General features: G+C 45.7%; 111 protein-coding genes, 2 tRNA genes and 1 pseudogene (1 of these 114 running past the window's edge). 54 read left to right on the top strand and 60 right to left on the bottom strand.

What is annotated here, in order from left to right:
* A protein-coding gene (locus B5D42_RS15100) for a B12-binding domain-containing radical SAM protein (protein ID WP_078832356.1) crosses the window boundary here: on the top strand, positions 1-182 show its end. It extends 2,014 nt beyond the left edge of the window; 182 of the gene's 2,196 nt are visible here — the last part of the coding sequence; its start codon lies beyond the left edge, outside the window; the stop codon is at positions 180-182.
* Positions 183-189: 7 nt separating this feature from the next.
* Here the strand turns inward: B5D42_RS15100 and B5D42_RS15095 are convergent, their stop codons facing one another.
* The 5 genes from B5D42_RS15095 to B5D42_RS15075 form a co-directional block, all read right to left on the bottom strand.
* On the bottom strand, positions 190-2,574 hold the full coding sequence (locus B5D42_RS15095) for an ABC transporter permease (RefSeq protein WP_078832355.1): 2,385 nt from the start codon (positions 2,572-2,574) through the stop codon (positions 190-192).
* A gap of 129 nt (positions 2,575-2,703) precedes the next feature.
* The gene (locus B5D42_RS15090; RefSeq protein ID WP_078832354.1) at positions 2,704-3,372 is read right to left on the bottom strand and encodes a response regulator transcription factor; all 669 of its coding nucleotides are present in this window, start codon (positions 3,370-3,372) and stop codon (positions 2,704-2,706) included.
* Positions 3,369-4,118: a sensor histidine kinase gene (locus tag B5D42_RS15085; RefSeq protein ID WP_139367189.1), complete on the bottom strand. Its 750-nt coding sequence runs from the start codon at positions 4,116-4,118 to the stop codon at positions 3,369-3,371. The genes B5D42_RS15090 and B5D42_RS15085 overlap by 4 nt, the downstream gene beginning before the upstream one ends.
* Positions 4,119-4,132: 14 nt before the next feature.
* On the bottom strand, positions 4,133-4,750 hold the full coding sequence (locus B5D42_RS15080) for a hypothetical protein (protein WP_139367188.1): 618 nt from the start codon (positions 4,748-4,750) through the stop codon (positions 4,133-4,135).
* 29 nt (positions 4,751-4,779) lie between these two features.
* Complete coding sequence (locus B5D42_RS15075) at positions 4,780-5,610, bottom strand: hypothetical protein (RefSeq protein WP_139367187.1); 831 nt, start codon at positions 5,608-5,610, stop codon at positions 4,780-4,782.
* 183 nt (positions 5,611-5,793) lie between these two features.
* On the opposite strand from B5D42_RS15075, the gene B5D42_RS15070 reads away from it, so the two are divergent.
* On the top strand, positions 5,794-7,077 hold the full coding sequence (locus B5D42_RS15070; protein WP_078832350.1) for a hypothetical protein: 1,284 nt from the start codon (positions 5,794-5,796) through the stop codon (positions 7,075-7,077).
* 32 nt (positions 7,078-7,109) lie between these two features.
* Here B5D42_RS15070 and B5D42_RS15065 read toward each other — a convergent pair whose 3' ends face one another.
* From B5D42_RS15065 to recF, 3 genes are all read right to left on the bottom strand, one after another.
* A complete protein-coding gene (locus B5D42_RS15065) occupies positions 7,110-8,375 on the bottom strand; it encodes a thioredoxin family protein (protein WP_078832349.1) in 1,266 nt (421 codons plus the stop codon).
* Positions 8,376-8,481: 106 nt separating this feature from the next.
* Positions 8,482-8,763 carry a DciA family protein gene (locus B5D42_RS15060; protein ID WP_078832348.1) on the bottom strand — a complete coding sequence of 94 codons (282 nt, stop codon included), beginning with the start codon at positions 8,761-8,763 and terminating at the stop codon, positions 8,482-8,484.
* Positions 8,764-8,784: 21 nt separating this feature from the next.
* Entirely contained in the window at positions 8,785-9,939 is a 1,155-nt protein-coding gene (gene recF, locus B5D42_RS15055) for a DNA replication/repair protein RecF (RefSeq protein ID WP_245825715.1), read from the bottom strand.
* Between the two features lie 34 nt (positions 9,940-9,973).
* Between recF and pyrR the strand changes: the two genes are divergently transcribed.
* From pyrR to coaD, 3 genes are all read left to right on the top strand, one after another.
* Complete coding sequence (gene pyrR, locus B5D42_RS15050; RefSeq protein WP_078832391.1) at positions 9,974-10,495, top strand: bifunctional pyr operon transcriptional regulator/uracil phosphoribosyltransferase PyrR; 522 nt, start codon at positions 9,974-9,976, stop codon at positions 10,493-10,495.
* Positions 10,496-11,042: 547 nt separating this feature from the next.
* On the top strand, positions 11,043-11,975 hold the full coding sequence (locus B5D42_RS15045; protein ID WP_078832346.1) for an aspartate carbamoyltransferase catalytic subunit: 933 nt from the start codon (positions 11,043-11,045) through the stop codon (positions 11,973-11,975).
* 64 nt (positions 11,976-12,039) lie between these two features.
* Positions 12,040-12,516 carry a pantetheine-phosphate adenylyltransferase gene (gene coaD / locus B5D42_RS15040; protein WP_078832345.1) on the top strand — a complete coding sequence of 159 codons (477 nt, stop codon included), beginning with the start codon at positions 12,040-12,042 and terminating at the stop codon, positions 12,514-12,516.
* On the opposite strand, the gene B5D42_RS15035 is transcribed toward coaD, so the two are convergent.
* From B5D42_RS15035 to B5D42_RS15020, 4 genes are all read right to left on the bottom strand, one after another.
* Positions 12,513-13,154 carry a DUF8845 family protein gene (locus B5D42_RS15035; RefSeq protein ID WP_078832344.1) on the bottom strand — a complete coding sequence of 214 codons (642 nt, stop codon included), beginning with the start codon at positions 13,152-13,154 and terminating at the stop codon, positions 12,513-12,515. The genes coaD and B5D42_RS15035 overlap by 4 nt on opposite strands.
* Before the next feature lie 15 nt (positions 13,155-13,169).
* On the bottom strand, positions 13,170-13,670 hold the full coding sequence (locus B5D42_RS15030) for an RNA polymerase sigma factor (protein WP_078832343.1): 501 nt from the start codon (positions 13,668-13,670) through the stop codon (positions 13,170-13,172).
* Positions 13,671-13,679: 9 nt separating this feature from the next.
* Positions 13,680-14,549 (bottom strand): TraB/GumN family protein, encoded by an 870-nt coding sequence (locus B5D42_RS15025; RefSeq protein ID WP_176113032.1) that lies wholly within the window; start codon positions 14,547-14,549, stop codon positions 13,680-13,682.
* 132 nt (positions 14,550-14,681) lie between these two features.
* The gene (locus B5D42_RS15020; protein WP_078832341.1) at positions 14,682-15,107 is read right to left on the bottom strand and encodes an Hsp20/alpha crystallin family protein; all 426 of its coding nucleotides are present in this window, start codon (positions 15,105-15,107) and stop codon (positions 14,682-14,684) included.
* A 231-nt stretch (positions 15,108-15,338) separates the two neighbouring features.
* Here B5D42_RS15020 and B5D42_RS15015 point away from each other — a divergent pair, with 231 nt between their 5' ends.
* The 10 genes from B5D42_RS15015 (at position 15,339) to B5D42_RS14970 (ending at position 25,444) form a co-directional block, all read left to right on the top strand.
* Positions 15,339-15,755 (top strand): BrxA/BrxB family bacilliredoxin, encoded by a 417-nt coding sequence (locus tag B5D42_RS15015; protein ID WP_078832340.1) that lies wholly within the window; start codon positions 15,339-15,341, stop codon positions 15,753-15,755.
* Positions 15,756-15,921: 166 nt separating this feature from the next.
* Positions 15,922-17,085 (top strand): prolipoprotein diacylglyceryl transferase, encoded by a 1,164-nt coding sequence (locus B5D42_RS15010; RefSeq protein ID WP_078832339.1) that lies wholly within the window; start codon positions 15,922-15,924, stop codon positions 17,083-17,085.
* 225 nt (positions 17,086-17,310) lie between these two features.
* Complete coding sequence (locus B5D42_RS15005; RefSeq protein WP_078832338.1) at positions 17,311-19,761, top strand: TonB-dependent receptor; 2,451 nt, start codon at positions 17,311-17,313, stop codon at positions 19,759-19,761.
* 221 nt (positions 19,762-19,982) lie between these two features.
* A complete protein-coding gene (locus B5D42_RS15000; protein WP_078832390.1) occupies positions 19,983-20,474 on the top strand; it encodes a YajQ family cyclic di-GMP-binding protein in 492 nt (163 codons plus the stop codon).
* A 129-nt stretch (positions 20,475-20,603) separates the two neighbouring features.
* Positions 20,604-20,852, top strand: coding sequence for a type B 50S ribosomal protein L31 (locus B5D42_RS14995; protein ID WP_078832389.1), 249 nt, complete (start codon positions 20,604-20,606; stop codon positions 20,850-20,852).
* A 144-nt stretch (positions 20,853-20,996) separates the two neighbouring features.
* A complete protein-coding gene (locus tag B5D42_RS14990; protein WP_078832337.1) occupies positions 20,997-21,788 on the top strand; it encodes a hypothetical protein in 792 nt (263 codons plus the stop codon).
* Positions 21,789-21,836: 48 nt separating this feature from the next.
* On the top strand, positions 21,837-22,625 hold the full coding sequence (locus B5D42_RS14985; RefSeq protein ID WP_078832336.1) for a hypothetical protein: 789 nt from the start codon (positions 21,837-21,839) through the stop codon (positions 22,623-22,625).
* 118 nt (positions 22,626-22,743) lie between these two features.
* Positions 22,744-23,472, top strand: coding sequence for a bacillithiol biosynthesis deacetylase BshB1 (bshB1, locus tag B5D42_RS14980; protein ID WP_078832335.1), 729 nt, complete (start codon positions 22,744-22,746; stop codon positions 23,470-23,472).
* A 16-nt stretch (positions 23,473-23,488) separates the two neighbouring features.
* The gene (locus B5D42_RS14975; RefSeq protein ID WP_078832388.1) at positions 23,489-24,364 is read left to right on the top strand and encodes a carbon-nitrogen hydrolase; all 876 of its coding nucleotides are present in this window, start codon (positions 23,489-23,491) and stop codon (positions 24,362-24,364) included.
* Positions 24,365-24,400: 36 nt separating this feature from the next.
* Positions 24,401-25,444, top strand: a complete 1,044-nt coding sequence (locus B5D42_RS14970) for an agmatine deiminase family protein (protein ID WP_078832334.1) — start codon at positions 24,401-24,403, stop codon at positions 25,442-25,444.
* Between the two features lie 56 nt (positions 25,445-25,500).
* Here the strand turns inward: B5D42_RS14970 and B5D42_RS14965 are convergent, their stop codons facing one another.
* Entirely contained in the window at positions 25,501-26,106 is a 606-nt protein-coding gene (locus B5D42_RS14965; protein ID WP_078832333.1) for a hydrolase, read from the bottom strand.
* 157 nt (positions 26,107-26,263) lie between these two features.
* Between B5D42_RS14965 and B5D42_RS14960 the strand changes: the two genes are divergently transcribed.
* The 4 genes from B5D42_RS14960 (at position 26,264) to B5D42_RS14945 (ending at position 30,269) form a co-directional block, all read left to right on the top strand.
* Complete coding sequence (locus tag B5D42_RS14960) at positions 26,264-27,085, top strand: N-acetylmuramoyl-L-alanine amidase (protein WP_078832332.1); 822 nt, start codon at positions 26,264-26,266, stop codon at positions 27,083-27,085.
* 93 nt (positions 27,086-27,178) lie between these two features.
* Positions 27,179-28,333 carry an acyl-CoA dehydrogenase family protein gene (locus B5D42_RS14955; RefSeq protein ID WP_078832331.1) on the top strand — a complete coding sequence of 385 codons (1,155 nt, stop codon included), beginning with the start codon at positions 27,179-27,181 and terminating at the stop codon, positions 28,331-28,333.
* A 74-nt stretch (positions 28,334-28,407) separates the two neighbouring features.
* On the top strand, positions 28,408-29,598 hold the full coding sequence (locus B5D42_RS14950) for a hypothetical protein (RefSeq protein WP_078832330.1): 1,191 nt from the start codon (positions 28,408-28,410) through the stop codon (positions 29,596-29,598).
* Positions 29,598-30,269 carry a YggS family pyridoxal phosphate-dependent enzyme gene (locus tag B5D42_RS14945; RefSeq protein WP_078832329.1) on the top strand — a complete coding sequence of 224 codons (672 nt, stop codon included), beginning with the start codon at positions 29,598-29,600 and terminating at the stop codon, positions 30,267-30,269. The genes B5D42_RS14950 and B5D42_RS14945 overlap by 1 nt, the downstream gene beginning before the upstream one ends.
* A gap of 72 nt (positions 30,270-30,341) precedes the next feature.
* Here B5D42_RS14945 and B5D42_RS14940 read toward each other — a convergent pair whose 3' ends face one another.
* The 4 genes from B5D42_RS14940 to B5D42_RS14925 form a co-directional block, all read right to left on the bottom strand.
* Positions 30,342-31,403: a glycosyl hydrolase family 18 protein gene (locus tag B5D42_RS14940; protein WP_139367186.1), complete on the bottom strand. Its 1,062-nt coding sequence runs from the start codon at positions 31,401-31,403 to the stop codon at positions 30,342-30,344.
* Between the two features lie 209 nt (positions 31,404-31,612).
* Positions 31,613-33,532, bottom strand: a complete 1,920-nt coding sequence (locus B5D42_RS14935; RefSeq protein WP_078832327.1) for a S9 family peptidase — start codon at positions 33,530-33,532, stop codon at positions 31,613-31,615.
* Between the two features lie 36 nt (positions 33,533-33,568).
* Positions 33,569-34,855, bottom strand: coding sequence for an amidohydrolase (locus tag B5D42_RS14930; protein WP_078832326.1), 1,287 nt, complete (start codon positions 34,853-34,855; stop codon positions 33,569-33,571).
* A gap of 21 nt (positions 34,856-34,876) precedes the next feature.
* Entirely contained in the window at positions 34,877-36,397 is a 1,521-nt protein-coding gene (locus B5D42_RS14925) for a serine hydrolase (protein WP_139367185.1), read from the bottom strand.
* Between the two features lie 168 nt (positions 36,398-36,565).
* Here B5D42_RS14925 and B5D42_RS14920 point away from each other — a divergent pair, with 168 nt between their 5' ends.
* Positions 36,566-37,822 carry a hypothetical protein gene (locus B5D42_RS14920; protein WP_139367184.1) on the top strand — a complete coding sequence of 419 codons (1,257 nt, stop codon included), beginning with the start codon at positions 36,566-36,568 and terminating at the stop codon, positions 37,820-37,822.
* 10 nt (positions 37,823-37,832) lie between these two features.
* On the opposite strand, the gene B5D42_RS14915 is transcribed toward B5D42_RS14920, so the two are convergent.
* From B5D42_RS14915 to B5D42_RS14885, 7 genes are all read right to left on the bottom strand, one after another.
* Complete coding sequence (locus B5D42_RS14915) at positions 37,833-40,577, bottom strand: carboxypeptidase-like regulatory domain-containing protein (RefSeq protein WP_078832323.1); 2,745 nt, start codon at positions 40,575-40,577, stop codon at positions 37,833-37,835.
* Positions 40,578-40,626: 49 nt separating this feature from the next.
* On the bottom strand, positions 40,627-41,529 hold the full coding sequence (locus B5D42_RS14910; protein WP_078832322.1) for a GLPGLI family protein: 903 nt from the start codon (positions 41,527-41,529) through the stop codon (positions 40,627-40,629).
* A 61-nt stretch (positions 41,530-41,590) separates the two neighbouring features.
* A complete protein-coding gene (locus tag B5D42_RS14905; protein WP_078832321.1) occupies positions 41,591-42,610 on the bottom strand; it encodes a BF3164 family lipoprotein in 1,020 nt (339 codons plus the stop codon).
* A 62-nt stretch (positions 42,611-42,672) separates the two neighbouring features.
* Positions 42,673-45,078: a TonB-dependent receptor gene (locus B5D42_RS14900; RefSeq protein WP_176113031.1), complete on the bottom strand. Its 2,406-nt coding sequence runs from the start codon at positions 45,076-45,078 to the stop codon at positions 42,673-42,675.
* A 102-nt stretch (positions 45,079-45,180) separates the two neighbouring features.
* Positions 45,181-45,606, bottom strand: coding sequence for a PepSY-like domain-containing protein (locus tag B5D42_RS14895; protein WP_078832319.1), 426 nt, complete (start codon positions 45,604-45,606; stop codon positions 45,181-45,183).
* A 45-nt stretch (positions 45,607-45,651) separates the two neighbouring features.
* The gene (locus B5D42_RS14890; protein WP_078832318.1) at positions 45,652-46,908 is read right to left on the bottom strand and encodes a sensor histidine kinase; all 1,257 of its coding nucleotides are present in this window, start codon (positions 46,906-46,908) and stop codon (positions 45,652-45,654) included.
* Positions 46,905-47,582, bottom strand: coding sequence for a response regulator transcription factor (locus B5D42_RS14885; protein ID WP_078832317.1), 678 nt, complete (start codon positions 47,580-47,582; stop codon positions 46,905-46,907). The genes B5D42_RS14890 and B5D42_RS14885 overlap by 4 nt, the downstream gene beginning before the upstream one ends.
* Before the next feature lie 140 nt (positions 47,583-47,722).
* On the opposite strand from B5D42_RS14885, the gene B5D42_RS14880 reads away from it, so the two are divergent.
* The 4 genes from B5D42_RS14880 to B5D42_RS14865 all read left to right on the top strand — a co-directional run bounded on the left by B5D42_RS14880 (position 47,723) and on the right by B5D42_RS14865 (position 52,295).
* Positions 47,723-50,137 carry a TonB-dependent receptor gene (locus B5D42_RS14880; protein ID WP_078832387.1) on the top strand — a complete coding sequence of 805 codons (2,415 nt, stop codon included), beginning with the start codon at positions 47,723-47,725 and terminating at the stop codon, positions 50,135-50,137.
* Between the two features lie 273 nt (positions 50,138-50,410).
* Positions 50,411-50,872: a hypothetical protein gene (locus tag B5D42_RS14875; RefSeq protein WP_078832316.1), complete on the top strand. Its 462-nt coding sequence runs from the start codon at positions 50,411-50,413 to the stop codon at positions 50,870-50,872.
* Between the two features lie 41 nt (positions 50,873-50,913).
* Positions 50,914-51,711 (top strand): WG repeat-containing protein, encoded by a 798-nt coding sequence (locus B5D42_RS14870; protein WP_176113030.1) that lies wholly within the window; start codon positions 50,914-50,916, stop codon positions 51,709-51,711.
* Positions 51,708-52,295 (top strand): hypothetical protein, encoded by a 588-nt coding sequence (locus B5D42_RS14865; protein ID WP_078832314.1) that lies wholly within the window; start codon positions 51,708-51,710, stop codon positions 52,293-52,295. Before B5D42_RS14870 ends, B5D42_RS14865 begins: the two co-directional genes overlap by 4 nt.
* Before the next feature lie 504 nt (positions 52,296-52,799).
* Here the strand turns inward: B5D42_RS14865 and B5D42_RS14860 are convergent.
* The 5 genes from B5D42_RS14860 to B5D42_RS14840 all read right to left on the bottom strand — a co-directional run bounded on the left by B5D42_RS14860 (position 52,800) and on the right by B5D42_RS14840 (position 56,803).
* Positions 52,800-53,285 carry an SRPBCC family protein gene (locus tag B5D42_RS14860; protein WP_078832386.1) on the bottom strand — a complete coding sequence of 162 codons (486 nt, stop codon included), beginning with the start codon at positions 53,283-53,285 and terminating at the stop codon, positions 52,800-52,802.
* 10 nt (positions 53,286-53,295) lie between these two features.
* Positions 53,296-53,601, bottom strand: a complete 306-nt coding sequence (locus B5D42_RS14855; RefSeq protein WP_078832313.1) for an ArsR/SmtB family transcription factor — start codon at positions 53,599-53,601, stop codon at positions 53,296-53,298.
* Positions 53,602-53,695: 94 nt separating this feature from the next.
* Positions 53,696-54,658: a YeiH family protein gene (locus B5D42_RS14850; RefSeq protein WP_078832312.1), complete on the bottom strand. Its 963-nt coding sequence runs from the start codon at positions 54,656-54,658 to the stop codon at positions 53,696-53,698.
* A gap of 84 nt (positions 54,659-54,742) precedes the next feature.
* Positions 54,743-55,630 (bottom strand): LysR family transcriptional regulator, encoded by an 888-nt coding sequence (locus tag B5D42_RS14845; protein ID WP_078832311.1) that lies wholly within the window; start codon positions 55,628-55,630, stop codon positions 54,743-54,745.
* A gap of 99 nt (positions 55,631-55,729) precedes the next feature.
* Positions 55,730-56,803: a hypothetical protein gene (locus tag B5D42_RS14840; protein WP_078832310.1), complete on the bottom strand. Its 1,074-nt coding sequence runs from the start codon at positions 56,801-56,803 to the stop codon at positions 55,730-55,732.
* Between the two features lie 234 nt (positions 56,804-57,037).
* Here B5D42_RS14840 and B5D42_RS14835 point away from each other — a divergent pair, with 234 nt between their 5' ends.
* Both B5D42_RS14835 and B5D42_RS14830 read left to right on the top strand, forming a co-directional pair.
* Positions 57,038-58,297 (top strand): Na+/H+ antiporter, encoded by a 1,260-nt coding sequence (locus tag B5D42_RS14835; RefSeq protein WP_078832309.1) that lies wholly within the window; start codon positions 57,038-57,040, stop codon positions 58,295-58,297.
* Positions 58,298-58,307: 10 nt separating this feature from the next.
* The gene (locus tag B5D42_RS14830; protein ID WP_245825706.1) at positions 58,308-58,667 is read left to right on the top strand and encodes a VOC family protein; all 360 of its coding nucleotides are present in this window, start codon (positions 58,308-58,310) and stop codon (positions 58,665-58,667) included.
* Between the two features lie 3 nt (positions 58,668-58,670).
* On the opposite strand, the gene B5D42_RS14825 is transcribed toward B5D42_RS14830, so the two are convergent.
* Positions 58,671-59,987 carry an ATP-binding protein gene (locus B5D42_RS14825; protein ID WP_078832308.1) on the bottom strand — a complete coding sequence of 439 codons (1,317 nt, stop codon included), beginning with the start codon at positions 59,985-59,987 and terminating at the stop codon, positions 58,671-58,673.
* Positions 59,988-60,227: 240 nt separating this feature from the next.
* Here B5D42_RS14825 and B5D42_RS14820 point away from each other — a divergent pair, with 240 nt between their 5' ends.
* The 3 genes from B5D42_RS14820 to B5D42_RS14810 all read left to right on the top strand — a co-directional run bounded on the left by B5D42_RS14820 (position 60,228) and on the right by B5D42_RS14810 (position 63,354).
* Entirely contained in the window at positions 60,228-61,439 is a 1,212-nt protein-coding gene (locus tag B5D42_RS14820; protein ID WP_078832307.1) for an MFS transporter, read from the top strand.
* 112 nt (positions 61,440-61,551) lie between these two features.
* Positions 61,552-61,977 (top strand): SRPBCC family protein, encoded by a 426-nt coding sequence (locus B5D42_RS14815; protein ID WP_078832384.1) that lies wholly within the window; start codon positions 61,552-61,554, stop codon positions 61,975-61,977.
* A gap of 348 nt (positions 61,978-62,325) precedes the next feature.
* The gene (locus tag B5D42_RS14810; RefSeq protein WP_176113029.1) at positions 62,326-63,354 is read left to right on the top strand and encodes a sensor histidine kinase; all 1,029 of its coding nucleotides are present in this window, start codon (positions 62,326-62,328) and stop codon (positions 63,352-63,354) included.
* Between the two features lie 36 nt (positions 63,355-63,390).
* Here the strand turns inward: B5D42_RS14810 and B5D42_RS14805 are convergent, their stop codons facing one another.
* The 6 genes from B5D42_RS14805 to B5D42_RS14780 all read right to left on the bottom strand — a co-directional run bounded on the left by B5D42_RS14805 (position 63,391) and on the right by B5D42_RS14780 (position 68,723).
* The gene (locus B5D42_RS14805; RefSeq protein WP_176113028.1) at positions 63,391-64,845 is read right to left on the bottom strand and encodes a TlpA family protein disulfide reductase; all 1,455 of its coding nucleotides are present in this window, start codon (positions 64,843-64,845) and stop codon (positions 63,391-63,393) included.
* A 37-nt stretch (positions 64,846-64,882) separates the two neighbouring features.
* Positions 64,883-65,635, bottom strand: a complete 753-nt coding sequence (locus B5D42_RS14800; protein WP_078832304.1) for a LytR/AlgR family response regulator transcription factor — start codon at positions 65,633-65,635, stop codon at positions 64,883-64,885.
* Position 65,636: 1 nt separating this feature from the next.
* Complete coding sequence (locus tag B5D42_RS14795) at positions 65,637-67,379, bottom strand: sensor histidine kinase (protein ID WP_078832303.1); 1,743 nt, start codon at positions 67,377-67,379, stop codon at positions 65,637-65,639.
* A 146-nt stretch (positions 67,380-67,525) separates the two neighbouring features.
* Positions 67,526-67,723 (bottom strand): hypothetical protein, encoded by a 198-nt coding sequence (locus B5D42_RS14790; RefSeq protein WP_078832302.1) that lies wholly within the window; start codon positions 67,721-67,723, stop codon positions 67,526-67,528.
* 105 nt (positions 67,724-67,828) lie between these two features.
* On the bottom strand, positions 67,829-68,323 hold the full coding sequence (locus tag B5D42_RS14785; RefSeq protein WP_078832301.1) for a DUF421 domain-containing protein: 495 nt from the start codon (positions 68,321-68,323) through the stop codon (positions 67,829-67,831).
* A gap of 121 nt (positions 68,324-68,444) precedes the next feature.
* A complete protein-coding gene (locus tag B5D42_RS14780; RefSeq protein WP_078832300.1) occupies positions 68,445-68,723 on the bottom strand; it encodes a DUF6496 domain-containing protein in 279 nt (92 codons plus the stop codon).
* A gap of 215 nt (positions 68,724-68,938) precedes the next feature.
* On the opposite strand from B5D42_RS14780, the gene B5D42_RS14775 reads away from it, so the two are divergent.
* The 3 genes from B5D42_RS14775 (at position 68,939) to B5D42_RS14765 (ending at position 73,239) form a co-directional block, all read left to right on the top strand.
* A tRNA-Cys gene (locus B5D42_RS14775) sits at positions 68,939-69,009 on the top strand.
* A 20-nt stretch (positions 69,010-69,029) separates the two neighbouring features.
* The gene (locus B5D42_RS14770) at positions 69,030-70,283 is read left to right on the top strand and encodes a TlpA disulfide reductase family protein (protein ID WP_078832299.1); all 1,254 of its coding nucleotides are present in this window, start codon (positions 69,030-69,032) and stop codon (positions 70,281-70,283) included.
* 124 nt (positions 70,284-70,407) lie between these two features.
* Positions 70,408-73,239 (top strand): AsmA family protein, encoded by a 2,832-nt coding sequence (locus B5D42_RS14765; protein ID WP_078832298.1) that lies wholly within the window; start codon positions 70,408-70,410, stop codon positions 73,237-73,239.
* A 16-nt stretch (positions 73,240-73,255) separates the two neighbouring features.
* On the opposite strand, the gene B5D42_RS14760 is transcribed toward B5D42_RS14765, so the two are convergent.
* The 4 genes from B5D42_RS14760 to B5D42_RS14745 form a co-directional block, all read right to left on the bottom strand.
* Positions 73,256-75,127 (bottom strand): ATP-binding protein, encoded by a 1,872-nt coding sequence (locus B5D42_RS14760; RefSeq protein ID WP_078832297.1) that lies wholly within the window; start codon positions 75,125-75,127, stop codon positions 73,256-73,258.
* A gap of 89 nt (positions 75,128-75,216) precedes the next feature.
* Positions 75,217-75,810, bottom strand: a complete 594-nt coding sequence (locus B5D42_RS14755) for a YdeI/OmpD-associated family protein (RefSeq protein WP_078832296.1) — start codon at positions 75,808-75,810, stop codon at positions 75,217-75,219.
* A gap of 59 nt (positions 75,811-75,869) precedes the next feature.
* Entirely contained in the window at positions 75,870-76,334 is a 465-nt protein-coding gene (locus B5D42_RS14750; RefSeq protein WP_078832295.1) for an SRPBCC domain-containing protein, read from the bottom strand.
* A gap of 1 nt (position 76,335) precedes the next feature.
* The gene (locus B5D42_RS14745; RefSeq protein ID WP_078832294.1) at positions 76,336-76,656 is read right to left on the bottom strand and encodes an ArsR/SmtB family transcription factor; all 321 of its coding nucleotides are present in this window, start codon (positions 76,654-76,656) and stop codon (positions 76,336-76,338) included.
* Positions 76,657-76,967: 311 nt separating this feature from the next.
* Between B5D42_RS14745 and B5D42_RS14740 the strand changes: the two genes are divergently transcribed.
* Positions 76,968-78,341, top strand: a complete 1,374-nt coding sequence (locus tag B5D42_RS14740) for a hypothetical protein (protein ID WP_078832293.1) — start codon at positions 76,968-76,970, stop codon at positions 78,339-78,341.
* Between the two features lie 15 nt (positions 78,342-78,356).
* Here the strand turns inward: B5D42_RS14740 and B5D42_RS14735 are convergent, their stop codons facing one another.
* Positions 78,357-79,343 carry a hypothetical protein gene (locus B5D42_RS14735; RefSeq protein ID WP_078832292.1) on the bottom strand — a complete coding sequence of 329 codons (987 nt, stop codon included), beginning with the start codon at positions 79,341-79,343 and terminating at the stop codon, positions 78,357-78,359.
* Positions 79,344-79,702: 359 nt separating this feature from the next.
* Here B5D42_RS14735 and B5D42_RS14730 point away from each other — a divergent pair, with 359 nt between their 5' ends.
* The 3 genes from B5D42_RS14730 (at position 79,703) to B5D42_RS14720 (ending at position 81,714) form a co-directional block, all read left to right on the top strand.
* Positions 79,703-80,299, top strand: coding sequence for a Crp/Fnr family transcriptional regulator (locus tag B5D42_RS14730; protein ID WP_078832291.1), 597 nt, complete (start codon positions 79,703-79,705; stop codon positions 80,297-80,299).
* Between the two features lie 145 nt (positions 80,300-80,444).
* On the top strand, positions 80,445-81,236 hold the full coding sequence (locus tag B5D42_RS14725) for an alpha/beta fold hydrolase (RefSeq protein ID WP_078832290.1): 792 nt from the start codon (positions 80,445-80,447) through the stop codon (positions 81,234-81,236).
* Between the two features lie 55 nt (positions 81,237-81,291).
* Positions 81,292-81,714 carry an OsmC family protein gene (locus tag B5D42_RS14720; RefSeq protein ID WP_078832289.1) on the top strand — a complete coding sequence of 141 codons (423 nt, stop codon included), beginning with the start codon at positions 81,292-81,294 and terminating at the stop codon, positions 81,712-81,714.
* A gap of 68 nt (positions 81,715-81,782) precedes the next feature.
* Here B5D42_RS14720 and B5D42_RS14715 read toward each other — a convergent pair whose 3' ends face one another.
* Positions 81,783-82,982 carry a PQQ-dependent sugar dehydrogenase gene (locus tag B5D42_RS14715; protein WP_176113027.1) on the bottom strand — a complete coding sequence of 400 codons (1,200 nt, stop codon included), beginning with the start codon at positions 82,980-82,982 and terminating at the stop codon, positions 81,783-81,785.
* A gap of 274 nt (positions 82,983-83,256) precedes the next feature.
* Between B5D42_RS14715 and B5D42_RS14710 the strand changes: the two genes are divergently transcribed.
* Positions 83,257-83,682, top strand: a complete 426-nt coding sequence (locus tag B5D42_RS14710; RefSeq protein ID WP_217698839.1) for a hypothetical protein — start codon at positions 83,257-83,259, stop codon at positions 83,680-83,682.
* Positions 83,683-84,074: 392 nt separating this feature from the next.
* Here B5D42_RS14710 and B5D42_RS14705 read toward each other — a convergent pair whose 3' ends face one another.
* Complete coding sequence (locus B5D42_RS14705) at positions 84,075-87,368, bottom strand: PLL family lectin (protein WP_078832286.1); 3,294 nt, start codon at positions 87,366-87,368, stop codon at positions 84,075-84,077.
* Positions 87,369-87,685: 317 nt separating this feature from the next.
* On the opposite strand from B5D42_RS14705, the gene B5D42_RS14700 reads away from it, so the two are divergent.
* Positions 87,686-88,255, top strand: a complete 570-nt coding sequence (locus B5D42_RS14700; protein WP_078832285.1) for an NADP-dependent oxidoreductase — start codon at positions 87,686-87,688, stop codon at positions 88,253-88,255.
* Between the two features lie 33 nt (positions 88,256-88,288).
* On the opposite strand, the gene B5D42_RS14695 is transcribed toward B5D42_RS14700, so the two are convergent.
* From B5D42_RS14695 to B5D42_RS14650, 10 genes are all read right to left on the bottom strand, one after another.
* Positions 88,289-88,753: a hypothetical protein gene (locus B5D42_RS14695; protein ID WP_078832284.1), complete on the bottom strand. Its 465-nt coding sequence runs from the start codon at positions 88,751-88,753 to the stop codon at positions 88,289-88,291.
* 5 nt (positions 88,754-88,758) lie between these two features.
* Entirely contained in the window at positions 88,759-89,127 is a 369-nt protein-coding gene (locus B5D42_RS14690) for an immunity protein Imm33 domain-containing protein (RefSeq protein WP_139367182.1), read from the bottom strand.
* Positions 89,128-89,201: 74 nt separating this feature from the next.
* Complete coding sequence (locus tag B5D42_RS14685; RefSeq protein WP_139367181.1) at positions 89,202-89,726, bottom strand: hypothetical protein; 525 nt, start codon at positions 89,724-89,726, stop codon at positions 89,202-89,204.
* A gap of 251 nt (positions 89,727-89,977) precedes the next feature.
* Complete coding sequence (locus B5D42_RS14680) at positions 89,978-90,226, bottom strand: hypothetical protein (protein WP_078832281.1); 249 nt, start codon at positions 90,224-90,226, stop codon at positions 89,978-89,980.
* A gap of 30 nt (positions 90,227-90,256) precedes the next feature.
* A complete protein-coding gene (locus B5D42_RS14675) occupies positions 90,257-90,703 on the bottom strand; it encodes a hypothetical protein (RefSeq protein WP_078832280.1) in 447 nt (148 codons plus the stop codon).
* A 110-nt stretch (positions 90,704-90,813) separates the two neighbouring features.
* A complete protein-coding gene (locus B5D42_RS14670; protein ID WP_078832279.1) occupies positions 90,814-91,326 on the bottom strand; it encodes a hypothetical protein in 513 nt (170 codons plus the stop codon).
* Positions 91,327-92,354: 1,028 nt separating this feature from the next.
* Positions 92,355-92,813: a DUF4279 domain-containing protein gene (locus B5D42_RS14665; RefSeq protein ID WP_078832278.1), complete on the bottom strand. Its 459-nt coding sequence runs from the start codon at positions 92,811-92,813 to the stop codon at positions 92,355-92,357.
* Positions 92,814-92,851: 38 nt separating this feature from the next.
* On the bottom strand, positions 92,852-93,331 hold the full coding sequence (locus B5D42_RS14660; RefSeq protein WP_176113026.1) for a T6SS immunity protein Tdi1 domain-containing protein: 480 nt from the start codon (positions 93,329-93,331) through the stop codon (positions 92,852-92,854).
* Positions 93,332-93,608: 277 nt separating this feature from the next.
* A complete protein-coding gene (locus B5D42_RS14655) occupies positions 93,609-94,082 on the bottom strand; it encodes a hypothetical protein (RefSeq protein ID WP_078832276.1) in 474 nt (157 codons plus the stop codon).
* A 406-nt stretch (positions 94,083-94,488) separates the two neighbouring features.
* A complete protein-coding gene (locus B5D42_RS14650) occupies positions 94,489-95,046 on the bottom strand; it encodes a toxin-antitoxin system YwqK family antitoxin (protein ID WP_176113025.1) in 558 nt (185 codons plus the stop codon).
* 171 nt (positions 95,047-95,217) lie between these two features.
* Here B5D42_RS14650 and B5D42_RS14645 point away from each other — a divergent pair, with 171 nt between their 5' ends.
* The 3 genes from B5D42_RS14645 to B5D42_RS14635 all read left to right on the top strand — a co-directional run bounded on the left by B5D42_RS14645 (position 95,218) and on the right by B5D42_RS14635 (position 96,874).
* On the top strand, positions 95,218-95,616 hold the full coding sequence (locus B5D42_RS14645) for a hypothetical protein (RefSeq protein ID WP_078832274.1): 399 nt from the start codon (positions 95,218-95,220) through the stop codon (positions 95,614-95,616).
* Between the two features lie 215 nt (positions 95,617-95,831).
* The gene (locus B5D42_RS14640) at positions 95,832-96,170 is read left to right on the top strand and encodes a hypothetical protein (protein ID WP_139367179.1); all 339 of its coding nucleotides are present in this window, start codon (positions 95,832-95,834) and stop codon (positions 96,168-96,170) included.
* Between the two features lie 383 nt (positions 96,171-96,553).
* Complete coding sequence (locus B5D42_RS14635) at positions 96,554-96,874, top strand: carboxymuconolactone decarboxylase family protein (RefSeq protein WP_078832383.1); 321 nt, start codon at positions 96,554-96,556, stop codon at positions 96,872-96,874.
* Positions 96,875-97,179: 305 nt separating this feature from the next.
* On the opposite strand, the gene B5D42_RS14630 is transcribed toward B5D42_RS14635, so the two are convergent.
* Both B5D42_RS14630 and hscB read right to left on the bottom strand, forming a co-directional pair.
* Positions 97,180-97,263 (bottom strand) — tRNA-Leu (locus B5D42_RS14630).
* A gap of 60 nt (positions 97,264-97,323) precedes the next feature.
* Positions 97,324-97,803 (bottom strand): Fe-S protein assembly co-chaperone HscB, encoded by a 480-nt coding sequence (gene hscB / locus B5D42_RS14625; protein WP_078832272.1) that lies wholly within the window; start codon positions 97,801-97,803, stop codon positions 97,324-97,326.
* A 107-nt stretch (positions 97,804-97,910) separates the two neighbouring features.
* Between hscB and B5D42_RS14620 the strand changes: the two genes are divergently transcribed.
* Positions 97,911-99,110, top strand: a complete 1,200-nt coding sequence (locus tag B5D42_RS14620; RefSeq protein ID WP_078832271.1) for an NAD(P)-dependent oxidoreductase — start codon at positions 97,911-97,913, stop codon at positions 99,108-99,110.
* On the opposite strand, the gene B5D42_RS14615 is transcribed toward B5D42_RS14620, so the two are convergent.
* From B5D42_RS14615 to B5D42_RS14600, 4 genes are all read right to left on the bottom strand, one after another.
* A complete protein-coding gene (locus B5D42_RS14615) occupies positions 99,107-99,838 on the bottom strand; it encodes a tRNA1(Val) (adenine(37)-N6)-methyltransferase (protein ID WP_078832270.1) in 732 nt (243 codons plus the stop codon). The genes B5D42_RS14620 and B5D42_RS14615 overlap by 4 nt on opposite strands.
* 76 nt (positions 99,839-99,914) lie before the next feature.
* Positions 99,915-100,676 carry a succinate dehydrogenase/fumarate reductase iron-sulfur subunit gene (locus B5D42_RS14610; RefSeq protein ID WP_078832269.1) on the bottom strand — a complete coding sequence of 254 codons (762 nt, stop codon included), beginning with the start codon at positions 100,674-100,676 and terminating at the stop codon, positions 99,915-99,917.
* A gap of 42 nt (positions 100,677-100,718) precedes the next feature.
* Positions 100,719-102,692, bottom strand: coding sequence for a fumarate reductase/succinate dehydrogenase flavoprotein subunit (locus tag B5D42_RS14605; protein WP_078832268.1), 1,974 nt, complete (start codon positions 102,690-102,692; stop codon positions 100,719-100,721).
* An 86-nt stretch (positions 102,693-102,778) separates the two neighbouring features.
* Positions 102,779-103,477 (bottom strand): succinate dehydrogenase cytochrome b subunit, encoded by a 699-nt coding sequence (locus tag B5D42_RS14600; protein ID WP_078832267.1) that lies wholly within the window; start codon positions 103,475-103,477, stop codon positions 102,779-102,781.
* Positions 103,478-103,944: 467 nt separating this feature from the next.
* Between B5D42_RS14600 and B5D42_RS14595 the strand changes: the two genes are divergently transcribed.
* The 8 genes from B5D42_RS14595 (at position 103,945) to ftsY (ending at position 110,627) form a co-directional block, all read left to right on the top strand.
* A complete protein-coding gene (locus B5D42_RS14595) occupies positions 103,945-105,195 on the top strand; it encodes an ABC transporter permease (RefSeq protein WP_078832266.1) in 1,251 nt (416 codons plus the stop codon).
* Positions 105,196-105,256: 61 nt separating this feature from the next.
* The gene (gene tsaD / locus B5D42_RS14590) at positions 105,257-106,270 is read left to right on the top strand and encodes a tRNA (adenosine(37)-N6)-threonylcarbamoyltransferase complex transferase subunit TsaD (RefSeq protein WP_217698838.1); all 1,014 of its coding nucleotides are present in this window, start codon (positions 105,257-105,259) and stop codon (positions 106,268-106,270) included.
* 46 nt (positions 106,271-106,316) lie between these two features.
* Positions 106,317-106,934 carry a hypothetical protein gene (locus B5D42_RS14585; protein ID WP_078832264.1) on the top strand — a complete coding sequence of 206 codons (618 nt, stop codon included), beginning with the start codon at positions 106,317-106,319 and terminating at the stop codon, positions 106,932-106,934.
* An 82-nt stretch (positions 106,935-107,016) separates the two neighbouring features.
* Positions 107,017-108,642 (top strand): ABC-F family ATP-binding cassette domain-containing protein, encoded by a 1,626-nt coding sequence (locus tag B5D42_RS14580; protein WP_078832382.1) that lies wholly within the window; start codon positions 107,017-107,019, stop codon positions 108,640-108,642.
* A 281-nt stretch (positions 108,643-108,923) separates the two neighbouring features.
* Complete coding sequence (rpmB, locus tag B5D42_RS14575) at positions 108,924-109,160, top strand: 50S ribosomal protein L28 (RefSeq protein WP_078832263.1); 237 nt, start codon at positions 108,924-108,926, stop codon at positions 109,158-109,160.
* A 29-nt stretch (positions 109,161-109,189) separates the two neighbouring features.
* The gene (gene rpmG / locus B5D42_RS14570; protein WP_078832262.1) at positions 109,190-109,372 is read left to right on the top strand and encodes a 50S ribosomal protein L33; all 183 of its coding nucleotides are present in this window, start codon (positions 109,190-109,192) and stop codon (positions 109,370-109,372) included.
* A gap of 2 nt (positions 109,373-109,374) precedes the next feature.
* Entirely contained in the window at positions 109,375-109,548 is a 174-nt protein-coding gene (locus B5D42_RS14565; RefSeq protein WP_078832261.1) for a DUF4295 family protein, read from the top strand.
* A gap of 116 nt (positions 109,549-109,664) precedes the next feature.
* Positions 109,665-110,627, top strand: coding sequence for a signal recognition particle-docking protein FtsY (ftsY, locus tag B5D42_RS14560; RefSeq protein WP_078832260.1), 963 nt, complete (start codon positions 109,665-109,667; stop codon positions 110,625-110,627).
* A 110-nt stretch (positions 110,628-110,737) separates the two neighbouring features.
* On the opposite strand, the gene B5D42_RS14555 is transcribed toward ftsY, so the two are convergent.
* Entirely contained in the window at positions 110,738-111,214 is a 477-nt protein-coding gene (locus B5D42_RS14555; RefSeq protein WP_078832259.1) for a hypothetical protein, read from the bottom strand.
* 115 nt (positions 111,215-111,329) lie between these two features.
* On the opposite strand from B5D42_RS14555, the gene B5D42_RS14550 reads away from it, so the two are divergent.
* The 4 genes and pseudogenes from B5D42_RS14550 (at position 111,330) to B5D42_RS14540 (ending at position 115,154) form a co-directional block, all read left to right on the top strand.
* Entirely contained in the window at positions 111,330-112,295 is a 966-nt protein-coding gene (locus B5D42_RS14550) for a polyprenyl synthetase family protein (protein WP_078832258.1), read from the top strand.
* 57 nt (positions 112,296-112,352) lie between these two features.
* Positions 112,353-113,870, top strand: a pseudogene (locus B5D42_RS14545) (amino acid permease); the annotation flags it as partial.
* 42 nt (positions 113,871-113,912) lie between these two features.
* On the top strand, positions 113,913-114,056 hold the full coding sequence (locus tag B5D42_RS18195; protein WP_262507791.1) for an amino acid permease C-terminal domain-containing protein: 144 nt from the start codon (positions 113,913-113,915) through the stop codon (positions 114,054-114,056).
* A 63-nt stretch (positions 114,057-114,119) separates the two neighbouring features.
* Entirely contained in the window at positions 114,120-115,154 is a 1,035-nt protein-coding gene (locus B5D42_RS14540; protein ID WP_078832257.1) for a Smr/MutS family protein, read from the top strand.
* The last annotated feature ends 189 nt before the right edge of the window (positions 115,155-115,343 follow it).

The following is a 115,343-nucleotide window of genomic DNA, read 5'->3' as shown; positions in this document are numbered from 1 at the left end:
GCGAAGCGCAGGGCACCTGGCTCGCAGGCATACTGGAACAGTTGTCTCCGGCAAAAAGCAAAGTCATGACGATCCAGGAGATCAAAGACAATTATGATGCGGCAGGACTGGAAGATTTTGAGCTTTTCTGGGATAACAAACCCGTAAACGGGCTGTACAGGGTTGGTCTGTTAACCCTGTAACTCCCCATCATTCCGTCCCGATACTTTTCACCGGGTTGGCCATAGCCGCCCTGTAAGCCTGTATGCCCACTGTGAGCAAAGTGACCATCACAGCCGAGATACCTGCAAGGGCAAATAACCACCAGCTGATACCCGTACGGTATGCAAATTCATTGAGCCATTGGGACATGATATACCAGGCCACCGGAACAGCGATCAGGAAGGCGATTGCTATCAGCTTGATAAAATCCCTGGTAAGTAATGTGATGATAGCTGATGCAGATGCGCCCAATACTTTACGGATCCCGATCTCCCTGGTTCGCTGTACAATGCTGAAAGCAGATAAGCCAAGCAGACCCAGGCAGGAAATGAAAATAGCCAGTGCAGAAAAAATGGTGAACAGCCTGCCGAAGCGCTCTTCGGCCTGGTACAGGTTGTTGTAAGTATCGTCTGTAAATGCATAGATCAGCGGCATTCCCGGCATAATCCCTTTCCATGCTTTATCGATGAGCTGCAATGAGGCGCTTGGATCTTCCGTATCGAGCGTAAGCGTAATAAAGGTGAAATTACCCGGCAGTATACGCAGCGTAAGTGGCTTTACTTCTTCCCTGAAAGAGTTGAAATGAAAATCGCGGATCACACCGCCAATCGTGCCCGACTGCCTGTTTTGCTGCAACCGTTTACCTATAGCAGCAGCGGCATTCTTATAACCGAGACCTTTGATCAGGGTTTCATTCACCAGCAGACTGGCAGTGTCTGAAGCATTATAGAAATTATGTCCTGCCAGTAACTCAATGCCATATTGCGGCAGGAAATCCTGGTCAATATAATAAATATCCGTTTCGGCAGTTTGCATATTTCCGTTTGCGTCTTCGGTTTCGGTCATTCTTTTTAAAGTAGGCCTGCCCGGAAGACAAGATGAAAGTGAAACTTCTTTCACGCCCGGAATACGTAACAATTCCTGCTTTACAGCTTCCGAACGGCTGCTGATCCGGTTATCGAAATGAAAATCGATGTAAAGCTGGTGCGTTTTCCTGAATCCGAGATCGCGGTTCTGCATGTAATGAAGCTGGGTATAAACGATCAGGGTAGCAGCTATGAGTACAATGGAGATGGTGAATTGTACCGTTACAAGTGATCTGCGTAAAGCAAGTCCCTGCGTACCTGTGCTGAAGCGGCCTTTCAGTCCGTTGAGCGGCCGGAATGCCGCCATGAAAAATGCAGGATAGATGCCGGAAAGTATGCCGGTAACAAGTGAAACGATCAGCAACAACAATAACTGCGAACGGTTTCCTGTAATATGCTGTATCACTTCTTTCCCCGCCAGTTTATTGAATGCCGGTGTGAGCATGATGATCAGTATCAGCGATACACAGAAAGCGATCAGCGCAATCAGCGCGGCGTCTGTCAGGAACTGGAAACGCAATTGTTTTCCCGACGCGCCCAGCACTTTACGTACACTGATCTCTTTGGCACGCTGTAATGAAAAGGCAGTGGTAAGGTTGATGAAATTAAAACAGGCGATCAGCAGCACAAATACTGCAATCGCTGAAAAGATATAAATATTGCTGACATTGCCAGTAACCGCACTGCCCGAACGGTTGCCCCGCGGTTTACCATGCAGGTAAATATCCGTAAGCGGCTCTGCGCTGACCTGGTAACGGGACGGCAGATCTTTATAGTACTGCCCCAGGAATGTATTGAGTTTCCGGTTAAACACCTGCAGATCTGTATGCGGCGGTAAAAGGAGATAGGTATAAAAACCAAATGCCTTCCAGTTTGATCCACGATTCGGATTGTATATTTTCAGCAGCGTTGAAAGCGACACCAGGATATCTGCCTTGAAATGTGCATTCGATGGCATGTCTTTCATAACGCCTGTAACAACCGCAGGCTGCCCGCCGTCGAGGTAAAGTGTCTGGCCCACGGGATTACTGCTGCCGAAATACCGTTTTGCCGCAGTTTCAGAAAGAACCATATTGAAAGGCGCTTCCAGCATAGTGCTCCTGTCGCCGCTCAGCAGCGGGAAACTGAAAACCGAAAACAAAGAAGCATCCGCATATGCTACTTTTTCTTCGCTGAATGTGTTGATGTCTTTCTTTACGATGAAGTAATCGAGCAGGAGCCGGGTTGATGCCTGTATTTCCGGAAAGGCTGCCTGCAGCGCTGGTCCCATTGGTGCAGAACTGCCCTCATAAGCGATCGCACCTGAAGGCGATTCCACATCCGTGATCACACGATAGATACGGTCTGCATGTTCATGAAAACCATCATAGCTGCTTTCGAAGCGGACATACGATACCACAAAAAAGCAGACTGTAAGGCCGATCGACAGGCCTGCGAGATTGATCAGCGAAAACAGCTTGTGTCTGCGGAGGTAACGAAAACTGGTCTTGAGGTAATTTCTGAACATGGGCAATAATTTAGCAGTGCTTTTATCCCCTAAAAAACGTACCAGAAATGATTTGCAATACTGTATTGCGTTCCGGGGTGGCGGGTGCCCGGGTAATTGTCCGTTTGTGGTACCGGGTGTCCGGTTTCGTTACAGTTTTTCAGGATCCTGTAACGACAATACACCATTCTTCAGGCAGGCGAGAATAATGCCGATCCGCGTTTTAACATGAAGTTTTTCGCAGAGAAGATCGCGGTAGTGCTCGGTGGTTCTCACAGAAATGCCCATCACATGCGCAATCTCCTTGTAACTTAATTCCGAGGCACAGAGTGTAACGAACTGTTTTTCCTTATCTGTCAGTTTTGGGCCCGGATCGGCGCTGCCTTCATGCTGGAGCGACCTGACCAGGTTGCCGCTCACGAGGTCATTGATATAATACCCTTTGGAAAAGATCTCGCTGATAGCCCTGTGCAGATCGGTTGAGTTGGATTCCTTCAGCACATAACCGCCGGCACCGGCTTTGAGCATATTGATAATAGCGGTTTCTTCATCGAACATGCTCAGCGCAAGCACCGGGATATGCGGGTAGTTGACGCGCATCCACCGCGTGGCCGTATACCCGTCCATACCCGGCATGTTGATGTCCATCAGTACCACATCCGTATCTGCATGCTGTGGCATTTTCTTCTGAAGCTCTTTGCCGTTAGGCGCTTCAAATCCGATCTCTATATCATCGAATTCCAGCAACAGGTTAGCGATACCCGATCTGAACAGGGTATGATCATCTACCAGTGCTACTTTTATTTTCTGCTGTTTCATGACGGTATGTATGGAACCTGTATCCGGATGGATGTACCGGCGCCCGGCGCTGCTTCTATCTGCAGCGACCCGCCGATGAGAGCGGCTCTTTTTCTCATATTGTTAAGACCCATTCCCCCCGATGATGCCGACAGTGCTTCGGGCAGGTGAAACCCATTGCCATTATCGCTGATGCCGAGCTGAAGCTTGTCCTGCATGTAATCAAAATTAATCTCTATGGCCGATGCTTCTGCATGTTTTACGATGTTGCTGATGGATTCCTGCAGCAGGCGGAAGAGAACAAGGTTTTTGTTATGCTCGCTGAACTGCATTTCTTCGGGAATGTTACTGTTGAATGTGATCTCGTAATAATCGCTCCGCTGCAGCCAGTTGATCTCCTGGCGGATCGCCGCTGCCAGCCCCTGTTCCAGCACCTGCTCGCCATGCAGCACGCGGCTCAGCTGCCTGAGTTGCTGTAAGGAACGTTTCACCAGTTCCTGCGCATCGGTTATTTTTCTTGCAGCTTTTTCCTGCTGCTGCAGATCAACTGAAGCGAGCGTGGCATTGGTAAGACTGAGTAGCTGGCCGATATTGTCGTGCAGCTCTGTGGCCAGGTGCCTGCGGATCTGTTCCTGTACTTCCAGGTGCGCCTGGAGTAATTCTTCTTCTGTCTGTACCAGTTCTTCTTTATGCCTGATCTGGCGTTTGCGGTACTTGATCAGGAATGAAATGAAAATGCCCGACATGAGCAGGGTCATGCAGATCATGGCGGCGGTTCCGATTATAACAGGTTCTGTGGCGTCCGCCTGCAAAAGAATGCTATGGTTAAACAGGTATATAGGATGGCGTTTAAAAGATTGCTGCAAACTGAAAAAACGGAAAAGAAATGTCCGAATTCATTGATAGCAGAAAAATACTGAAAAAAGGACATCAGGAAAAATTCCCCGGCATGAAAGATCATCAGCCCGATGCTGATCCAGAAAAAAGGGTCATTGGTAAAACCCGGGGTTTCCATATTTTCCACCTGCTGCATCAGGTAGAGATAACTCCAGTAAACGGTACAGGCACAGCCCGCAATAAAAGTATAGGAGTTGAAGGAACGGATGCCCTGCAGGAAAGCTATGTTCACCCCAATCGCAAGAACCAGTATTACACAGCTGGCCGCTACATATTTCCTGGCCCTTGCAGACCCCAGCAGCCGGTAATAAATCCCGGCATAAAAGATAAACTGGAACGCATTCAGCAGGTTGAAGATCCAGTTGTTGCTGTTGTTGATTTTGTACAACCGGAAAAAGGTTCCCCATTCCACTGCATTGACCAGCAGCAGCAAAACAAGGAACCATCGCAGCAACTGCGGACGCAATTTCCCCAACCGGATCAGGCATGCCAGTAAGGCCATGATTTCAAACAGGAGATATATGCGTTCCGTTAACATCCCGGTTCAGGATCATCTTCAGGTAAACAATTGCCATAGCAGGTATTGGGCGGGCAGAGGCCGCCGTTGTTCAGTACACCATGTGATCGCTCATCGTACAAGATATCAATCACATTACCATCTTCATCGACCAGATCAAATTCTACAGTCAGACGTTTCTGGTAACCGATAGAATCTGCATCCGGCTCGTTTGCCATATAAGACGTGAGTCTTAACCATACAAATGCAACATCCGGCTGCAGCGCGTCATCGGCGTTGATAGCCCCGATCAGTTTCTCTATTTCCTGCAGGTGAGAATGTTTATGCAGCACACTTTTGGTTTCAGCCGGGTTTTCACCTGGCATGTTACCAAAGATCTGGCCCAGTCTTTTACGGCAGTCATCATTGTATCTTTTCACCCGCTGGTTGGCCACATCATTATTCTGCACGAGAACGATACGTTTGTTGAGTTCTGTGATGATGTAATATTTTTTGTCGTCTTTATAATTCATATCCAGTTCGTCTACACATGTTGTATAGGAGAATACAACTGTAAGCTGATTCTCCATGCCTTTTGGTGTTAACGGATCCGAGGTGCTGTTGCCGAACTGACCGATGTAGATCCGCAACCCTTTTTTGGGGGTACTGATCAGCGAACTGATGAAGTAAAGGAACTTGTCGACCTTCCATTTCATGATATATTCCGGCTGCAGGGTGCCGTTGCTGAGGATTTCAATGGCGGGACGTTTGTTCTTTTCGTGCCAGCTTTTACGGCCGGTACTCACAATCGGATGTACCCACATATCGATGGATACATTGCCTGTTGGATTTTTGATCTCGGGCATATTAGTTTGTTTTGGTGACAGGACAATATTACCAAAGGCACGGCCTGCATTTCCCCGTTCTTTTCCCATCCGTTACCCCGTAATAATACGGGGCCATGCTTCGTAATAGTACGCTTTACCTGCTGTATTTCAAAGCTGATTTTTGTGACGTTATCACAATTGTCATTCACATAATTACCGGCTATGAAAAAGACTGTTGTATTGTTCTCCTTCCTGCTCTGCGGCGCATTCGTCCATGCCCAGCATTTTACCGCAGGGTTTGAGAAAGCTACCGATACGCTGAACAGGAAATCGAAGGATAACCTGGTGTACAGGGTTAACCTGCGTATTCATATTAACCAGGCCGACAGCGTTAAAAACTACCGTTTATTGCTGTTGCCCGATTATGCAGCATCTTCCTTACCTGCAACCGAATACGAAATCGCAACACCATATCCTATGCTGGGCGACCTGAACGGAATAGCTGTTTTCCCTTTCTTTATGACCATTAAAAAAGATTCAGCTACTGATCATCAGCGTGCAGTGAAACTGCGTATTGTGGTCAGGAATATTGTTACGGGCGAAGAGGTTAAAAACACAGACAGCCTTCGCGAGATGACGCTGGTAACAAGTCCGGCTCCGCCAGATACCGTCATCAATAATTACAGCTACCTCGCTTATGTGGGAACCAACTTCGACCTGGTTGACGGGATCAAAGCCAAACATTTTTTCTTTGCCAGCAACATATTACTGCAGCCCTCTGCGCGCAATCATGTGGGCGCTTATGTAAGCCTGTATGGCAACAGAACGATGACCACTACCGATTCTACAGGGCTTATACGAAGAGTCTACCAGATCCGCACTTTAACAGATACCACTTACATGCGCTATTCAGAACAGGCCCGGCTCAAACGGAACCGTGTATCTGATAATCTCGGCGCTTATTCGAGTGCGCTCATCAGGCTGGGGAAAGCGAGCAGCGAGGATAATACCATCAAACTGTATTATTCACCTTCGCTTGAATTCGTGTGGCGCCGGACAGCTACCACCTCATCGTACGACAATAGTTCCAACCGCGATTCAACGATCGTAAAAGGAACGGGTGGGGGAAGTATTGATTTTGGAAATACATCTACTTACTATGCCAACGAATTCAATTTCAATGCAGGCCTGCTTAGCGTTATGATCGTTCACGAAAACAGGCAGATCAGCCTGCGGGTGCATGCTTCTGTAGGGTACAGCGCCAGTTATTACCCGTCTGTTGCGTCACAGATGAACAACGATATGGCAGATCATTATGAAAGCAGGCATGATGTGTTTTTCAGTGGCCGCGCCTGGATCACGGAAGCTACAACCGGTATTACATTACAGGCTGAGATCACCAATAATCTGAAATACCCGCGGCCATTTTACGGCGTAACACTCTCCAAAGCCATCAACTTCAAAAACCTTGGAAATATTTTTCAACCGGTCGTGAGGGGGAATTAAACCCGGTTGAAGAAACAGCGGCGGCGGGTTGCTTATGGTTTCCCGTTCGCCGCATTTTTTTTCATACGCTCCAGATCTGCTTCCAGCTGTTCGGTGAAACCATATTTTTTATTATCGCCTGAAACCATATCCAATGCCTTTTGCGCGCAGCCGATCGCTTTCCCGGTATCCCCTTTTTTATAAAGCACATGGGCATAGGTATTCCAGATAATGAAATCGGTGGGAAACCTGTCGGGTTTGAGTGCGATCGCTTTTTCAATAAGAAACAGTCCGTGCTTCAGCGTCGCAGCATCTTCAAAATGATCTGCCAGGAATCGCGCTGCGTTATTCAGATCCTGCGCCAGTTCATTCCGGAACAGTTGCGTAGTGTCATTGGAAGTAGCCGCCGCAAGTTTTTCAAGTTGTGGTATTACAAGTGCGAGATAGGGTTCTTTCATTTTATTGGAACGATAGAAAAGTTCCTCATAGTTCAGATTGTCCGGCAGTTGTGCTGCTGCGGGAGCAGTGCTGTTCAATGCCAGGAATTTCCGCAAATCAGCCGTATCGCCTTTTTTCACCATCAGATGCGCTGCGATGCGTATGCTCATTTCGAGCTGTTCGTTCAGGGGACGTGTAAATTGTGTGTCTGCTGCAATCCTGCTGTAATTCTTCCATAAAAGCAGGAATGTTTCGCTGCTGAGGGGGAGTGTGGCAGTGTTGTCGAGGATCAGTTGTATGGTTTGCGGTGAAACTCTTGCGCCGGAAGGCAGCAGGCGCAGGTATTCGTCATATTCTTTAGAACTCTCCATTTCAAGCCTGGCACGTTTCTGCAGATAACCTTTCATGAATGCCGTATCATGTTTTTGTTTCGGGTAAGCTTTCAGCCATTCACCGATCGGTTTACCATTGTTTTTTTCAGCAACTGCAAGTTTTGCCTTTTTGATCATTTCCGATCTGGTAAACATTCCTGAAGCACGGTAGATCAGCTCGCCTTTGCCATTGATGAAAAGATAAGTAGGGTAGCTGCTGACACCGTATTTTTTAGCTAGCTCGGGGCCGGGACCGGATTCTGCGTCCAGTTTGATATTGATGAACCCGTTATTGTATACATCACCCACATTCTGCGTGCTGAAAACGGTTCTGTCCATTTCTTTACAGGGTGAGCACCAGTTAGTATAGACATCCACAAACAGCAGGCGGTCTTGTTTTGATGCCAGCTTCAGCTGCGCCTGCCAGTTGCCCGGCGGATTGAAACGAATGCCCTGTGCGGCAATAGTACCGGCAACAAAAAGCAGCAGGACAGAAAGAGATATACGCATAACATGGTTTTGGTGAAAATAAAATCCTGTCAGCGTATCTGCGTAAAGGGACCGGTTAACTGTCTTTATAAACGATTGTAATGCTGTTAAAAATGAAAAGCAGCCCTTAACTGATCACAACATCGGAGATCACTTTCTCGCCAAATTCTTCATTGATGCGATCTATGATCTGTTGCCGCTGATACATCAGTTCGTTTTTGAGCGGGCCTACAGAAGTGCGAATAAACAGTTTGTAATTGATGATCTGGATCTTGTCCGTATATCTTGCAATGGTCTTGCCCATCAGTTTTTCCCATACCTCTTCGATCTGCACGGCGCGTAAGCCGTTGCGGTGCTGGCTTTTACGGATATAGCCTTTCAGTGCGTCGCCGATATGGTATTCAGACATACTGCAAAGATAAGTATAAATTTACGCCGGAGCCTGACCGGTTTGTTCAAGTTCGATCAGCTGGTAACTGGTCAATCCGTCCAGCTGTGCCCGCAGTCTTTCGGGGTGAGTATCCGTAATGAACACATGCCCGTCGCTTTCCGTACAAACCCATTGGAGTAATTGCGACATCCGTTGCTCATCCAGTTTTTCGAAAACATCATCCAGCAGAAGGATAGGGGTAAAACCTTTCTGTTCCTTCAGAAACTGCCATTCGGCCAGTTTAAGCGCAAACAGCAGGCTTTTACGCTGTCCCTGCGAGGCTTCGGAGCGGAACGGGTGATCCTGCATGCGGAAAATAAGGTCATCGCGGTGGATGCCGCGTGTGGTTCGCTGCAGCAGCAGATCTTTGCTTCTTGCCTGCAGCAGTAATCCGCTCAGATCGCCGGAAGCCAGTAGCTGGCTTTCGTAAGCGAGTGCAAGGGCATCTTCGCGGCCTGCTATCCGGTTATAAATGGAATGCACCATAGGCAGGAAGGAATGCAGGAATTGCTTTCTTTCTGTGAAAATATAATTACCTCTTTCGCTGAGCTGTTCGTCGAGTATATCCAGTAACGATTCATCGGGCTTCCCGGCATCTGCGTATTGCTTCAGCAGGCTGTTGCGTTGCTGCATGATCCGGTTATAAGCAATTAAGTGCTGGAGGTATTGGGCATTTACCTGGGATAAAAGCGTGTCGATGAATTTTCTTCTTTCCTCGCTGCTGCCGGTGATCAGCTCAACATCATCCGGCGCAATCATTACGCTGGGGAAACGGCCGATATGATCTGAAAATCTTTTATAGGCTTCCCCGTTGAGCGTGAGTTCCTTGCGGTTGTTTTCGCGTACCACGCAGGTCAGTTCGTGCTGATTTCCGTTCAGCCCGTACCTGCCTTCCAGCCGGAGGCCCGCAAGTCCATGGTGTACATTCTGGCTGTCCGGCCGGGAAAAATAACTTCTTGAGAAACTGAGATAATAAATGGCATCGAGCAGGTTGGTCTTGCCGGTGCCATTCAGTCCGCAAATACCCACAATGCGTTCAGAAAAGTCGAATTTCTGCTGCAGATAATTGCGAAACTGAACAATGGTTATGGAGTGGAGCCGGAGCATGACCGGCAAAATAAAGAACTGTTGGCTGAATAATTCATGCCGTATCACAGAAAGCGTTTATTTTTATTTAAAAATTAAGGGTTTGAAGACGATTTTATCAGAACAGCAACTTGGACTTACCGTAAAAAGGCTGGCACACCAGATACTGGAAAATAACCTGGATCTCCGTAATACGGCTATTATCGGCTTACAGCCAAGAGGCGTGTATCTGAGCGACCGGATCGTTGAAGAGCTAAAAAAGATCACAACGGGAGGGGAGCCGGATTACGGCAAGCTGGATATCACTTTTTACCGTGATGATGTGCGTAAAACCCTTCATATTGCCAATGCAACCGATATATCATTCAGCATCGAGAACAGGCATGTGATCCTGATCGATGATGTATTGTATACAGGCCGTACCATCAGGGCTGCACTGGATGCGCTGCTCGATTTTGGAAGGCCATCAAAAGTATCGCTTTGTGTACTGATCGACAGGCGCTTTAACCGCGAGCTGCCCATCCAGCCCGATTATACCGGCAAAACCATCGATACCATCATTTCCGAGAAAGTAAAAGTATGCTGGAAGGAAAAAGACGGAAAGGAAGAAGTGTTGTTGTTTTAGGTATTGCAGTTGCGGGGCAGCGAACATCTTCAATAATTAAAAATTGTCCGTCAGGTGACCACAGGTGTTCGGAAGATATTTCGATTCTCCAGGCCACTTCAAATTCATTGCTTCTGGTCGCTCAGGCCGCTTGGCCCCGTCTCTGCTGACGTCTCCCGCAGGGGACTCAGCGCAACACGCACTTGCTATTCCTAAAGCTGTTTATAGATTCAATCTTCAAGTGGATGCCAGACCGGTGTCGCTCAGGCCGCTGGGCCTCGTCTTTGCGCCAGCGCTGCTTTGGCCTCTATCGGAATGTGCTGCGCATCATCCCGATTACCTTTGCTTCGCTCGGTACCGAACCCAAAGAGGCGCCTCTGCAAAGACTGGTAGGATCTTTTGGTTAATGGTTAATCGTACCGATCAAAGTCCGTCTGCACTGCGCCGTTGTTGGTCGTCTTACCAACACATTATCGCAGCAGACATCTCACTTTTCTGCAAAAAAAACGCTCTCTCAACCCACTGTCTTTTGCACACATAAGATCAAATACCCTATCTTTGACCTTTAATGAAACTATCTACCAAACACCTCCTTGGTATTAAGGATCTCAACAGGGATGATATTGCACTTATCCTCTCTACAGCAAAGCAGTTTAAGGAAGTTCTACAAAGGCCGGTAAAAAAAGTGCCGTCACTGCGCGATGTAACGATCGTGAATCTTTTTTATGAGAACTCAACGCGAACGCGCATGTCTTTTGAACTGGCTGAAAAAAGGTTATCTGCTGATACCCTCAATTTTACAGCCAGCAGTTCTTCTGCCGCAAAAGGCGAAACCTTGCTCGATACGGTGAATAATATACTGAGCATGAAAGTGGACATGGTGGTGATGCGTCACAGCGCTTCAGGAGCACCTCACTTTTTAGCCAAACATATTCCTGCAGCCATTGTAAATGCGGGTGACGGTATCAATGAACATCCAACACAGGCACTGCTCGATGCATTTTCGATGCAGGAAAGAACCGGTCGCCTGGAAGGACTGAAAGTGGCCATTATCGGTGATATCATGCACAGCCGCGTAGCCCTCAGCAACATGTACCTCCTGCAGAAAATGGGCGCGGAAGTAATGGTAGCCGGTCCGCCCACACTTATCCCAAAATATATACAGGAAGCCATGGGCGTAAGGGTAGAATATGATGTAAAAAAAGCGCTGCAATGGTGTGATGTGGCCAATGTGCTGCGGATCCAGCTTGAAAGACAGAATCAGCCATTATTTTCTTCGCTGCGTGAGTATAACCTGGCTTACGGTATCAAACGTTCCCTGCTCGACAGCCTGGGTAAGGAGATCGTGATCATGCACCCCGGCCCCATCAACAGGGGCGTGGAGCTGGATAGCGATGTGGCAGACGGTCCGCACTCGATTGTTCTGAACCAGGTAGAAAACGGTGTTGCCGTACGTATGGCAGTGCTGTACCTGCTGGCCAACAGGGAGAACCAGCAATAGGATCGGCAGAAAGGCACAGCTGAAATCAAAGACAACCTTATCTTCGCAGCACCAACCGTTGCTTATGAAACGTATCTGTCTGTTCCCCGGAACATTTGATCCTGTTACTTTAGGACATGTGGATATCATTAACCGCGCCCTGCCATTATTTGATAAGATCTATGTAGGTATCGGTATCAATGCCGCCAAATCGCCCATGTTCAGCTCAGAGCAGCGGATGGAATGGTTCAAGGAAATATTCAAGGGAGAAGACAGGGTGGAGAGCGTGGTATACGAAGGGCTTACCATCAATTACTGTAAAGAGATCGGTGCCAGGTTTATCCTGCGTGGGATCAGGTATGTGAGTGATTTCGAATATGAAAAAACCATCGCGGATGCGAATCGTACGCTCGATAAAAATATAGAGACGATCTTCCTTACCGGCGAACCCAAATACACATCCGTAGCGTCCACCATCGTGCGCGACATACTTAAAAATGGTGGTAATGCAAGCCCGTTCCTGCCGGAAGCAGTGATCGCATCGCTGAAAAATAAGTTCTAAGCAGGCTGTTCTTCCAGTTCACTGATACATTTACCCAGTTCCGTGAGGTAATTGCCGTAGAGTTTTTTCAGGTACCATTTGGTAAAGAAGTAAACGAATATGGCCAGGCTGATCATGTAACCGATCAGAAAAATCCATAGCTGCCAGGGAGCAGAGAAAATTCTCGACGCCATTTTTTCTACCTGCGGAATCCGAATGGGTTCGGTATGCGAAAGCAGTACGGAGAATACAAAGCAGATTGGTATCAGCGCCATCGAAAACTGGAAATAGCGCTTTACAAATTCCTTCACGATCAGCTGCAGGCGTTCAAGGTTGCTTTTTACGGGCAGGATGGTATTACCAAGCTGGTTGATGCGCCGGAGCAGGTAGGCAAGAAACACAGCAAAGACCGCGCAAAGTATGCTGAAAACGCCAAAATAGATCTTCAGTGCCCAGAAACGCGTGGTAACTGCCACATAAGCCATTGCAAAAAGAAATACCAGTGCGCAGATAAGCTCGAACCTGACGCTGCCTTTCAGTTTCTGCACAACCGACCGCGTCCTTTTCTTCAGCAGTGCTGCAATATCTTCGGCAGATTTATTCAGATGCGCTGTTTCGAGCTTCTGGTTGAGATGATATTTGAGTTGATCTAATTCCATTATTGACAAATAAGTTTATGCTGTTTGCATATGTTTCGGGGTTTGTTCTCTCAGTTTGGTTTTGATCCGGTTCATTTTCACCGCCACATTATTAGCCGTTATACCCATCATATCGCCGATCTCGTTGTAGCTGTAGTCTTCGAGATACAGCATCACAATCGCTTTGTCGATCCTCGAAAGATCGCCGATGGCAGCGTACAGGGCTTTTACCTGTTCTTCAACAGGGTCGGTCGTTTCGGCCTGCCGGTCTTCAGGCAGGTGTTCGGATGTGAATATCTCCGGTTTCTTTTTTTCTTTTCTGAAATAAGTTATAGCAGTATTCAGTGCAACGCGGTAGAGCCAGGTCGAAAATTTAGCATCGCCCCTGAAATTGCCATAGGCTTTCCAGGCCTGCAGCGTGATTTCCTGGAACAGGTCCTCACGGTCTGCAGCAGCATCCATGTAAAGATTGCATACCTTATGTATGATCTTCTGGTGTTGGTTCAGCAGTATGATAAAGTCTTTCTCAGCAGGCATCCGGCAAAATCAGTACTTCATGGGGGTGAGTGTATAACCTTCCTTGCGTAACAGGCTGATGACGCCGTTTTTGCCTCCCAGGTGGCCGGCACCCACTACAAAAAAGCTGGGCATTTCTGTTACTGCTTTTTTGATAACGGGGATCCAGTTTTTGTTACGTTTAACAAGCAGCTTCTCTTCAAAGGCATCGCTGCCGCCATTATCCTTGATAAAACGGTAAATAGAATCGGCATTGTTCTTTTTATAAGTAGCGATCATTTTCGTCATGCTGATTTTTACGCTGTCGAAATTGAAAAGCGTTTTTTTCAGTGAATTGATCTGGGAGTCGATCGGTTCGCTGTTCATCAGGTCCATTTGCGCTTCCAGGGTTTCCAGGCCTTTGACAGGCATGCCAGCTTCTTTTGCCATTGCTACAAATAGGCCTTCCATCTGTACCTGTTCTGCGCAATCGATACTCTTCATGGTAAGCAGGCTCATGCTCATAAATGGTCTGAACCCATTCAGCATTTGCATCGGGATGCCGGTAATGGTTTTGAATGCTTCATTCGCCTTCGCTGAGTCACTGCCGAAAAGCGAAAGCAGTGTGGTGTCTTTCATAGACATTGCCTTCATGATTTTCATCTGCATGGCTGGATCATCCATTTTGATCTCACTGTATAACTGTTTGGTGGTGGCAAATTTCTTTTTCAGGCTGTCGGTCATGGAAAAATCATCTTTGCAAAGCATGTGAAAAGTGCCGAAAAGATAGGAGGGAGCAATGCCCTTGCCCCTGATCTGCCACAGGAGCGAGGAAGCCCGGGCTTGCTGTTTCTGGGCGCTGCCCAGCAGGGAACTGAACAACAGTACAATGATTACAGGAATGGGCAGGCGTTTTTGCATGACGTGCATTTTACAGGTTAGTCGTGTAAAATGTAAAAATATTACGATCCGCCCATAAAAAAGAAACCCCGCGTAGAAACGCGGGGTGTTAACCAAAACCAACTGCTTATGAAACTTTTCTGCAATAATTGCTTATTGTATACTGATCTGTTTGGGAGCAACTTTCACTTCTTCTTTTTTAGGCAGGTACAACTTTAAAATACCGTTTTCGTATTTGGCCTGTATTGCCTCTGTGTTGATCTTATCGTCGATAGTGAAACTGCGTTTGAAACTGCGGAAGGTGAATTCCTTTCTTACGGTCTTATAGTCCTTGTTTTCCGCCTCTTCTTTCTTTTCGTAACTGATCGTGAGCAAACCTTTGTCTACATTCACTGCAAAATCTTCTTTGTTACGGCCGGGAACATTCAGTTCCAGGTGGTAGCCATCCGTTGTTTCGTGGATGTTGGTTGCCGGAGATGCAAAAGCGTTTTGCGCTTCTTTGCCCCAGGCTGCAGGAATGTTGTTGAAAAGTTCATCGAACAGGTTGCCAAAAGCTGCATTTTGTTTTACGAGTGTCATAGTCTATTCTTTTTTTTATTTTTTTAATCGATTTGAATTGTAATGTTCAAACCCTGTACCATTCGGTTTTCAGATGCCGGAAGCTGAATTACTGTCTGTTTTATTGTTAAAAACAAGACAAAATGTCAATTTAGCGTTTATTGTGTGACATATTGTCTACATTTGTCTCCCAAATGCTATTCTTTTGGTGTTACAACTTTGTCGTAGCTTTGTATTCTAAACACATAATTTATGTATCCAGCAGAAATAGTTTTACCCATGAAAGCCGAGTTAACGGATCATGGTTTTGATGAAATGGTATCCGAGCAGCAGGTCGACGATACCCTCAAACAGCCCGGAACCACACTGGTGGTGATCAATTCGGTATGTGGCTGTGCTGCAGGCGCGGCAAGGCCTGGTGTACTGATGGCTGTTCAGAATGCAGGCAAACGTCCGGACAGGCTGGCTACCAGTTTTGCAGGCTTTGATGTGGCAGCTGTAAACCAGGTAAGGCAGCATTTATTGCCTTATCCGCCCTCTTCTCCGGCTATTGCGCTGTTTAAGGATGGTCAGCTGGTAAGCATGGTAGAAAGGCATCAGATCGAAGGCCGCCCGGCGCAGATGATCGCCCAGCACCTGATTTCTGTATTTGATGAATACTGTAACTGATTTTACCTTAGTTTTGTTTTTAGATGGGTTAGTAAGTACGGGCTCCACCAAAAGTGGGGCCCTTTTTTATGCACCGTTGCGCAGAAGATATAGAGTCTCATATTTTCTGATTATCATTGCACAGTAAGTTGTTGCAGTATTGATAAACATTTATTTCGCGGCCAAGATGTACCCTAACCTATATTATGCGTTTAAAGATCTGTTCGGAATTGATCTCCCGGGACTCAGACTCGTTAATACATTCGGTTTCTTTGTAGCCCTTGCCTTTATTGCATCAGCATGGGTGCTTACCCTGGAATTAAGGCGTAAGGAAAACCTCGGCCAGTTCTCTTATACGGAAGAAGATATTGTGATCGGCAAACCTGCTGGTTTCAGTGAGCTGCTGACCAATTTCCTGCTTGGGTTTATATTCGGGTTCAAGATTATTGGTGCATTTTTTATCGATGATGCACTGAACGATCCGCAGGCATTTATATTATCAGGCCGTGGCAGCCTGCCTTTCGGCCTTTTACTGGGTGGCATTTCCGCATTTCTGAAATGGCGCGAGAAAAACCGCCAGAAGCTTGAAAAACCGGAAAAAAGAGTGATCCGGATCTGGCCGCACGATCGCGTGGGCGATTTTGTGATCTATGCTGCAGCTTTCGGTTTTCTGGGTGCCAAGATCTTTCACAACCTCGAAAACTGGAATGACTTTGTAAAGGATCCCGTGGGGTCACTGGTGTCTTTCAGCGGCCTTACCTTTTATGGCGGCTTGATCTGTGCAGGTATTGCTATTATCTGGTATGCCAGAAAACACAGGATCAGCGTGATCCATCTTTGCGATGCAATGGCACCAACCATGATGTTCGCATATGCGGCAGGCCGTATCGGTTGCCAGGTAAGCGGTGATGGCGACTGGGGTATCGTTAACCTCAGACCTAAACCATTCAGCTGGCTGCCCGACTGGATGTGGGCTTATCATTACCCGCATAATGTAGTAGGGGACGGGCAACCTATTCCGGGTTGTACTGGTCCTTATTGCAACCAGCTTGTTCCGCCGGTTTATCCCACTCCCTTATATGAAATAATTGCCTGCTTTATACTGTTCTTCGTGTTATGGTATTTCCGCAAAAGGATGAAAATTGCCGGTCAGATTTCCGGTTTATACCTGATTCTGAACGGTGTGGAACGATTCTTCATTGAAAAAATCCGGGTAAACACACATTACGAAGGTCTTCCTTTTCAACCCACCCAAGCCGAACTGATCTCTCTGATCATGGTAATTGGTGGCGTTTTATTGCTTGTAAAAGCCAAAGACTGGTTCGGCAAACAAACCCCGGCACTAAAGTAACTTCTCCATAAAAGCATACGGAAGGCCCATTAAATAATTGATTTTCAATTATTTAATGGGCCTTCTTTTCTTCGCCCTCACTTCGCCCTCACCTCCGCCCCCCAACTTCCCCGCCACTCATCCTTGTAATCTACCGTTCATTGGAAAACTATGTACTATGCAAAACACAGTACATAGTTTTGTTCTGTAATTAGCAACAACGAGAACTAAATAAAAACCAATTTTATGAATAAGATGATTACCCTGCTTACGGTGGCTGCCTTCAGTTCACTCGCTGCACTGGCACAGAAAGCAGGTACACTTGTGACCGGCAGTGTCAGCGCTGCACAAAAACCAGTAGAAGCTGCATCTGTCGGTTTATTGCGCGCCAAAGACTCTGCCGTAGTTAAAATGGCAGTGAGCGATAAAGCCGGCCTGTATAAAGTGGAAAATGTTAATCCGGGAAAATACCTGCTGGTGGTACAGGCAGTAGGTTATGCAAAACAATACAGCGGCAGTTTTGAACTGGCTGCCGGCAGCACTTCCTATACAGCCCCGGAAGTACAGCTGAAAGCTGCTGAAAAAGACCTGCAGTCGGTAACGGTTACTTCTAAAAAACCTTTCATAGAGCAGAAACTGGATAAGACCGTTATCAATGTGGATGCTTCTCCAACCAATGCCTCTGCCAGTATCCTGGATATCCTGGAAAAATCACCGGGAATCTCTGTAGACAAAGATGGTAACATCAGCCTGAAAGGCAAACAGGGCGTGATGGTTATGATGGATGGAAAACCAACCTACCTCAGTGGTCAGGACCTGGCCAATATGCTGAAATCCATGCCTGGCAATAACCTCGAGCAGATCGAGATCATGACTAACCCGCCTGCAAAATTCGATGCTTCCGGTAATTCCGGTGTGATCAATATCAAAATCAAGAAAAACAAGATCCAGGGCTTCAACGGAAGCGTGAATACGGGCTACGGCCAGGGTGTTTATGCAAAAGCGACCAACAGTCTCAACCTGAACTATCGTAACGGTAAATTCAATTTCTTTGGTAACGGCAGCCAGAACTATAATAAAGGATTTGGTGAACTTTCCATCAAACGTAATTTCAGGGATGCCGCTACAGGAAATATTCTTTCCAATTTCGACCAGGCCGCGCGCAACGACAGGGAGTTCAGTAGCTACAACTATAAAGCAGGCGTTGATTATTATATGAACCAGAAAACAACACTGGGTGTAGTGGTAAACGGCTTCATCAACAAAGGCAGCGAATTTACACGCAATACCACGCTGATCAATGATAACAACGGGATGCTGGTAACACGCACACAATCTACCAATAACGTTCACCTCGATTTCAAGAACCTGGGCCTGAACTTCAACCTGCGTCATGTGTTCGACAGTGCCGGTACGGAGCTTACTGCAGATGCTGACTATGTACATTATTCCAACCTGAATACACAGTACCTGAACAGTTCGTTCTTCGACAATGCAGGTTTGCCCAAAGCAAATGATGAGCTGCTGCGCGGACTGATCCCTTCATCCATCAGCATTTACAGTGGTAAAGTTGATTTTTCCACCAAGCTGAAAGGTGATGTGAAATTTGAAGCCGGTGTAAAAAGCAGTTATGTGGAAACCGATAACGATGCAGGTTATGCCAACTGGAACGGCAGTCAGTATGTTACAGATGTGATCCGCAGCAACCATTTTCTCTACAAGGAAAACATCAACGCAGGGTATATCAACTTTGGCAAACAGCTGAACAAAAAATGGGCAGCGCAACTCGGATTGCGTACGGAGAATACCAATATCAAAGGCAACCAGCTGACTACCGGTCAGACTTTCAAAAGAGATTATACACAGGTGTTCCCTACACTTTACATAGGTTATACACTGAACGAAAAGAACCAGTTTGCCATCAGCTATGGCAGAAGGATCGACAGACCGAATTACCAGGATCTGAATCCGTTCATGTATTTCCTAGACAAATACACTTACCAGGTGGGCAATCCATACCTGAACCCGCAATTCAGTCATAATATAGAACTGAGTCACAGTTTTAACGGTTTTCTGAATACTTCTTTAAACTATAGTGCAACGAATGATATCATTCAGGATGTCTTTGAGCAGGTAGACAGTACAACTACTACCTATGTAAAAAAGAGCAACATCGCGAAGCGCCAGAATTTCGGTATATCGGTGAGCGCAGGTTTCCCGGTAACGAAATGGTGGAGAACAAACCTGTACATGAATGGAAACTATAACAAGTTCAAAGGGCTTGTAAATGGCGGACAGGTTGAAGTAGACGGATCTAATTTTGTGGCGAACATGCAGAATATGTTCACCTTCAGCAAAGGCTGGGGTGGTGAGATCAGCGGATTCTACAGGTCAAGGTCTGTGGAAGGCGTACTGGTAGCGAATGAAATGGGCGCAGTGAATGTTGCGGTAAGCAAGCAGGTGCTGAAAAACAAAGGTTCGCTGAAGCTGATCGTACGCGATGCGTTGTATACACAGAAGTTCAGCGGTTACAGCAGGTACCAGAATGTAGACCTCACGCTGAGGCAGATCAGGGATAGCCGCGTGGTTACGCTGAACTTTACTTACCGCTTCGGAAAAGGAAAGATCACGCAGCCAAGAAAAAAGAATACTTCTGTTGAGGAGCAGAGCAGGGTGTCTGGGGGCGGAGGAAACTAACATATGTTAGTCGGCGAATGCAGGATTTTGCCGATACTGGCTCCATTAAAAACAGGAATTACCCGTTCATCATCTTTGAGGCGTGAATATGATTTAATAAGCTGATTTTAGCGCCATCAAATTGTTTTTTTCTCATGTGCATTATATAGACGGCGGCCCCGATTTCTATCGGGGCCTTTTTAATGCCCGGCCTTTTTTATCTTTACCTAAAATTTTACATTATGCCATCATTCGATATTGCCAGCAAGGTAGATCTGCAAACGCTCGATAATGCCATCAATACGGTAACAAAGGAGGTCAGCGGCCGTTACGATTTTCGTGGTTCGCATGTTTCTGCGGAACTGAATAAAAAAGATTTCGTGGTTTCGCTGGAAGTGGAGAGCGATATGCAGATGAAACAGCTGATCGATATCCTGATCAGCAGGTCTATGAAGCAGGGAATTGACGGTAATGCCTTCAATTTTGAGAAAGATGCTTACCCGAGCGGTAAACTGCTGAAAAAAGAAGTGCCCGTAAGAAACGGACTCCAGCAGGATGATGCCAAGAAAATAGTGAAGCTGATCAAAGACAGCGGATTGAAAGTACAGGCAGCTATTATGGACGATATTGTCCGGGTTACTGCCAAGAAAATTGACGATTTGCAGGATGTGATCGCAAAATGCAAATCGGCCAATCTGGGTATACCGTTACAGTTTGTGAACATGAAGAGTTAAGTAACAGGCTGATTTATAATGTATTGCAGTTTGGTTTGATTTGATTTGGAATCTATTCTGCAACCCTGTAACTTTGCCATCCCTTTAAATAATCGTACGGCCAAATCCGTACCACCTAAAATCAAATATATGAAACAAGGTATCCATCCGGAAAATTATCGTTTTGTTGTGTTCAAGGACATGAGTAATGGTGAGTCATTTCTCTGCCGCTCTACTGCAGCAAGCAAAGAAACAATTACCTGGGAAGACGGTAACGAGTACCCGGTAATCAAACTTGAGATCTCTAACACTTCGCACCCTTTCTACACTGGTAAAAATGTACTGGTAGATACTGCAGGTCGTATCGACAAATTCAAGAAACGTTACGCGAAGAAGTAATTCTTCTTACGGTAAACATATCACATCCCCCCATCTTCCAGTTGGGGGGATTTTTTTTGCTTTTTTGTAAATATCACATGAACATGTGATGCGGGTTAATGCTGTTTTCGGGTAAGAATGTGTCAACATCTAAAATAACACCCGATGAAAAGATTTTTTACAAAATGGCCGGCTGCACTGATCGTATTGGTGCTGGCTGGCTGCGGCAAGAATAACCAGCCTGTACCCATGCCCGTTGAACCACTCGCCGGCAAAATATCCCGGATCGATCATGATGCCTGGAATTCCGATTCTATTTTCTACAACAATAACGGACAAGTGGTTCGCATTAAAACTTTCAGCAAACATCCGCAGAGCATTCCGCAGATTTTCGATATCGAATACAACCCGAACAAAACGGTAAAACAGGTGTTGCAGGATAATGGCCAGAAATACGTTTACCAATATATGGGCGGATTGCGGCCGGTTACTGTATCGCATTACAATCCTACCGGGATAAAGCTGGATTATGTTATATATGATTATGATGCCAACGGCAGACTGGTGCTGGCAGAAACGGTAGAATCGCAGGGGCCGGCAGGTCAGGTAGATACCTATGTATCACAGCGGAGCTATCACTACCGGCCAGACGGCAACCTGGAAAGGGAAGAGGTTTTCATGTGGAACGGGCAGCAGTATAATCCCGACTTTGTGGTCACCTACGATAATTATGATCAGAATAAAAATGCAGACAGCATCAGCAACTACCTGTACCTGGGCTTTTACAGTTTTATGAAAAACAACCCGGGGAAACGCACTGTTACCTTTAACGGTGTTTCAACACAGCATAATTATACCTATCAGTTCAACACCAGCTTCATGCCGGTTGAAAAGAAGCATACGTACACTTCGCAGGGCCAGCCTTACGAGGAGATCACAAAGTATTTTTATTACTGATCACAGAGTTGTTGTGATGATAACCTGTCATTAACCAAAATAATTCCCATGAAACGATTAGTTACCAATTGGCCGCTGGCAGTGGTGATGCTGCTGCTTGCAGGCTGCAGCAAGAATAATAACCCAGCCCCGGTTCCTGCGGATTCGCAGGGTACAAGGGTGGCGCGTATAGATCATAGCGCCGTGTATTATGATTCTCTTTATTATAATGCGGGTGGCCAGATCATACGCATTAAAAGATTCAGTACGAATCCGTCTCCGGAACCGGCATACGATATTGAATACAACGCCAACGGAACTGTTAAACAGGTATTGCAGAACAATGGAGCCAGGCTGGTTTACCAGTATATGGGGCAGCCCAAGCCTATGGTGGTATCCCATTTCAACCAGGCCGGAATAAAGCTGGACTATGTACTGTATGATTATGATGCACAGGGGCGGCTGCATATTGCTGAAACGATGGAGAGTATTGACCCTTCTGGTCAGGCCTTCACCTATGGAACACAAACAGTATATCATTACCGCACAGACGGAAACCTCGACCGGGAAGAGATCAGCAAGTGGACCGGTCAGCGGTACGATCCGGATGTTGTGATCACATATGATAATTATGACCAGGGGAACAATATAGACAGCATTGGTCATTATCTCTACCTGGGCTTCCAGAGACTGACGAAAAATAATCCCGGGAAACGAACAGTTACCAGTAACGGTACTTCCGTTGAATGGCAATATACTTACCAGTTCAATACCGGTTTTATGCCGGTTGAAAAGAAAGAGCGCTATACCATACTCGGCCAGCCTTACGAGAGCCTTATCAGGTATCATTATTATTAAGAGCGTAACTCCCATGTTTACGGCCGTTCTCCTGTTATTCTCAGCAGGTGAGCGGCCTTCTTGTTTTAACATACAAATAATAGCTAAGTTGTACCTTTGCGCCCACTAAACGAAGATCATGAAACTGGATATACTGGCATTTGGCGTACACCCGGACGATATTGAGCTGGGTTGCGCAGGAACACTGCTGGCGGCAATAGCAGAAGGCAAGAAAGTGGGGATTGTGGATCTGACCCGCGGCGAGTTGGGAACAAGGGGAACTCCTGATACCCGGAAAGCGGAAGCAGCTGCTGCTGCGGCGATCATGGGGATTGATGTACGTGAAAACCTGGGCATGGCGGATGGATTTTTTCAGAATGATGAAAAACACCAGCGCATGGTTATTGAAGTGATCCGTAAATACAAACCGGAGATCATTCTTGCCAATGCACCGGAAGACAGACATCCGGATCACGGCCGCAGCGCCAAGCTTGTTGCAGATGCGGCATTTCTGTCAGGCCTGCGCAAAATAGAAACTTTCAGTAACGGAACGGCACAGGAAGCCTGGAGACCCAAATATGTGTTCCATTATATACAGGATCGTTTTATCCAGCCTTCTTTTGTGGTGGATATTTCGGCCTATATGGATCAGAAAATAAAAGCTGTGCTGGCTTATACCACTCAGTTCAACAGTCCGGGTACCGACGAGCCGCAAACCTATATCTCTTCACCCCAGTTCCTGGAAACAGTGAAAGCAAGGGCGATGATGCTGGGAAAAAGGATCGGCGTGCAATTTGCAGAGGGGTACATTACGGAGAAGATCATCGGCATTAACAGTTTTGACGCCATTATTCAACAAACCACCTGATCAGAAAAACAAGTATATGACAAAAGTAAAAATAGGACTTGTGCAGATGAGCTGCACGGCTAACAAACAGGAAAACCTCGATAAGGCGATCCTTAAAATACGTGAAGCAGCTGCCGGCGGCGCACAGATCGTTTGCCTGCAGGAATTATTCACTTCGCTGTATTTCTGCGATGTGGAAGATTATGAAAACTTCAAACTGGCTGAAGCCATTCCCGGTGTATCAACAGATGCACTGAGCAAAGTGGCAGCCGAACTGAACGTGGTGATCATTGCATCGCTGTTCGAGAAGCGCACCCAGGGATTATATCACAATACAACAGCAGTGCTGGATGCCGACGGAACTTACCTCGGCAAATACCGCAAAATGCATATACCGGATGATCCGGCTTATTATGAGAAATTCTATTTCACACCGGGCGACCTGGGCTACAAGGTTTTTAAAACCAAATTCGCAACACTTGGTGTATTGATCTGCTGGGACCAGTGGTATCCTGAAGCATCGAGGATCACCGCGCTGATGGGAGCTGAGATCCTGTTCTATCCGACTGCCATCGGCTGGGCAACATCGCAGGACGAAGAGACCAATGAAGAACAATATAATGCATGGCAGACCATTCAGCGCAGTCATGCCGTAGCGAATGGCGTACACGTGGTAAGTGTGAACAGGGTAGGACTGGAGCAGAACGGCGCCATGAAATTCTGGGGCGGTTCTTTCGTGAGCAATCCTTTCGGAAGCCTGTTATACAAAGCATCGCACGATCAGGAAGAGGTAGCTGTGATTGAGATCGATACGGAGAAGACTGAACGTTACCGTACACACTGGCCGTTCATGCGCGACAGGCGTATCGATTCGTACCAGCAGATCACGAAACGTTTTATAGACGAAGACTAAGTTTTGCAACAGCACTAACCATAAAACTACAACCGCTTGAAATCACCCAAAGAACTCGGCTATTATTTTCCAGCCGAATTTGAACAGCATGCAGCTACATGGCTCAGCTGGCCGCATAAAGAAGCGAGCTGGCCGGGTAAACTGGAAACGATCTACCCCGCATACAGCCTGTTTGTCAAATACCTGGCACAGAGCGAACTGGTGCGTATCAATGTAGCGGATGAAGCTATGCGCGAAAAAGCCGCCGGACACCTGGTTAACGCCGGTGTTGATATGGATAAAGTGCAGTTTTTCCTCCATCCGACCAATGATGCCTGGTGCAGAGATCATGGGCCTGCGTTCCTGCTGAACCGCGATGCCGCAGTTGAACCGCGCAAAATAATTGTTGACTGGAATTATAACGCATGGGGGAACAAGTACCCGCCGTACGACCTGGATGATGTGATCCCGACGCTGATCGGTAAACATTTTAACCTTCCTGTAATAGAACCGGGTATAATCATGGAAGGTGGTTCTGTTGAATTCAATGGTGCCGGCACTGTTCTTACTTCCGCATCCTGCCTGCTGAACCCGAACAGGAATCCGCATCTGGGCAAGCATCAGATCGAACAATACCTCTGCGATTTCTATGGTATGGAGCAGGTATTATGGGTGGATGATGGTATTGTGGGTGATGACACCGACGGCCATATCGACGATACGGTCCGTTTCGTGAATGAGGATACTGTGCTTACTGTTGTAGAAGAGAATAAGGCGGATGAGAATTATGAACTGCTGCAGACCAATCTGAAACAGCTGCAGCAAATGCGCCTGATCAATGGCCGCCAGCTGAACATTGCCGAGCTACCGATGCCGGATGCCGTGATCTATGAAGACCAGCGCCTGCCTGCTTCTTACGCTAACTTTTATATCAGCAACAAATATGTGATTGTACCTACTTTCCGTTGTGATAAAGACGATAAAGCACTCGGTATTATTGCCGATTGTTTCAAAAGCAGGGAAGTAGTGGGAATCGATTCAACAGATATTATCTGGGGACTCGGCAGTTTCCATTGCTTAAGCCAGCAGGAACCTTTATAACAGATATTGACATAAAGAAATCGGGCTGCTCTTCGGAGAACAGCCCGATTTCTATTTTATACCGCGGCAACCGTAGCCTGTCTTGGTATGATAAACTGGATCAGGTCGTCCTGTACAATGCCGGCCCGCTCGCAGGCATCCTGTATATCTTCACGCGATACATTGGCCGCAAATGATTTTTCCTTCAGGCGTTTTTTCACGCCCTTCAGATCCATGCCCTCATAACCCCCGGGGCGCATGAGCGAATAAGCATGGATCAGTCCCGACAGTTCATCAAAGGCATACAGCATCTTATCCATATCCGTTTCGGGGATCACGCCAAAATGCAGGTGACCATGCGATGCAATGGCACGGATGATCTCTGGGTCTGCATTCCGTGATTCAAGTTCTTCTATGATCTTTTTGCAATGCAGGTCGGGCCACTGGTCCCAGTCGGCATCGTGTAATAACCCGGCCATTTCCCAGCGCCACTGACCGGCTTCATCCAGGCCTTGTTTTTCCGCGGCCCAGCATTTCATTAAATGTCCTACCTGCAGCATATGCAACTTCAGTTTAGGATTCAGCACCCATTCATTGAACAATGCGAAAGCTTCTTCTTTAGAGAGTACATTGCCTTTGTTGGCAACATCACCGAATGTATTTCTGCCCAGCTGTAACGACATAGCTTTTTTTTCAAAGATAAGGGTGGAATCCTTTCCTGCTTTTGCAGCTTAATGCCGATAATTAAAAATTGATTGCCGATTAATGCGGCATTTTAGAACGGGTATGATGGAATCTTTAGTAGATTGCGGTAACGATCACTGCTAAAAAATACCATCGATGAAATTTACTGTCTATTGCCTGCTTGCTGCAGGTCTTGTTGCGGGTGTAATATCCTGTTCGCGTAATCCATATGCGACAACGAATAAGTCGTACAAAAAACAGGCAAAAGCCTATGCGAAAACACTTGGAGCAATGCCTGTGGAGCAATCTTTTTCCGATTCGGCCAAGCTGCCGCCATACTGGGTTGGAACTACCAATTTCGGTATGCGTAAACCGAACTATGTGATCATACACCATACTGCGCAGAATTCCTGTGAACAGACGCTTAAAACGTTTACACTTCCCAGGACGGCCGTGAGTGCGCATTATGTGATCTGCAGAACCGGAACCCTGCATCATATGCTCAACGACTACCTGCGTGCATGGCATGCCGGCAACAGCAAATGGGGCGGATCTACGGATATCAACTCCAATTCTATCGGTATCGAGCTCGATAATAATGGGTTCGAATATTTCGACAGCCTGCAGATCAACAGTCTGATCAGTCTGCTGGGTCGTCTCAAAAAAGAATACGGTATTCCGGCGGCCAACTTTATTGGTCATGGTGATATCGCACCAACCAGGAAAAACGACCCCAACTGGCGCTTCCCGTGGAAGAAGCTCGCGGAAAAAGGATTCGGTTTATGGTATGACGACGTGCGTGACACGGTTCCTGCAGGATTCAACCATATCCAGGCTTTGCGCATCATCGGTTATGATGTGAAAGATACAACCGCAGCCATCCAGTCGTTCAAAAGACACTTCCTGCAGGATACCACCAAACGCATCAATGATCTCGACAAAAGTGTATTGTACAACCTGCAGAAAAAGTATATGTAATCAGATTGCCGGGTAAAGTTGCCTATACAACTAACAATTGTTAGGATAATTGGATACAATCCTTATTTTTGGCACGCTAAACGAAAAAAGGTTATGGAATTCCAATTGAGCGAAGAACATCTGATGATACAAAAAGCTGCGCGTGATTTTGCGCAGAACGATTGTCTGCCCGGCGTTATTGAACGTGATGAGAAACAGCAGTTTCCGCGCGAACAGGTGATGAAACTGGCCGAACTCGGCTTTATGGGTATGATGGTAGATCCTGCATACGGCGGTGCCGGCATGGATACAGTAAGTTATGTACTGGCCATGGAGGAAATAAGTAAAGTTGATGCGAGTACAAGCGTTTGTATGAGTGTAAACAACAGCCTCGTATGCTGGGGGCTTGAGACTTTCGGATCTGAGGAACAGAAACTGAAATACCTGACACCGCTGGCACAGGGCCGTAAAGACGGTGAACTTTATATCGGCGCATTCTTACTGAGCGAACCCGAAGCAGGGAGCGACGCTACCAGTCAGCGTACTACTGCTGAGGATATGGGTGATCATTACCTGCTCAACGGAACCAAGAACTGGATCACCAATGGTTCCTCTGCATCGGTTTACCTGGTGATCGCGCAAACCGATGCCTCCAAGGGGAGCCGCGGTATCAATGCGTTCATTGTTGAAAAAAGCTGGGCCGGTGTTACCGTGGCAGCCAAAGAAAACAAGCTCGGTATCAGGGGCAGTGATACACATACCATTCTTTTCAACGACGTAAAAGTGCCGAAGGAAAACCGTATTGGCGCAGACGGTTTCGGATTCACGTTTGCGATGAAAACACTGAGTGGCGGTCGTATCGGGATCGCATCCCAGGCACTGGGTATCGCGAGCGGTGCATATGAGCTGGCACTCGCTTACAGCAAGCAGCGCAAGGCCTTCGGAAAAGAGATCATGCATCACCAGGCCATACAGTTCAAACTGGCGGATATGGCTACGCGAATCGAAGCGGCAAGATTGCTGTGCCTGAAGGCGGCCTGGGAGAAAGATCATAAAATGGATTATACACTGAGCAGCTCGATGGCTAAAGTATTCGCAAGTGAAACAGCCATGTGGACAACCACCGAAGCCGTTCAGATTCACGGCGGCTATGGCTTTGTAAAAGAATACCATGTAGAGCGCCTGATGCGTGATGCAAAGATCACACAGATCTATGAAGGTACCAGCGAGGTACAGCGCATAGTGATCAGCAGGAGCATTCTTAAATAATCATACCGGTTTATCCGGGATCAGGGAAACGCAGCAATTCGGTATTGCTGCGTTTCTTTTTATATTATTGCAGCATGTATCCGACCTGGTTGAAAGTTATTGTGTGCAGCTGTTTACTGGTATGCGTTATACAATTACGCGCTGGCGACAGCCTGGTAATGCGGAAGTTGTTACAACGCATCGAACAGCTGCAGGTAAAAGACAACAGTGTTTTCCCGGCAGGATCTTTTCCTTCCTACAGAACATACGCTTTGAATAAGGATCGCCAGAAAGCGGATGTAAATCCATTCTTTACGGGGCTCATCGCTTTTACCCTCCGCGAGATACAGGCAGATCTTTCACCAGGTTTGCAGGAAGCAGCAGCCCGTATTATCGGTAACACATTACCTGCTTTCGGTAAATTCAGGAACAGGACCGGCAGGCCTACCTATAATTTCTGGCCTACAGATACGCCAGCCATTTTCCCCAACGGCGGCTGGTTAAACCTTTTCAACAGGAGCCAGGCTTTGCCGGATGACCTGGACGATACCGGTATCATACTGATGGCCACAGCGGCAGATAGCGCTGCAGCTGCAAAAGCGCATGATATTATGCAGGAATTCACGAATAACGGCAAACGACCGGTTAAGAATACTTTCAGCAAATACCGGAAGATCGGTGCTTATTCTACCTGGTTCGGAAAGAAAATGCCAGTTGACTTTGATATCTGCGTATTATCGAACGTGTTGTATATGGTGCAGCATTACAGGCTCCGCTGGACTGCTGCCGATTCTGCAAGTCTTGAGCTGATCACAAATATCATCGCAGATAAAAAACATACCGAAGCACCGAGTTATGTATCGCCGCATTATGGAAGCATACCCATTATCCTCTATCATATCTCGAGGCTGATGTTGGCTGCACCATTGCCTGCGCTTGAAAAATACAGGCCGCAGCTGATCGCAGAAGCAAAAACTTACCTCGCACATACTAAAAATTTTGCCGACCAGGTTTTACTCGGCACCACATTGCTCCGCTGGGGTGTACAGTCGGATACCTCCTGGACTCATATAACCACTTCATTTCACCGGCTGGTAGAAGATGAATCCTTTTCTTTTTTTATCGCCAATATGGCTTCCATGCTGCCCGATCCTTTGAAGAAATGGCTGGGGAGTACAGGTGCAGGGAAATTCTATTATTATTGCCCTGCTTATAATAACCTGTTACTTCTCGAATACCTGGCGCTGCAAAAAAGAATGGCTTTAACTTTGCGCAAAACTCAATAATGGCTGTTAATACCGATCAATACCTTTCCATTACCGCTGGGCTGAAGAAAAAGAATGTTGCCCTGGTTGCAGTGAGCAAGATCAAACCGGTTGAAGATATCCTTGAAATGTATCAATTGGGGCAACGTGATTTTGGTGAGAACTATGTGCAGGAACTCGCAGATAAACAAACCAGACTCCCGGACGATATACGCTGGCATTTTATCGGCCACCTGCAGGGGAACAAGGTAAAATACATCGCTCCGTTCGTACATCTTATACAGGGTGTAGACAGTTTCAAACTGCTGACGGAGATCAATAAACAGGCACAAAAGAATAACCGCGTTATCGATTGCCTGTTGCAGGTACATGTGGCAGAAGAAGATACCAAATTCGGTTTTGATGAAAGGGAACTGCTGGAACTTGTGCAGTCTGAACAGCTGACTGCATTGAAACATATACGGATCACCGGCTTGATGGGAATGGCCAGCTTCAGCGATGATGAAAATAAAGTGCGTGGCGAGTTCCGGAAATTGAAACAATTGTTCGATACTGTTGCAGCATCTCCGGTTGGCGGTCCGGCATTTACCATTCTCAGTATGGGTATGAGCGGCGATTACGAGATGGCCATAGAAGAAGGAAGCACCCTGGTCCGGATCGGCAGCCTGCTTTTTGGAGCCCGGGTCAGATAAATGCATCCGTATTAATAAAACAGGGAAGCCGTAATTACGTGGCTTCCCTGTTTTGTTTGATGGGTATATCAATCAATAGGCTCTTCCTAATGTATCACATGCGGCTTTCCATAAAGAGTTGGCGTCATTGGTATCCTGGCCCATTTCCCAAAGCATGATACCCGCGGCCGAGTTTTTAGCCAGCATCGCTTTCTTCTTGATGGTGAACTGACCATTGTAATAAATGGTATAATTCGTAAATCCACCGGCTGTAACTACCGCCGAATCTGATTGCGAACTGCCGCCTTTCGAAAGAATATCAGCATACGTGAGAACAGTGCCGGTCTGTGTGATCCCGCTTGGTCTGCCATAAGCAGGCATACCCAGCACAACCCTTGATGAAGGAATTTTGCGCGTGTTCATCCAGTAATTCAGGCATACCTGCGCAAGCGTGTAATCGCTGTGCTGCCTGTATGGTACGCTTGTGTTGAAATCGTCGTAAGCCATGATATTGTAAAAATCGATGTAGTTGCTCTGCAGCAACTCGTCCCGGATAGCATTGGTATAAGCCCCAACATATTTACCTGAAGTGAGTGCAGTGGAAACATAATACTTCGCATTCGTATGACAACTGTCGCTCAGCTCTTTCATCAGTGCAGTATACGTGATGTCGGTGCCATCGCTGGTGGAAGGATATTCCCAGTCGATGTCAACACCGTCCAGCGAATAGGTTCTCACCGTGTTCATCAGAAGCTTTACAAAGCTGGTCCTTCCTGCAGGAGTAGCGGCCATGTTTTTCCAGTCGGCAATAGAGCCGTTAACACTGATCATGATCTTCGCGCCATAAGTCTTCGCTTTGGCCTGAACGGCTGTTAATCTTGCCGGAACTGCAACGCTTAAACCTCCGGTAGATGTAACGCTCGCAAATGCATAATTGATCACATTGCACATCTTGTACTTGTTATCAGCAATCGTTGCCGGATCGCGGTAACTCGGAATATATCCCACCACATAAAACCCAAGGGAAGGTGGCGGTGCAATAGTAGTGGTAACTGGTGGCACAACCGGCGGTTGTGTTGTGGGGGTTGTTACATCTTTTTTGCCACAGGAGGCTATGACAAAAACGGCAAAAGCAAGAGCGTAGTACTTTCTCATAAGAAATTGGACTTTTTCGTAGGTTTTCGTTTGCGTTTTTATGCAGATATGTGAAAGATATTGCAATTTTGCCAATGAAAATAATTAATTTTGCCCCCGGAAATGAGCGATAGTGCGGTATTTATTGATTTAGTAAGCGTGGTTTAAATAAAAATGGGTTTCTTTCGTGAGAAAGGAACCCATTTTCGTTTTGTATGAAAAAATGAAGATCATTTCAATGTCTCATCCAGCCATTTATAGAATTCCCGCTGCCATACCAGGGCATTCTGGGCACTCAGTACCCAGTGGTTTTCTTCGGGCAGGTAGAGGAATTTGCTTTTGATGCCTTTTAGCTGTGCCGCCTGGAATGCCTGCTGCCCCTGCTCAACAGGTACGCGGTAGTCCCTGCCACCCTGTATGATCATGATCGGCGTATTCCATTTATCTACAAAATTGCTCGGCGACTGGCTGAAGGAACGTTGTGCTGCCAGGTTTTTCTTCTCCCAGTATGGGCCGCCTTTTTCCCAGTTCTCAAAGAACAGTTCATCGGTAGTGCCATACATGCTGCGGAAATCGAAAATGCCATCGTGGGAAATGAATGTTTTGAATCTTCCTTCATGCACAGACTCCAGTGCAAATACAGAAAAGCCACCGAAACTGGCGCCTACACAACCGCGCCTGCTTTTGTCAACAAACGGTTCTTTGGATACCGCATCAATTGCACTGAGATAATCCCTGATCACTTGCCCGCCCCAGTCTTTGCTTACCTGCTCATTCCATTTTGTTCCGAAACCTGGCATGCCTCTGCGTGCCGGCGCTACAATGATATAACCCTGTGATGCCATCAGCTGAAAGTTCCACCGGAAGGAGTAGGATTGGGTCAGTGGCGATTGCGGTCCTCCCTGGCAATACAGCAGGGTAGGATATTTCTTTACCGGATCGAAGCCGGGCGGGTAGATCACCCACACCAGCATTTTTTTATGATCGGTTGTAGTTACAAACCTGCGTTCTGTGCGGCATTGCGCAATATTGCTGTAAGCGGCATCATTCACATGTGTGAGCTGCTGCATGCTGCCGTTGGCGATATCCACGGTATACAGTTCTGCTGCATGGTTCATATCTGTTCTTGAGACCACCAGCTGGTTTCCCGACTGACCGGCTATGGCGCTGATATCGAAATCGCCTCTGGTGAGCTGTGTGATCTGCGGCATCATCATAAGCCGACCTGGATAAGTGGTATGGAATAATTGAAGCGTTCCGTTAACCGGTGCAATGAAGAACAGGCTTCTGCCATCATCGGCCCAGCGGAATGATTCAACATGCAGATCGTCACGGTCTGCAGTGATGTTCACTTTGAAATTTCCTTCCTTATTCCATACAACAAGGTTTTGTTTGTCGGCCTCGTATCCATCTCTTTTCATCTGCAGCCATGCAAGCTCGCCCTGGCTGTTGAAGGCAGGACTTACATCATAACCTTTGTTATCTGCAGTGAGATTACGGGTGGTGCCTGTCTGTACATCATATTCGTACAGATCGGTGTTCGTGCTTACTGCATATGCCGTTCCTGCAAGTTTTTTAGTTACATAAACGATATGCCTGCCGTCTGGGTTCCAGATAAAATCCTCATCACCACCGAAGGGTTTCTGCGGACAATCATAGGGTTCTCCGGACATGATGTCTTTGCGTTCCCCTGCAATGCCATTGTTCAGCGGTGCCACGAACACATGGTCAAATTTGCCGTCTTCCCAGGTGTCCCAATGCCTGTAGTTGAGCGAGGTATAAACCTGTACATTCGATTTGGGAAGATCGGGATAAAGGTCTTTGCCGGTCACATCCTGAATCTTTACTGCATCTGAGCTGAGTATAAATTTCCCGTCGGGAGATATTTTCTCATTGGCCAGCAGGCTGTCTGCATTACCGACGGCAACAGCTGTACCTCCGGATACCGGGATCACGAAAAGCTGTCTCTTGCTTTTGTTTTCATTTACATCCGGAGTGCTTACCGAATAGATCACTTGTTTTTTATCTTTCGACACCCCCAGCGCAGAAACCCGGCCTAATTTCCAGAGTTGCTCGGGACTGAGCTTTTGCTGTGCAGATGCTGCCATAATCCCGGTGCAACCGAATACAAACAATACAATTTTCTTCATGGCTTTGAGATATAGATGATAATATAAAGATCGGCTTTATTTAGGTTTTACGTAATCAAAAACAAGCTGGCAAAATGCTTTTACACCTGTTGCAAAACCACTTTCATCAATATAAAAATCGGGCGTGTGATGCGATGGTGCGGTTTTGGGATCTTTTCCCTGAGGGAGGCCACCGAGGTAAAAAAAGAAGGCTGGTGCTTTTGTGCCGTAAAATGAAAAATCTTCAGCACCGGTATCCCAGTCTCTTTCTTTTACAGCACCACCTGCTGCTTTTTCGAGCGAAGGAAGTGACTGTCGTACCAGCGTGGGATCATTATAAGTTACCAGTGTTTTTGTATCGATGATTACTTCTGCTTCTGCACCTCCTGATGCTGCAATATGTTTTACGGTGTTGCGGATCCGCTCGTGTATTTCCTGTTGCATTTTGCTGTCGAGTGTTCTGATGGTACCAAGCATTTCGCATGTTTCAGGAATGATGTTGTTCCTTACGCCTCCGTGAATAGCACCGATGGTAATAACTGCGGGGCCTTTCGTCAGTTCCATCTGCCTGCTCACGATATGCTGCAGTCCTTCTATGATCTGAGATGACACAGCTATCGGGTCAACACCTTTCCAGGGAGCCGATCCGTGTGCACCCTTGCCCTTTACTTTTATTTTCAGCCAATCCGATGACGCCATAAAAGCGCCGGATTTATACTGGATCTCTCCTGCAGGTACACCTGATTGTATATGCAGTCCGAATATAACATCCACTTTCGGGTTATCCATCACGCCCTGTTTCACCATTAGTGCCGCGCCGCCTTCCTCACCATCGGGAGCGCCTTCTTCTGCCGGTTGAAAAATGAATACCACTGTGCCGGGAACGCTCTGCTGCATCTGTTTAAGCACAGTTGCCGTTGCCATGAGAATAGAGATGTGTGCATCATGTCCGCAGGCGTGCATGATGCCTACCGTCTGGTCATTAAACGTTGCCGTTGCCTTCGATGCGAAGGGGAGTGCAACGCGCTCTGTTACAGGTAATGCATCAATATCGGCACGCAAAGCCACTACAGGACCGGGCTTGCCGCCTTTTAAAACAGCTGTGACGCCATTGCCGGCCACACCTGTTTTAACATCGAGTCCGATGCTTTTCAGGTAAGCGGCTATATAAGCGCCTGTTTTTACTTCCCGGTTCGAGAGCTCCGGGTTCTCGTGAAAATGCCTGCGCCATTCCACCATTTTGGGTGTGATGCCGGTGACAAGCTGCTGGTAATTACCGGGCAGCGCCTGTTGTGCGGATGCGGCCGACGTGCTGAGCAGTACCGCGGCTAATAGATATCTCATGTGCATGGTTTGGTTGTATGGTTAAGGGTTCTTCCTGAACTCATAGGCATCATATTCCACAAAATCGTTCGCACGGATGCTGGTGCCGGTTACTTTCCCGTTGGTAATATTGAACTTCAGCGGGAAAATGCCATAGGCGATATTGTTATAGGTCATCAGCCATTCGTCCTGATCCATGTACTGCAGCTTCGCAAAAAGATTATTATGACCATTGAATTTGATCTTTAGTCCGGCACCGTCTACACTAATCCGGATCTTGCCATACAGTTCATTGCTGTATTCTCCGGAATAAGCCTCTAAAGGAAGGGGTGGGGCATTGTCTTTGACTCTTGCCTGCCATTCTTTTACAGCTGTCACTTTAGACGCCTGCTGCTTGTTATGATTAGATAATTGTGCGCCGCTGCGGTCTGTATAAGGCATGCCGAGGTATGCATCCAGCAGCTGGTAACGCAAAGCTTCGAAAAAATTCTGGTTATCGTTATTGGTGAGTATCACAATGCCGAGACCTGCTTCCGGTACAAAACAGGTATTGCTTACAAAGCCGAATGCGCCGCCGGTATGCCAGTATACCTGCCTGCCATTGTAATCGGTCATCATTACTCCAAGACCGTAATTGGTAAAATGGGTAGGATAGATCGCATTCTTCCGGCTTGATATGGCCGTATTCACATCTCTTGTTCTGCGGATCACATTCCAGGGAAGAATGCGTTTGCCTTCATAACGGCCGCTGTCTAACTGCATCAGCAGCCATTTCGAAAGGTCTTTTACATTGCTCACCATACTGCCTGCCGGCCCGAGATTGTCTACTATATCATAAGGCAGTTCTTTCAGTTCGCCGGTAAAGGCATTGGTATAGGGTTTTGATACATTTGCGCGTTGGGATATGCCTGTTACGAGCGTATGGGTATTCTTCATGCCCAGCGGCATCAGGATACTGTCGTACACATAAACTTCCCATGGCTTGCCGCTGACTTTCGGGATCACTTCGCCTGCTGTCAGGTAACAGCTGTTGCAGTACCCGTAATCCTGTCTGAACAGCCCGGTGGGTTGCAGCAGGCGCATTTTGGACATGATCTCTTCACGGCTGAGATTCCCGTTCCAGAAAGTGAAATCGCCCTGGAAGGTTTTTGTACCGAGGTGGTGCCCGAGCATGTCTTTAACAGTAACGAGCTCGGTGGTTGTTTTATCGTACAATTTAAAATCGGGAAAATACCGGGTCACTTTATCATTCAGCGAGAGCTTGTTGCTGTATTCAAGCTGGGCCAGTGCCGTTCCTGTAAAAAGCTTGCTGTTACTGGCGATCATGAAGAGGGTGTTCTCGTCAACGGGAGCATGCGTCTGCATATCGCGTTCGCCATAGCCTTTCATGAACACCGTTTTCCCGTCTTTCACAATGGCTATGGCCAGGCCGGGGATCTGCCAGTTCTTCATTCCCCTGATGATGTATTGTTCCAGGCTGTCTTTAATAAAAGACTGCTGCTGTGCCTGTAGGGCGAGGGTAAAACCGGTTAACATCAGCAATAAACACGATAACTTTTTCATCATAGGACTGTTTGAAACAGAAAGATAGTGAATGCGGCTAACAGAATGTGCAAAAACGGATTGCCGTGCCCATACTTTGTAGTGTATTCCGGCAATACTTTTTATCAGGAAAATCTTTTATTTTTAAACAGCTGGTATTCCTTAAGCCATTGTAACCCCAATCCCTTTATGAAAACATATATGCGCAAAGCAAAGGAAGGAAAGAAAAAGGCGCTTTCTGAGCCTGACCGGAAGTCCGGTACAGCCCCGCTGCAGAAACTCGCCGATAGCAGTCCGCAGGCTGCTGCGCATCGTCAATGGCAGTCGATGGCTGATAACAGCAACCGTGTAAAGCAACTTAGAACTTACCAGCAGATGTCTTCAGCTCCACCGGTAGTACAGCGCTACGCGACTGAATTGGGTACGGGTTACCTTGTTTCTGCAAATGGGCATGCCATTCTCCGCCGTGATGGTTCAAAAGAGCTTTACATGGACAGTGACCGCATTGCTGATGCAAATGATGCACTGCGAGATAAGGACATAGAAAATGTGGAATTGACAGAAGGCGAAACATGGCATCATAACCACCGCGATTATTCGAAGGTTGTGCCGGAATTCAGGAATGTGCCCGGCCAATACGGGAGCAAGGTAAGTAAGGAACGGGGTATAGCGGAGAGCAGGCAACAACTCAATTACAAAATGGTGCATGGCTTTCATCTGACCATGAACTTTCTCACTAAGTGTACGCGTGATCCCTGGTATCGCGCTCAGCTCACAAGACATAGAAACGCGGCCGGTAATATTGAAAACCTTATCCGTGAGTTAGCAGCTATTGAAATTGAGCATGAGCAAATGCTGGATGGAAGGCAGGTTATGGCTCAAATCCGGAATCGCATACAGGCGCATGCGCCCAAGGACGAGATCAGGCAGTTACTCGATGCAGCGAATGCGCCGCAGAACGGAAATTTTGCCAAGGACCTGGTGCATAAATTATACATCTATTCCGATGACAATACCCTCTCACTCGAGTTCATATTGCAGGAGATAGACAAGCAGCTGGATATCATGGACGAGAATATTGAAACGTATAATCAGGATGTGCCTTATCTGCCTACATCCTGTGGCATGCTCCGTGCCTACCTGGTTGGCAATACCGGTGCACAGCAGAACGGTGGTAATATTGGCGATTACCATTATATCGATTATAACGACAGAAATGATAACGGCCCCTGGAATAATCACTATTCATCGATCATCTTCAGAGATGGGGGTGATACCGTAGGCCTTGAAGATGCAGCAGGTCAGGCACGCCTGAAGGAAAGGAATCACTGGTATTTCAAAATGTACGGCACTGAAGAAGAACAGCAGTTCGGAACAAAAACAACTGCAGAATACGATCGCAGAAAAAATCAGAAAGACCGGTTCGACGAAATTGTCGGGGTATAGCTGCTGCTGCTTACAATGTAAATGTTGCACGCAGAATAGCCATCCGCCCTCTTATATCATAACGGCTTGCCGAGAACATATTGGCTGTTAACTGGTACGTTTCATACTGCTGTACATTGAAAAGGTTGCTCACATCAAGCTCGATATCGGTGCGCCATTTCACTGCCTTGTACCGCAGGTTCGCATCCGCAAAAAAATACCCGATCGGCATCATGGCCGCCTGCCGGCTGTGACTGTGCGCTGCCTTCAATGTAATGAAAAGGTTCCTCACAGATGCATTTGAAAGTGACACCTGCTGATCGATCCTGTTCATTTTGCTGATAACGCCGATGGGCTGCACACCATGACTGGCCAGCTGCCGGCCGGTATTCCAGGAACTGCTCAGACGATAGGCAAAACTGATTGAGCCCGGCAATTTACTGTCGAATCCAAACTGCAGGTTAAGAAGATCGTTCCTGAAAGGCAGTTTGTAGCCGTTGAAGAACTGGTTATAATATTGCCTGCTTGCAAGGGCTTTAACGCTTACAGTACTGCGCAGCCAGAACAGGTATTTGCTGATACCCGCATCCGCACTGAGATTGCTCTGATCGTTCTCATAGGGTAGGAGTACAGTCCGTTGTACATTATTGGTGATAACGCTCGATAATACGGAGTTTGCCGTGACCTTGTTGTAACGGATGCCTGCGTTCATGAAAAGCATAGTTATAGAACGCTTGTAATAATAGCTGATGCCGGTTCCCGAACTTGTTTTTTCCTGAAGTTCTGCATCGTTGGAATAGAGCATGCGGTAATTCGTGAGCACCGCGCCCCTGTATACACCGGATATGTTTCCCACATTATTATTGAACGTATAACTGGCCTGTATATAATCTTCCATGTTCAATGAATAGTTTACACGCAGTACGGGATTGATGAGAAGCTGTGTTTTACGCTCATCCAGCTGGTACTCTTTCTGTTTGTAACTGATGAATTGCCCTGCTATGGGAACAGACAGGCTTACAACCCAATTCTTTTTCCTGAGGTCGTAACTGCTGTTAAAGTATATCCTGCTGCGGTGCCACTGCAATGCGTTGCCAACATCACCTGCATAAGGATTGATGCTTCCGTTCAGTTGTGTAAGGTCTAGATTTGAGTTCAGCTGCTGCACTTCATTGATGATACCGGCCTGGTAGCTTTGCTTGATCAGGTGTTTGGTAAGATTATAAGCAAGGGCGGCATGGCTGAAAAACGTTGGTGTTTTTGCCTGCTGGGTGATAGCGAGATAAGGCTGGTTGTTGTTCAGTATATCATTGTTGAGTCCCTGGTCGATATATAACTTCTGCGGATTGCTGTAATAATTAGCGTACCAGCGCAGGTGGATGATATTCCGGTTTCGTAACATCGGCGTCCAGTTGAAATCATTACTGATATCGTAGGAACGTTCACGCAAGTTCAGGCCAAAACCCTTGCCATTGAAATCCATATGACTTGCATTGTTATCGCCGGTTATATTGAATTTGAGGCTGTTGTTCAGGAAATAGGTTGTTTTATTCACCATAGCGTTGAACGCAGTATTGATTACAAAGGGATGCCGGACAGCGTTCTGTATTTCATTGTAACGGATCGTGTCTCCCGGGAGATAAGTTTCGGTAGAGATGCGGTAATCCTGTATGCTTCGGTCGAGGAAAAACTGTATGTTGGAGCGAAGCTGGAGCCCGGATTTCGTATTGACAAGGTTATTGGCATTCAGCACGCCCGAACGGTTCAGGTAATAATTTTTACGTGGCAGGTCTGGTGTACCTGCTGTACCTGCCGATAAAAGCGCCACAGGCCTTGTGTTACCCACATTTATCATCAGGTCATTGCTGCCCAACTGTTCAAAATCGCTGCGGTAATCGATGCCGCTGTTATTCCCTTTGAGCACATTCAGCATTTTGAACTTTTTATTGAACATCATGGTGTTCAGAGCCGCATCGAACTGTTCCGGTAAACCTCCGCCCAGCATGGCCTGGCCGGACACTTTAATACTGTTCTCGTCTTTCAATACCAGGTTAACGGCTACATTATCTGTAGGCTTAACATCCTTCAGTACTTTAACCGGCTGATGATTGAGCATAACGTTCACTGATTTGATCATATCTTTCGAAATGGTCTTTGTTGCCAACCCGTAACGGCCGTTCAGCAGGTCATCATCGCCCACATACATGTTGGAAATGGCCTTACCATTATAGGTTATCTGACCATTGTCGCTCACTTCAAGCCCGGGCATATGCTGTATCACATCTCCGATGGTCCTGTCTTCCTTTCTCGCAAAAGAAGCTACATTGTAGCTGAGGGTATCACCAAGCGACTGTACAGGTATCGTATTCTTCACTTTCACATCCGGGAGACTGACCGCATTGTTTTCAAGCAGGAAATCATACTGGGATTTATCTGCAAGCAGTGGTTGTTGCTGTTTGGCAAAACCAAGCAGGTTCACTTCGAGATAATGTCCGGCAGTCTGTAATGTATCAGGCAGGAGAAGTGTATATTTCCCCTGGATATCGCTGGTTCCGAAAAGAATAATACGACCCTGGCTGTTTTTCAGCAGGATGCTGCCATGATCAATTGGTTTTCCGGCTGTGGATTTCAGGGTGCCGGTCAGTTTTTTTTGCTGGGCGTAAACCGGCTGAAGTATGCAAAGGAGGATACATATTGCCAGTAGCCTGTACAGGCTGCCGGTAACATACCTGCATAGCGATATTCCGCTGCGGTGAGTGGGGTATAATAAACTCAAGTTTGCAGTATTAGGGCGTGAGCAATTAATATGTGGGGCAGGGCATACTTTAAGGCTTCTTCAGCTCAAGAGGATTATTAACGCGTTTTAACGCAGCCTTGTTCTTTTCAATCAGAGCCAGCGCTTCATCACCTGTGGTGGCTTTACCGGAAGCATCACGGTAAGCAACTTTTACAGGCGGTGCCGAAGGTGATAGCTGTGCCTGCATACCCGCAACAGGATCTTCATCATACGCTTTTTTCGCACGCAGGTAAGCATCCTCACTTATTTTGATCGTCCTTGTTCTGCCGGCTGCAGTTGTTTCATCCAGCTCTTCCTTATAGATTTCTTTGAAGAGGAACATGACTTCATTTTTACTGTCTTTCGCTTCCATGATCAGGCCGGGTAATCCGGATAATTTCCAGGGGCCGTTGCGGAATGGGAGATCCGGTGCAAACCAGGCGGTATAAGTCCTGCCTGCATAATCTCCCGTTGCTTTCTGACAGGTATAACCACCGATCGTTTTTGTTTCATTCGCCGCGATCTTCCAGTCTATTTTAGGCAGTGCGCTTTCAATCATGTACTGTTGTGTGCCAAGCGATGCGGTTGTAATGTATTTGTCCTCATTCAGCAGCTGAAGGTATTCTTCGTCGCTGAAGCCCATTCCTTTTACAACTGCCATAGGCATACCGGCGGCCACGCGCATCGGCATTGCTGCTGAAGCTGCAGCCTCTTCTTCTTCCTTCGTTTTTTTCTTTTTTACCTGATCAAGCACGGAGTTCCTGTAACGGCTGGAATGCCTGCCTAATCGTAATACCATTTCTTCCTTTACGGGATTGTCGCGGTTGTTGGTATCGTTCACATGTATAAACTGGTAATAAACACGGGCTAATACCGTATCTGCATTCTGAGCAGAGATCGAATAGCTGCCGGTGAGCAAAACCAGCAGGGTTGCTAAGAGATTTTTTTTCATAAACAGTTGGTTGTTTTGTAGTAAGAGTGCAAAACTCCGGAAAGTTGGAACAGCGTCAGGTTTATTTTCCGGTCATTTTTACTATCGCTTTACGGGAAACATCAAATGCGTAGATACTGCTGTCGTCATCCGATACCGTAAAACATTTGATATAACGGTCGCATGTCAGTCTTTTAACAGGGTTGCCCTGCCAGTCGTATACGAAAATGTACATCCCCTGATCCAGGTACCGGGATTCATGGTTATTGCCGGAATAGAGCAGATAGATATACCGGTCGGTTACTGCGCCGTTCACAAATGCAAAACGCGTCTGGCTGATCCTTTCTGCAAGGTCTTTGCCAAAGGATTGGATCGGTCTGAATGCAGGCGGATAATTCTCCGGTCCTTTTACCTGTCTGCTTCTTCCATTTTCGAGATCAAATACCTCAACAAGATCTGTGAGGCGCGCGGCCAATGCTGCCTTTCCTCCCGATGGTCTCGTGAACAGGAAACTTTCATAGGCATTCTTCCAGGAATAAAAAGGAATTCCGGCCGGGGCATTACTGAAAGTGCCGAGTTCTTTCAATTCCTGTCCGGTACGCATATCGATCTGCTGCAGCTTCTGCTGCGAATGGTCTGCGCCCGAGCCCCATAACAGGAAACTATCGGTAAGCTGAAGTGAATAGTAAAACCGGGGGATTTTGTATTCGTTCACCACATCCGATTCTTTCGAAGGTTGAATCGTAACAATCTTATCCAGGTTGAGATCATGCAGCCACATCATACCGTTGTGTATGCCGCCTGAAAACGGACTGAACAGTTGGCCCCGGCCATTACCCTGTGTGAAATACCTGCCTGTCTGGTTCTTATCGTTCAGGTTGCAGGCATAAAAAAAGTAGCCCTCATCACTGTCATTCGCCCAGATATATAATGTTGAACCGTCGAGGAACAGTTTGCGCGCCTGACCTTTTTTAAAAGGCATGAATTCTTCAAAATGAACCGTTTCTTCTTTAGGGAAAGCAGAGAACAGGAGCGAATCCTGCCCCCTGCTGTAAAAGGCTGGCAAGCAAACCAGCATGATGATAATGAGTTTTTTCTTCATAAACAGTTGGTTGGTTACTGTTAAGAGTGAGTAAACCTCAAAAGGTTGGAGCCGGGATGCAATTAATTGGTATCGAACTGTAATTTGTCGTCCGCTTTCTTTATCAATTTGCCAAAACGATAGCTGATACCTACATACAGGATCTGGCCATCGCGCCTGTTAACGGACACCTGCTTCAGGTAAGACGTATTCAGTTCTGACTTCTGCTGCAGGCTTCTCAAAATGTCGGACACGGTTACGATCAGCGACATCTTTTTGTTGAATAAATCCTGCCTGATACCTGTGTTGAGTACAAAAGAAGGATAATTTTTCCCCTGTGGCGTTAACCTTGCCGAACGGTAATTAGCGCTGATCTGTACCATGGTTGCCGGACTGATCGTAAGCGTTGTGTTGAAATTGGTGCTGAATGAAAGAATTGTTCTCCGGTCGAAATAACCAAGGTTGGCTGCATTGATACGGTTATAGAAAAAATTGACATTCAGGTTGGATGAAATGAAGTTTCCGGTTTTAGCGGAAAAGATCAGTTCCAGGCCTGCAGATTCATCGTTGGCAAGATTCTGCTGCGTGGTGAGCAATACACTGTCGTTCAGCGGAACCGTTACCTGTGTAAAGCCGTTCTGTTTATAGCGGTAATACAGGCTTGGAACAAAGGAATAGCTCTTGTGCTGCCATTTGTAACCAAATTCTACAGAGTGGATAATCTCAGGCAGTAACGCCGCATTGCCGGCTCTTACATTATACGGATCCTGGTATTCTGGAAATGGATTGAGATCGTCGCCTTCAGGACGGTGAACCCGGCGGCTGTAATTCAGCTGCAGCTGGTCCTGGCCTTTGAGCATATAGGCCAGGTGCAGGGTAGGATAAAGCTTCAGGTAATTGTTGCGGATGGTGGTATCCGAAGTTACCTGGTAGCCATTGATCAGGCTTTGTTCGATGCGTAAGCCGACTGAATATCCAAAACGCTTATAGTTCTTCTGGTAAGTGCCATACAAAGCATGGATCGTCTGTCTGAAAAGAAAACGATTTGTTTTCACCTTGTCGGTCACAAACTTATTGCTTGCCTGGTCATAATATTCATTGAAGAAATTGAAATCCTGCTGGTTGAAAAATCCCGAATAACCGGCTTCGAGTTTTGAAGATTCGGATAATGTATTTGTATAATCAATGGTCAGCTGTTGCTGGTCATCGCCCTGGTAAATACGGGTATTGTCTTTCGTGCTGTAGTTTGCCGGTACTTTGTATTGATTGGTATAAAAATTCTGCTCCAGTTCCTTTGAAGAACTCACGGTCAGTTCCGCTCTCAAAACATGGTCTTCGCCGGGAAACTGGTGTTCCAAGAATGCGGTTGCATCTTTTTCCTTTTCGCTTTCCGGATCATAACGCAGCCTGTCGAAATAACTGGTGTATGTATGTGATGCAGCAGAGAAGATCTTGGTATTGATATCATTCTTAACCTGGTCGCGGTTCTGGTAATTGGCGGAAATACCAAAGCTGTTCTTTTTGTCAGGTGCATAAGTAAACCCGATTGTAGCGAGATGGGTGAGGGGTCTCGTTAGTGAAACGCCCGTTTCGTCATAATAACCACTTACTGCATGAGAGATCGTATCATCGTATTCGCGGCTGATGCTGTTGGTTCTTCTCCGGCTGTCCTGCCGGATGCCATAGTTGCCGAAAATATTCAGCTTGCCTGGTTTGTAATTAAAGCTGGCGCTTGCATTATACCTGTCGCGGTTGCCTGCGTTTGCGATTATGGTACCGTTCCAACCGCCTTTTACATTTTTTTTAAGGACGATATTGATAATGCCTGAAGTGCCATCCGGCCTGTACCTGGCAGACGGATTCGTGATCACTTCGATCTTTTCGATGGAGCTGGCCGGAAACTGCTGGAGTACTTCTGCTTTATTCAGTTTGCCCAGCAATGGCGAAGGACGCCCGTTGATCAGTATCATCACATCGCCCGATCCGCGCAGACTTACATTGCCTTCAAGGTCTACTTCCACTGATGGCACATTTTTAAGTATATCACTGGCTGTACCGCTTTGCGCCATGATGTCCCTGGTTACATCATAAGATTTACGATCGATAGAACTGTTCAGTATGGCTCGTCCCGCACTTACAGTAACATTATTCAATGTGCCGCTCGCCGGTATAATCATTATGGTTCCGAGGTTTACTGTACTTTTTCCGGCATTAACGGTAATGATATTGTTCTCATAACCTACGAAGCTGCATCTTACAAGATAATGACCTGCTGTTACCTGGTCGATTGTGAATTTTCCTTTGGCATCTGTTACCGTTCTTTTTACAAGTGTACTGTCTTTATGTAAGAGTTCAATACTGGCAAATTCAATCGGCTGGCGCGAGTTTTTGTCTGTAATGATCCCGCTGATATTGGTCTGTGATTGCGCGTGGACTGCTATTGCTGCAAGGAAAAATAAAAGAAGCGTAAAATGTTTTCTCAATGTCATTTTAATATTTTGGAACCTGAAGGTGGCATTCAATTCTGTACAGATTTTGAATAAAAAAACAGGGACTGATTGTCCCTGTTCCGGTGATCGCATGTGCATTCATCAGTCTTTCACCTCTTTCAAAAATTTGCCGTTGGCGTCAAAGATCACGTCCAGGCCTTTTACAGCGGCCTCGTAGCAGATGCTTCCATCGGCTTTTGTGATCCTTGCAGCGCCTTTTACTGCGCGGTTTTTATAATGCTCTTTCATGTAAGTGCTCACAGCTGCCGGTAATTCAGCGGGTGTGATCTCCTGCTCGGATTCCTGCAGCACGCCATTGCCATTGTAAATGACAGACCAGGAACTGCCTTTGTCTGTGAAGCTGGCTTCATAATTCCCGTCTTCCTTTTCCCATTTCACCTTTGTGGCATTCGGGTATTTTTTTACAAACGCCGCTTTTACCGCTGCCGGCGGCATCTGCCAGCCTGCAATGGCCAGCAGGAAACTTCCTGCTGCCAGCATTAAAACGAACAAGAGGATCTTTTTCATGTTTTTTTTTCAAACCTCCGTTGTCAATCTGTAGAAATTCTGAATTCAGGAGAAATTGATGAGGAAATGGTGCTCGCCCTGATCGTACTTGTAGCTGAACCGGAAACCGGCAAGCGCACAGATCTCTTTAACGATCGATAAGCCCAGTCCGGTACCTTCCGAAGATTGTTCGGCTTTATAAAAACGCTGAAAGATTTTTTCATTATCGAGCGGATCCCCTGCAGCGGTGTTACTTACAGATAATGACTGCTGGTCGAGACTGATCGTTACATTACCATATTCCGGTGTGTAACGGATTACATTACTGATCAGGTTATTCAGGAGTATTTCTGCCAGATGGTGATGGAAAGAAAGGATCACTTCCGTTGTATAGGTCTGCAATGCCAGCGAACGGGCGGCGATCAGCGTTTCTTTTTCTTCCAGCTTCTCGCGCAGCATCATTTCGAGGTTTACCTCTTCGTTCAGCTGGAACTGCCGGTTCTCCAGCTTGGTAAGCAGCAGTAACGACTGGTGTAACCTCGATAATTTCATCGCTGCACTTTCAATCGCAAGCAACTGCTTCATGGTTTTTTCCTGCCCCTCCGTATCCTGCAGCAGGTTCTCTGTTTTGGAACGGATCACGGCAAGCGGTGTCTGCATTTCATGCGAAGCATTTTCCGTAAATGTGCGCAGGTTGATATAGTCGCGGTGAATGCGGGAAGTCATTTTGTTGATGCTGTCATTCAGCAGATCGATCTCTTCAATATGAGACGAAGGCAGGTGTAACGGTTCCTGCGCGGCAAGCTTGTGATTCCGGATATTATTGATCGTGGCATAAAATGGCTCCCATAATTTGTTAACCACTTTGCGGTTCACGAGATAATTGGAGATCAGTACCAGCGCGATCATCCCCATAGTGAGCATGATGATCAGCTCCAGCAGGTCTTCCGATTCTGTTACAGACTGGTTGACCGTAATTCTATATAAAAGACCATTTACGGGAGTTGTAAAAGTTAGTTGCCTTACCACTTCTTTCTCCTGTTCAAGGATATTGTAAGCCTGGCCGTAATGCGGTTCGGGATCTTTGATGGCCACATTGGTTTGAGAGAATTCCATCCACTGATGCTTTGTACTGTGGATCTCCGGCAGGGCATTATTCTTGTTTACATAATTGACGATCTCCTGCTGTTCTACGCGGAGGCCTCTGTCTAACTGGTCTGTGAGTACATAATACAACACGAAATAAAACGCGATACTGCCTGCAATGAAAATCAGTATTGTGGTCACAATATTGACACGGTTGTATTTAGCAAGGAGTTTCATGGTAACTGCATTTTATAACCCGCACCGTAAATCGATTTGATGTAATCCTCGCTTCCTGCCGATATCAGTTTTTTACGCAGGTTTTTAATGTGTGCGTAAATGAAATCATAGCTCGACGGGAAATCCATATCATCTCCCCATAAATGTTCTGCTATAGCGTTCTTGGAGAGTACGCGGTTACGGTTGATGGCCAGGAATAACAGCAGCTGGAATTCTTTTTGTGTCAAATCCAGCTGTGTGTCGTTTACTGTAACTGTTTTTCCCGTGGTATTGATCCTTATCTCACCCGCAACGATCTCGTTCTGACCGTTGAAATGCTTTCGCCGTATTATCGCAGCCACCCGAACACCCAGTTCTGATAAATGAAAAGGTTTGGTGAGATAATCATCTGCGCCGGATTGCAGTCCTTCAATTTTATCTTCCAGAGCACCTTTGGCAGAAATGATGATCACGCCATCGTTCTTTTTATCCTGTTTGAGGTATTGCAGCAGCTGAAGACCCGATCCACCGGGCAGCATGATATCAAGCACAATGCAATCGTAGGAGTAATACTCGATCTTTTCCAACGCATCCTGGTAACCGGATACTGATTCGCACAGGTAGCCTGATCCTGTCAGGAAATCGGTGATATCCTGGTTCAGCGCCTGTTCGTCTTCTATGATCAATACCTTCAAAACTGTTTTTTTACAAAATAGTACTAAAATTCTGTATGAATGCTGAAGGACTTCTTCCGGCCGGCTTCAGATTTCCTTCAGTATTAGCTTTTTGCTTTGTACCGCAACAATCGTATTCACCTTTTGTCAATTATGTTGGTATGAATGTACTTGTGATCAGAAAAATGTTCGCCGGCCTGCTTTTTTTGCCCTTGTTCTCCCTCGCCCAGGTACCTGCTGTTACTATATCAGGAGTGGTCAGAAACGGCCCGGGTAAGACCGCTTTACCTTATGTAAATGTACGGATCATGGCCGATAGTAAACTGGTTGCCGGAACCATTACAAATGAAGAAGGGCGTTTTACGATCACAGGTGTCAAAAGCGGTTCGTTTACGCTGGATGTTTCCTATACCGGTTATGAAACGTACCGGCAGGAGTTGCTGGTAGGTACGCTGAGTCCCTATCTTGATCTGGGCAGCATACACCTGAAAGAATCACCGGTACTGTTAAAAGAAGTAGCTGTCAGCGCCGGCAGGAGTAAGGACGGACTTTCGGAAAAAATGGACAAAAAGGTATTTACCCTCGAAAATAATGTGAGCCAGTCGGGCGGCTCCGTATTACAGGCCATGCAGAATCTTCCCGGTGTAACGGTGCAGGACGGGAAATTGCAATTGCGAGGCAATGATAAGGTTGCTGTGCTGATTGACGGCCGGCAGAATGCGATCACCGGTTTCGGCGGACAAACCGGCCTCGATAATATACCGGCGTCTGCGATTGAACGTATCGAGATCATCAACAATCCTTCCGCTGCCTATGAGGCCAACGGCAACGCGGGGATCATTAATATTATTTACAAGCAGAATAAGCAGGAAGGGTTTAACGGAAAAATCGGCCTTACTACAGGGCTGGGTGCATTATGGGTGCGCAAGGAAAACCTGCCGGGCATCAGTCCGCAATATACCGCTACACCCAAGCTTAATCCTTCATTGTCACTGAATTACCGGAAACACAAACTGAATACATTTTTCCAGGGCGACTGGTTGTATACGCGCACGTTGAACAGGAACGAGTTTGCGGAAAGGATCTATTCAGATGGAACAGTGATCAACCAGCAGGTAAAACGGAACCGGACAACCACATTTGCAACGGTAAAAACGGGTATCGACTGGCTGCCGGATGCTCAGAACAGTTTTACCCTGTCCGGTTATTTCAACCGGGAAAAGATCAGTGATGAAGGAGATATTCCTTATTACAATAAAGATTTTACGCAACGTCAGCGGCTCTGGCAGTTCCTGGAAGATGAAGTGAAATATACTGCTGTAGCATCGGCAACTTACCAGCACAGGTTCAGCCAGCCCGGGCACCTGTTAAATGCGGGATTCAATTACACATTTCACCGTGAAGATGAGAAGTATTTCTTCACCAATATTATGCCTTCATATACGGGTACAGACGCTTTTAAACTCTTATCCGATGAGCATGTGGCAGACTTTAATGCAGATTATATCAGGCCGTTAAAACACGGACGCCTGGAAGCCGGGATCAAATTCCGGTACCGGTCGATACCAACAGATATGCATTTTTTCCCCGGACAGAATTCGCCGCTGGATGTAAATGCGGGTGGCTGGGCAACTTATAAGGAAACGATCCCGGCGGCTTACGGCAATTATGTATACGAATCGAATAAACTGGAAGTGGAAGCAGGTCTGAGGCTGGAATATGTGAAAGTGGATTATGAAGTGAACCCGAATCACAATACCTATAAAAGCGATGGTTATGATTATGCGCAACCATTCCCGGCCGTACGTTTTGCCTACAAGATCGATAAGGATAACAAACTATCAGTGTTCTACAACAGGCGGGTAGACCGGCCCAATGAGGTGGATATCCGGATCTTTCCAAAATATGATGAACCGGAAGTGTTGAAAGTAGGAAACCCTACATTGCGCCCGCAATTTACCAATACCATCGAACTGGGCTATAAGCTGAAGTGGACCAGAGGTAGCATGTATGCGTCATTGTATACAAAGATGACCGACGCCACCATTACCAGGATCGCGACAGTAGTTCCCGGAAATACGCTGATCTATAATATATTTCAGAATGCAGGAAAAAGTGTTGCGACCGGAGGAGAACTCGTATGGCAGCAGGAACTGAATCCTTATGTTTCATTTAATATGAGCGGAGCATTGTACAGGAACCTGATCCGTGCATTCACCATTACGAATAAATATCCGGTACCGACCACTTATTCTGTACCGGAAGAGCGCGTTACATCCGGTAATGTGAAACTGAACGGGTCGTTCAAACTTCCCGGCCGTACAGAACTGCAATTTGCAGCAGTATATCTTGCGCCGGATATTATTCCGCAGGGAAAGATCGGGGCACGTTTTTCAACAGATCTTGGTATCCGCAAATACACAAGGAACAAACAGGGTGAATTGTTCCTGAATGCAACGGATATATTCAATACGCTACGCATCCGGAAAAGTATTACAGGTAACGGTTTTGTGATGAACAGCACCGATTATTACGAAACACAGGTGTTCCGCATCGGCTACAGCTACAAGTTTTAATCCCCCCATTGCTGCATTCCTTATCCCGCCTGCCGTTGAACATGGCAGGCGTTTTTTTTTGCAAGGCCTGACGGTATGGTCCATTTGGATAATAACGCCGGCTATGCTAACCCGTATCTTACACAGCTTTAATTTTTGTGTTTAAACTGCTCATACAACCCCGAAGATGATTACCGGCAAACAGACTACTTTAATGATACTGTTTTTACTATTCCTGTTTTCTTATAAAAGAACAGAAGTGCTGACATTATTAAACACAGGTATGATCAGCTTATGATACATGCACGTCCTGCTTTTACACAATTACATATTCCTGTAGCGGGAGCCGCTGCGGTAAGACAGCTGGTATCATATATCAATGAGCTTCTGAAAGACGGCTGGCTTTATTTCCAGGCAGGAGAATCTACGGCCGCATACCGCAGGGAAGAAATTCCGCGCGATACGATCATTGTTACAGTGAGCACAGATTATGCCTATTACCACCAGTTCGAAATTGCTTTTCATGAAGTGAAACAACACTGGATGCCCTTCAATGAGATCTGGCCTGATGCACCGGGCGAACCTCAGTTGCAGCTGCAGGAAGAAGATGATCATTTTTTATTCATCATGAAAAATGTGAATACCGGTCAGCAGTATGTGGTTGCAGCAACCGGCATTTCCTTTTATGCCGGAACAGTCTATTATTACAAACGCGACCGGCTCGATAAAAATGAAAGATGTGCTATATGGATATGAACAAAAAAATAATTTGCTTTTTAATCGTCTGTATATGGTTTATGCAGCAGCCGGCTGCACAGCAGACTTTTTCGGTGGGCAATAAATGGGGACTGAAGAATGCAGGGGGAAAGGTTATCGTCAAACCTTTTTACGATGCAATTTATTTTCCGTTCAGCGAAGGATTGGTGGCGGTATCACTGAACAGAAAACAGGGTTATATGAATAAAGCCGGTGTGGTAACGATTCCTTTAAAGTATACCGAAGCACAGGGTTTCTCACAAGGATTGGCCCCGGTGAACATCGATGCCGATTATGAAAATGATATCCCGGGTAAGTGGGGCTTTATAGACCGTACGGGAAAAACTGTGATTCCTTTTGTATATGATTATGCACTTGGATTCTCGGAAAACCTGGCAGCGGTAAGGCTGGGAGAGAAGTGGGGCTATATCAACCGCAAAAACGAAATAATGATCCCTTTTGGTTTTGATGATGCACAGCATTTTTCATGCGGACTGGCGCCGGTACTGTTGCCACCTGCAGAAGGTTCTCTTGCAGGAGAATGGGTGTACATCAATACACAGGGAAAAACAATGATCAGGAATGGCTATGATGAAGCAAAACCGTTCAGGGAAGGAGTTGCCATAGTAGTGAAAAATGACAACTGGGGATTGATAGACAGCACCGGCAAAGAAATATTGCCGTTGAAATATACTTATATCGAAGACATGATGAATGGCATTGCCTATGCATTCGATGGGATGAATGATTACCTGGTATCGCGTTCCGGACTTGTAAAAAAGATCACCGAACCTGAGGCTGAAAAACGGAAACAGCGTAAAAGCAGGAATAGACCATGAAAAAACAAACGCTCGCTGAAAGTCTCGGCAGGTTAAGCCAGACATTGGAGAAAGAAGGATTTGCAGGATTGGGCGGATTACAGCCAGGTAAAAGTTACCTGCTGTTCGATGCAAGGGAAAAACGACCGGTTCTGCGCTGGCTGGCCTGGATTTCGGCTGTTCCGCCACTGGTTACCTTATTACTTGTTACAAGAGTGAGCGAAGTGCAGCTGCTGCTGGATTTCGGACAACTCTGGGCCGGGCGTTTATTCCAGGCCGCACTTGTTATTGTATCCGGCGTGTTCATTTATGTGCTGCATTGGCTCAGTGGCAAATATGTACTGCAGATCAGGTATGCTCCCGATAAGATATTTGTAATTTCATGCTGGTCACTTTATGGCGCAACACGTATGTATCACTGGCAGGCAGGCACTTTTTCATCTGGTGTGAAATCGCGTGTGGGTATTACCAGACTGCCTGGCAAACCTCTCGTGAATGCGCCTTATTTTGTATGGCGGACAGACGGGAAAAAGTTCGTTATAGATTGCCAGGCCAGTTTCCCGCATGGTGAGGATCTTTTAATGGAAGCGATCGGTATTGAATAATTATAGTGTTGATCTCAGGTGTCCGGAAGCTATTTCGATTCTCTAAGCCACTTCAAATTCATTGACCTTGTCTTCTCTCGCTGATGTCTCCCGAAGGGGACTCAGCGCAGCACGCACTTGAGATTTCTAAAGCTGTATATAGATTTTAACCTTCAGACAGTGCAGGCGCTCAGGCCGCTGGGCCTCGTCTTTACGCCAGCGCTGCTTTGGCCTCTACCAAACTGTGCTGCGCATCATTTTGGTTGCCTTCGCTTCGCTGGGCACCGAAGCCAAAGAGGCGCCTCTGCAAAGACTGGTTTGGTTCTTTTGGTGAATGGTTAATCGCACCGATTTTACACTGCCTGTGCTGACATCTCCCGAAGGGACTCAGCGCGGCACGTACTTGCGATTTCTAAAGCTGATAGATTTATAAATTCTTCCGAACACCTGTGGCGTGTGGATGAGGTATTAAAAAGGAGCACGGTGATGTGCTCCTTCGGTATTGACTGATTCGATAACAGCTTTTTACAGTAACTCGTCTAGGTTGCCAAGCGCCATGGTAAAGCCTGCTTCGAAACCCATTTCAACGATCTTTTTCAGGTCTTCTTCGCTGTTAAAAGTGATGGAAATATCTACGATTGTTGTATCTGTTTCAGTGGGCAGGAAGTTCACTATCCAGTTCATATCCGGGAATGACGGATCGGGATTGCCATCCTCATCGCAGAACATGTTTTTCACGGTGAATGATTTACCCGTAACAATGGATTGGAAATCTACACGACACCAGTGACGTTCACCTTCAGGACCAACCATACAGTAAAGCCAGGTGCCGCCATTACTGAAATCCATACGTTTGGTTTCTGCACGCCACGGGCGTGGCGCCCACCATTTTTCCAGTAACTCGCTTTCGGTCCAGGCTTTCCATACTTTTTCTACCGGTGCGCTGAACGGTCGCGACACATGAAGCTTTTTGCCGCTGATGTCTTTTGTGATCGCTGTGTTGTTTGTCATGATTGTATGTTTAAAGATCATTTAATAACGAGTCGAGCTGGTCGAAACGATCGGCCCACAAAAGCCTGAACCGCTCCAGCCATATGTCTATTTCTTTCATTTTTTGCGGATTAAAGTGGTAGTAAATTTCCCTGCCGGTTTGTTGCTGTCTTACAACCCCGCATTCTGAGAGCACTTTGATATGTTTCGAAACCGCCTGCCTGCTGGTATCGAAATGCGTTGCCAGGGCATTTGGAGTCATGGCCTGTAATGCAAGCAGACTAAGAATTGCGCGTCGCGTTGGATCTGCTACAGCCTGGAAAACATCTCTTTTCATAAATTGCAACTGATTGGTTGCAAATATAGGTGCAACTATTCGGTTGCGCAAAATTATTTTTACTGACCTCCGGGAATGGACCAGAGGAGAGAAGCTATAAAGTGAAAGTCAGTACAGCCCAAAGTCCTGCAAGTGAGATAATCAGCCAGAGCAGAATGCCTTGCAGGACAGGCTTTAATCCTACAGCAGCCAATACCTGTTTGGAAAGCCCGGAACCGATCAGGAATAAGGTTACCGTTAAACCTGCTTTTGAAACCGCTACGAGTTGTGTATTGATTTTTCCTATAACCGGAACATAGGTATTTACCAGAATGGCAAGGATAAAGAGGCCAATGAAATAAGGCAGTCTTATCGTTGTTGTTCCGGAACGGAAAATACGTGAACTGATCAGCGCAACAGGGATGATCCAGAGAGCCCTTGTCAGTTTAACCGTGGTAGCGATCTGCAAAGCTTCTGCGCCATACCGGGTGGCTGCGCCAACCACAGAACTTGTATCCTGTATGGCAATGGCGCTCCATATGCCGAACTGTGACTGCGATAAATGCAATAAATGACCCGCTACAGGGAAGAGAAAAAGCGCGAGTGAGTTCAGTATGAATATAGTGCCCAGTGCAATACTGATCTGTTTTTCTTCAGCCCTGATCACTGGTGAGATTGCTGCAATGGCACTGCCTCCGCAAATCGCTGTTCCGGCTGAGATCAGATAAGAAGTTTTTTTGTCGATTTTCAAGAGTCGCCCTGAAAGATAACCGGCCAGTAACGTAATTACAATTGAAGACACCGTGAACAGTAAGCCGCTTTTTCCTGCCTGTAAAGCGGTGTTTACATTCATGCCAAATCCTAATCCTACTACAGAAAACTGCAACAGAATACGCGTGAGCTTGTGATTCAGCTGCAGGAACGGATGGCCGATGACACTGGTTGTAAGAATGCCCAGGAATAATGCAACAGGTGGTGAAACGAGCGGCATCAGGCAAATGATCAGAATAAAAACAAGCGCTCTTAACGTTATTTTTCTGTCCAGGATATTTTTCCTTCCGGCTGGTAAACCATTCATTGCATCGCTGTTTGGTAAGATGCAAATTTGATCACGATTACCCGTGAACGATCATCACATTTTCCGATCCTCCATAACTTTTAATTATGGTAGAGCCGATATATGATCTAAGAATAGTTCCTGGAGCTTGTGCATATCACCCTGGTTCACGATGCCAAAGAACGACCGCTCAAATTCGAGTCCTTTGATGTCGATTATCCTGAGCTCATTGTCACGCAGCTCTTTAAAGATGGAGTGTATGGAAAGAAATGCAAAACTGTCTGAATGGAGCAGATAAGATTTAATACTTTCCGTGCTTTGCAGTTCTATTTCTTTTTTCAGCCCGGAAATATTTACGCCATGCTGGCTGAGGATCGATGCAATCACATCAAGCGAACCGGAACCGGATTCCCTGAGGATCAGTGGTAAATTTTTAAGCTCTTCGATACTGATAAGAGGTTTTCTGATCAGTTGATTGCTTGTCCTGGTACATAAAACGATCTCATCTTTGGTAATAGGGTTGTATTTGATGTTCTGCCGCTTCGATTGTCCTTCAACTATCCCCAGGTCTATCTGGTTTTCGGTTAACATGTTTTCTATTGCCTCTGTATTGTTCGATACCATTGATACCTGTATATCCGGGTATTTCTGTCTGAAAGATGCAATGTATTTCGGGAGATAGTATTGCGCAACGGTAGTGCTTGCCCCGATCTTTAATGTACCTTTTGAATTGTTTTCATGCGCCGCCATTTCTATATCGATCCTGCGATGCAGCTCCATCAGCTTTTCGGTATTCTTAAGAAGATGTGCTCCTGTTTTTGTAAGCCTGATCCTGCTTCCGTTACGGTGGAACAATTTTGTAGCATAATACGTCTCCAGCTCCTGTATATGTTTGCTCACAGCCGGCTGGGATATATAGAGTTCTGCCGCTGCCTTTGTGAAATTCAGCCGTTTCGCTACCACATAAAAAACCTTTAACCTGAAATCGAACATGGATCGGGAGATTCGTTACTGCGAATGTAAGATTATGCATCGACAAGACGGAGCAATCCGGGTTACAGGCGGCAACGGATCTGTGAGCTGCATTACCAATCAATCTTCGTGGATGTCAAGCAGAACATGTGTTTCGTCAACCTGGTCAGACAATTCTTCCACTGCATCTTTACCCTCTATAAATCTTACAAGATCGCCGTCCTGGCGCATAAAAGTATTAAACTCGCTGAGCATCTTTTGATATTCGCCGCGTGGATCGCGCCGGATATTATCCGTAACGGGCCTTTCCGGTGCTGATATTTTGAAATCGTCCGGGTACTCTGCCCGTGATTTGTATTTTTCTGCGCCCATTCTTGCAGAAAGGCTGTTTTCTTCTTCAAATTCACCCGGCAGCATGATCGCTTTACCGGAAAGCCCCAGTGAATCCATGGTTCTTTTTGTTCCGCCAACCTGCTGTTCCTGGATAGCCAGCGGAAGCGCTTCTACCTTGGGCGGACTCGGAAAACATTTCAACGCGGATAATATGCCGAATGTTAATCCTGTAAAACCACTTCCGTGATAACGTTTTTTCAGATATTCCTGTAAATGACGCTGGGTAGCAACCAGTGACCTGCCCGATTGTACAAAGTCGATCAGGAGAATGGATTTCCCTTCAACGATCTCCTCATTGCTCATAACGAAACGGTCGAAATGATCTGAAAGCCTTTCTTTCTGATCTGCATTCAATTCCGCGCCGTTGACCACGCCTTTTTCAGCCCTGCTCATACTTGACGAACGATGATCGAATTTACTGAGTGGCATATTTGTTGCGCTGACCATCGGATTCCGCGTTACCGTGCCATAACTCTGCAGGAATGCAATAACGGGTGTAGGACTTTTGCCAAGTCCCAGGTAATGATACTTATCCGGCGGATACTGTTCCATGATCTGTAATGCGACCTGTTTCACCTGGTCATATTCGCCCTGGCTGATGTCTTCTCGCTGAACAACCGGCTCTGCCTGCAATTGCACTGTTGGGCGGGTAAGTTGCTGTTGCCCTGCCACAGCAGGTTTTTCACGCACGGCTGCATGTGGTTGCAATACAGGCACGGCCGGCCTGGAATTACCTTTGCCTGTTTCTGTGGCTGAGATCCCGGTACCTGTTCTTCCGCTTCGCTGATAAGAAGGTCGCATACATGCCTGAAGATGATGATATGATGAAAATAACTAAAATAAATGGCAACGGCAAGTGCATGCGATCAACCGTATTGCAGCGCACTGCGCCACAGCCTCTGCAAAGATCCTGTAGCCGTCTTTTTTAACGGCCTGTCATAAATACGTTTTATTTTTATTACAAGTTTCGTAGTCTGCCTGGTACGTATAAAGTTACGAGAATGAAAGGCGTACCGGATTTAATCATTAGCATCTATGGAGAATTACAGCGTTGTTATTTTTATCCTGTTTGTAATGATCGCTTTATCGGCGCTGGCCGACCGCATCAGGCTGCCTTATCCCGTTCTGCTTATTGTGGCCGGCATCGCTGTTGGTTTTATGCCTTCCATGCCGGTGATTGAACTGAATCCGGAAGTAGTGTTCCTGATCTTCCTGCCGCCATTATTGTATGATGCTGCATTTAATATTTCCTTCAGGGATTTTAAAACAAACATCAATACCATCGGCACACTCGCTATCGGGCTTGTATTTCTTACTACGGTGGCTATTGCAGTGATCAGTCATTTCCTCATTGATGGCATGAGCTGGCCGCTTTCTTTTGTATTGGGAGCTATTCTCTCTGCCACAGATGCTGTTGCTGCGATCGGGATCACAAAAGGGCTGGGGCTGTCACACAAAACAACTACCATTCTCGAAGGCGAAAGCCTGGTAAACGATGCTTCAGCACTGGTGGCTTACCGTTTTGCCGTTGCGGCAGTTACAGGTACGGCTTTTATTGTGTGGAAGGCTTCGCTCATTTTTCTCCTGCTGCTCGGCGGTGGCTACCTGGTGGGTATGGTGATGGCAAAGATCCTTGCATTTATCCTGAAACGTGTACATGGCAATACGATGGTTACCATCAGTTTTATGCTCATCATGCCTTTTGTTACGTACCTGCTGGCCGAACACCTGCATGTATCGGGTGTAATTGCTGTAGTTGTACTGGGGCTGGGTATTTCCCGCTTCAGTAGATCGGTTTTCCCCGAGCATCTCAAACACCAGTCAAAAACCATCTGGGATACCATTCTTTTCCTTTTGAACGGACTCATATTTGTGCTCATCGGCCTCGAATTTCCCTATGTACTGAAGAGCATCGATAAAGACCTGGTATTACCCTATATCGGCTATGCATTTCTCATTACTGTTGCAGCACTGGTAGTAAGAATGGCGCGGGTATTTCTTCAGAGGGCAAATCTGCAGCGGGCTTTTCAGCAGCAGCGTAAAAGAAAAGTACCGGAGGAATCGCTGCTCGATTTTCAGAACAGCCTTATCATCAGCTGGTCGGGCATGCGTGGTATCGTTTCACTTGCGATTGCGATCGGTTTGCCGGCAACGCTGGAAGACGGAACTCCTTTCCCGCAACGGAATACAATTATATTTATCTCGGTAGCGGTTGTGCTTTTTACGTTAATAGGACAGGGGCTTACCTTGCCATGGATCGTAAAAAAAATGAAAACCGGTACTGCTAACAAATAAAACAAGTGAAATGAATAACATCCAATTTTTAGCGCTTCAGCCCTTTATTCCATCGGGCAGCGATTTTGAAAAGGCAAAAGCATTTTTTACAGAATTAGGGTTTACTGTAAACTGGTCAGACGGAAGTTATGCAGGACTTGAAAAAGACAGCTGCAGGTTTATACTTCAAAAATATGATCAGCCGCAGTTCGCAGAGAATCTGATGCTCACCATTGCCGTAAACGATGTGGCTGCTTTCAGAGATGAAGTGCTTGCCAGGGAATTGCCTGAAAAATATGGTATACGCATCGGAGGTATACAAAGTCAGCCTTATGGTAAAGAGGTAAACCTGATCGATCCCGCCGGCGTATGCTGGCACTTTGTTGAATGATGGTTACTGCTTTTTCCTGCGGACGGAAAAATAAAAAGTAGTTCCCCTGCCTTCTTCACTGGTAAGCCAGATGTTGCCGCCAAGCGCTTTGGCAAATTCTTTTGAGAGCATTAATCCAAGCCCCGTACCTTTTTCGCCTTTGGTGCCGAAAGAAACATCAATGCCGGCCGTGTTCAGCTGTTTCTGCCGTTCCGGTGAAATGCCGATGCCTTCATCGCGCACAGCGAAAACATAAACATCATTTTCCTCCGTCATGTCTACATGGATGGTTCCGCCCGGGTGACTGAATTTTACGGCATTGGAAAGCAGGTTGCGTATAATGATGTCGAAGTGATGGCGGTCTGCAAAAAGCGGAACAGTAGCTGGCAGTTTGTCTTCCACATATAATTGTTTTTCTGTCAGCTGTCCGCTCAATACCTGTATATTATTCTCAACCACTTCACGTGCATCAAAGAGAACGGGAGTGTTCGTAATACCGCGGAGCTGGCTGTTGGCCCAATCCAGCAGCGCTTGCAGTGTGTTGGCGAAAGCGGTGCTTTGTTTCCCGAGTTGTTCGAGCAGTTGTTGCTGTTCACCGGCAGGTAATACACCTGCTTCTATCAGCTCCAGGCTTTGTGCAATATTAGCTGCAGGCCCCCGGAGATCGTGTGCGAGAATGGAAAACAGTTTGTCTTTTACAAGATTCGATTGCTGCAGTGCCGTGTTCAGCTTTTTGATCTTGCGGAAATAAACGGCAAGTACAATTGCCACGATGGCTACGGTACTTAACCCTGCCAGCAGTAGCCAGCGTTCCATTTGTCGTTTGTCTTCAGCCTGTATCCGGGCGATCTCATGTTTTTTATTGAGTGTGAAGAGGCTGTCGAGCAGCCGGTGATGCTCTTCCAGCGCATGTAAGGCTTCTGTATAATTTTCCTGCTGACGATATACTTCTGCCATGGCAAGGTATATGTCGGACTGCAGCTGTTTGTGGTTGATCTCTTTGGCAATGTTCATCGCAGCGTTGAGGTGTTCAAGGCTTTTACCAGCGTCTTCCGTTTTCAGGATCCTTGCTATATGTACCAGAGATCTTGCTTCATGTTCGGGCAGGCGTGCTTTTTTGGAATGCTGCAATGCCTGTTTATGATATTGCAGTGCTTTGCCACGATCACCGCCGGCCAGCAACTGATGTGCGGTATCCGTTAGTTTTTCAACATGCTCTTTAATGGTGTCCGTCTGGGTAACCGGTGGCGGCTGTTGCGCACATGCTGTTAAACAGGAGGAAACAGCTATAAAAATACTCAGTATCCTGGCAGGTATGGCTTTTTTTACCTTGGCGTGCATCGATAAGATTTGTATTAAAAGTAGGTACTAAAAATCATGCCTGCAAGCCTTATTGTACAGGTAACGGTATGAGCGGGAGGTCTTAGTCAAGGGTATGGAGTTCTTTCAGCACCTGCAGTGTAATATCTTTCCTGCATTGCCCGAAATTGGGATTGTTTACAAAGCAGGGGAGCTATTGCGATAATTTGGCTATGTTTGCAATCATCAGATGATATGATGTTATTGTAAAAGACCGGGACGATGAATAATAATACTGCAGGAAAAACAGGCGGTGTGCCTGAAAAACAGATCGTATACAAGGTATTGTTCGCGATCAGCTTTACGCATTTTCTGAACGACCTGATCCAGTCTGCCATTCCTTCCCTGTACCCGGTATTAAAGACGGAGTTTAATCTTTCCTTTGCACAGATCGGGGTGATTACGCTTGCATCCCAACTCACGGCTTCCATCCTGCAGCCCTTTGTGGGAATTTATACAGATAAAAAAACGACTCCGCGGTCACTGGCCATCGGGATGACGCTTTCTCTTACGGGATTACTCCTGCTGGCATTTGCGCATTATTATTCGATGATCCTGGTTGCAGTCAGCCTGGTTGGGATGGGCTCTTCCATTTTTCACCCTGAAGCTTCACGCGTGGCACAGCTCGCTTCCGGCGGAAGAAAGGGGCTGGCGCAATCTATCTTCCAGGTTGGCGGAAATGCAGGCAGTGCTGTAGGGCCGTTACTGGTTGCACTGATCGTATTACCGCTGGGACAGCAATATGTAAGTGTTTTTGCATTTGCCGCTTTTATCGGGATCATCATTCTTTACCGCATCGGCACCTGGTATGGAGCAAGGGCTCTTGAAAGGAAGGCGGCTCCGCAAACCAGGGAAACTGTTGGCATAACGCTGCCGCGTAAAAAGATTATTTTTTCAATCGTGATCCTGCTGGTGCTGGTTTTTTCCAAATATGTATACCTGGCATCCATGACCAATTATTTCACGTTTTTCCTGATCGATAAATTCCATGTGTCCGTAAAAGATTCCCAGTTATACCTGTTCCTGTTCCTCGCAGCCGTGGCCGTAGGAACGATACTGGGTGGCGGGCTGGGAGACAGGTACGGAAGAAAAAAGATCATCTGGATCTCTATCCTCGGCGCATCCCCGTTCACAATATCGTTACCTTATCTGCCACTTGGCTGGACCATCGTATTTGCTGTGATAACAGGTCTCATCATTGCATCGGCCTTTTCAGCGATACTGGTATTTGCAACAGACCTGATGCCAGGTAAACTGGGGTTGGTTGCCGGGCTGTTCTTCGGGTTTTCTTTCGGTATGGCAGGTATCGGATCGGCTGTATTGGGGGCACTGGCAGATCATACCAGTATTGAATTCGTATTCAGGATTTGCGCTTATCTGCCACTGATAGGTATAATCACTGGCTTTTTACCTGGCAATAAGCTGCATAAATAGATTTAGAGCATAACAGTTATTGAGCGGAATCATACCTGTGAATGTCGCAATTACCCCGCAGGTAATTGCAGGAGGGCTGCTATTTTTGTATGACAATAATAATGCAAATCATATGGAAAACTCAGGCAGAACACAGATCACAGTAACCACTACAGTAAATGCTCCGGTAGAAAAAGTATGGCGTTGCTGGAATGAGCCGGAACATATCACCAAATGGTGCCAGGCATCACCAGACTGGCACGCACCGGCGGCCAGCAATGACCTCCGTACCGGTGGAAATTTCACTACAACCATGGCGGCAAAGGACGGCAGTTTCAGTTTCGATTTCGGCGGAGTATATACCGACGTACAGGAACACCGTCTGATTGCTTACACAATGGGAGACGGACGCATGGCAACGGTTTCTTTTTCGGCCAATGGAGATACTACCGATATCGTAGAAACCTTCGAAGCAGAAAGCACCAACCCTGAAGAAATGCAGAAAGCAGGCTGGCAGGCGATACTGGACAGTTTTAAACATTATACGGAAGCAGTATAAGTTGCTGATAAATTAAAGCGGATTTATCCGCTTTAATTTATAAAACGCTACAGGGAAAGCAAGGTTAATATTTCCGGGTTTTCGTCTTTTCTTTTTTTCGCTTATCGCCAGACGGACTCCTGCTCCTTGATTTGCTGGGACTATTGCTTTCTACAGAAGAGTTGCCTCTTCTTTTTCTGCGATTTTTATCGCTCGCGTAAACATGGTTGCTTACAGTTGCTTTGGTATTGCAAAAGATAATAGATTTTTTTAAAATATATCAAAAGGTGACATGGGGATTTTTCCCGGGACGCATAAACGAGTTGTGTTCTAAGCAGTTATTACGGAATGTTCCATAATTTCGTCATTATGTTGCATACCGCTGAGCCCGAGATTGATTTCTTTTCTTTTTTTGAACTTACCCTTGATCTTGTATGCATTGCAGGAAAAGACGGGTATCTCAAAAAGATCAACCCTGCCGTAACCGCAGTGCTGGGTTATACGGAAGATGAACTGCTGAACAGACCGATCGACTCGTTTATCCACCCCGAAGATCTTGAAGCCACAAGGATCCGCAGAACCGCATTGCTGAAAGGCAAGAACCTGGTAAATTTTGAGAACAGGTATTTCACTAAAACAGGTGAAGTGGTATGGTTATCCTGGACTTCCATATTTATTCCATCCAAGGAAGTTGTTTTTGCCATTGCAAAAGATATAACGGAGCGTAAAAAAGCCGATGAACTGATCGAAGAGAAATACAGGCGCTTCAAAAGCATGGCTACTCATTTTAAAAGCAGTATCGAAGAAGACCGGAAATATCTCGCTGCCGAACTGCACGAAGAACTGGCGCAGCTTGCAGCTGTTATTAAAATGGATATGATCTGGCTGCACAATCACCTGCCCGATCAGCCTGCGGTTGTCGGCAACAGGATCACACATGCAACAGGAGTTGCCGATCTGCTGATCAATACTATAAGACGCATTTCATTTTCCATCAGTCCCGGCAGACTCAGTGATCTGGGGCTGGCCGCGGCCTTAAAATGGCAGTGTGATGAATTCAGTCTTTTGAACAGCATTCCATGTGTATTTGAAAATAATTGCGAAGAATCATTGCTCTCAGAAGAGATCCGCATCGATTTTTTCCGGATCTGCCAGGAAGCACTGCTCAATATCATGTATCACGCACAGGCGAAAACAGTAACAGTAAAACTCGAAGATCACCAGCATTATATAATGTTGTCTATTCAGGATGACGGGATCGGTTTTGATCCGGATAAACTAACGCATCATCCGGGTATCACCAGCATGACAGAAAGAACCGAGTCGATCAATGGCAGGCTGGTGATAAAAAGTGCTCCCGGCGCTGGTACGATGCTGATGATTTTTGTTAATAAATAGTTTGCATGATCCTGTTGGTTGTTTTCGGGGGCAATTTTATCGCTCCGCCAATAGTTTCCCTATCGCTGCTGTAAGTGCTTTTTCTTCAGATGGTCGCGGCGCGGTATTCGTCCTTATTTTTCCTTTTTTATCAACCAGCATATAGGTGGGAAATCCTTTTACGCCGTATAGGCTCATGAATAATTTGGTTGCATCTTCGTCGAGAAATAATTGTTCGCCCTTGATTTTTTCTTTTTGAAGCAATGCCAGCCACTTGCTTTTTTCCGATTGCAGGCACAGGTTTACAAAAACAACATTTTTGTTCCGGAAGCTTTCCTGTATCCCCGGCATGTAGGTCATTTCGTTCAGGCAGGGTACGCACCATGTAGCATAGACATCGAGATACAAAACTTTGCCGGGATATTTCTTGGTCAGGTAGGCAAAAATATCGCCTTCGGGGAGTGCTTCAGGCAAAGCATTCTTTCCTGACCTGCTTACCCCGGTAATAGGAGCCGATGGAAAAACCGGGTAATTGACCTGCTTCACAAATGAACGCATGTAAGCTGCCGCTACGGGGTTGGTGAAATAGTGATCTGTATTGCCAAGGGAGTCGAGTGCTGCCGCATTGCTGCGTAGCTGGCTGGTGAGGTAACTGAATAACATATAATCCCTGTTGATACCGGCGGGCTCCTTTTGTATCAGGCTGATGCCGGCTTCCAGCGCCTCTCTTGCTCTTCCTGCATTTGCCAGTTTAAGAATGCCTGAATCATTCCTGACAAGCTGGTAAGCGTAAGCGGAAAGATGATAAGGGAACATCATAGAGCTGAAACCTGCAGTATCATACATTTTGAAAAATGGTGCGGCAAACAATTGCTGTCTTTCCTTACGTTCTTCAGTACTCACGTTTTTTATGCCTGCATAATCAGAGATCCAGTTCGATAACAGGTAACGGATATCACCCTCGGCCCAGCGTTCAATAACAGGATCGAGCGGATGTAGTGCGGTGTACTTTTTCAATTCCTGCATATACCTGTCGTAATCCATTTCAACAGCTGTGAGCATATGTTGCGGTGAAAGCGCGTAGTCGTACTTTTTGTAAGGCAGCTTGCTTGCAAAGTGATACCAGTCGTTCAGCTGTTTGCTCAATGCTGCATGTTCACCCTGGAAGCTGACCCATTCAAAATCCCGTTTGTCAAGTAAAGATGCGTCTATTGTAAGGTGTATTGAATCGCCGGGCTTTACATAAAGGTTTATAAATGTACCGTTATACTGTACAGTCATGTTCTGTGTAAAGAGCATGGCTTCCCTGAGACAAAGCTGGTTCTGCCTATCGAAAACTGCACTTTGCGAATTGGGCTGGAACGGGTTCAGGAAATTCATACGGATTGCCTTCGGCGTTGCTGCCGTTGCGTTGATCAGCGTTACGGCAACCGTTACCGTAGCATTGTTTTTTTGTGCAATGCCGGTCTGCAGGATCAGTACAGACAATAAAAGGACATACATGTTTTTCATGTTCATTTTTTTAAGGGATAAAAAATGCAGTGATTGGTTAAAGCATGGCCAGCGCTTTCTTTACGTTGTCGAGATTAGGTCTTGATATAGGAACACGGCTGCCGTTATCAAGCAGCAATATCCCGCCATCTTCTTTCAGCAGACTCTTGATGTACCTGGTATTGACAAGGTGAGACTGGTGCGTTCTGATAAAATTATAGGGTGACAATAACTCTGTAAATTCTTTCAGTGTTTTACAGACAAGAACAGATTCGCCGGTAGTGAGAAAGAACCAGGTATAATTATCGGAAGCTTCACAGCGCAGGATCTGGTTCAGCGGAGCGTAACGCGTTTCCTGGGCGGTAGGCAATGCAATCCTGGGTGGTTCTTTCCCGGTTGTCCTCAGGTATTCCAGCAGGTTTGAGATATTCCCGTTTGCCTGTTTACTGCGTAGTTTCTCTCTTGCTTTTTCAACGGCAAGTTGCAGTTCATTAACATCGATAGGTTTCAGCAGGTAATCCAAGGCTGAGAATTTTATGGCCTGGATGCCGTACTGGTCAAATGCAGTTACAAAAATCACTTCAAAACAAACCGGTTCCAGTGCTTTCAGCAGATCAAAACCTGTTTTTTCAGGCATCTGTATATCAAGGAATACGAGGTCAGGGTTCACAGTTCCGATCAGTTTTACACCATCGGCTACATTCTGCGCATATCCTTTCAGCTGCATACCCGGACACCAGTTTTTAAGCAGGTTTTCCAGGTTTTCGATATTGTTCTTTTCATCATCGATGATCACATAACTGATATCCATATCAGAACCGGTTTTTAAGCATGATTGTAATAAGTGTTTTTCCCTGTTCGGAGAAAATATCCAGCAGCACAGGTTTGTCTTTGCAGATACTGTTGAGCAGATGGATCCGCTCTTCGCTCAGTTTCAATCCGAAAGAACCTGCCGACCTGCAGCCGGGCTGAAAACCCTTGCCGTTATCCTGTACGGTAAGGACAAGGTCCTGTGCCGACTGACTGATATGTACAGTAATAATCCCGTTTTCCTGCAGACCTGCAATGCCATGTTTAACAGCATTCTCGATAAATGGCTGCAGCAGCATCGATGGGATCAGGATACTTTCCTGGTCAATTGAATGACCCACGGAGATATGATATCGGAAACCGAAACGTAGCTGTTCCATTTCAAGGTAATCCGAAATGATCTGAACCTCCTCTGCCAGGCTGATCGTTTCCTGTTCACTTGTATTCAGCACCCGTCTTGTGAGCCTGGCAAACGTGGTAAGGAAATGATTCGCATTACGCAGATCCTGTTTGTTCACCAGGTTTTGTATGGATGCGAGTGCATTAAACATAAAATGGGGGTTGAGCTGCGCACGTATGCTCTTCAGCCGGAGCTGTACCACCGAACGCTGCTGGTCTGCTTTCCTGATCTGCAGGAGCGTGTACCTTCTCCATATGACAACCCCTGCCGATGCAAGCAGAATCAGCAGACCGGCATAAAGCAGTAACCGTTTCAATGATATGAAAGCACCGGAAGCCGGGGCAAGAACTTCGAAAGCCAGCTTAAATACATCACTATTGTTCCAGTCGGGATATTTCTGCTGCCGTATAACCAGTACTTCATAATGACCAGCCTTGCCGAAATAACTGTTGCTGATATTGATGGCGCCATACTGGTCTATAAAACCGATACGGCTGGTGTCCCGTTGCCCGTTTGTCTGGCTGGCGAGATATGCAGTGTAAACAACTGTTTCGGGCTTGTTGAATTGCAGCAATAAACTCCGGATGCTATCTCCCGGAAACCTGAAATCAAGCGGGATCCCGGTCTGCCGGTCGAATCTGGTTGCATAACCGCGGTTCAGCTGCGGGTAAGCAAGATTGAAATAACTGTGCACCGATTGTACGGTGATCTGTTTCAGCACGGGCATGAAATTGCTGCGCCAGTCGAAGATGATTCCGTCGCGGGAATTGTAATCATTCTTTCGCATCACTTCAACCATAAGTCTTTTGCCGGGCCGGCTGTAAGTGCCGAGATTGCCATACGGTTCTTTTGCACCGTACTGCTGTTCCATATCGGAAACCGGTTGCCATGGAATCAGTTCAAGACTGTCGTTTTCCACCACACGGTAGATATAATCATGATAATTACGTTTGTTGATGCCTAATGCGATAAGGGTGGCGCAGGAACTGTCGGAGATAACAAAACTCGGGTATACTTTGGATACCGATTGTACCCAGGCGGCATAATAATGGGTGAGGGCAGGGTTGAGCTTTACGCCCAGGATCATTTCGGATTTGGGCCTGGTGGCAGCAAGATTGCCGCTGCCATCCTCCCTGAAACGGTCGAAGATCCGGTAAACAGCTGTGTCGCTTACCGTAATATAAACAGGCTCACGTACCATTGCATCCTTCAACGTGGTCATCACATCGAACATGAACACATGGCCGAAACTGTCCTGCTGCGCTGCAAGCTTTGCGGCCGGCAATACGGAAAGTAATAACAGCACTACCCGGGAAAGCCTTTTATGTATTGTTTGCCTGTTCATTTGATACAGCAAACTTGGCGGATAATTGCGGTTTAACCAACAGCTATTGAGAATCCGGTAGTTCCCGCAGAGTAATAAACCTGTCCGGGGCAGAAACAACAACGGGGATCAGTAATTGATCCCCGTTATAAATAAGGACACAAAAGCTATTTTCCCCCGCGGCTGCCTGTGGAATGCTGCTGTGAATTGTTGCCGGAAGAGGATTTGTTGCCGCGTTGCGTATCAGAATGGCCAGACTGCCCCTGTCCGCTGTTGCCGCGTCCTGAATCATTTCCTGATGAAGTTCTGCTTTTTCCTGTTGAGGCAGTGGTATCATCCTGCCTTTTGTTTTGTTGTGTTTTCATGATAATAGATTTTTCACCTGGGTAAAAAAACTATTCCTGAATAAAATGGACTGGTTGAGCAGTTAATGCCACCGCTGTTGCTGAAAAGCTGCTACAGCAAGCAACCTATTGCGTTTTCTTCGTGATCACACTGATTTGCCCATTGCGTTCCAGATGAATAGCGTCCACTTCATCAAGCGAATCCTTACCGGTTTGAAGCCTGACACTTTCCAACATATCTTTCGGACTGATCAGTTGTTTTTTCATATTCCCTTTCTGCCGGCGGCCGTTTTTATACAGACAATATGCTTTACCCTTCACTATCGCGCCTATCCATTCACTGTACATGCTTAACCATGCAAGCAAACGATGTATCAGGGTGATGATCAAACAGGCTGTTACCACAGGTAAGACGGGAGATACACCTACCACTGCACGGCTAAGAATAGCTCCGAGCATAATAATCACGACATTATCAAAAGCAGACCCTTTACCAAAAGTCCGCTGACCGGCCATACGTATCAGCAGCAACGCCACAAAAAAACTGACAGCAGCCCTGCAACCCATTTGTAAAGTATTCAGATCTTTACCTTCACCGAAAAGAAAAAGGATCGTTTCCATAGATAATCGTTTAATCAGCGGCAGTAGTTTGCTGTGGATTTGCTTCCACACGGAATATTAAAAAGCCGGAATGTCTGCAGACACCCGGCTATGAAAAATAATCATTCGTTAAGACCGGCTGTCAGGAAGAGCGCCTGCTTCCTTTTTTTGCGGCTGTCTTTTTAGAAGCTGTTTTTTTTGCTGCAGCTTTCTTCGGAGCCGATTTTTTTGCAGCTGTCTTTTTAGCCGGCGCTTTCGGAACTTTTTTTCCTTCAGCTCTTGCTTCTGAAAGACCGATAGCGATGGCCTGTTTACGGCTTGTTACTTTTTTGCCGGTACTGCCGCTTTTCAGGGTTCCGTGTTTGCGCTCGTGCATGACTTTTTCAACCTTGTCCTGCGCGCCTTTTGAATACTTAGCCATAACATAAAATTTAAAGGTTAGTAATGTTTTATGGGCAAAAAAGTTGTGCCATGCCTTTGCTGGCGGGCTTCCTGTACTGATTTTCCGTAAACCAATACTGCTGATCCGATAAAAAATAGGTATTAAAAACGCAAAGAAGACAATCCTTTACTATATTTGTCTACTAAAATGATAGACTATTGATTCCCGGGTAATACCAGAGAAGCAAAACTTATAGCCGTGTGGCCGAGTGGCGAGGTCGAGGTCTGCAAAACCTTATACGATGGTTCGAGTCCATCCGCGGCGTCAACTTATAACCGATTTGTTATGAAATTTGTGCGACAACCTTTTCTCCTGTTCATTTCCGTTATGGCGCTGTTTGCCTCTGGCAGCAAAGCCGGTGTGTATGATCCGTCAACACTAAGTACTGTGCTGCCCGGTAAATGGAGGGGTGTTTTTCATTTGCGTCCGGGTGTGGAAGTGCCTTTTAATTTTGAGATCAGGCCTTCCGGTAAAGCGCTCGAAGTTTACCTTGTTAATGGTGATGAGAAGTTTGCCACAGGCAACCTGAATATCAGCGGCGATTCTGCATTTATTCCACTTTCATTATTCGATAATGAACTCGCGTTTGCAGTTGACGGTAATCGTTTAACCGGTGTTTTGCGCCGGGTGGATAAACGGGGAAGTGGTACCTTATTTGAAGCTGCCAAAGGCGGTAACTTCCGTTTTATTGAAACAGGTACTTTACCTGTAAAGGATATTTCCGGGCGATATGATGTGGTCTTTCAGCAGGCTGGCGGGAAAGAAGAAAAAGCAGTGGGTATTTTCAGGCAGGAGGGGAATCGTCTGCAGGCTACTTTCCTGCGTGTAACCGGTGATTCCCGTTATCTCGACGGTATGATTGAAGGCCGGGATATTGCGCTCTCTTCTTTTATTGGTTCCGGGCCGGTTTATTACAAGGCAACTGTTCAGGAGGACGGCAGTATCAAAGGGGAGATCGTAACCGCACGCGGAGGTCAGCCTTTCGTTGCTGCTTTAAACGATAAGGCTTCTTTGCCGGATGCTTATACGCTTACACGGCTGAAGAAAGAAACCTCGTCACTGCAGTTCAGTTTTCCTGATGCAAAAGGTGATCTTGTGAGTACGGCCGATCAGCGCTTCGCAGGTAAGGTACTGGTGGTTACCATTGGCGGTACCTGGTGCCCTAACTGTATGGATGAAGCCGCATTTCTTGCTCCCTGGTACGAAAAAAACAGGTCGCGGGGTGTTGAAGTAGTTGCCCTGCAGTATGAACGCGATACAAGCCGCGGGAATGTAAAGAAAGTGTTCGATCGTTTTTCCCGGAGATATAACCTGAAATATCCGCTTTTGCTGGGCGGTGTTGCCGATAAGAAAGCAGTAACAGCATCATTGCCCGCATTGGATAATTTCCTTTCTTTTCCCACCACTCTTTTTATCGACAGGAAAGGGCAGGTGAGAAAGATCCATACCGGTTTCAGCGGCCCCGCAACAGGTGCCGAATACGGGAAATTCATCCATGAATTCAACGATACGGTGAATGAGTTGCTCGCCGAGAAGTAACCTGATAAAGCTTACTGATCGCATTAATGTCCGTGATCGCCGGTAATCCTGGTGTTTTTTGCAGGTTGTGGCTTAATTTTGCATCGTTGTCCGGACATCCGGCAACCTGCACTACAAACTGCTTATGGGAACAGGAAAACGCATTCGGAAGATCGTAGCCAAGACATTAAAGTATACCGGTATCAGCCTTTTGTCCATATTGGCGCTGATGTTCCTGCTTCCTTATCTTTTTCCTTCCTACGTTTCAGACAAGATCAAGCAGTGGGCCAACCAGTCCATCGAGGCAGAACTGAATTTTTCCAAAGCACGCTTATCCTTCTTTAATCATTTTCCTTCACTCACCCTTACCTTATACGATGTTAGCCTCAAAGGCTCTGCACCATTCAGGCAGGATACACTGGTGGCAGGAAAAGAAATTGCACTGGGTGTTAACCTTGCAAGCATTTTCGGTAAAACATTACGCATCGGCGAAATATACCTGACCCAAAGTAAACTCCATATACTGGTTGACGAACAGGGACGACCCAATTACAATATTTATGCGCCGAAACAGGCCGCTGCCAAAGAAAAAAACGCAGATACCTCATCCGCAGCACTGAAGCTGGAACGCATCCAGATCGATGAATGCGAACTGGTATACGACGACAGATCCATTCCCATCAGGATCAATGCCAGCAGGCTCGACTATCTCGGCAAGGGCGATCTGAGTAAAGCTATTTTCGATCTCGCATCCAGGATTAAAATGGAAGGCTTCAGTCTGAGTTATGGCGGACAAAGTTTTCTGGAAAACAAAAACCTCGATGCCAAACTCGTTACACAGATCAATACCAGCTCACTGGCGCTGATCTTCCAGGAGAATAACCTCCGGATCAACCAGCTGCCGGTTCAGTTCAAGGGCAGCTTTGATTTCCTGAAAGACGGTTACCGGATGAACTTCTCCCTCACATCGCCGTCAACGGAATTTAAAAATCTTTTCACCGCTTTGCCGCCAGCCGCGGTAACCTGGCTCGACAGAACCACCGTAAAAGGAGAAGTGACAATGGCCGCTGAACTGAAAGGCGATTATGTAGCATCGAAAAATATGGCTCCGGATCTCGCTTTCTCCATGAATGTAAAAAACGGTTCAGTTGCTGCGAAAAACATGGCTGAACCGGTTGAGGATATCCAGGTTAATTTTCACTTTGCCATGCCACAGCTGAATATGGAACAAATGACTGTGAAGATCGATACCCTGCATGCGAAAATGGGAGCGGATGAGATCAGCGCTGCGATAGAAGAGAAAGGGATGTCGAAACCGTTTATCAATGGAAATATCAATGCGCATCTTGATCTCGGTAAGTGGTACGAGACTTTGTCGCTCGACAGTACGATGCTGATTAAAGGCCTGTTTGCAGTGAAAGGAAATTTCAACGGTACTTACGATAAGAAGGCCAGGCAGTTCCCGGTATCCAATGTATCGATGGAGTTGAAAGACGGTTATATAAAAACAGGCTATTACCCGGTACCGCTAACTGATCTGCATGTGAGTGCCGATGTGTTCAATACAAAAGGAACAACAAGCGACCTGCGCGTGAATATCAAACCCGTAACATTGAAGTTCGACGGGCAGGACTTTACACTTGCCAGTAAACTGGAGAATTTTGATAACCTGTCTTACAATATCCGGTCAAAGGGCGTACTTGATCTGGGCAAGCTCTACAGGCTTTTTGCGGTAGAAGGGTATGACCTGAAAGGAAAAATAGAAACGGATCTCAGTCTTCAGGGCACGCAGGCCGATGCAATAGCAAAAAGGTATAACAAACTCCATAACAAAGGAACGCTTGTATTGCATGAGATCAGGTTGCGGTCTAATTCATTCCCCAAGCCATTCCTGGTACGGTCGGGTGCTTTCCATATCAAAGACGACAAGCTGGTGGCTGATAAGCTCCTCATGCGTTATGGCAATACCAATGTAACATTGAATGGCTATGTGAATAATATCATCAATTATGCATTGCAGGATGGCGCGGTATTGCAGGGCAGATGGAATATGTATACACCGGATCTCTACGTGGATGAACTGATGGCCTTTGCATCAGCAGATTCTGTGGCACAGGTACAGAAAACGCCGCCGCCAGCCTCAGGAGTGGTGATGATTCCGGCGAACCTGGACATGCAGTTCAATGTAAATGCAGGCAGGATCAGTTATAACGGTCTCCGCCTTGATAACTGCGAATCGGTAACAACGGTAAAGAACGGAAAACTGACCATCAGTAAAGCTGCATTCAGGCTGATAGATGTGCCGGTTAACATGACGGCATCTTATGCAAGTATCAATGAAAAACGGGCGGCATTCGATTATCATATCACCGCTGATGAATTCGACATACAGAAAGCATACAAAGAGATCAGGTTGTTCCGGGAGATGGCCACTGCGGCCGGTAAGGCTTCAGGAACCGTTGCGCTCGATTACCGGTTAAGCGGGATGCTGAATGATAATATGTACCCGATCTTTTCATCGCTGAAAGGAGGCGGGGTGCTGTCGCTGAAGAAGATCAAAGTGTATGGACTGAAATTGTTCTCGGCCATCAGTAATACTACCGGCAGGGACAAGATCAATAACCCTGATCTTTCAAAGGTTGATATCAAAACAAAAATTGCCCGCAATATCATTACCATCGAACGGTTCAAGCTCCGTGTGGCAGGTTTCCGGCCGAGATTTGAAGGCCAGGCAAGCTTCGATGGCAGGCTTAATCTCCAAGCAAGACTCGGGTTACCGCCGTTCGGCATTTTTGGTATTCCGCTGAGTGTAACGGGCACGCAGGAGAAACCGGTAGTGAAGATCAGGCGCGGACGGGCATCGGATCAATTGAAAGAAACCGATGAAGATGCAGACGATGACGACAAAAAAGAAGCCGCCGATGCCGCGCTCCTGGAAGAGCAGAAAAAAGCTGCGGAGAAACCAAAGCAGCAATAGTTTAGGGCAGTTATGTCTACTGTGTTTTGCCGTGTAATGGCAATTCAAGCCAGAATATAGTTCCGCCATCTTCAGGGGTTTCGTACCAGATGCGCCCTCCATGAGCTTCCATGATCTGTTTTGAGATGGCCAGTCCGAGTCCGAATGGTTGTTCACCGGCAGTTCCGTGCCGCCGCGCTTTTGTAAACATGTCGAAAATCTGACTGCTCAGTTCCGGAGGGATACCTATACCGTGATCACGCACCGATATGACTGCATGTTCGTTCTGTTTTTGCAGGGTAATGGTAATAGTACTGTTTTCAGGACTGAACTTGATTGCATTGCCTATCAGGTTACTGATTACCCGCCAGAGTTTTTCCTGGTTGGCCGGTACAATGAGCGCCATGCTTTGCAGTGTCAGCTGCTGCTTTTTACCGGAAGCTTTGCTTTTTAACAGGTCAACGCAATAATGCAGCAACCGGTCAAGATCTATATGCTGAATAACCATATCTGCGGTATGTGTATTGACTTGCAGTAGATCATTGACGAGTGCAAGTGAGTTATTGCCGGACGTAAGGATGAGCTCAAGCATCTCACGCTCATCATCCGCAGGTTCATTTTCCAGCATCAGGGAAACTGCGGAAGTAATGGCGCTAATAGGGTTACGAAGGTCGTGTGCCACGATCTGCATCATACGCGTATTGTCGGCCTGGCTTTGCTCCAATGCGCCAAGTGTCTGCCGCATCTGCTGGTTTTGTTCTACAATGCGGGCATTCAGCTTCCGGGTCTTCAATAATGAACGTCTTATGAGTAATATGGCAATGAGTGCGATCAGGCACAAAATAGTAATCAGCAGGAGCAGGGTAGCCTGGTAATCGGATTTGATAGATAATGTTTTAAGCTGCTGATCTTTGACCACATAATCAAGATAATCAATGCCGGATGCATTGTCGAGTTTTTCCTGCTCATCGTTGAGTGCGATCAGTTGCTGACCATAGAGCGCCGCTTTTTGTCCGTTTTTGCCTGATGCAGATAATTCGAACAGTTTTCTGGTCATTATCCTGCTGTAGATCAGGTAGCCGTTACTGAGGGCAAGATCGAGTCCGCGCCGGTAATAGGCTTCAGCTTTTGCTGGCGCTGTTGTTGCGAGCCTGTCACCCATATCGATCAGCATGTCCATGCTTACATAAAAAAGCCCTTTTCTGTGTGCACGGTCTATCGAACTATCCAGTAATGCGAAACCGGCAGCCTGCTGCCCATGATCCAGCAGATCGTCGGCAACCAGCTGGTCAATGGCGATCATAGTCCGCTCATCCTGATAGCGGCTTGCGATATCCCGGGCTTTTTTAATCGCGTTTCTGGCCTGCAACCTGTTAAAACGCTGCGGGTATTGAAGCAGGAAATTATAAATCACGAGGGCTGTAATGGAATCCTTTTGCAGATGCCGTCCATTTTCCAGTGCTGCCTCGAAACGTTGAACAGCACGTTCATCTTTGCCGATCTCCTTATAGACCATGGCAATATTCATCAGTGTCTGCACAATATTGGCTGTATCTTTCAGCTTCCTGTAAATATCATTGGCTTCATCATAATATTTGAGCGCCAGCTGAAGATTTCCTTTGATATCGTATACAATACCCAGATTGTTGAGCGCATCGGCTTTCCCCTTTTCATACCTGAGCCTGTCGGCTGCCGCCCTTGCACGTATGGTATAAACAAAAGTTGTATCAATGCTTTTTTCATAGGAAAGCATAGCAATGCGGTTCAGCGCATCAATGTAGCGCAGACTGTCATTGAAGTGGTTTAAAGAACGGGTGAGGGTTGTTGCCTCATCTGACTGAGCGTTGGCAAAAGACAGAACCAGGACGAACAACATTGTCAGCGAACTCCGGATCAGTAGATGTTTCATCAGTTCATAGCTTGGTCCATATTAAGATATGATTATTTCCGGTAATTCGTGAATGTCAGACTTCCGTGCCGGTTTTATGTGTCTGCCTGTCAGTCATCAAGCCCTTTTCCTTCCAGAATAGCCGGAATATATTTTTCAATTCTCGCTACCCTGGTTTTGGATTGTTTTGCCTGGGAGAAATAAAATAAATAGGCGCGTTGCCGTCCGGGAGTTAAAGCTTTGAACGCTTTATGCAAAGCAGTGTTTTTAGCCAGTTTTTCCTGGAATTCTTCGGGGATTGAGTAATCGGCTGTTTGTTTCAATGTAACTTTTAAGCCTGCTTTTTCAACGGCAATGGCTTCATTGATATAGGATCTGATCAGCGCTTTCTGTTTCCTGATTTTGCTGAGATCTGTAAACCTGAGCTGGCGGGCTGATTGTACGTTCTCCGTCTGCTGAATCAGTATCCCTTCCGGATCGTTCATCAGGGCGCCTTTGTGAAACAGCAGTGCGCAGTATTCTTTAAAACCATGGATCAGTACAACATTTTTCCCTTCAAGGGTGTAGCAGGGATGCATCCATTTATAATCCTCGGCCAGCTCTTTTGCGCCAAGTACGATCTCGCGCAGTAAGCTCATCTCGTCTTTCCATTTGGAAGCTTTGGCGAGGAACAGGTCTACTTTGGGGTGGGTAGGATTTGCCATTTGATAACTATTTAACGGGAAATGATTTTTTGCTATCAGATCTGTTTGTTCATGCTGTTTTATTGAAGTCCGCTGAGGATCGCCTGTAAGCGGTCGTGTGCCATATTCAATCCATTCGCAAACGGCATTTGAAGTAACTGGTTACGGAAGGCGACGGATTTGAAAATGATCTGCATGGTCAGTTTGCTGGTATCGGCTGTGAGTTTTTCAAACTCCAGGAATTCCAGCTGAACAGGGAAGGGACTGTTTTCCATTTCGAAAGTGCGCGTAATTTTCTGTTCCGGAACGAAATCAAGGATCACGCCATTGGCGCTGAACATAACCTGTCCATTATGCGAAGTTTCGAACCGCCAGCTGCCGTGTTTCCTGTTTTCCAGCTGTATTACTTTTGTCCCCATCCATTGGGCAACGATCTCAGGATCTTCATAGGCTTTGAAAAGCAGCTCAACAGGAAGGTCGAATTCCCTTGTGATGATCAGTTCCTGGCAGTTTTCTTCAGCCCGGATCTTTGTTTTCCTTTCCATATTATTTCGTTTTGTATTTTTTCATGATCGATTCCAGTTTGTTGAAACGATCGTCCCACATATTGCGGAATGGCTCGATGAAATCGGCGATCTCTTTCATTTTCCGGGCATTTAAATGATAATGGATTTCCCTGCCTGTTTGAGATGGTTGCAATAATTCACATTCCGTCAGGATCTGCAGGTGTTTTGAAACTGTAGGTCTTGCGGTATCAAAATTGGCAGCAATGGCACCGGCCGTCATGGCCTGGGTGGCTACCAGCGTCAGGATGGCCCTTCGTGTGGGATCGGCAATGGCCTGGAATACGTCGCGTCTGAGATTCATAGTGAAGTTATTTGGCTACAAATATATATGTAGCTATTTGACTACGCAAAATATTTTTAAAACCTGCTCTTGTAATAGGGTAAGCAGTTCCATGCAGTTGTTATCCGGCTGTGCATGATCTGAAACTTGCAAATACGAACCTGCCTTTGTAAATTGTATCACCCTCTGGATTTTAACTGCTTCATTTGTTATGAACATTTTGACAAAACTGAATTTTGAAATTCAAGTGATTGTCAATTATTCTTTTAAAAAGAGCTCGTATGCATGCGTTTAATGCTGCAAATGATCTTCAGACCGGCAAAGTATAAGTGATGGAAGCACAGATACAATCCACTGCTCAGAAAAAAGGAGGTACAACGGCTTCGGCAACCAGTATTGCAGGTAATACTGGCATTTCATTGCCGGCCGTTCCTGTGATTCAACAGAAAGAAAACAGCTCACTGAAGCATACGCCTGTTACTGATCCTGTAATACAAGGTGTATTTCCTGATGCGTATAATGCTGAGCGCAGAGGAAACCAGAATGGCATTGCAGAAGATGATGTGCAGATGGATCATATCATTCCTCAGGATACATTGAAAAAATTTGCAGATACTTACAATATCATTAAAATACTTAAATCAGGTGATTCTGTATGGGTAGATACTGTAGCTGCGTTGGATGCATTTGCGACTGCCTTGCAAAATGTTCTTCCTGATGATACGGATAACCTGGCCGGATTGTCTTCCGCATTATTAAAGCACGCAATGGTTAACATGCCCGCCAACGTTGTGCCCGGTCGTGGAAACCAGATGCAGGGTGCAGAGAACAGGTTTGATCCGCAGGTGGAAGATAACGGCAACGGGGTAGTGACTGAAACGCCCATGTCTTTATTGCTCAGAGGCGCAGCGGAAAGTATGAAACGTCTTACGGGGATGATTACGTCCAGTGCATTGCCGAGTGGCGTGGCCGTTAGCAGGGAGCGAAATTACGATGCGGATACTGATGCTTTTATTGCAGCAGAGTTGAATACGATCACAGCAGGCCTGAATAGTATGAATAATGTTGACGATCCTGAATTCGACAATAATGTATGGTACATGCATGGCGATAAATCAGTAAAAAAACGAAGTGCAAACTGGCTGGATGTTCAGGGCGGACTTCAGGTTGGGGTCAGGAAACCGCCACAGAAACCCAAAACACACCTGAAGTTCAGTATGCTTGCAAAAACACTGAAAGAAGGCGAAGCTGTTTCACTATTACCTGTATTGGTAGATATACGTGTTGAAATACCAGCCGCAACATGGCGGCATATTTATGCGCGTCATTTTATGAGTACGTTTGAATGGGATATCCAGGGTGTAAACACATTCTGGCGCACTGATCCGTACACTTACCTGCTGAATGGCGGCAATAACGAACTTAAAGCCGAACTGAAAAAATTGCTGGCCGATTCGTTTAATTTTTCAGCGCCCTGGGATTCTGTTGACGAAGGCGAAGCTGATGACGCTGCCTGGTCGCAAAGCGCGCAGAAAATGTTTTTCCAGGGTAAAGCAGACAGCTACCTCAAGAAAAAGAATGATGAAAGAATGGTCTATGCGGTAAATATTGTGCTTGATTCTATCGCACCCGAAGATGCCACACTCGGCGATGCGCTCGAACCTGCAACATTGAACCAATTGAAACTGGCGCAGGAAATAGCATGATAATTACCATGACCATTAATCGAACTTCCAGGACGTCATTTTCCGGTTCCCATAACTGTTGAATACAATGATAGCATCGTGCGGGCGCTTTCCTGCAGTGTATTTGAAACAGCCCGTGTCTGTAAGTAACCCTACCTTCCAGCTTCCGGATTGGCATAAATGTTCAAATTCTTTTAATGTTTTTTTTGAGACCGTGTAAATCCCGGTCGTATGTACCTTCTCATCTGTCCAGCCAGCCATGCAGTTTACATAATGCATAGCGATCATATTCACATTGTTCCTCACCGGCGAACTTTCATCTGTTAAAAGATACTTACCCAGGTTATCCAAATGCCCTATGCCATAAAAGGCCAGAAACTTAGGTTTCGCGCTGCTGTTTAAAGCAAGCTGCCGGTACAATTGCAGAAAACTGCTGAATATCTTTTTATCCCTGTTCGCTTCATATCTGATGATATTGCCAGACATCAGCAACAGGTCATCATAATACTTTTTGAAGTGGTTGCGGTAAAGGGCACTGTCGGTGCGTAAGGCGTCGGATACTGTTTGGTTCAAACCGCTTATGTCGGCAGCCGTAAAAGATGACTTTTGCAGGTATTCGTCTATTAATTTGTCTAATAGCGTACCTGCTGAAGGTATGCTGCCCCTGATGATCGTTAAGGATAGTTGTAGATTATTATAATCATACTTGGCATCCAGGTAATCGATTCCGTAATATTTAATACGTGCGTGATCTGGTTGCATGAGATTAAATGCTCTTACTTTTTTGAGTAATTCGTATGTTGCGTGAGGCTTCAGGGAAGATAACAGATTTTCATCACCGGATTCCAGGTATTGGTTAAATATAAAACAAGTGGCATGAGGTAATTCATTTGCGATATAATAAACGCCTTTTTTATGCAATGCTTTTATTAACGCGAATTGAAAGTCATTATTTGCAAGCATGGTATGCGATTCGCCAACCAGGTAGAAATCTTTGTCGTTAAGTTGGTCTGTAAGCAGCATTGTTAAAGAATCTAAGCCGGACTCTTGTGCGGTGACCATTTTTTCGTTGATGCAAAGTGCTGATTCGTTTTGTGCTGTTGCCGGTACAGTGCTTAATAGAACTGAAAGAAAACATGAAATTGTTAGTAGGTGCATTGGTTTTGGTATATTAATATTTGAACAGGAAATACTTCAGGTTATAAATGCTGAATCAGATTGCCTGGTTGTATGACGACGGTAATTTTTTGCAGAAACGATGAATTCCTGTTATTCATAGCTCCGTGATGTCTCTTACAAAGAACATTGCCGAAACGCAACCTCTTTATTGGAAGACAGCTGCGTCTTTATCGTCGTGTTACTAAAATTGATATTTTTACTACATGTCAGAAAGTGCATCAGAAATAGAACTATTACGGACAATTTTAGGCTCTGCCGGAATGACGCCAGAGTCGTTTGACCTGTCCCTGCCATATTGGAAATTAAAACAGTATAAAAAAGGGGAGTTTTATAATGAGTACAAAAATGTTTGCAAGCACCTCGGTTTTGTGATCAATGGTGTTTTCAGGATCTATCGGGTAAATAACCAAACGGGTGAAGAAAAGAATATGCTGTTTTTTACTGACCACCAGTTCATCGCATCCTATAAAAGTTTTTTAACCCAGACTGCCTGCGATTACTATACGGAAGCAATGGTTGATTCGCTGATATTATATATCCATATTGATCACCTGAATGAACTCTACGGGCAGTCGCACCAGTGGGAAAGGTTTGGCAGGATCGTTGCCGAAACCGCCTTCCACGAGGTGATGGTGAATACGGAAGGTTTTCTTTTTAAAACGCCCGAAGACCGTTACCGGGAAATGATGGAAAAACACCCGGATATTTTTAACTCTGTACCACTTTATCATATTGCCTCTTACCTGGGTATCCAGGGGCCTTCGCTGAGCCGGATCCGCAAAAGAATGGTCGGTAAGTGACGCATGAGCCGGCAAAGACACAGAAATCTTTATTCTCAGAAACTTTTTTCAAAACCATTCGATTTTAACCTGGGTTAAAATTATCCCGTGTGAATGATCGGAAGTTTGTGGTGTCCTAAACAATAAACAATTAGGCACCCAAAACATGAAAAAAGCAATAATAGTGATTGTAATGAGCGTATTCGGTTTCACCGCTCATGCTCAGAAAACGACCAAAGATTCTAAAACCATTGTACTGGTTCACGGCGCCTGGTCAGATGCGTCTTCATGGAACGCTGTTATCCCGCTATTAAAAGCCCAGGGCGGAGAAGTGATCAATGTGAACCTGGCGGGCCATGGAAAAGATACAAGCGTAACTGCCGGTATCACATTTCAAACCTATGTAGACCAGGTAAAAGCTGCTATCGGCACCCGTACCAATGTTGTTTTGGTAGGGCATAGCTTTGCGGGCCTGGTCATCAGCCAGGTTGCTGAAGAAGCGAGCCCCCAGATTAAGGAACTGGTCTTCCTGGCTGCAGCCTTGCCGCATAATGGAGAAAGCCTTTTGTCACTGGCGAAACAGGATCCGGCATCCCATATCGGTAAATATCTGAGCATCGATAAGGAAAACGGCGTTGCAATCGTTGCGAAAGATGCCGTAGCCGACATTTTTGCTGCCGATGCGCCTCAGCAGGTTCAGGAATATCTCTCCGCCAATATTAAACCCGAACCCCTGGCGCCACTTGCCACACCTGTTCAGCTGACTGAAAAGAATTTCGGCGGTGTTAAAAAGATCTACATCTATACGCTCAATGATCATGCGATCAGTTATCCTGCGCAACAGTACATGGTAAAATCAGGCAAAGTATCTAAAGTATATACTTTGGCAAGCAGCCATACACCGTTCATATCCATGCCGGAAAAGCTGGCAGCCATCCTGATCGAAGCAAACAAATAACAACCAATCATCAATCAATCAATCAAATATTTTTTTACATCATAATCAAAATATCATGAAACGTATCGCAAAAGCACATTGGAATGGTACCTTGCAAACAGGTAAAGGAGAAATCAGTACGCAAAGCACGGTGCTGAATGAAACTCAATATTCATATAAAACGCGCTTTGCCGATGGAATTGGCACTAATCCCGAAGAACTGATCGCTGCTGCACACGCAGGTTGTTTCTCAATGGCCCTCAGCGCAACATTGGCCCATCACGGTATTTCTGCAGGCGATATTTATACTACTGCCATAGTTGACCTCGATATGCAGGCATTAAGTATTACCGGCATTCACCTGGAATTAAAGGCAACGCTTATCGAAGGTGTGGATGAAGCAACATTTACAGGAATTGCTGAAGGTGCGAAAACGCACTGCATTATTTCCAAAGCATTGAATGTGCCCATTACATTAGCCGTTGTTTACGGCGTATAGGATCTTAAATATGCAAAAAACTCACCGGAATTTCCCGGTGAGTTTTTTCGCACGTTACATGTAGAAGATCATCTCCAGATATAATACAAAACCCCATTCTTATCATCGGTCACGAAAAAAGAATGGTTATCGTTCATCATCACATCGCAAGGGCGGCCGTGGCGATCTTTTTCCGTTTTGCCAGACAGGAAGCCGGTAACAACTTCCACATATTTATTTTTTCCCGTGATCATCACCACAGCATTGCCGCGCTGCCGCGAAACAGTGGTAGAACCATGCAGCGCCACGAGGAATTTATCTTTTAAAAGCGGATCAGAAAAACCTGTGAATTTATCAAATCCCAAAGGTGCCGTGTGTGCTTTAAAGCCGCAATAGGCGAGTGGAGGCGGTGGTGGTGTTTTGATGTTGTTCTTTGCGGCTGAATCCATCATGGCTTTATCCGGATAGATCTTTTGTTTGTATTGGAGGTAAAAAGGCCAGCCGTAATTCTTTCCGTTTTCGATCGTGCCGAAAAGGTCTTCGGGCTTATCGGGCCCTAACAGATCCCGGCCCATAAATGTGGCCCAGAGCTGGTTATTGAACCATTTAATACCCACTGAATTGCGTACACCTGTAGCATAAGTTCTGCTGCCAGAACCATCCGGATTCATTTCAATAACAGACGCACGTATATCTTCTTTTTCGATGCAGGCATTGCAGCTGCTGCCCACGCTCACATAAATTTTGCCGTTATGTTGTGTAATGCTGCGTGTGAGGTGCCAGCCGCCGTATTTGTAATCCAGCCCGTAATCAGGAAAACGTGCAAGCACCTGACCTTCGCCTTTAAGCGTTTTTTCGCCGGCGCGGTACTCATAACGTGTCAGTTTCCCTGTTTCGGCAATATAGAGGTAGTGTGTGCCTTTATCGGTATAAAAAAGGATCTGGTTTGGGTTATGCAGGTTCTCCGCGAACACTGTTTTCTTTCTGAACTGTCTGGCGGAGTCGTCCCAATCTTCAAACAGGTAGATCCTGCCTCTTTTGTTATCGCCGCGGTTATACATATCTGTAGCGAACAGCCGGTTGTCGGGGCTCTTCGCCAGAAACCGTAACCGGTTACTCACATTCGCTGCTACCGACACATGATATCCCTTTGGGATGTTCAGGTTGAAACTGGCACCACCAGGCAAAACGATCCGGTGCGGTTGCAGCAACACCTGCGAGTAACCGTACGAAAAGACAAAGCAAAATAGAATACTATAACTCAGGATCCGGGATACACGGAGAATCATACGAAGTCTTTTCTGAAAGATACGATGGTTAGAAGGTGATGGCTGTTTGTTATTTAATATAACGTTGGTTTCCATGACTGCCTCTGCGGTGTTATTCAAAAAGATGATGCCGTAAATGTATGATGACGCTTCTGATCTGCTGAAAAATTCTTCTCTTGCCGGGCAACGTATCCTGACAGCAATGTATCTACGGGATACCAAAACATACAGTCTTATGAAACGATTCTTTACTTTTTTTGTTATTCTGTCTATTTGCTTAGGTTTTGCCGGGTGTATGAAAGAAGCAAATGATGAACGTTTACCTGTTATCTGCTATTTCGAACAATATGTACCTGTTCGTGTGCTGAATGCTTCCGGCGATGATCTGCTTTCTCCTGCAAAGCTTCAGGGCGGAACTTTCAACATTAGATGGGGATTTCCGGGCCGTGATACAATGGCTTATAGTAAAATGACTCCGGGCACTTATGTTATATCCGGCCAGGCAGACCAATACTATTTCAGTGTTCCCCTGACCCATGCCGATAAAGGATTAACTGTTCAGTTTTCTCTTAAACAGAACGAAACGGAAACCTTATTTATCCGCACCTCGGCTGATACGACCAGGCCTTATGGCGTAACTGAAGTGATTTTTAATGGTAAGAAGGTAACACCTGTAACGCTTTTCGGTACTTCAGCTTATGGGTTGGAATTGATTAAATAAACGACAGATGTAAACCTTCAAGTGAGGTTAGCTTTTGGAAAGTTTTAAACTTTCCAAAAGCTTTTCCCGCCGATATCTGCAGAAGGGGACTCAGCGTAGCACACTTGCGATTTCTAAAGCTGCGTATAGATTTTAACCTTCAGACGATGCAGGCATCTGTGCCGCTCAGGCCGCCGGGCCGCGTCTTTGCGCCTGCGCTTCTTTGGCCTCTATCATAACGATTTTACTGTCTCCGCCTAACTCCAAAAGATGTCTATGCAAAGACTGGTAGAATTATTAAATTCTTCCGAACACCTGTGAGGTTAGCTTTTGGAAAGTTCTAAACTTTCCAAAAGCTTTTCGCGCTAATGCCGGCAGGATGGGTTGCCAATACGAAGTCTTATCTGAACGCTTTAATTAACAGCAGATATCCTCCCGTTAAATGACCAGCCTGCCTGGCTATACATTGCCAGGTATGCTGCATTTGCTGCAGTGCTCATGAACAGGTATATATTTCCTGAATTATCGGCTACGGCTTTGATATTTTCATATTTGCCGGTAATGCCGGCAGAGATCTGCCCGCCCCAAGTCCATGAACTTCCTGCATTTTGATAAATATGATACGGCATTCCGTCATCAAGCCCTGTAAGGAACACGTGGAAATTATTATTACTATCGATAACAGTTGTTACGTGTCTGAAGCCTGCACTGTGCTGGTTGGTTAATTCGCCTTGCCATGTCCATGCGCCTGTGGATGCATCCTGTGTAACAAGATAGGGCAGATGGTCGTTATTGCCGATCAGTACGAGCTGGCCATTGTTATTGACATTAGTAAGAGCAAGCGCGCTGAAGCTTTTGCCCGAAGGAATATTAAATACATTTCCATTCCAGCCCCACGTAATGTTTGTTCTGTTCATGCTGATACCATAGGGCTGGCCATCATCTGTTCCGAGGAAAACACCAAGAATGGAACTATCTGTTTTGGTAAGCTTGAAATCACTATAACCAGCCGGGTGCTGATTGGGCAATGCTTCAAGGTTTCCCCAATTGCTATCCTGCATGTTCTGGTGAATATGATAAGGCTGGTTATCATCTTTGCCGATAAGCACTACATGCTGATGACTGTTGTTATTTTCAAAAACACTCTCTATCAGGCGGAAGCCGTTTTTATGCTGCGTATATATGCCAGGTATATTCCCGTTCCATGTTGAAACACCTGTCTGCAGATCTTTGGTGATTGTATAAACACCGCCTTGTATCTGATCTGTAAAAAGGATAGATAAACTTGCGCCTGTTAATACCAGGGCTGAGTGTCCAACAATAAATGCTTCACTTCTGGTAAGCTTATCCGGCCCCGAAACGCCGGAACTGGTTGCTGTATATAAATAAGGGAAATAATCGTCTCCTTCTGCGCTCATCACAATAGCTGAATTACCTGAAGCATCGTAAATGGCGCTGAGGTTAATTTCCAGGGGCTTCGCATCCGCAACGCCAAAGGCTCCGTAAACCCAATTGTAAAAACATTGCCATGCATTCGGGTGGTTTTGAGGATCATGCGGGTTTGAAGAATAAGGGCCGGAGTAGGTGGAAAAACTTCCTGACGAATTACCCTGCAGTGAGACAGCTACCGGAAATGTCCCCAGAAGCCAGGGATTGTCTATCGGGGTTGACTGATAATTTATATCGTAAGGAGGATAAACATTACAATACTCCCAGAAGCCCGGCGTAATATTTCCCACATGATACATTCCGTATTTCTCGTCGCAAACAAATGTATCGGCTGTCCATACCATTACATTATTCCAGAAAGCAGAATTATAGTCGCCCGAATCGTTGGAGAATCCCTGATCACTCAGGTATTGAGCGTAATTGCCGTTATAATAGCTGCTTGTAAATCCCTGTCCTAACAGGTTTTGCATTTCCTGCTTCGACGGGAGGCGCAGCTGCGGTGCGATCACATCGGGTATGCCGAGATAAGCAATCTGATCATTACGGGAGATGATTTTTCCTGATGTCCACTGACGCATTTGATAACTGATAAATCCAAAAACGAGCAGTTTACTTTCTATGCTGTAAAATACAGGAGCTGCCTTCTCTGAGGTCTGCGGAAGCAATCCTGTTCCCATATCGTCTGGCAAAGCGCCCATATAACCGAGAAAATTATTGTAATAAGGTGCCACAAGCGCACGATAAGTATCCCGCTGCTGTACCATTTTGGCTCCTGATCCGCCGCCGATCAGCCATTTGCTGTATTTATCAGAAGCGTTCTGAGACCAGCTGAATGGCGTGGTTATAGTAGTCGGGGCGCCGGCAGTATAATTTTGTGCCTGCATCACCATCTGCACTCCTTGCGTCTGAATATTGACATAGTAGTGGAACATTGTTTGAAAGGGGATGAAGAAATTTTCATTACTCAGGAAATTTCTGTTCAATCCATTAATGGTACCTGTTCCTGAAAGACATTGAAACAATGCTGATGGGAGAGAAGTGCTGCCGCCGACTCCCATAATGAGATTATGGATCTGGGTCAGCGCATAATTTACACCATCATTGGTATCTAAGATAGCAGCAGAGATTGACGACAGTTCAGTTGCTGAAATTCCTTTTTTAGTACCGGCATAACCGGCCACCTGTTCTGCATTTGACTGAATGGTAGAAATAGCAGAGGTCAATGCCACCAATATGGTATTTTCCAGAACTACTTTCACTTCCTGCATGATCAGGTTAAGGTCATTGCATATCGTTATCTGGCTGCTGATCACTTCGTTCAGCTGATTTGAAATAGATTTCAGCATCGTTACCACGGGATTGGCAGTTTGCCCGAAGACCCAGCCTTGTACCAGTCCGAATACCTGTGTGCCTACTGCGCCGGCAATTTTTTGTTCCTGTGAGCCGGCTGATAGCGCAGCCAGGGTTAATTTTATCAATGCCTGCGCCACTTCGCTTGCAGGATCATCACCGGAACCTGCTGCAGCACTGGCGGCAAGGCCATCAGATACCTGTGAAAGTTTCAGCATACTGTCTGCACAGTCATGAGTGTTGAGCTCCAATACCTGTGACCAGTTACCATAATTATTCGCCCAGCGTGCGGAAGAGGGAATGTTATAATCGGTACCAGGCTTTGCTGTTACTGAGGAAGCACGGGTTGCCGGCGAAACCGCCGCAGCAGCAAAACTGCCGGACGGCGCTGGATGTTGCGTAAGCTGTGAAGCAAATGCGGATACACCGCCTGCTGCACCGGCTTTTTCCAGGAAGGTATCGTGGCTGTAAATTTTTTCTGGTGCAAGATGTGCAAGAAATTCTGTCGAATACCCGGGTAACAAGATATTAGCCGAATCGCCAAACAACATAGCTTTAGCCTGTGGTTGTGCGGTTGCGGGATTGTTTTTTTTGAATGCAGCTACTAATGAAGATGCGCCATTCAGATAAAGTGTTATATGTGTAGCTGTGGTTGACGGAACAGCGGTTTCATAATAAACCGTTGAGGACTGGCTGAGTGCAGGTGTTATTTGTGCATCAGTAAGATCCTGACCGGGGAAACCATATAGTTTTAATCCGGGCGCAGTATTGGTTTCCAGGCTGAATCTTCCATTTGCATCAGCTGTTGTAACGGCAAGGATTGCATTTCCCTGATCAAGCAATGCAACAGTACCATTGGTTTCATTGCCAGCTAATTGCAGATGGCCTTCAAGGGTGAGGTTGAACATGATAGTTAGTTGAGGTTGTAATTGAGAAAGATATTAAATTTATTTAATAAAAGAATAAACTCTTAAGCGTTATTTGATGAAGGATTCCTTAAGGCTAGCTTTTGGAAAGTTCCAAACTTTCCAAAAGCTTTACGTGATAATACATCAGATGGGATTTGAAATTATATTGATCAGACAAATAGCAGCCCGGGTGTCAATTTCACTGTACCGTCTTCGTTTTAAAAATACCGTTCTTCATTCCCGGCTACAACAAAGTCAAAAACGGCTACATTGGTTATTGTTTGGTTGATGATTTTTGTATCAACAAATAATTTAAAATGAAAGCAGTTGTAATTAGCGAATTCGGAGGGGTAGAAGTTCTCAAAATTCAAGAAACTGAACGTCCAATACCTGTCGACGATGAAGTCTTAGTAAAGGTTTACGCGAGCGGTGTAAATCCTGTTGATTGGGTAGTTCGTGAAGGAGGCAATGATATATTAAGACCGTTCCTGAAATTACCATTGATATTGGGTTGGGACACGGCAGGCATTGTGGAAGAAGTAGGAAGCCATGTGGCAGACTTCAAAAAGGGCGATGAAGTGTATGGTGTTCCAAACTTTCCGGGGAATGGAAGTTATGCTGAATATGTTGTAGCAAAAGCAAGTCACTTAGCATTGAAGCCCAAAAGCATTTCTTTTAATGAAGCGGCAGGTGTTCCTTTAACAGGGCTCGTAGCCGGTAATGCACTTTTTGATTTAGGAAAATTACAGGCAGGACAACGTGTTTTTATTCAAGGCGCTTCAGCTTTTGGAAAGTTTAAAACTTTCCAAAAGCTTTTCGCGAATGGTGCAATTCTCAGTGCTGAGTTCGAGTTTCGTTTATTTCGGCTTATGGGTTGGAGTTGGTGAACTACATGAACAATAGGGGATACGCCTGCTGTTTTAATAAGATACTCCCCACGCTTTATCAGTTTTGCTGTCTCTTATATTCAAATAGGTGAACAGGATAATTAGTATTACGATAAGAAGACTCGCCCATATGGGGGCTTTTAAAAAAAACAGCACTGCGATACCTATAACAGCATATATTATAAAATATGCAGGTTTGGTCACAAATGAAAAATTAGCTTTAGCCTGATAAATTCTTCCTACAGGAACAATATAAAGGTTGTATAACTCGAGATACTCCTCAGGTGAGGGTGTAATTAATTCTCCGGATGCATCAAGAAAATTGTTGAGATGCTGTACTATAAACTTTTTTTTACTATCCGGCTTTATTTTATCAAAATGTGTAAGAAAGTTGCCGATTGACCGGATGTTCAGGTATTTATGATAATCCGGATGTATACTGTTTTTTAGCTTATCCAGTTTGTCCTTAAGGTCAGTAATTTCTATTTCTAATTCCATGAATGTCAGTTGTTGATGATCCGCAGCGACTTGTCAAACCAGACATCTTCATACCCACTGGTATCAATCTGGAATCTCCAGCCGGCAGGGAGACCTAAATATTTGAACAGCCAGGTATAATTATCCAAAAGATGCCCGGCATGTATAGGTTCAAAGAAATGATCATCGTTCAGAGGTATCTCGCCGCCAGTCCACAAATACCAGCCTGTAGCATTGCCGTGTTTGGGGTGCCTTAATCCATTAACGGGCATTGTTCCTGAAAATAATGACCTGTTAAAACCAATAATTGCGTTGGGGTCAATGGGAGTCCAGTCTGTCTGCAATCTGCTGCAGAGTTCCTGTTGCTCTTTTTGAATGGTCGCCCAGTTATGCATAGGTGTCAATGTATGAAATTATTTTGGTTAATTACGTATATGCTAATATTGTATCACTCAGCGGAATAAACCGTTTAAGTGATCGAGCGCCATCTGGGTCTTGCCCAAACTAAAAACCAAACCAGAAAGAATAATGAGATCCCCCAGCAAACAGGAATTGATTTACGGATCATGCGCTGGTAATCTGCATAATTGATTATTACGGCATCGCCTTTTGTCAGCCGCCAGATATCATTTTTTTTCTTAAAGCCAAAAATCACAGACTTTTTAGGGTTGGAATAAACTGTTACATAGTCTCCAACATTAATCTGAGCGGTGATATCTCCGAAATGCGAAGTAGTTGCATACGTAAAATAAGATGTTTCGCCCTCAAGAGCCAGCCTAAGTTCTTTTGTTATTTCTTTGAAGAAAGGCTTGTTCTTAACTCTTGTGATTACGCTGTCAATTCTGATCAGTTCGCCGGTATGCGGAATCAGTTCATTCGAGGTCATATTCAAATCAACATAAGCGTTGATTGCAAACCACATGAAAACTAAAAATCCGGCTAATGGTATTGATTTTTTGTGAAAAAGAAATTTGAAAAATTGTCTGTTAGTCATTAGTCGGGTTATAATGTGGTATTTTACATAAAGTAAGAAATTTTTTTTGTGATCTTGGCAAAATCAGCATTGATCGCGCGTTTGCTAACGCTCTTTTTCCTGAATCGTTACTTACTCAACTCCAATTGATCTCAAATTGACTTTCTTTATCAGCTGATTCATCCCCGGCCTGATATGAATGGAGTCGATATTGATATAATAATCTCTATCCTTTACGATTATCGAAATAAATCCAAAATAAGTACCTGAATCTATTGTAGTAATGAAGAATCTATTAGGATTTTTCGTGCCGATATTCTCAAAATAGAAGATTTTATCTTCCTGTTTTCAGCCTGTGATTTTTTGTATTCAGATAAGTCCCTGCTTTGCAGGTAAAAGGTTTTCAACTCCTGTATTTCATCCCCTTTTTCCGGCACGAGATTAATTTCAAGTTGTGAATTATGTTTTCCATTGCATGCGGAAAAACTAATCAGGAATAAAAACCATAGGATTTTCTTCATTGTAGAATTCGTTTATTCCATTATGTATATTTAATAATGAGCCCAGATCTCTTTGAGGGGGCTGTTCAATTCATTTTGTAATCTTTGAAAATCAGCACTTCTTATCTTTTCAGAAGGCGCAAATATTACCAATGTGAACATTGAGAATCCTGCGGGGAATTGATAGGTCAACTCATTTAACGAAGAAGCATTATTGCAACAGGGGGTAGTAATCATTAAATCCGAAAAATTATTCTGCCAGGCTTTATCCATTAGTTCGTGCCAGGCCTCAATTTCTATAGTACTATTGCATTTGTTACAACTTATGCTTTCGAAATTGCTGCCCGGATCGATAAATTCAACCCTTTCTGTCACTGATGCCGCTATTTCGTTTCTTGGATAAATCGTTCTTAACAAAGCTACCGCTTTCTTCTGCTTTTCTTCATCAGGTATATAAGTTGCAGTTGTTGGAATAAGTTTCAGGACTGTTACAGACATTTGTATTACTGTTAAATAACAAGGGCTTTAAATGTACAAATTGTGAGGGTATCTTTTGGAAAATTACAAACTTTCCAAAAGCTTTTCGCGTACTGCATGCAGCACATAAATTATGTTCCCGAATGGTATTTTTTATACGATTTCCTTTGAATTTGAACCAGCTTATTTGTGTTCGGATCAACATAAAATTCTGTTTCCTCCGGTTGTAATTTTCTTTCAGTAAAATGAACTGTTTTATACGGTTCGTCTGTCCGGATAAATTGTTGCGTTTTTTTATTCCAGGGTCTTCCGTCAATCATTTCCACTTTGTCTGCAACGAAGTTAAAAACCATGTCTTTGTAGTCAAGTAGTTTTGTTGGTATCCGGCTGATAATTTCTGAATAAACTTCGTTCCAGTCGTTACCTGTTTGCCCGCGTAAGAACCTGACGAGTAGTCCATAATTAATTTTACCGTTATAGAACTTTGATGTTGATTTAATACTTTCGTGTGACGGCAAATTTTCGGGATCGATATTTTTCTGAAGGTGTCTTTCATCCGCATATCGCCCATTTTGCAAACGATCTCTTTTGCTGCCAGATGTTTTCATCATGCTTAGTAACCACCGCTTGTTATCCTCACGCATAGTTTAAGATATTATTGAAGCTAATATAAATAGCATCGATGATAATAATGAAATTTAGGATACTTTATTATAGTCATACTCTTCTTTAATAAATTCTATGTCAAATAATTAAGAAATAAAATCATAGCTTTCAAGTCATTCTTTGTAATTCCTGATCTTGTAACTACGGTTACATTAATTGTCCTCCGGCCATCTGGCCAATACATCTGGTGTCTTGTTGTTCTGCCAGTGAATTACTAAGCTGTCTTTTGTTAGCCTGAGTATCTTTCCGCCAAATACGACTGTTGGATTATCTAATTGAATGCTGTCTCCGAAGATTCTGTAAAACCGGCTATCGTCACCATCGTAGTCGCACAGTAATAAACGTTTCTCATTTATTTGAAATTCGCATGCCGGGGCTTCGGGCGTCCCCCAGACGCCGAATAACAAAGTTTTATCAAAGCCTGGGTTAATAATCTCAGACTTATTCCATCTCGGGTATTGTTTGGTATTCCCGGAGCTGTTATTGCCTGTTACGATACTGTCCGGTTTTAAGGCTGGGGTATGTCAACCCGGTTACCAGTTGAACTGTAACAACCCAAAATGTAGATCGAAGTTTTCTGTTTAATACCGTACTTAGGCGTAAGGGTACTATAAATGCAATCGAAAAAACGATAACGAGAAGAGCCGTTAATAAAATTTCCATCTTTGTTGCGATTGGTTCATAAATATAATCAATTATGTATCTGTGAGTTATCCTGGTTTTAATACAGGCAAACCTGATAGTTTAATTAATTATAGAATTTAAATTGAATACTACTGTTAGCGAGGATAGGGGAGTGATTCACAGATGCGCATAGGGATCGCTGATAATCCGGCGGATAGCTTGCACTAATATGGGGCCTAAGCAAAGATTCAATACGGTTTGAACCTTAATTTATAGAGTTCTTTATAAAGCTCCCTAATTTGACGTTAGTCAGGTATTTTGGAACATTATCTATTATACCGTGAAAAGCAATACAATTTCATTTACGTTGATAGTTCAACATTCAGCACGATCTTCGCTTTTGCCCTTGCTGTGATAACTGTTCTTCTAAATCAGGAGGGTAAATTGTTATATCGATACTCAGGCCTAATTCTCCGGCCAGTTTAATAAGTTTTTTGGATAAAATTTCTGACTGAATAAGTATATTTTGATGATCAATTCTCAATGCTACACCAAAATCCAATATAGCGTAATCAATATGCCTGGTCAATAATATATTTTCAAGTTTTGCCCTGTTTCGTTCCAGGTACTGAATAGTATCTTTTACCTGCTTAGGCATATCATTAAAGCCGGCACTGCTTGTTTGTATCGAAGCAGAAGTATGCATCATTTTCTTTCCGTCCGGCTTATTTTTAAATATCGGGGTGCCTTTGTAATTTATAGTGTAGCCGCGAAGTTTGCTTTTTTTAAAAAAATCATCGGCATCAAAATGTTTTCCGCGTATTACGAGAGTGCAGGGCATAGCTGAATTATATAAAAAAATTAAGCACAATTAACTCCTTAACCTTTTTGGAATGTAATATTTAACTTAGTTCCGTCCGGAAGATTTTGTACCTGTTCACATATCTGACCGGCAAAAGCGAAGTGAACGCTCATATCAGTCGGCTCAAGATTTTCAACTGAATAGTCACCACCAATAGCGGGGGAGAGCTTATAACTATAAACCTGATTTTCTTTCAGTGTTTTGCCAGCATTGAGTAGTTGTTCAACAAGACCTGGTAAAAACCAGTTGTCAACTGTTTTTTCATCGGCTAACAATGCTTCAAATTGCTCTGGATTTGCCGCAATCTTAGACAATGTACCAGTATCAGTTTGCATCCAATAAACTCCCTTGTCATTGCCTATAAAAAATACATCTCCGATTACTGATACTGCAGCAATAGCTTTCATGTCTTTTATAAGCCATTGCCAGCACGACAAAATATCATCGAAGTCAATTTTTGATATGTCCTTAGTGAGTTCTTTTAATGTTAAATCCATAATCATAAAAATAATGATAAGATAGCACAAGTTTCAGTGCGAGTCCCACTTCTGGCAGAAAAAAACAGATGTCTTATGTATTTGTTTTGAGGGATATACTGCTTTGCAATAAACATATTTTGAGTTTCATATATGCATTGATGTAATGCACTGCGCGTCGGAAATTGCCGGCAAACCTGAGTGTTTAATAAGGATTAAGTATAATTTGGTTTATTCTAAATCCTCTATTGTAACGAGTAGAAGGGGCAGTTGTCTTTGTTAAGATACAATACAATTTTTAAAGGGTTTGTTTCAGATCTGATCGACGAATAATGCTTGCCTCAGTAAATGTAACGTCTTCGATTTTCAGGTGTGGCTCTTTGGTTAACAGACTATTCAAGGCATTAAACTCCGCACTCCTGCCTGCTATTTTTAGAATCACTTCCGGGTTTGGTCTGTCATTAAAGTATTTTTCTGTGATTTTGTAAATAATATTGTAAGCAAATGAGTCACTATACTTTTTTTGTATTATTTGATTGTTTTTAGCGAGTTCATTATACGTTTCAGGCCACTTTACCTTTGGAAGCATATGTCTTATGAAAACAACAGGAAGAAAAATAAGAATGTCATCTGCACTTTGTTGATCGATGCCATTAGCTATATAAAGATTAAAGAGTTCATCATCGGCTAAATTATCGTTATCTATAAGAAGATGTATAGCCTTATTAATTTTATCCGGAAATTTTTGGATTAATGTACCTGTATTTTCCATGCAAAGAGTTACTAAAGATTAGCGAGCATTTGTTTTATGCCAAGATAGTGTAAAATTCAATGGAATAATTGACTGAAAAATTTCTACAGCTTCGTATTCTTTCGTGTTTCTTTTTTGAATTTCGTGATGAATTTTAACGAATTAAGATAGTTATTGCCGAAGCTGGTAACACTGCATTCTTTTTCAGATAAGTCCTGCTTATATCGTCATTTAGTTTTTGGAGTAAGTTGGTCAAATAAATAAACAGAATTTAATCTGCCTAAATAATGTACAACATCGAAAGATTCCCCATCCTTATGGTAAAAACGATTTTACATCACTGAAGTCGTACTGAAAAATATACTGAAGTATTATGATTGAAGAGGTAGTGCCAGGCATGGGTATTCAACTATGTATCGGTGCAATTTTATTGTATTTCCAGAGATTTGACTGTATCCATATATTCAATCGGTTGCGGATGGCCCTTTGAATCCCAGCATTTAGTTGATGTAACAATCCCATTTATACTATGTCGCTCCGAAAATAATTGCCCATTCGTGTAGAATACTTTTTCTATTTGATAAAATTTGAATGTTGATTTGTCTTTATAATCGCCTTCAAAATATTCCTCTTTTTCACTCATTACCTTTCCATTCTTGAAATAATTAAATTCTTTGGAACGAAGTTTTCCTTTAGCATTATAAAACTCTTCCTTTTGAAGAAACCCTAATTCTGTGTAATATTTCCAGGTACTATCTCTGTAATCTTTTGTTACCTTTCCTTGCATCTCCATTTTGCCATTTTCATAATAATATTTATGATAGCCGGAGATGGTATCTATTTCGGATGCTTTATTTCCGTTTTTATGGTATTCAGTCACGATAGATGCTCCTTTTTTTGTGCCAGTACTTTGTGCGGTGATCCTGGTAAGGCAAAATGTTACAGACACCATTAGAAAAAAACGGATTGGCAGTGTTTTTCGCATTGATGTATTTTGAATTAAGCTCCCTGTAAAAATAAGAGGGATGATGTAAGTTGCAGTGCAAACTTCGAGTATTATACGGAAATGAAGAAATTGCTTCAGTGCAACTATCATTGTAATTTACTTTCTTAAATTGCAATACCTGCAAACTGCAATTGAAATTTATACCGGCCTATGAGTTCTTTTCAAAGTAACATTGAAGTTAAAATAACAAATGCGGACGAAATAAGAATGGGCTCTCCATATCGGACGTGTGAAATAGAAATATTGGGTTCTGACACTATCAAGATAGCGAATGGCGGGTGGCAGGATAAGTATGCATTTTCATCGGGAAACGAAAAGCTTGTGCTGATAAAGTGGGATTTTCTTAAAAATGAACCTGGCTTTCGTTTTGTACTAGTTGATGTTAATAACGGCAAGATTCAAGAGGGAAGCAGAATCGAAGGTTTTGTAAATACGCTCTCAATAAGTGGAAAAAGAATCTCATTCAATAAATTTTTGTTTAACAGACGCAAATCAGTTATGGGTGAAGGCCTTTGCTGCCATACTGATGAAGTCTATGAGTTCTCCTGATCAACGTGAATATTCAGATAATAATAGTGGAATTTTCAGTGCTTTTTCAAAGTATGTTTTCAGTATTTGGCAACAAGGCTGGTAATCTTAATATGCAGTGAAAACCAATGCGTCGTGTGTCTGAAATGCTGTAAACACGGGCTTTTGCCGATACAACAGTGCCACTTTCAGTGTTTTTTTGAATGTTTGGTTATATTTTTAAGTCAAACCTGTAAATGCGGATATTTTTTTTGATAGTTAGTTTAGTTTGTCTTTTCTCTTGTCAAAGAAAGTATGAGAAAGAGAAATGGGCGACAAAAGAGGATTTTGGCCCGCCTGCAGCGCGTAAAGCGATGTTAAAAGATCTGCTGGCCAATTACAACCTGAAAGGTAAAACTACCGCTGAGATATTGAATTTGCTTGGTTCTCCGGATTTTAAAACTGATACTGTAATTGCCTATAAAGTAGTCGAGGACTATGGTTCAGATATCGACCCTGTATATACTAAAACACTTGTTTTAAAGCTGGGTGGAAGTATTGTAACTCAAGCCAGAGTTGACGAATGGAAAAAATGATAGTTCAATTTTCAGTGCAATTTCTATCGCCTGGGTATGCGTTTTGAATTCATTTTTTTCTAACTAAGTATAGAAAATGTGCAGGTAATCGTTCAATTCGATCATCAAGAGTATCGTAAGTATTCTTTGATAAGTTATATAAAGAGAAATGATTCCACTTGGACATAGCTTTTGAAAAGTTTAGAACTTTCCAAAAGCTATTCGCGCAGTTTATACGATATAATAACCGTTTTTCTCATATCCCTTGTGTCTGCAGGGGGAATTTTTGTATTACAGCTCACTATCTGCAAGTCATGACAGACGTCATAGCTAGGGCATAACAAGATCATCTTTCAGGCAGTTGCACAGATATACTTTTGAGGAAACAACGCAAAAGAAAAACGATGGAAAGTAATACAATGGAACTATTTATGAAAGAGGCCCCGGATGTTGCCAAAGCTTTTGATGGACTTATACAATCGTTGATCGCATCTGAGGGGCTTGATGCTAAAACAAAGCAACTTATCTATATAGCTATGAAAACAGCTATGGGTGACGACACGGCTGTAAAATTCCATGCACCGATGGCCAAACAACTGGGCGCAACCAAGCCGGAGATTATTGATGCAATTTTGTTGAGCCTGACAGTTTCGGGAATCAGCGGCGTAATGGCCTCCTTGCCCTACGTTGTAAAACTTTTTGACAAAAATGAGTCAGAAATGTGAGGCCAGCTTTTGGAAAGTTTAAAACTTTCCAAAAGCTGGCCGCGAATGGCGCAATTCTCAGTGGGTTTGAGTTCCTTCCGCGCACAAGAAAGCAATTACACCATGTGTGACTGCTTTCTTGAAAAATGCCCAGAACAGGACTCGAACCTGCACTCCCTTGCGAGCGCAAGATTTTATGAGACCAGCTTTTGGAAAGTTTTAAACTTTCCAAAAGCTTTTCGCGAATGCTGTAACCTCATGTTGGGTTCGAGTTACGTACACAAAAAAAGCAATTACACCCATGTGTAACTGCTTCATTTGAATTGTGCCCAGAACAGGAATCGAACCTGCACTCCCTTGCGAGAACAAGATTTTGAGTCTAGCGCGTCTACCAGTTCCGCCATCTGGGCTCAAGTGGGCTGCAATATTACTGCATCAGCGGCAATAATGATACTTTACCTTCAGTTTTTTTAATGCTGCTTCCCGATACGATCCAGGTATTTCTTCCGGAAATAGTATTCTTTTACCTGCAACAACTCTTCTTCGGTAGTAACACTTTCCTGATAATCTGCAATAATCGTTTTAACAGGCTCATAGATCTCTTTTTGAATGCGGTCTGTTGCCGCGGTTACATCTTCATTTTCTTCCAGCTGTTCATTCAGTTCCATCATTTCCATCAGGAAATCCGGCGAGAGCTGGTATTTCTCTTCCTCCTGCAGTAACCCTTTTTCTTTCAGCACATATCGGATCGTATCATCGGGTGATTTCAGTGTTTTGAATGCCTGGTTGATCAGCGACGTCAACTCCAGCGCCGCTTCCTGCTCCTCCGGGGCCGACCGCGCAAAAAGATCCGGATGGTACTGGCGCTGCAACGTAAAATAACGGGCCGATAACAGCTTCTGATCCACCTGCAGGCTTACCGGTATGTTGAACAATTCAAAATATCTCATAATAACAGCTGATATTGGAGGAAAACCGGCAAAAAAACGCACAAATTGATGAATCTGAGCCTTTTGCCCGGCCTTCTTTAGTATCTTGCGGCCACAAAAATAGATCAATGCTTGTTATAGGACTTATAAATGAAGGAAAAACTCCGCCGGATAACCGTGTGGCACTTACGCCCGGACAGTGCAAATGGCTCGTGAAAAACTTTCCTGATATTCAGATCCTGGTTCAGACATCGCCCGGCCGCTGTTTTACAGACGACGAATACCGCCAGGCAGGCATTGAAGTAACGGCTGATCTTTCTGCATGTAACCTGCTGCTCGGTATCAAGGAAGTGCCGGTAGCCAACCTGCTGGCAGACAAAAAATACATGTTCTTTTCCCATACACGTAAAAAGCAGCCTTATAACCAGGAAATGCTGCACGCTATGATGGACAAAGGCATCACCCTTACAGATTACGAATGCCTTGAACATAAAGACGGCCAGCGGATCATCGGTTTCGGGTTCTTCGCGGGTATTGTGGGAGCTCATAACGGCTTGATGGCCTATGGCAACCGTACCGGTGCTTTTCACCTCGGGCGTGTGGGTGAAGTAAAAGATTACCGCGAACTGATCCATACTTATTTCGGATTGAAGCTGCCTCCCGTCAAGATTGCGGTAACCGGCAGCGGGAGAGTAGCGCACGGGATACTGGAGATCATGAACCTGGTAGATATCCAGGAAGTGGAACCGGAAGACTACCTGCACCGGGATTTCGATTATCCTGTGTATGTGCATCTCAAGGGCAACGATCTTTATCGTCATAAAGAAACAGGTGCTTATTCGCGCTCTGATTTCCATGCCAACCCGGAACAATACGAGAACATCTTCGCGCAATACTGCGCACACACAGATATCCTCATGAACGGTATTTACTGGGATCACAATATCCCGCGCCTGTTCAGCATGGAAGACCTGAACAGAGAAGATTTCCGTATCCAGACCATTGCGGATATCACAGATGATAAAGGCGGCAGCGTTCCCTGTAACCTGGGCGATGCCACTATCGATGATCCGGTGTATGGTGTGAACAAACAGACCGGTGAACAGACCGCTCCTTATATCAGCGGCAGCGTAGACATCATGGCTGTAGGAAACCTTCCCAACGAATTACCGCGCGATGCCAGCAAGTATTTCGGCGAACAGCTGATCAAATATGTGCTCGATGATATCCGCAAGGGTGGCAGTGAGATCATTGAGAAAGCAACCATCCTGGAGAAAGGCCGCCTGACTTCACATTTCGATTACCTGAAGGATTACGCAGCTCATTAAGCACGGTTCACATCCAGGTAATAAGCATCGAGTAACCCGCAGAATGCAGGTGTATATCGCGTTCCTTCTTTGATCGTGATCTCTGTTTCGCGAACAGCTTCAGCAGCCGGCGTTGCGGAAAAGAGCAGCATGCTTCTGAAAAAATCATGTTTTGGTGTTTGTCTAACCCTTGTTTCCTCAACCAGGAATAGTCCTTTTGAACCTGCCAGTTCGCGGAAGTAAGGATTGCGGTGCCAGGGGAGAAGTACGGCGAAATGACCGTCGGGCTTAAGTTGTGCTACTGCGATCTCTGCCAGTTCTTCCAGCGATAAGGCCGCGCTGTGCAGGGCCAGGTTCCGTGTGTCACTCGCACTTTTCAGGTCGTTTTCAAAAAAAGGGGGATTGGAGAAGACGAGATCATAATCGTTTGTAACCGGGTATTGCTGAATGCTGACCGGATGCACATGGATCTGTTCAGGCCACGGAGAAGCTTTGATATTTTCTGCTGCCTGGTTTGCGGCCGCTGTATCGAGTTCTACCGCATCGATCTGCAGGCCCCTGTGCTGCTGCGCAAGCATGAGGCTTAGCAGACCTGTACCAGTGCCGATGTCCAGCGCTTTTGCTATAGACTGGCGTGTTGTTTTTCCGGCCAGCCAGGCTCCGAACAGGCATGCATCCGTACACACTTTCATGGCGCAGTGATCCTGCGATACGCTGAACTGTTTAAAACGGAAATAACTGTTGGCCAAAACAGAGGGATTAAAAAAGCCGCAGTTCTATCAGCATAACTGATGAACTGCGGCCTGTATCTTTTAAGATCTGTGCTTATTTTTCTGTCACACCTGCAAAGATATACTCTTTGTTGAGGCGTGCAATATGGGTGAGGGAGATCTCTTTAGGGCAGGTTGCTTCACATGCGCCGGTATTGGTACATGATCCGAATCCTTCCTTATCCATCTGGGCCACCATATTCATCACACGCGACTTGCGCTCCGGCTCACCCTGTGGCAGTAAGGCCAGGTGTGAAACCTTTGCACTCAGGAACAGCATAGCAGAACTGTTTTTACATGCTGCAACACAGGCACCGCAACCGATACACATCGCCGCTGCAAAAGATTCATCTGCCTTGTCTTTGGCAATCGGCAGTGCGTTACCATCTACCGCATTACCGGTATTTACGCTGATATAACCGCCGGCCTGGATGATACGGTCGAACGCGCTGCGGTCTACCATCAGATCCTTGATCACCGGGAATGCGCCTGCACGCCATGGTTCTACCACAATAGTATCGCCATCTTTAAAGGCACGCATGTGCAGCTGACAGGTTGTATTCGCCTGCCATGGTCCGTGCGGTTTTCCGTTGATATACATGGAGCAGGTTCCGCAGATACCTTCACGGCAATCGTGATCGAATGCGATGGGCTCTTCGCCATCGTGGATCAGTTGCTCATTCAGCACGTCGAACATTTCGAGGAAACTCATTTCTGATGAAATGTTCTCCACCCTGTATAATTTAAATGCACCTTTAGAGCTGTTGTTCTTCTGCCTCCAGACCTTCAGGTTCAGGTTCATAGTATAATGTTCCATGTATAAAAAATTAGTCAGTTTATTAATGCGGCTGTCCGTTACTTATTTGTAATTCCTTTGTGTTGGTTTGATCACTTCATAGTTCAGCACTTCCTTGTGAAGTGTCCAGTTGCTGTCGCCCGCATATTCCCATGCACCTACATACATGTAGTTTGCATCGTCACGCAGTGCTTCACCGTCTTCTGTCTGGTATTCTTCACGGAAGTGACCACCACAGCTTTCGTTGCGGTTGAGTGCGTCCTTGCACATCAGTTCGCCCAGCTCGATGAAGTCTGCCACACGGTTCGCTTTATCCAGTTCAGGGTTCATTTCGTTCACTTCGCCGGGTACTTTCAGATCACTCCAGAATTCTTTTTTCAATGCCTGGATCTCTGTGATCGCTTCCTGCAGCCCCTGTGCATTACGCGCCATGCCGCATTTATCCCACATGATCTTTCCAAGTCTTTTATGGAAGCTCTCTACCGATTGTTTTCCTTTGATATTCATCAGCTGGTTGATGCGGTCTGAAACTGATTTCTCCGCTGCTGCAAATGCTTCGTGGTCTGTTGACACGGCTTTACTGTAGATCTCATCCGCCAGGTAATTACCGATGGTATAAGGGATCACGAAATAACCGTCTGCCAGTCCCTGCATCAGTGCCGATGCGCCAAGGCGGTTAGCACCGTGATCACTGAAGTTGGCTTCACCCAGGGCATATAATCCCGGAACGGTCGTCTGCAGTTCGTAATCTACCCATAAGCCGCCCATGGTATAGTGTACGGCCGGATAAATACGCATCGGTACTTCGTATGGATTCTCGCCGGTGATCTTTTCATACATATCGAAAAGGTTACCGTATTTCTCTTTCACTACTTCTTTACCCATGGCAATGATCTCGTCAAGAGAAGCATGATCCTTACCTTGTTTGTTCGCTTCCGTACGGCCATAACGTTCGATGGCTGCCGCGAAATCGAGGTATACGGCCTGCTTGGATGAACCTACACCATAACCTTCGTCGCATCTTTCCTTCGCCGCCCTCGATGCCACATCGCGTGGTACCAGGTTACCGAAAGCCGGGTATCTTCTTTCCAGGTAATAATCTCTTTCTTCTTCTGGGATATCGCTTGCTTTGCGGGTATCGCCTTTTTGTTTCGGCACCCAGATCCTTCCGTCGTTACGGAGCGATTCAGACATCAGGGTCAGCTTCGACTGGTGATCGCCACTCACCGGGATACAGGTGGGGTGGATCTGTGTGAAACATGGGTTCGCAAATACTGCGCCCTGCCTGTGTGCTTTCCAGGCTGCCGTCACGTTGCTGCCCATGGCGTTGGTTGACAGGTAGAATACGTTACCGTAACCGCCCGAGCAAAGCAATACTGCATGGCCGAAGTGTCTTTCCAATGTGCCTTTTACGAGATCACGTGCAATAATGCCGCGGGCCTTGCCGTCTATTTTTACAATCTCCAGCATTTCGTGGCGACTGTACATTTTTACATTACCCAGTGCTACCTGCCTTTCAAGGGCCTGGTATGCACCGATGAGGAGCTGCTGACCGGTTTGTCCGGCAGCGTAGAAAGTACGTTGTACCTGTGTACCACCGAATGAACGGTTACTGAGCAGACCGCCATATTCGCGTGCAAAAGGAACACCCTGTGCCACACACTGATCTATAATATTGGCGCTTACTTCTGCAAGACGGTGTACATTACTTTCACGTGCGCGGTAGTCACCTCCTTTAATAGTATCGTAGAACAGACGGAAAACACTGTCGCCGTCGTTCTGGTAGTTCTTTGCTGCGTTGATACCACCCTGGGCCGCGATAGAGTGCGCCCTGCGCGGAGAATCCTGGAAGCAGAATGCTTTTACCTTGTAGCCCATCTCCCCGAGGGAAGCCGCGGCCGAGGCGCCGGCAAGCCCGGTACCTACAATGATTATTTCCAGCTTACGTTTATTGGCCGGATTTACCAGCTTACAATGTCCTTTGTAATCATTCCATTTGTCGTCTAAAGGTCCGGCAGGAATTTTCGCATCTAGCATATGCTACGGTTTGTAATTTTGTGTTTGATTCCCCGCTGCCCTGGGCAGTCGGGCTGATATTAAAACGCGTCTCTCGGTATATTCATTTACACCCAACCCAGGTAAAAACTTACAGGCATCATGGCAAAAGCCAGCGGAACAATGATCGCGAAACCATTACCCAGCGCAGTAAGCATCATATTGTATCTTTTATTGTGAACGCCGATGGTTCTGAACGCACTCTGGAAACCATGCGCCAGGTGATAGGCGAGCGAAATGCATGCTACAATATATAGTATCACTACAACAGGACTTTCAAATACCATTTTCATTTCGAGGAAAAGGTTATGATATTCCCTGCCGTTATACTCAACAGCTGCCAGCTCGTGTACATTACCGATACCACCGAGCCTGCTCGGAGTCCAGAAATGGTATACGTGCATGATCAGGAACAACAGGATCAATGATCCAAGGATGCCCATGCTACGGCTGTACCATTTACTTCCGCGGTTACCGTAATTTACGGCATAACCTACCGGACGTTTGGCTTTATTCTGGGCCGCAAGCATATAACCCTGTATGATATGCAGAAAGAAACCTGCGAACAGACCGATTTCCAATACCCTGGGAACTACTGTAGCGCCCATAAAGTGGGCCGCCTTGTTAAACATTTCGCCATTATCTCCCGCCCAGATACAGGCATTCAGACCAACGTGCACAATAAGGAAAAGGATCAGGAATATACCGGTAAAACCCATAACCAGTTTCTTTCCAACCGATGAAGTGAAGACTTGTTTCCAGGTCATATTGCAAGTTTGTGTTTAAGTAATCGCTGCAAAAGTAAGATTGAATCGGATGCTACCTAAAATTTTTTTTACATTACTGTGACTTGATGATGTGCATAAGCGTCTGCTGGCGTGGAGGTTAGTGTTGAAGATTGCGGGGGAATTGCGTTTGGGTGAGGGCGAAGTGAGGGGGCACTGCGTGCCGGTGAGGGGGAGTGAGGAAGGAGAGCCGAAACCGGGACTATCCCATTAAGTGTGTAAATATTCAAGCGTCTTCACCTTCAAAACAAACTCTCCTTCCTCACTCCCCCTCACAAGGCGCAGCCCCTCACCGGCACGCAGTGCCCCCTCACCCCAAACGCGGTGCCCCTCACCCCGAACGCATTGCTCCCTCACCCCGAACGCAGTGCTCCCTCACCCGGTTTCACTTCCCAACCCCTCATCAAATAAAACTTTATCATACAACAACACTGAATTACATTTGAATCATGTTAAAGCTACTCAAGATCCTGTGGAACAGTTTCCGGATGGCCGTACAGGAACTGCGCGTAAATAAACTGCGTACCTTTCTGTCGCTTTTCGGGATCACGATCGGTATTTTCTGTATTATCGGGGTACTGGCAACTGTAGACAGTCTCGAACGCAAAGTACAGAACGATATTAAAGCCTTTGGCACAAACACCATCTACATAGATAAATGGTATTATGGCGGCGAAGGGGGCGCTTATCCTTGGTGGAAATATGTAAAACGTCCCTCGATGAAATACGAGGAGATGAAATTCATCAAAATGAAAAGTCAGCTGGCTTCCAATGCCGCTTTCTTTGTTTCCAATAATGTAAACCTCAGCTTTAAGGACAATATTCTCAACAGTGTTAATATATACGGAGTTTCCGAAGAATTCAACAATATCCAGACCATCGATATTGAATACGGCCGTTATCTTAATGAATCGGAATTCCAGCGTGGCACCACTTCCGGAGTGATCGGGTATGTGGTGGCTGAAGAACTTTTCGGAAACCCGGAAAAAGCAGTGGGTAGCCAGGTTTCTTACAACGGCCGCCGTGTGAATGTGATCGGTGTGATCAAGAAACAGGGGCAAAGTTTTGTCGGAGGTTATGATTATGACCAGTCGATGATCGTTCCTTACCGCTATTTCGCAAGTATTTATAATCCTGATTACAGCAATCCATATATCATGGTACAGGGTAAGCCCGATATCCCGTCGAGCGCACTGGCCGATGAACTGGTTGGGGTGATGCGACAGATCAGGCGGCTGAGCCCTGTGGATGAAGATAATTTCAGTTGTAATGATGTGGCCATGTTCAGTGAGCAGGTCACCGGCTTTTTCGGGCAGGTGAGCGCCGGTGGCTGGGCTATTGCCGGACTCAGCCTGATCGTAGGTGCATTCGGCGTTGCCAATATCATGTTCGTAACTGTAAGAGAACGCACCAGCCAGATCGGTCTGAAAAAAGCGATCGGCGCTAAAAAAAGTACCATACTTACCGAATTCCTGCTGGAAAGTGCATTCCTGTGTATCATAGGCGGACTTATCGGGCTCGGACTTGTCTGGCTCCTGTCTCTCGTGCTGAGCAGTGTACTGCCATTCGCTATTTATATCGCGCCGAATATCGTGATACTAGCATTCAGCATTTGTGTGATACTGGGCATCATATCCGGGATCATTCCTGCATCCATTGCAGCGCGTATGGATCCCGTGGTAGCCATCCGGACCAAATAATCAGTTCTTGTTTATGCCGGATGAAATAACTTTGCCGCCGAATCATTTAATGCAAGCAGATTTGTCAACTACCATACTCGCCATAGAATCTTCGTGTGATGAAACCTCGGCTTCGGTCTGTGTGAACGGGAAGATATTGTCCAATTATATCGCCAATCAATCCGTACATGAAAAATACGGAGGCGTAGTTCCCGAACTCGCGAGCAGGGCGCATATGCAGAATATTGTTCCCGTAGTGGATACAGCACTGGCTGCCGCATTTCCTGAATTAAATAATACCACAGACAGGCTGAAACAACTGGATGCGATCGCTTTTACACAATCGCCCGGACTGATCGGCAGCCTGCTGGTAGGTACGCAGTTTGCAAAATCGCTGGCGCTGACATTAAATAAGCCGCTGATAGCCGTACACCACATGCAGGCGCATGTGCTGGCCAATCTGATCGGTGATGATATACCTGAATTCCCCTTCCTCTGCTTAACAGTGAGTGGTGGTCATACCCAGATTGTACTGGCACATGATCCGCTGAACCTGGAAGTGATCGGGGAAACGATCGATGATGCGGCAGGCGAGGCTTTCGATAAAAGCGCCAAACTGCTCGGGTTACCTTATCCAGGCGGCCCGCTGATCGATAAATATGCAAAGACCGGCGACCCGCTGAAATTCAAATTCGCAGAACCGCAGATCCCGGAACTGAATTTCAGTTTCAGCGGATTGAAAACATCGGTACTTTATTTCCTGCAGAAACAGGAAACAGGTTTTATCGAAGCCAATCTTGCAGACCTATGCGCATCCATCCAGCATACTATTATCACCATCCTGCTGAAAAAAGTTAAAAAGGCAGTACAGCAGACCGGCATAAAACAAGTATGCATTGCGGGCGGTGTAAGTGCCAACAGCGGCTTACGCGCCTCATTGCAGGAAATGGGACAGAAACACGGCTGGAAAACCTTTATTCCAAAATTTGAATACTGCACCGATAACGCAGCCATGATCGCAATCACCGCGCACTATAAATACCAGGCAGCACAATTCGCATCGCTGGATGCCAATCCTTCGGCCAGGAGCCATTGATATTCCCGGTGGCACCATTTTTTCAGTTCTCTCAAAAAAGAGAACTATGTTAATTGAACCACATACCAACGACAACGACCTGCGCGATAATGAACGCGACCAGGCTTACCTGAAACCCGAAGAGACAACGATCGACCTGCCGGATGTTGAAGATATTCCCGGCCAGGAACATGTTCGTCCGCCCCGCATGCGTGAAATGGAAGATATAACCGTGTCATCTGCCGACGAAGAAGGCGACGGGCTTTTCGACGAGGAAAATGAAGCGCAGGACGATGACCTGTCTTCAGAAGAGAATGGCATATCCGTTGGCGGGGATAAGGCATCACAGAATGAAGCCGGTCAGACGTATTTTTCCAATGTACAGGCAGATGGTCTTTTCGATGAAGAAAATGAATTGACCGATGATGATGCAGATGTGAGTGATACAGAACGCGAACTCCTGGAGCATGCGGCAGATAACAGCGACAGCGATGAAGAGCGCGAACGCAGAAGCATTCTGCCGGATGATACGGATGATGAAGGCGAGCCGCTGAATGAACAGGTAAATGCAGACGGCGGCGACCTGGATATACCCGGATCCGAAGAAGATGATGAGAACGAGGAACTGGGTGAGGAGGATGAGGAAAACAACAGTTACAGCCTGGGTGGCGACCGCAAGGATTGAATTCCGGCAGATTAACCGGTTCTTATGTACAAATTACAAATTCCGTCATACCTTTGCGGCTTCTAAAAACAGGAGCAAGCTAATGATCAGTGCAAGAAATATCACCCTCGCTTACGGTAAAAGGGTATTGTTCGATGAAGTGAACATCAATTTCACCAAGGGAAACTGTTATGGTGTGATTGGCGCCAACGGGGCAGGGAAATCTACTTTCCTTAAGATCCTCAGTGGTGAGATCGAACCGAATAAAGGTGCGGTGGAAATTACGCCCGGCGAACGTATGTCGTTCTTAAGGCAGAACCAGTTTGAATTCGATGAAACCACTGTACTGAATACCGTGCTCATGGGCCATAAGAAAATGTGGGAAGTGATGCATGAGCGGGAGGCGATCTATGCAAAAGCCGATTTTTCGGAAGAAGATGGTATCCGCGCAGGAGAACTCGAAGGCGAATTCGGGGAAATGGGCGGCTACACTGCAGAAAGCGATGCAGCTACGCTGCTGAGCAGTCTTGGTATCAAAGATGATATGCACAACAGCCTCATGAAAGACATTCCGTCTAACATGAAAGTACGTGTACTGCTCGCCCAGGCGCTGTTCGGTAATCCCGATATCCTGCTGCTCGATGAGCCTACCAATGGTCTCGATATCGAAACCATCGGCTGGCTGGAGAACTTCCTCGCAGATTATGAAAATATTGTACTGGTGGTGAGCCACGACAGGCACTTCCTGGATACTGTTTGTACACATGTAGCGGATGTGGACAGGGCCAAGATCAAGGTATTCACCGGTAACTATACTTTCTGGTACGAATCATCACAGCTGATGAGCCGCCAGATCAATGACAAGAATAAAAAAGTAGAGGAGAAACGCCAGGCGCTGATCGACTTTATCGCCCGGTTCTCTGCCAATGCGTCTAAGAGTAAACAGGCTACTTCAAGAAAGAAAGCCCTGGAGAAACTGACGGTGGAGGAGATCGAGCCATCTAACCGTAAATATCCCGGTATTATATTCCAGCCCCTGCGTGAAGTAGGCAACCAGATCCTCAACGTAGAGAACCTGAAAAAATCAGTAGACGGCCGTGTGCTGTTCGATAAGGTTTCTTTCAGCGTGAACAAAGGAGAGAAGATTGCGTTCCTGAGTAAGGATCCGTCTGCGGTAACAGCATTCTTCGAGATCATCAATGACAACGAAACAGCCGAGGCAGGCAAATTCGAATGGGGAACTACGATTACCAAAGCTTACCTGCCGGTAGAGAATAATGAGTTCTTTACCGAAGGACTGAACCTGATGGATTGGCTGCGCCAGTTCGTTCCATCGCATGTAACAGATGCTGATGAGCCGTTTATCCGTGGTTTTCTGGGTAAAATGCTGTTCAGTGGCGATGATATCATGAAAAAGACAAATGTATTGAGCGGGGGAGAGAAGGTACGTTGTATGGTGAGCCGTATGATGCTGCAGAACCCGAACCTGATCGTGCTCGATCAGCCGACGAATCACCTCGACCTGGAGAGTATCCAGAGCTTCAACGAAGGCTGTAATATCTTCCCGGGTATTGTGCTGCTGACCTCACATGACCATACCTTCATGCAAACGGTAGCCAACCGCATCATCGAACTCACGCCCAAAGGCATTATCGACCGCCTGATGACCTTCGATGAATACATGGAAGACAAACGTGTGAAAGAGTTGCGCGAGGAAATGTATGCATAAACAGAACCATAGGGTTAATGATAGATTTTTGCAGAAAAGCCGCTTTTGAAGCGGCTTTCTCATTCAATGACCTTCTTGCCTGTGTTTTTTTGGATAATTCAGGCCTGTATAATCCGGTAATCCGGGCAGGAAATCGTATTTTTGCAGCGCAGGATGTGAATAAATAAGCGGCAAAATCCTGTGTTTATAACGGGTGTGGACAATTGCTGAAAAAAAAGCAATTTTCTTATGGATTTTATGATCATAATCCCTACCTTTGCCGTCCCGAAAAAAATTGAGTCATGGCAAGAGTATGTCAGGTTACAGGAAAAAAGCCGATTGTAGGTCATAGTGTTTCTCACTCAAACATTAAGACTAAACGTCGTTTCTTACCAAATTTACAGAAAAAACGTTTCTTTTTTGCTGAGGAAGACCGTTGGGTAACCCTTAAGGTTTCTACTGATGCTTTGAGAACTATCAACAAAAATGGCTTAGCCACTGTGATCAAAGAAATGAGAGCCCAGGGTTCTAAGATCTAACTAATTAACACAACGTAAACCTACCTAAAATGGCAAAGAAAGGTAACAGGGTGCAGGTAATTCTGGAATGTACGGAGCATAAGGCCACTGGTCTGCCCGGAACAAGCCGTTACATCACCAATAAGAACAAAAAGAATACTCCAGAACGTATGGAGTTGAAAAAATTCAACCCGATCCTGAAAAAAGTAACCGTTCATAAAGAAATTAAATAACCATGGCAAAAGCAGCTTCCAAAAACGCAAAAGTAAAGGACCAGAAAGCAGCCGCTGAAGCTAAGAACTGGACTAAAGTAATCAAGGCTGTACGCAGCCCTAAATCCGGTGCATATACCTTCAAAGAGGCGATCGTGCACAAGGATAAGGTAAAGGATTATTTATCTGAGAAATAATTGGTTATCTTTTACAATATTAAAAGCTTTCCCCTTTTAGGGAAGGCTTTTTGTATTTATCGTCTGTAGTCTTCATCTGATTGATCCTAAAGTCTGTATCTGCAAATCAATACACTATGAGTTTCTTAGGAAAATTGTTCGGTAAAAAGGAAAAAGAGAGCCTCGACCAGGGGTTGGAGAAAACAAAAGAAGGTTTTTTTGCAAAGATCACCAAAGCGATAGCCGGTAAAAGCACGGTGGATGAAGAAGTGCTGGATAACCTGGAAGAAGCGCTGGTGAGTGCGGATGTCGGGATCGAGACAACCGTTCGTATCATCGAAAGGATCGAAGCCAGGGTGAAGCAGGATAAATATGTAAATACTTCGGAACTCAACCGGCTGCTGCAGGAAGAAATTGAAGCGATACTGGTAGATGCGGCAGAACAGTCCTATAAAGATTTCGGAATCCCCGAAGGAAAGAAACCTTACGTGATCCTCGTGGTTGGCGTGAACGGTGTTGGTAAAACAACTACTATCGGAAAGCTCGCACATAATTACAAGAAAGCCGGCAAGGACGTGATCCTCGGCGCTGCGGATACGTTCCGTGCCGCAGCCGTTGATCAGCTCACCATCTGGAGCGAACGCGTTGGTGTACCTATTGTAAAACAGGCAATGGGATCCGATCCGAGTGCTGTTGCTTTTGATACGGTTCAGAGTGCCGTAGCCCGCAATGCAGATGTGGTGATCATCGATACCGCAGGCCGCCTGCACAACAAAGCGCACCTGATGGAAGAGCTCAGCAAGATCAAAAGGGTGATTCAGAAAGTGATCCCGCATGCGCCGCATGAAGTGATGCTGGTGCTCGATGGTTCAACCGGTCAGAATGCACTGGAGCAGGCACGCCAGTTTACAGCTGCTACCGATGTATCTGCTATTTCCATCACCAAACTGGATGGTACCGCAAAAGGCGGCGTGGTACTGGCTATTGCCAACCAGTTCCAGATCCCGGTTAAATATATCGGGGTAGGTGAGAAGATCGATGACCTGATCATTTTCGATAAACATGAGTTCGTGGACAGTCTGTTCAAACTCAAATCCTGATTTCTGTAAACTGCTGACTCTTACAGCTTATTTAACTGCTACTGAACCTATAAAAAAGAGGGCGATGTTGATCAACATCGCCCTCTTTTTTTCTATACATGTGAATATGATCAGAAAGTATAACGTACGCCAAGTCCGCCCCAGCCGCCTTCGAAATAATTATAGCCGATAAAGTTAAACGACGGCTGCCAGTCGAAGCTGAGGTTCAGCGGAGCGCCTTTGATCTTGTAATCTAGACCCAGTACGCCATCAACACCGATTGCCAGGCCGGCATTGCGTGTAGGATATTTTTCTTTCCAGCTGTTGCTCCATACGCCCAGGTGAGCACCGCCGCCAACATACCATTTCAGTCCTTCCGCACCTGAAATATCACCATGGATCTCATAAAGACCCGTTAACCGGAATCCGTCATTCGAAATATATCCGAGGCCTTCAACAGCGGTATTCGGTGCAATAAAATGTTTCAGGGTTACTGCGCCGGGATAAACTTTAACACCCAGGGCTGTCTTGTAATCAGAGCCGAGGTTCTGCGCCTGGCTGTAAAAAGCTGCGGAGAGGATCGTCAGCAGCAGGATTAGTTTTTTCATTTTGATATTTTTTACGGATGATCGATAAAATCGTGCCAAAAATAACCCGCAGACTTTTATAGAATAGTTAAGGTTTATGTATGGACACATTGGATTAATCATTTAGGTTTGCGTTATGCAAACATTCAAAGAGCATGCAGCGGCATTTGCCACTTATTTTTCCACGCGTCATTTTCCCGAATCCCCGGCTACTTTATACGAACCGGGTGAATATTTTTTATCATGGGGCGGCAAAAGGATCAGGCCGGTTATGTGCCTGATGGGAAATGAACTGTTCGGAGAACTTAACCCCGACAGCTTTGAAGCTGCCAGCGCCATAGAGCTCTTTCATAATTTCACACTGATCCACGACGATATTATGGATGCAGCACCGCTGCGCCGCGGTATGGTAACCGTACATGAAAAATACGGCCAGAATACAGCGATCCTTTCGGGTGATGTAATGCTGATCAGGGCTTATGAACATATCGCGAAGATCAACACCTTATATATGCCCCGCATTCTCCAGCTGTTCAACCGTACGGCCAGGGAAGTGTGTGAGGGGCAACAGCTGGACATCGACTTTGAACAGAACAGCAGCGTATCGCTCGATGAGTATATTGAAATGATCACCCTCAAAACGTCTGTACTGCTCGCAGCCAGCCTGGAAACCGGCGCGATACTCGGCGGTGCCAGCGAAGGTAACTGCAGGCATATCTACGAGTTCGGCAAGAACCTGGGTATCGCTTTCCAGGTGCAGGACGATTACCTCGATGCATTCGGCGATCCGGAAAAATTTGGTAAGGAAGTAGGGGGCGATATCCGTCAGAATAAAAAAACATTCCTCCTGCTGCATGCACTCGCAGTATCATCGCCCGAACAGCAGCAGCAGCTTTACGGACTGATGATGCGTAATCCGGCGGATAAAGTGGCGCAGGTGCTGGATATCTTCAGGGCCTGCAATGCAGACGAATGGGCACGCGAACTCAAAGAGAAATACCTGGCGCAGGCTTTGCGACACCTGGATGAGATCGCCGTACTCAACGTCCGTAAAGCACCTTTAAAAGAACTGGCAGAATTCCTGATCCAGAGAGATCAGTAGGCTTACTTTGTATTTTATCCATTATCCCTTAGCTTTAGCACTACCAAAACCACACACATGTCCGATTCGTTATTCAGGAAAAAATCCATCGATAAGATCGTAGCAGATGCGCAGGCAGGCCATAATGACGGTCATGCAGGAGGGCTCCGGAAAGTCTTAGGTGTACGTGATCTTACTTTCATGGGTATCGCGGCGGTGATCGGGGCGGGGATCTTCTCCACCATTGGTACGGCGGCGTATAACGGCGGACCGGGCATTGCCTTACTTTTTATCATTACAGCGATTACCTGCGGGTTCAGTGCGCTTTGCTATGCGGAGTTCGCGAGTCGTGTGCCGATTGCGGGTAGTGCTTATACCTATGCATATGTGTCGTTCGGGGAAGTGGTAGCCTAGATCATCGGTTGGGCACTGATACTGGAATATGCGATCGGAAACATTGTGGTAGCGATCAGCTGGAGTGGTTATTTCAACAATCTTCTCGCCGGGTTCAATATTCATCTCCCGGGCTGGCTGGCAACCAACACATCCAATGCACAGAGCGGTTATGAGGAAGCTGTAAAAGCCATTGCGGCAGGACAACCGCTTGAACAGTTAAGCAAGCATGCCAGACTGGGTTATGATGCAATAACCAATGCACCAATGATCGGCAGCTGGAAAGTGATCCTGAACGTACCTGCACTCATCATCGTAGTGCTGATCACGATACTGGCTTATGTGGGAATCAAGGAAAGTAAAAAGAGTACCAACTTTATGGTGATCTTCAAGATCGCCGTGATCCTGTTCATTATCGTAATGGGCTTTTTCTATGTGGATACGAATAACTGGGATCCGTTCATGCCAAATGGTTTCGGAGGCGTACTGGCAGGCGTTTCTGCTGTATTCTATGCCTATATCGGTTTTGATGCGATCTCCACCACTGCAGAAGAATGTAAGAACCCGCAGCGTGATCTGCCGAGAGGTATGATCTATTCGCTGGTGATCTGTACGGTTCTGTATATACTCATCGCACTCGTACTTACCGGTATGGTTCATTTCAGCGAGCTGAAAGTAGACGATCCGCTGGCGTATGTATTCGATAAACTCGGACTGCGTAAAGTCGGTTACCTGATCTCTGTAAGTGCCGTTGTTGCAACAACCAGCGTATTACTTGTATTCCAGCTGGGGCAGCCGCGTATCTGGATGAGCATGAGCCGCGACGGGCTGCTGCCTAAAAAATTCTCCAAAGTGCATCCCAGATTCCAGACACCATCGTTCGCTACAATTGTAACAGGATGTATGGTGGGCATACCAGCCATGTTTGTATCAAGCAGTTTTATGACGGATCTGACCAGTATCGGTACCTTATTCGCTTTTGTATTGGTATGTTTCGGAGTGCTCGTATTACCCAAAATCAACAAAGCGAGAAACAGCAATGCTTTTTCATTACCTTATATAAACGGTAAATTCCTGCTGCCGGTAGTTGTCGCTATCGTGATCTTCGTTTTCAGAAGCCGTATCAGTAATGCGTTTGCGAACATCGGCACCGAAGGTTACCAGGAGATCCTGTTCCTCGTATTCCTGGCCATCGCGATCATTACTGCCATACTCACTTTCCTGAGAAACTATTCATTCATCCCGGTGATCGGCGCATTATGCTGTCTTTACCTGATGATCGAGATCCCGGCGGTGAGCTGGCTGTGGTTCTTTGTATGGATGGTACTGGGCCTCGGTATTTACTTCCTCTACGGACGCAACAGAAGCAGGCTGGCACAGCAAGGATAGATTGGCTTTGATAACGGAACGGTGCAACAAATTATCTGTATTTTTGCAGTATAATTCAGAAAGATGAAATACCAGGTAGGGGACGAAATTGTAGTGTTGCATAGTAATGAGGAAGGTAAAGTGATCGAGATCATGAACGATAAAATGGTGCTGATAGAAGTGCGGGGCGTTAAATTCCCGGCTTATATGGACCAGATCGATTTCCCGTATTTTCTGCGTTTTACGAAGAACAAGGTGGTAAACGAAAAAAAGCCGGCTCCCAAAGTTTATATAGACCAGGTACCCAAAGAAAACAGCAAACCCAATACGATCAGGGTTGCTGATGGAGTATGGCTGTCATTCCTGCCCAAATTTGCGCTGGATGATTTCAACGACGAAGTGGTGGAATTGCTGAAAGTGCACCTTGTTAACAAAACGGATAAGGGTTACCGGATCCGCTATAAACAATACTTCTTTAACAAGCCCGAATTTGAACTGGAAAGTGAAGTACATCCTTTTCACGATTTCTATATCCACGATATTCCGTTTGAAGCTGTAAACGACAGCCCTTCTTTCAGCGTCGATTTTTCTTTATTACAACCCGAGAAAAGAAAGGCAACGCATTACGAAACGTCACTGAAACTGAAGCCAAAACAGGTTTTCCAGCGTATTGAAGAGCTGAAGGATAATAACGGCCCAACTATTTCCTACAAGCTTTTCGATATTTATCCCGATAAAACGGAAGAAGAAAAAAGCGACCGGCTGGAACTATCATCACTCGCAGCAAAAGGCTTCAAGGTATACGATGCTTCCAGACTGCGCCAGAACCTGGAGCCAGCACGTTCCGTTGTAGACCTTCATATAGAGAAGCTGACCCATGGCTGGGAGCAGATGGACAACTACGAGATACTCGATATCCAGTTGAAAGAGTTTGAAAAATGGTATCACCTGGCCGTAGCGCATCACCAGCCTTCTTTAACCGTAATCCATGGTGTAGGCAAGGGGCGGCTGCGCGACGAGATCCACGATATTCTCAAGGTAAAGCGCGAAGTGAAAACATTCGTCAACCAGTACGATCCGCGGTTTGGGTATGGTGCTACGGAGATATTTTTTAAGTGAATGAAGTGAGGGCGAGGTGAGGGGGAGCTGCACTCCGGGGAGGTCGAAGTGAAGGTATGGTGCTGAATCACCCCCCTCACTTCGACCTCACCCCCCTCACTTCGCCCTCACCCCATCCTCACTTCGCCCTCACCCCATCCTCACTTCGCCCTCACCCCATCCTCACTTCGCCCTCACCCCATCCTCACT

The organism is Sediminibacterium ginsengisoli (genome assembly GCF_900167075.1).
Classification (GTDB): domain Bacteria; phylum Bacteroidota; class Bacteroidia; order Chitinophagales; family Chitinophagaceae; genus Sediminibacterium; species Sediminibacterium ginsengisoli.
The sequence above is the reverse complement of the archived record's forward strand: the minus strand, read 5'-3'. Positions and strand labels throughout refer to the sequence as shown.

Bases quoted from the DNA above. Each gene is read 5' to 3' on its own strand.
- B5D42_RS14920 (WP_139367184.1), top strand. From the start codon at position 36,566: ATGAAAACATATATGCGCAAAGCAAAGGAAGGAAAGAAAAAGGCGCTT.
- B5D42_RS14790 (WP_078832302.1), bottom strand. From the start codon at position 67,723: ATGAAAACACAACAAAACAAAAGGCAGGATGATACCACTGCCTCAACA.
- B5D42_RS14875 (WP_078832316.1), top strand. From the start codon at position 50,411: ATGATACATGCACGTCCTGCTTTTACACAATTACATATTCCTGTAGCG.
- B5D42_RS14550 (WP_078832258.1), top strand. From the start codon at position 111,330: ATGCAAACATTCAAAGAGCATGCAGCGGCATTTGCCACTTATTTTTCC.
- B5D42_RS14795 (WP_078832303.1), bottom strand. From the start codon at position 67,379: ATGAACAGGCAAACAATACATAAAAGGCTTTCCCGGGTAGTGCTGTTA.
- B5D42_RS14905 (WP_078832321.1), bottom strand. From the start codon at position 42,610: ATGAAGAAAAAACTCATTATCATCATGCTGGTTTGCTTGCCAGCCTTT.
- B5D42_RS14895 (WP_078832319.1), bottom strand. From the start codon at position 45,606: ATGAAAAAGATCCTCTTGTTCGTTTTAATGCTGGCAGCAGGAAGTTTC.
- B5D42_RS14975 (WP_078832388.1), top strand. From the start codon at position 23,489: ATGACAAAAGTAAAAATAGGACTTGTGCAGATGAGCTGCACGGCTAAC.
- B5D42_RS14565 (WP_078832261.1), top strand. From the start codon at position 109,375: ATGGCAAAAGCAGCTTCCAAAAACGCAAAAGTAAAGGACCAGAAAGCA.
- B5D42_RS14695 (WP_078832284.1), bottom strand. From the start codon at position 88,753: ATGGAATTAGAAATAGAAATTACTGACCTTAAGGACAAACTGGATAAG.
- B5D42_RS14680 (WP_078832281.1), bottom strand. From the start codon at position 90,226: ATGAAGAAAATCCTATGGTTTTTATTCCTGATTAGTTTTTCCGCATGC.
- B5D42_RS14785 (WP_078832301.1), bottom strand. From the start codon at position 68,323: ATGGAAACGATCCTTTTTCTTTTCGGTGAAGGTAAAGATCTGAATACT.
- coaD (WP_078832345.1), top strand. From the start codon at position 12,040: ATGAAACGTATCTGTCTGTTCCCCGGAACATTTGATCCTGTTACTTTA.
- B5D42_RS14865 (WP_078832314.1), top strand. From the start codon at position 51,708: ATGAAAAAACAAACGCTCGCTGAAAGTCTCGGCAGGTTAAGCCAGACA.
- B5D42_RS14580 (WP_078832382.1), top strand. From the start codon at position 107,017: ATGATCAGTGCAAGAAATATCACCCTCGCTTACGGTAAAAGGGTATTG.
- B5D42_RS14810 (WP_176113029.1), top strand. From the start codon at position 62,326: ATGTTGCATACCGCTGAGCCCGAGATTGATTTCTTTTCTTTTTTTGAA.
- bshB1 (WP_078832335.1), top strand. From the start codon at position 22,744: ATGAAACTGGATATACTGGCATTTGGCGTACACCCGGACGATATTGAG.
- B5D42_RS14620 (WP_078832271.1), top strand. From the start codon at position 97,911: ATGCTTGTTATAGGACTTATAAATGAAGGAAAAACTCCGCCGGATAAC.
- B5D42_RS14855 (WP_078832313.1), bottom strand. From the start codon at position 53,601: ATGAAAAGAGATGTTTTCCAGGCTGTAGCAGATCCAACGCGACGCGCA.
- B5D42_RS14935 (WP_078832327.1), bottom strand. From the start codon at position 33,532: ATGAAGAAAATTGTATTGTTTGTATTCGGTTGCACCGGGATTATGGCA.
- B5D42_RS14860 (WP_078832386.1), bottom strand. From the start codon at position 53,285: ATGACAAACAACACAGCGATCACAAAAGACATCAGCGGCAAAAAGCTT.
- B5D42_RS14730 (WP_078832291.1), top strand. From the start codon at position 79,703: ATGTCAGAAAGTGCATCAGAAATAGAACTATTACGGACAATTTTAGGC.
- B5D42_RS14955 (WP_078832331.1), top strand. From the start codon at position 27,179: ATGGAATTCCAATTGAGCGAAGAACATCTGATGATACAAAAAGCTGCG.
- B5D42_RS15010 (WP_078832339.1), top strand. From the start codon at position 15,922: ATGTACCCTAACCTATATTATGCGTTTAAAGATCTGTTCGGAATTGAT.
- B5D42_RS14890 (WP_078832318.1), bottom strand. From the start codon at position 46,908: ATGAAACTCCTTGCTAAATACAACCGTGTCAATATTGTGACCACAATA.
- B5D42_RS14720 (WP_078832289.1), top strand. From the start codon at position 81,292: ATGAAACGTATCGCAAAAGCACATTGGAATGGTACCTTGCAAACAGGT.
- B5D42_RS15035 (WP_078832344.1), bottom strand. From the start codon at position 13,154: ATGGAATTAGATCAACTCAAATATCATCTCAACCAGAAGCTCGAAACA.
- rpmB (WP_078832263.1), top strand. From the start codon at position 108,924: ATGGCAAGAGTATGTCAGGTTACAGGAAAAAAGCCGATTGTAGGTCAT.
- B5D42_RS15095 (WP_078832355.1), bottom strand. From the start codon at position 2,574: ATGTTCAGAAATTACCTCAAGACCAGTTTTCGTTACCTCCGCAGACAC.
- B5D42_RS15000 (WP_078832390.1), top strand. From the start codon at position 19,983: ATGCCATCATTCGATATTGCCAGCAAGGTAGATCTGCAAACGCTCGAT.
- rpmG (WP_078832262.1), top strand. From the start codon at position 109,190: ATGGCAAAGAAAGGTAACAGGGTGCAGGTAATTCTGGAATGTACGGAG.
- B5D42_RS14850 (WP_078832312.1), bottom strand. From the start codon at position 54,658: ATGAATGGTTTACCAGCCGGAAGGAAAAATATCCTGGACAGAAAAATA.
- B5D42_RS14780 (WP_078832300.1), bottom strand. From the start codon at position 68,723: ATGGCTAAGTATTCAAAAGGCGCGCAGGACAAGGTTGAAAAAGTCATG.
- B5D42_RS14950 (WP_078832330.1), top strand. From the start codon at position 28,408: ATGTATCCGACCTGGTTGAAAGTTATTGTGTGCAGCTGTTTACTGGTA.
- B5D42_RS14755 (WP_078832296.1), bottom strand. From the start codon at position 75,810: ATGGCAAATCCTACCCACCCCAAAGTAGACCTGTTCCTCGCCAAAGCT.
- B5D42_RS14640 (WP_139367179.1), top strand. From the start codon at position 95,832: ATGCGGATATTTTTTTTGATAGTTAGTTTAGTTTGTCTTTTCTCTTGT.
- B5D42_RS14840 (WP_078832310.1), bottom strand. From the start codon at position 56,803: ATGCGACCTTCTTATCAGCGAAGCGGAAGAACAGGTACCGGGATCTCA.
- B5D42_RS15080 (WP_139367188.1), bottom strand. From the start codon at position 4,750: ATGGCCTTACTGGCATGCCTGATCCGGTTGGGGAAATTGCGTCCGCAG.
- B5D42_RS14685 (WP_139367181.1), bottom strand. From the start codon at position 89,726: ATGACTAACAGACAATTTTTCAAATTTCTTTTTCACAAAAAATCAATA.
- B5D42_RS14660 (WP_176113026.1), bottom strand. From the start codon at position 93,331: ATGGATTTAACATTAAAAGAACTCACTAAGGACATATCAAAAATTGAC.
- B5D42_RS14925 (WP_139367185.1), bottom strand. From the start codon at position 36,397: ATGAAAAAGTTATCGTGTTTATTGCTGATGTTAACCGGTTTTACCCTC.
- B5D42_RS14700 (WP_078832285.1), top strand. From the start codon at position 87,686: ATGAAAGCAGTTGTAATTAGCGAATTCGGAGGGGTAGAAGTTCTCAAA.
- B5D42_RS14770 (WP_078832299.1), top strand. From the start codon at position 69,030: ATGAAATTTGTGCGACAACCTTTTCTCCTGTTCATTTCCGTTATGGCG.
- B5D42_RS15030 (WP_078832343.1), bottom strand. From the start codon at position 13,670: ATGCCTGCTGAGAAAGACTTTATCATACTGCTGAACCAACACCAGAAG.
- B5D42_RS14985 (WP_078832336.1), top strand. From the start codon at position 21,837: ATGAAACGATTAGTTACCAATTGGCCGCTGGCAGTGGTGATGCTGCTG.
- B5D42_RS14965 (WP_078832333.1), bottom strand. From the start codon at position 26,106: ATGTCGTTACAGCTGGGCAGAAATACATTCGGTGATGTTGCCAACAAA.
- B5D42_RS14830 (WP_245825706.1), top strand. From the start codon at position 58,308: ATGAATAACATCCAATTTTTAGCGCTTCAGCCCTTTATTCCATCGGGC.
- B5D42_RS14940 (WP_139367186.1), bottom strand. From the start codon at position 31,403: ATGAGAAAGTACTACGCTCTTGCTTTTGCCGTTTTTGTCATAGCCTCC.
- B5D42_RS14815 (WP_078832384.1), top strand. From the start codon at position 61,552: ATGGAAAACTCAGGCAGAACACAGATCACAGTAACCACTACAGTAAAT.
- B5D42_RS15060 (WP_078832348.1), bottom strand. From the start codon at position 8,763: ATGTCTGAATACCATATCGGCGACGCACTGAAAGGCTATATCCGTAAA.
- B5D42_RS14835 (WP_078832309.1), top strand. From the start codon at position 57,038: ATGGAGAATTACAGCGTTGTTATTTTTATCCTGTTTGTAATGATCGCT.
- B5D42_RS14900 (WP_176113031.1), bottom strand. From the start codon at position 45,078: ATGACATTGAGAAAACATTTTACGCTTCTTTTATTTTTCCTTGCAGCA.
- B5D42_RS14750 (WP_078832295.1), bottom strand. From the start codon at position 76,334: ATGGAAAGGAAAACAAAGATCCGGGCTGAAGAAAACTGCCAGGAACTG.
- B5D42_RS15045 (WP_078832346.1), top strand. From the start codon at position 11,043: ATGAAACTATCTACCAAACACCTCCTTGGTATTAAGGATCTCAACAGG.
- B5D42_RS14675 (WP_078832280.1), bottom strand. From the start codon at position 90,703: ATGTCTGTAACAGTCCTGAAACTTATTCCAACAACTGCAACTTATATA.
- B5D42_RS15075 (WP_139367187.1), bottom strand. From the start codon at position 5,610: ATGCCCGAGATCAAAAATCCAACAGGCAATGTATCCATCGATATGTGG.
- B5D42_RS14605 (WP_078832268.1), bottom strand. From the start codon at position 102,692: ATGCTAGATGCGAAAATTCCTGCCGGACCTTTAGACGACAAATGGAAT.
- B5D42_RS14710 (WP_217698839.1), top strand. From the start codon at position 83,257: ATGAAAGAAGCAAATGATGAACGTTTACCTGTTATCTGCTATTTCGAA.
- ftsY (WP_078832260.1), top strand. From the start codon at position 109,665: ATGAGTTTCTTAGGAAAATTGTTCGGTAAAAAGGAAAAAGAGAGCCTC.
- B5D42_RS14820 (WP_078832307.1), top strand. From the start codon at position 60,228: ATGAATAATAATACTGCAGGAAAAACAGGCGGTGTGCCTGAAAAACAG.
- B5D42_RS14690 (WP_139367182.1), bottom strand. From the start codon at position 89,127: ATGCATAACTGGGCGACCATTCAAAAAGAGCAACAGGAACTCTGCAGC.
- B5D42_RS15015 (WP_078832340.1), top strand. From the start codon at position 15,339: ATGTATCCAGCAGAAATAGTTTTACCCATGAAAGCCGAGTTAACGGAT.
- B5D42_RS14600 (WP_078832267.1), bottom strand. From the start codon at position 103,477: ATGACCTGGAAACAAGTCTTCACTTCATCGGTTGGAAAGAAACTGGTT.
- B5D42_RS14805 (WP_176113028.1), bottom strand. From the start codon at position 64,845: ATGAAAAACATGTATGTCCTTTTATTGTCTGTACTGATCCTGCAGACC.
- B5D42_RS14945 (WP_078832329.1), top strand. From the start codon at position 29,598: ATGGCTGTTAATACCGATCAATACCTTTCCATTACCGCTGGGCTGAAG.
- B5D42_RS14995 (WP_078832389.1), top strand. From the start codon at position 20,604: ATGAAACAAGGTATCCATCCGGAAAATTATCGTTTTGTTGTGTTCAAG.
- B5D42_RS15025 (WP_176113032.1), bottom strand. From the start codon at position 14,549: ATGCAAAAACGCCTGCCCATTCCTGTAATCATTGTACTGTTGTTCAGT.
- hscB (WP_078832272.1), bottom strand. From the start codon at position 97,803: ATGAGATATTTTGAATTGTTCAACATACCGGTAAGCCTGCAGGTGGAT.
- B5D42_RS14760 (WP_078832297.1), bottom strand. From the start codon at position 75,127: ATGAAACATCTACTGATCCGGAGTTCGCTGACAATGTTGTTCGTCCTG.
- B5D42_RS14735 (WP_078832292.1), bottom strand. From the start codon at position 79,343: ATGCTGCTTACAGACCAACTTAACGACAAAGATTTCTACCTGGTTGGC.
- B5D42_RS14655 (WP_078832276.1), bottom strand. From the start codon at position 94,082: ATGGAAAATACAGGTACATTAATCCAAAAATTTCCGGATAAAATTAAT.
- B5D42_RS14845 (WP_078832311.1), bottom strand. From the start codon at position 55,630: ATGTTCGATTTCAGGTTAAAGGTTTTTTATGTGGTAGCGAAACGGCTG.
- B5D42_RS14745 (WP_078832294.1), bottom strand. From the start codon at position 76,656: ATGAATCTCAGACGCGACGTATTCCAGGCCATTGCCGATCCCACACGA.
- B5D42_RS14930 (WP_078832326.1), bottom strand. From the start codon at position 34,855: ATGAGATATCTATTAGCCGCGGTACTGCTCAGCACGTCGGCCGCATCC.
- B5D42_RS14870 (WP_176113030.1), top strand. From the start codon at position 50,914: ATGCAGCAGCCGGCTGCACAGCAGACTTTTTCGGTGGGCAATAAATGG.
- B5D42_RS14665 (WP_078832278.1), bottom strand. From the start codon at position 92,813: ATGCCCTGCACTCTCGTAATACGCGGAAAACATTTTGATGCCGATGAT.
- B5D42_RS14650 (WP_176113025.1), bottom strand. From the start codon at position 95,046: ATGCGAAAAACACTGCCAATCCGTTTTTTTCTAATGGTGTCTGTAACA.
- B5D42_RS15070 (WP_078832350.1), top strand. From the start codon at position 5,794: ATGAAAAAGACTGTTGTATTGTTCTCCTTCCTGCTCTGCGGCGCATTC.
- B5D42_RS14740 (WP_078832293.1), top strand. From the start codon at position 76,968: ATGGAAGCACAGATACAATCCACTGCTCAGAAAAAAGGAGGTACAACG.
- B5D42_RS14705 (WP_078832286.1), bottom strand. From the start codon at position 87,368: ATGTTCAACCTCACCCTTGAAGGCCATCTGCAATTAGCTGGCAATGAA.
- B5D42_RS14540 (WP_078832257.1), top strand. From the start codon at position 114,120: ATGAAATACCAGGTAGGGGACGAAATTGTAGTGTTGCATAGTAATGAG.
- B5D42_RS14960 (WP_078832332.1), top strand. From the start codon at position 26,264: ATGAAATTTACTGTCTATTGCCTGCTTGCTGCAGGTCTTGTTGCGGGT.
- B5D42_RS14635 (WP_078832383.1), top strand. From the start codon at position 96,554: ATGGAAAGTAATACAATGGAACTATTTATGAAAGAGGCCCCGGATGTT.
- B5D42_RS14910 (WP_078832322.1), bottom strand. From the start codon at position 41,529: ATGAAAAAAAATCTCTTAGCAACCCTGCTGGTTTTGCTCACCGGCAGC.
- B5D42_RS14610 (WP_078832269.1), bottom strand. From the start codon at position 100,676: ATGGAACATTATACTATGAACCTGAACCTGAAGGTCTGGAGGCAGAAG.
- B5D42_RS15020 (WP_078832341.1), bottom strand. From the start codon at position 15,107: ATGACACTCGTAAAACAAAATGCAGCTTTTGGCAACCTGTTCGATGAA.
- B5D42_RS15005 (WP_078832338.1), top strand. From the start codon at position 17,311: ATGAATAAGATGATTACCCTGCTTACGGTGGCTGCCTTCAGTTCACTC.
- B5D42_RS14880 (WP_078832387.1), top strand. From the start codon at position 47,723: ATGAATGTACTTGTGATCAGAAAAATGTTCGCCGGCCTGCTTTTTTTG.
- B5D42_RS14800 (WP_078832304.1), bottom strand. From the start codon at position 65,635: ATGGATATCAGTTATGTGATCATCGATGATGAAAAGAACAATATCGAA.
- B5D42_RS14715 (WP_176113027.1), bottom strand. From the start codon at position 82,982: ATGATTCTCCGTGTATCCCGGATCCTGAGTTATAGTATTCTATTTTGC.
- B5D42_RS14645 (WP_078832274.1), top strand. From the start codon at position 95,218: ATGAGTTCTTTTCAAAGTAACATTGAAGTTAAAATAACAAATGCGGAC.
- B5D42_RS14595 (WP_078832266.1), top strand. From the start codon at position 103,945: ATGTTAAAGCTACTCAAGATCCTGTGGAACAGTTTCCGGATGGCCGTA.
- B5D42_RS14765 (WP_078832298.1), top strand. From the start codon at position 70,408: ATGGGAACAGGAAAACGCATTCGGAAGATCGTAGCCAAGACATTAAAG.
- B5D42_RS15065 (WP_078832349.1), bottom strand. From the start codon at position 8,375: ATGCGTATATCTCTTTCTGTCCTGCTGCTTTTTGTTGCCGGTACTATT.
- B5D42_RS14585 (WP_078832264.1), top strand. From the start codon at position 106,317: ATGTTAATTGAACCACATACCAACGACAACGACCTGCGCGATAATGAA.
- B5D42_RS15085 (WP_139367189.1), bottom strand. From the start codon at position 4,118: ATGATCTGCATGACCCTGCTCATGTCGGGCATTTTCATTTCATTCCTG.
- B5D42_RS15090 (WP_078832354.1), bottom strand. From the start codon at position 3,372: ATGAAACAGCAGAAAATAAAAGTAGCACTGGTAGATGATCATACCCTG.
- B5D42_RS14555 (WP_078832259.1), bottom strand. From the start codon at position 111,214: ATGAAAAAACTAATCCTGCTGCTGACGATCCTCTCCGCAGCTTTTTAC.
- B5D42_RS14670 (WP_078832279.1), bottom strand. From the start codon at position 91,326: ATGCGTGAGGATAACAAGCGGTGGTTACTAAGCATGATGAAAACATCT.
- B5D42_RS14825 (WP_078832308.1), bottom strand. From the start codon at position 59,987: ATGCACGCCAAGGTAAAAAAAGCCATACCTGCCAGGATACTGAGTATT.
- B5D42_RS14725 (WP_078832290.1), top strand. From the start codon at position 80,445: ATGAAAAAAGCAATAATAGTGATTGTAATGAGCGTATTCGGTTTCACC.
- B5D42_RS14990 (WP_078832337.1), top strand. From the start codon at position 20,997: ATGAAAAGATTTTTTACAAAATGGCCGGCTGCACTGATCGTATTGGTG.